We start from the raw sequence: 115343 nt of genomic DNA on the forward strand, positions 1-115343 counted from the left end.
CGCAAATTGAAGAGGGGCTATTAAGGGAAGATCGGTAAATTTTGTCGTTGTCATGAAAGGCCGTTGTAACAGCCTAAAGGCCTTTAGCGCAAGGCGGATTTCTTTTGAGCGGTTTTCAGCAATTTTTGCACTGCCCACAGGATGTCTTTGTTATATGCAAAGATCTGTGAAGCATCTTTTGTTCTCATCCAGGCAACACCTTTGTGATAATCGGCATCGTCCACTTTATGAGGGGGAGTCCATTCCTGATCTAACTCTGCCAAATAGAACACAGTTCGACAGGCGTGCACTTTTCCATTCCAAGGGAAGTCGTACTTTCTTTCAAAGGCCGTTTCTTCAATAATGCGGACCTTATAACCTGTTTCTTCCAGACATTCGCGGGCGGCGGCTTCGGGAAGGCTTTCACCAGGCTCAATCGCGCCCCCAGGTAAAAAGAAATAAGGGGCTTGTGACGTTGGATCTACGGCATGAAATCCCAGAATTTGATTTTTGTGAACCACCACAACGGAGGTTCGTTCACGATAGACCTTTTCGGATTTCTCTGTCTTTTTTTCTTCACGGCGGTCTTGAAAGAAGCCTTGCAGAAGGGCCGCGCACTCTTCAGCTAGAACACCGCCAGCCACTTCCACTTGATGATTTAGTCGAGCGTCGTTCAGTACTTGGTAAAGGCTTTGAACCGCGCCACCTTTAGGATCCGAAGCGCCATAGACCACGCGTTTTATTCGAGCTTGTTGAATCGCTCCGGCGCACATCACACAAGGCTCTAGCGTGACATACAAAGTGCAATCACTCAGTCGCCAGCTTTGTTTTTTTTGTGAAGCTTTATGAAGGGCAAAGAGTTCAGCATGTCCCAAAGGAGTCTGCTGTCGCTCACGAGTATTGATTGCCCAAGAAACCAGGCCTTCAGGTCCAACAAGAAGAGCGGCAATAGGAACTTCTCCTTTGTCCGCTGCTTTACGCGCAAGATTTAAAGCCTTGCGCATCCAATATGAGTCTTGTTGGGAGATAGAGGACACTATTTTTCCTCGGCCACTCTTTCACGAAGCTTAACGTGATCCTTCACACTCGCTTTACGCATGCGAATGTTCAACATCTCAACACCGACGGAGAATGCCATCGCGAAGTAAACATATCCTTTTGGAATGTGAACTTCTAAAGCCTCGACAATCAAAGTGAAACCGATCATCAGAAGGAAGCTCAACGCTAAAATTTTCAATGAAGGATGGGAATCAACGAAATCGCTGATGCTTTTCGCAGAGAAAATCATAACTGCGGTCGAAGCTAGAACCGCCGCGATCATCACGGACAATTCTTTCACCATACCTACGGCAGTGATAACAGAGTCTAACGAGAATACGATGTCCAAAAGAAGAATCTGGATGATCACCGCACCGAAAGAATGCGCGACGTTCTTAGACTGACTTCCATCAACGCCCTCAAGCTTGTGATGAATTTCAGCCGTACTTTTAACGATAAGAAACAAACCACCCAGAAGCAGAATCAAGTCGCGACCTGAAATCTCTTGGCCCAGGGCAGAGAAAATAGGCTCTGTAAGACCGATGATCCAAGACAAAGAGAACAAAAGCAAAATACGAGTCAAAACCGCAAGACCCAAGCCCGTCATGCGCGCTTTTTGCTGTTGGTCTTTAGGAAGTTTGCCAGCAAGAATCGAAATAAAGATAACGTTGTCGATTCCGAGCACAAGTTCCAAAGCGAACAATGTACCAAAGGCAATCCAGATTTGAGGGTTCGAAAGCATTTCCATCATAGTGGTAAAACTCCTTTATGAGCTAAAGGAGTTTATAAACTACTTTGTGGCTTTTGGGTATTTAAGATCTCTTTGGTAGAACGCTTCTAGCCAAGATTTTTTGGGAAATAAAACATCCCATTTCTTTTCTAACGAGTAAGCCATGTACGGCGTTTGCACGCGGTAGTTCCATTCACCTTGGAGGCTAAGCACATGGAAAGTGAAGCTCTCAGCAAAGTCTTCATAAGGTGAAACGGCCGCATAAGTTGAAACGAAGTTTGTCTGATCCAGTTGTCGATAGAAGCTTTCCATGTCGGCGACTGTCAGGCGTTCATTACAACCATAAAAACAAAGCTTATCCCAAAGTGGAAAACGTTGTGCATCCTGTGGATACATCGGGTTTTTCCAGCTTAAAGCACCAAAAGAATTTGCCGCGGGAACCATTTTCCCAAACTCGACCGGATCCCACTTGCTCAAATCACAAGTTTCATTCGCAGGGCAGACAAATTCATTCGCGGAATTTGCAAAATCTAAAATATGACCGATTTCGTGAATGAAAATATATTGAAGCGCGGACAAGCTATGCGGAAGGATAACTTCGACTCGCGGTCCATCTGGTAAGTGTACAAAAGGAGGGGCGATAATGCCGAAAGCTTTTTGCTCTTTCCAACCGAAGACGGAAGTCGCGTCGTATGCTGTTTCTAAAAGTGTACGGCGAACCCCGATAAAAGAACCTTCGACCTCGCCTTTTTCGTTGGCGCGAATGATACCCGCATAGGCTAAAGACTCCACATCACTTTCAACGAAAATAGCATCAAGTCCGCAAAAAGCCTTTTGCAGCTTTTCGGGCAAAATATCGTAGATCTTTTCAATGGGGGCGGCGAAGTTTTCGGACCCGCTAAGACACTGGCGGGGGCCATTCGGTGAAGATGAGTTATCCACCAAACAGATCACTTGTTTGATGCGGTCTCGGCAGCTAACTGAATTCAACGGAGTGAATCTTTGGCTAGGGGTGCGTTCAATTTGGAATTCTGAGGGCTTCAGGATGTAAAAATCCTCCCAGGCAAAGGCCGCCGGAGTTAAGGATAAGACCAGTAATATCAAACAGATAAGATTTCTCATAAACACCCCTCGATGAATTTTTCCCGTGCTTTCCCTGGCTGCGCAATAAAAAAGCACATTGGAAATAATAATTCATCGCGTTAAGACCCCGAGACTTGCGCCTTTTATGCCGCTTTGTTATACACTCATCTCTCATTTTCCACATCGAAGGGCAGGTGATTGTCGTGGCAATGGTTAAGATCAAAGACGGTGAGTCTTTTGAATCTGCTTTCAGAAAATTCAAAAAATCTTGCGAAAAAGCAGGAATTCTTTCTGAAGTTAAAAAACGTGAACACTTTGAAAAGCCCTCAGTAAGACTTAAAAAGAAGTCTCTTGCAGCTCGTAAACGCGCTGTAAAAAAATCGAGAAAAGGCTGGAACGACTAGTCCTTCCTTTGCGAAGATAGTTTTTCAAGAGGCGGCCCAAAAGGTCGCCTCTGTTCTTACAGACAGACTGTTGAATAAGACCCATCCGACTTCATTGAACTTCTTGCGGCTGCGCCTTTTTGAACAGTCTTACTCTCGGAGGTATCGATGGAAATCAAAGATCAAATCACTGCGGATATCAAAGCCGCGATGCTCGCGAAAGACAGTGCTAAGTTGGGAGCTCTTCGTATGCTCCAAGCCGCGATCAAAAACCGTGAAATCGACATGCGCCCGAACCCAATCACAGGTGATGAAGTTCTTGGCGTAGTTAAAAAACTTGTTAAGCAAAGAAAAGAATCTATCGAGCAGTTTCAACAAGCAGGTCGTCAAGACCTTGTAGATCAAGAATCTGCAGAGTTGAAAGTTCTTGAAGTTTATTTGCCAGCACAAATGAGCCGTGAACAAATCGAAGCTCTTGTAACTGAAGTGATTGCAGCTACTGGCGCGAAAACTGTGAAAGACATGGGACCTGTGATGAAAGAAGTCATCGCTCGTTCTGGCGGTGCGGCTGATAACAAAGTAGTAAGCGAAGTAATCAAATCTAAACTTGCGTAAGAAGGTTCATGAGATTTTCTCAAGACTTTATCGAGAGAGTTTCCGAGGCCAATAACCTCGTCGATATCATCTCTCAATATACTCAGTTAAAACCAAGTGGTAGCGGCCTTATGGGCCGCTGTCCATTTCCTGATCACGTCGAAAAGACGGCGTCGTTCTCTGTTTCTGAGACGAAACAAGTCTATCACTGCTTCGGCTGTCACAAGAGTGGAAATATGTTTTCATTCTTACGTGATTACCAGGGTATGAGTTTTCCTGAAGCGGTCGAGTATCTTGCTAATCGCGCTAGCATTCCAATGCCAGCTCCTGAAAAGAACGAAGGAGCTCAAGACCAAGTCGCTGAAAAAAAGAAGTTGTTGTTAAAAGTAAATAAGCTCGCAGCTCATTACTTTTCAGAGCAACTTCACCGTGTTCCTAACGATCATCCGGTGAAAAAATATATCGCCAGCCGTGGCCTTTCTAAAGAAGTCATCGAGACTTTCGGGATTGGCTATGCGGTTGCCGAATGGGATGGGCTAGAAAAGCATTTAGCTTCTCACAACATCTCTATGGCCTTGGCCGAAGAAGCGCGTCTGGTAAAGGCTCGCACGAATAAATCCGGTTACTTTGATATCTTCCGTGATCGTTTGATGTTCCCGATTTTCTCGGCGATGGGTGAGCCTATTGCTTTCGGTGGACGTTATTTAGAGAAGAAAGAAAACGAACCGAAGTACCTGAATTCTCCTGAAACACCGGTCTTTATTAAGGGGAAAGTGCTTTACGGACTTTCTCAGACCGCTCGTTATATCCGCAGTGATGACATGGCCCTTATTGTAGAGGGGTACATGGATTTAGTTTCTTTATATCAGGCGGGTATTCGTAACGTCGTTGCGACAATGGGAACGGCTTTGACGCCGGATCATGGGAAAATGCTTAAACGCATGACCAAAAACGTGGTGGCGATGTTTGACGGCGACTCTGCCGGAATGGAAGCCGCCGAACGCAGTCTACCGATTCTACTAGCTGCCGATTTGTATCCAAAGGGCCTGACGCTTCCGAACAGCATGGACCCTGACGATTACGTGAAAAAGTATGGGGCGGAAGCCTTGAAGGCCGAGCTTGATAAGGCTCCAGACCTTTTTGTGATGATTTTAGCGCGTTGGATGGAAGGTTATCGGGGCGAGGCTTCGGAAAAAGTGAAGCTCGCAGATAAGCTAAAACCTTTATTTGAGGTCATCCCGGACTTGCGCTTAAGAGATCTGTATTTGGCCGAGGCCGCCCAAAAAATGAGCGTAACTCTGCCCTGGTTGCGTCAAGCTGTCGGAATACAGGGAAGTGGTCCTGTTTCTTCGCAAAACCGTTCGGCTATGACTAGGACGGTGCAGCCAAGCCCGCAGACTAACCCTCAAGGCCCGGCTCCCGTGTCCCAATCAGTAGAGGGTGGCAAAATCTCCCTTAAAGGAGCCTCTAAAGCTGAACTTCTGCTATTAGGATTGGTACTCAAAAGTCGTGCCAATTTTGATCAATTTGTGAATGAAAAATTGCTTGAGAGCGTCGCCCACGACGGAGTGAAAAAGATCCTAGAAAAGGCGACGGATGTGTATAGACAAGATCTTAATAAGTTTGATAAGTTGACCAGTCTGCTTGTCTCTTACGTCGATCAGCCTGAATATTTATTTCAAGCCGGTCCACAAGCTGAAACCGAGCCAGGGTTCGATGAAGAGGCCGAGATGAAGCTCTTGCGTGATTGCTTTAAACGCGTGCGTGAAAATTTCTTAAGAGAGCAAGCAAAGCAATTGGCGCGAGATCTTAAAAACGAACCTAGTTCGGAAAAGTTGGAACAGATTATGAATATTCAGAGAAACCGAATCTCTCTGAATAAAGGGTAAAAGGCGGGGTATTGATGAAACCGAACCTACCAAACAAACAAGAGAAAGAGCCCGTAAAGGTTCTTTCCCTGCAAGAACAAGAAACGTTGATTAAAGAAGAAATTCAACGATTTCTGAAGCTTGCGAAGGAAAAAGGCGCGTTGACTATTGAAGAGATCAACGACCTTCTTCCGCCTGAAATTATCGCTCCTTCGGTGCTCGATGCATTCATGCACGCGCTTGAGGGTGGTGGTGTAGTAATTTCAGACTTGTCTGAAACTTCGAAAGAAGAAGAGGGCGAAGGAGCATTCCTTGAAAGCCCGGATTCTGAAGACGAAGAAATAGATGATGAAGAAAAAGCCGAAAGCGAAGACGTAAAGGGTAATGACCCTGTTCGTCTTTATTTGCGTAAAATGGGTAGCGTCTCTCTTTTAACTCGTGAGGGTGAAGTTGAGATTGCCCGTCGTATTGAAAAAGGGGAGCGTGAAATCGTTCGTGCGATCCTTTTGTCACCTCTAGGTACGTACGAGATCATTCAACTTGGTAAACGTCTTGATGAAGGCCGTATCAAAGTTAAATCGATCTTCCGTGGTCTTGAGGACGAAGACACTCAGTACGATGAAAAAGAGTACATCGATAAGATTCATGAACTTATCGGTAAAGTGACTGAGTACCAAAAAGGTGCTGAGAAGCTTTTCATGGTTCTTCGTAAAGAAGAAACCAATACTCCAGCTCGTCAAGCCGCTATGAAAGAACTTGTTGTGATGAACGATAAGTTGATGGCGAACTTCGAGTCTGTGAACTTCAACCGTAAAACTATCAATCGCGTTGTGATCAAGTTCAAAAACTTGGTGAACCGTATCGGAACTCTTCGTCGTCGTATCAAAGACGGTGTTGAGCGTACGTTCTCTAAAGACGTTGCAGCTATGGCTGAGCGTATGAAGTTGATCGATGCGAACGAAAAAGAATTAACAAGAATGACTCGCGACACGGGTTTGAACTATCAAAAGTTCAAGTCTTACGTGTTACAGGCTCAAGAAGCTGAAAAACGTATCAAGCGTTTGGACTCTGAGACTGAGATGAACCACAACTGGGTTAAGGAAACTTACACAGCGATCTGGAAAGGTGAGCGTGAGGCCGATGCAGCGAAATCTGAATTGGTTGAAGCAAACTTGCGTCTGGTGGTTTCTATCGCGAAGAAGTACACGAACCGCGGTCTTCAATTCTTGGATCTAATCCAAGAAGGTAACATCGGTTTGATGAAAGCCGTTGATAAGTTCGAATACCGTCGTGGTTACAAGTTCTCGACTTATGCGACATGGTGGATCCGTCAAGCGATCACTCGCGCGATTGCCGATCAAGCTCGTACAATCCGTATCCCTGTGCACATGATCGAGACCATCAACAAGCTTGTTCGTACATCTCGTTATCTTATCCAGGAACTAGGCCGTGAGCCGACCCCTGAAGAGATCGCAGATAAGATGGACATGCCGGTTGATAAAGTTCGCAAAGTTTTGAAAATCGCTAAAGAACCAATCTCTTTGGAAACTCCAGTGGGTGAAGAAGAAGATTCACACTTAGGTGACTTTATCGAAGACAAAAAGGTTATCAATCCTGCAGAAGCGATTGTGAACCTGAACTTGGCTGAGCAAACTCGCCGTGTTCTTTCGACTTTGACTCCAAGAGAAGAAAAAGTTCTTCGTATGCGTTTCGGTATCGGTGAAGAATCCGACCACACTCTTGAAGAGGTTGGTCAAGACTTCAACGTGACTCGTGAACGTATCCGTCAGATCGAGGCGAAAGCTCTTCGTAAGCTTCGTCATCCTTCACGCTCGAACAAGCTTAAGGCGTTCGTTGATAGCTAGAGCGCGTTCTTAAAACTAATTTAAGCTCTTTAAAGGGGACTTTTTTCGGAAAGTCCCCTTTTTTTTAGAATCTTTTTCATCTTTTATATTCCTGACAAATCGTTCGGAAATTTTCTTGTATGATCCCTCCAGTTTTAAAACTGGAGGTTAAAATGAAATCAGTTCTTTTCGTGGCTGTTTTGCTTTTGTCTCACTCCGCTTTCGCTATTGATTCCGCTGACAAAGTCATTAAGTCCGTTGAATGTTCCGCTGAAAAAACGCCTGATTTGGTTCAGTACACAGGCAACGACACGGTGGCGACCGTGTATCTAAAAGCTGAACGTGCGACCCCTGACGAGCCGTTGCGTATCAATTATACCGAAGAGTTTTGGGCAACGACGGGCAATGGCCCTCAACACCGCGTGCTCACGGTTCGTGACGTCGCTTGTACAACACTTTGGTATCGCTCTCGTGCTTCATCCTTTGTCGGACGTGCCCACTATGAATTGACCTGCTATGAAGGCGGCTCTCTTGTGCGCCTGGATTTAGATTCTAAGGCCAAGAACGGAGTTTACTTAGGTGTTGCCGGTCTGACAGGTCGTTTTGCTTTGGCTTGTTCGTACACGAAGTTTTAATTTATCGCTGATTTAACTCTACACAGCGTCAAAAGGGTCCCCATCGGGACCCTTTTTTATTTTTAAACGGTGGCTGCTATCATGTGCGGTTGATAGTGTTCATTAGGTTTGATACGGTAAAGTCATCTCAGACTTCCGGGGGGCTAGCTTAGTTGGTTAAAGCACGGTGCTCATAACACTGGGATCGGGGGTTCAAGTCCCTCGCCCCCTACCATTTTCTACTTCAGATTTTCAGCTTTCGCAGATTTTTAATAAAAACAAATAACATTACACAGTTAGCCGTAAGAGGCCCCGGTGTTCCGCTTTCCTTTTAAATCACTTCAAAACACTGCAATTGCGGAAGTTTGTAGGAAGGCTTGTAGTACTTTTAAAAAGTACTACAACGTGATTTATTGAATAATGATTTTCTCATTGTTGTTTGAAGGCAGGTGAAAATGGGTCCAATGCTTTTGATAGATAAGTCTTTAGTAAATGGCTTAGGAAGAAGCCATATCCCACTTCTCCATCGCTCTTATCATGTTGTGATTTCCCCAACATTAATACGTGAAATTTTGGGCGATTTGGTCAAAGAGGACGGAGATAAAGATCCCCAGGAAACAGTTTCTTTACTTGCCGGTCGCACGACAGATGGCAGTGCGTTTGTTCTCTCTGATTATAGAAAAATGGCTTTTGCATCACTGACTGGAGAAGAGGTCCCTCTTACTGGGCAAATACCTTCTTTTGAAGCGGTAACTGTGCGTAATAAAAGAGGGGAGCTTGGGTATATTCTCGAGCAGCCAAAAGAAATTGAACTGTTAAGAAAATGGAAATCCAAGCAATTTAGTGCACAAGAATTTGAGACAGCTCAATACATTAGAAATGCGGGAACTTTTGATTCCAGTACTCTAAAAAAGAACTGTAAGGAAATTTTAAAGAGCCGTCCTGGATTTCAATCTTTAGATAAATTGGTTGAGTGGGTTGATTCTGATTTCATTGGTACTATGACTAAGCAGGAGAAGTTTATTAGCGCGGTAAACTTACTTGGGCTATTGCCTCATCAAAAGAAGAGGGTATTTGAGGCTTGGAATAGAGAGTCTTGTCCTCCACTCGAGGTTTATTCCCCTTATGTTAATTTTATTCAGAGAGCCGTCTACATTTACAACTTTGGCATTGCTTCAGAAAAGTTGCCCTCCGGTAAATCTGCAAAATCGCACGTCGATTTAGAATATATTTTATATTTACCCTTCTGTATGGCATTTGCTTCAGGTGATCGCTTTCATCAAAAGATATCACCGTTTTTGATGAGGCCCGACCAGACATTTCTCTACAAGGATGATGTACAAAAAGATTTAAAGATTATCGACTCGTTAAGCGATGGAGATGACCCTAGAGAAAAGCTTGCAGAGTTCGATGCGTCCTTAACTCTAACCTCTTGGTTGGAACACCTAGATGGGATCGGCAGGGCTTCGCAAAAGAACTCTTCCCGTGAAAACAGTGCCGACGAACTGAGTATATCAGAAATCATGGGTATGATCGATAATAGCTATGTAGTTTCGGATGGGAAGAGATACAAAGAATCAAAATTTCATCAGTCTATAAAGGAGCTAGATTTAGAGCAGAGAAACCACATTCTGCTGGATCTTGTAGAGCATGAGCTTGGTATAAAACAAGGGCTCTCGTTCAAGGAACGACGAGAAACCTTTGGGGTTGAGAACGTAAAAAGATTTTACAGTTCTTACGCGGATATCTGGCCTCCGGACACCGACTATCTGTCGATGTTAAGGCAACCCTCAGGAAAAAATAGAGCATGTGTGTATATTGATTTTTCTACCGAACCTGTTTCAAGGGTGATTCCATTTTTGCCAATTTATTTCGATTCTTTTCTGATGGTTGATCCCGCTCTTCATCCATGGAGCATGAAGCCTGAGATGAATCCCATCGCGAGTCCAGAGAAATTTATCCTAGATACCTATGAATATCTAAATAGTGTGATATTCGTAATGCCACAGATTTTAATGAAGAGACTTAGTTTTGTTCCCGATCCTTCTAACTTTAATTCGACAGTTCGAGAAGATTTAGTAGGTCGGGCGAAAAAGAGAGTAAAATCATCGACTCCTAGTGCGCGGGACCTTGAAACACTCCAGAGGAAATCTCGCCGCATGATCGCTGATTGGCTAGCTTGTCTTCCGGAGGATAAGTTTAAAGAGCAGATTAAAATGTATGACCCTTCTCTTTCTGAAATGCAAATTATTGATTGTATGAATTACTTCCGAGAGGAGAGAAGAAAAGATCCGAGGCATCTGCCAAATTTTGACTTATCTAAAAAAGGAAGTATTCAGTTTTGGCGTACAGGTGGCAACTTAGAACAAATGATGTTGGTTAGCGAGCTGACGAGCTCTGTTCCGATTTTTGAAAGCGATATGAGACTGGCAGAAGTATGCGAAATATCAGATCCGCAATCAGAATTTCATGATTCCCTGACGTTCGATGTTCCTCTTTTTGTATCTAATGATCCATTTCTAGCAGAGATTATTCGAGATCTTGATCCGTTTACAGAAATGAGAAAATTAATAAATGATTTGCTTAGGTGGAAAGAAAAACCTGTTATTAAAATACCAGCTGAATTGTCTAAAGATTTAGTAGGATGTGCGCAAGCTTTGGAAAAGCATTTAGATGAAATAGGAAAAGCCATTCATCTGGCATTTTCTGAAGACAATCACAAAATGGAAGAGAATTTCTTCGCGGACTCTCATGCGATTTTACGGTTTCACGTAAGAACCCTTAATCAGCTTGGTATTGACATCAAAAGGAAAAATTCCGAATTGATTGGTAGTGCTGATAACAACGCCAACGTTTTTGTATTTGCAGAAGTGATTCTGCGTGATGGATTTGTGTATCGGGACTTTGTCTAGAGGTTCACAGATAAAGAAGATGTCATTGGAAGCCCTCAGGGAGGATAAGATATCCTATTTTGACCCAATACGCTTCGCGCGCCTTTACCCATATGGACGTAGTGGGGCCTTGTAGAAGAAAAATTTACTACCTACAAAGACACGTACAGAAAGTTTTTTTTAAGTATTTGCGTGGGGCATTTAATTTCGCAGTTAATAACGAAATAATTTTAAAGACACTATTTAAATTTATTAGTCTTCCTGCACTCAAAGCTGCTGCACAAGCACTTGTAGGAAATTTTCTATGCATTGCTCTTTATTGTTGTCGTTCCTTTGTTCAACATATGTAATGGGAAATCAATAGCATATGCGCAATAAAGGCTCTCAATTTTGATTTCCTCAAATCAAATACATCTTTGTTTTTCATGCTAAATCATGGCATTTGAAGAATCTTGTAGTGACTTACTGTCTAGTTTTTTTGATAACTACCGTTTTTGTAGTTCACAAACTATAGTTTGTATAGATCCGCGGGTTGCGTGTTTTGGAGGATAGTTTGAAGAATTATATTAAAATTCCTAAAGAGTCTTGGAAGAGACGGGGGCGTCGCTATTTCAGTGGTAAGGTTTTAAAACTTTTCTCAAAGTATAATTTGGGTTTTCAGATTGAGGCCGTTGAATCAATTAAGAGCTATGCCCGATATGCCCGTAAAGATAAATGGAACAATGCTGTTCCTCCGGAGACAGACCTCCGATTAGATACGATTAGCCTCCCTATTATTATCACCTATGCCGAATGGCTGCGTGTACATTCGCGGCTGCCGAAGCTCTTTAGCGAATTCCCACAGAAAGAGGGATTTCCGCGTAATTCACTTAGGGAGGTATATGAGCGTATTCAGAAAATTACTGAATCATCTGTTCAAGTGCGGTCTTCATCACCTATTGGATACATCCAAATTCCGGAAAGCGACGACTTATTTAGGTTAACCAAAATAGTGAAAATTGACGTTGTTTCTTTTTTTAAGGGACATATTGGAATTGTTTTTACATGTTCGGTCGGTTCTAGCCTTCATGCTGAGATTGAGGAGCTTCTCCGAACTCATTTCTATTCAGATGTGTATTTGTATGCTCCCCCTTTAAAACGAATTTTCAGAACGTGGGGAATGCAAGCTGGAAACGGTACAATACACAAACAAAAAGTATTGAAAGAAAAAATCAACACTGTGAAAAATGAGTTACTTGGTTTTTTTAAAGGATACCTTGGATTAGGCGTGGCGCAATCAAGAGCATTGATTCCCTCATTAGATATATGGCACTTTGACTGTGGAACCTTAATGAAGCCATATCAACAAGAATTTTGGTCTGTTCTGGACCATACGCCTCGGAAGTTCTCCTATTATCGGTCTGAAAAAGGAAAGTACTCTCTTACTTTGCCCGATCTAAGTGAGTTCGACGCATCGGTAAAAATCGTAGCTAATCTTGACCGTATTAAGCCTGGAACTGGAGAGCGAAAGAGCGTCCATGAAGCGAGAAGTAATCTTGAATTTTTTAATACCGACTTTTCGCTTTTATGGTTCTACTATTTTCATAATTACCAGTTAGTGGAGACTATAGGAAGCGAGATGCATCATGCTGCCGAGAAATCTAGTTTTTGGAGTTTGAAAAATTTTAAGCTTCGTGACTATCTTTTGGAAATCGAATTTCGATTAGATACTCTAGCCAAAGACTTCGATTTAGATTTCCAATACAGGGAGATAGGGTCGGACTTTCTAAATTGTGAGTCTTTGCGAAGACGGAAAAAAGTTCGTCTGGACGATGAAATTAAAAACGGAATTTTGTTTCAAAAAGAGAAGCTTGAAAGGTCGGTTCAATCATTGCGTAAGTTTTTGGATAATGCTGTTGAAACAAGAATTGCCAATATAAATATTTTAACCCAGATTCTGGTTTTAATTCTGGGGCTAGTTACTGTTTATGATCAATCAGAAAAAACGCGAGAGGCTATTTTGTCTATTTGGGAAAGCGTTACTTTTTGGTTTATAATTCTTTTTTAAATACCAAATGTCAGTCGATATTAGGGATGAACTATACTAATTCTATGCCTCGACGAGAGTGTCCCTATTGCTCGAAATGGCTAGTAATGATTATCAAATGAAACATCAAAATTTTTCTTACTTCCACTTGGCAAAAAACTCGTACTTAGCAATTACATGGTCTTCAGGTGATTCGCATAATTTCTTTCCGGTGTTTTTCCAGGTGAACAAATCGTTTTATTAATTGGCAGAGGTACTTAATACGCTATTAAGTATAAGATGAAATCCAAAAAGGAAGATAGCTATTCGGTTGACCGACTAGATGAAGAATCGCTTTGCAAACCCCTGTTTTTCAAACAGTCAACTACGCATTTTAGCGTCTGAACCAGGTCTGAGTGCCTTCAGAGCTTCTTCAAAGTACGATCTATTGGAAAAAGGGGTATGATATTCAAACAACGAACGTTTTAGGTGAAATTATACCACGGAATGTCTGATGCGCAGATTTGAACTTTTTGAATAGGTTGAAAGAAAGAGCATGGCGCGGTTTGTAAAGAGATACTTAAGTCATTTAGTCGTCTGTATAGGCAGCCTTCATAAGGCTTTAACTAAAAGGCGCAGTGTGCCTAGTTTTGCCTATCAGTTAGATCCTTTTTTTGGTCGTGTAGAATTGTCCGGTAAAAAGAATTTTCAACCCAATTTTTTAATAGAAAGAGACGGGAGAATTATTCTAAGGATTCGTTTGTCGGTGAAAAATGAAAGATTAAAAGAGGAGATAATTGCTAAGCATTTTCTTAAGTATCTTCATCAAGAGGGTGAAAGAGGGCGAAGCTTTGAGATATTGAAACGGGACAAACCATGGGACTTTGAAATTCAAAGTGATTCCGGATTATTTAATATCGAAATAACGTCAATTGCAGATAACGAACGGCATTTTATTTGGTTAAATGATCAGGATAAAATGGGGGGACTTCTCAGTAATAAGGCCCCTACAGAACGAGATTTTGATATTATAAAAAAGCACGTTAATACTGAGTTTCGGGAGCGGATCAGAAAGAATTTTGCGGAGATTGGTTTCGGTGGAAAATATATTCTAATAGGCTCTCATCCAGGTATTCAAGGAACATACGAAGACATGATTTTTACGGCTATACAAAAGAAAGCCTTAAAACCGCATTCAGGTAAAGAGAGTACAATAATCCTAATTGAGAATCGAACCTCTGGGATGAATCCAGAGGATATACTACGCCTTCGTGCGAACCTGGGCAGCAAATTACGGTCTTTACCTTTCTCTGAAATCTGGATTTATACCGGTTGCTATTCGGATGATGACGGCAACAATTCGTCATTCGTTCTTAATAAATTAAAGTAAGGGACCTTTTAGGTTAGTAATCTTTGGATTTATGTGGACATGTAATTAAATTATTAAATATTTAATTCTCTGAGCCAAAAAGCTCCTCTCTTCTTTAGTGCTCCCTAATGGTGACTTGGGTGACGGGTTTTAATTATTTCGAGACGAGAAATTTGACTCTGTTACGAGTTGGGATCATTGATTTAACTTGTTGGAGAAGTGATCTTTATGAAGACTTTGATTTTTTCGTTTTTGATGATGGGTCTTTTTGGTTCTTTGGCGGTTCAGGCGGATCCGGTTAGGGCTTTGTGTTCGACTACTATTAAGTGTGCTAATGGCACTGCTACTTGTACGGCGGATCCTCAGCAGTCGGGGGGGACTTCTTTGGAGGCGGCTTCTTGTGGGGCGGTGTCTGGGAAGTACCGAAGTTGTAAGTATACGGCGTCGATGGAGTCTAGAAACGACATTGTGAAGCGGGAACGGTTTGTTTGCTGTAACGCTAATGGTGATGCGGTTTCTTTCTCTGAAAGAGCCAGCGTTGATGAAAGCTGTGCTTCTCCGGGTGTTGTTCAGTAATTATCCTAAACAATCAGCTAAAATTTGATGTCTTGTCTTCGTTGGCCTTGAAGTTCCTTCTTAAACTTCTTACAACTGAAGTATGGGATATTACATAGTGTTTTTACGAGCGGTGACTCCTACTGGGAAAAATAAAGTTCCTATGGCGGAGTTTCGCAAGCTTCTTGAGCAGAATAAGTTTTCTGATGTACGGACTTATATTGCTAGTGGGAATGTTCTTCTTAGAACTTCCTTGGAAGCTCGTGAAGTTGAGAAAAAGGTACGGGCTCTTATCAAAAAGAACTTTGGTGGGGATTTGGATACTTTTGCTCTGACGCCGGACGAGCTCGCGCGTGTTCTTAAAGAGAGTCCTTTTAAAAAGCCCGACGGAAAGACGCACTACTACACTTTGCTTTCCGATATGCCCAGTGCTTCTGCTCAGAAGGCGTTTTCCGTAATTGATTTTTCTCCCGATAAGATCGTACTTAAGAAAAAAGTGGTCTATGCAGAGTATCGCACTCTGATTAGTGAATCTAAGTTTAATAACAACTATTTTGAAAAGAAGCTTTCGGTACGAGGGACGACTCGTAATTTTAATACGATGTCGAAGCTTCTTGAAATAGCACGCGAGATGGTTGGATAGATTCGATGCAGATTAAATTCTTTAAAAGTAAAAATGAACTTCATAAGTGGCTTCAGAAGAATCACGATAAGGCTTCTGAGGTCTGGATTGGTTTTTACAAAAAGGATTCCGGCAAGAAAGGCATCACGAACCAAGAGGCGTTGGATGAAGCGCTTTGTTTTGGATGGATTGATGGGATTCGTAAGGCTGTCGATGAGATCAGTTACTGCAATCGATATACTCCCCGTACGGCGCGCAGTAAATGGTCTAAGATTAATACCGAACATGTGCAGCGTTTGATGAAAGATGGCCTGATGCAGCCTGCGGGCTTAGCGGCGGTGAAGGCTGCGAAAGCGGATGGTCGTTGGGATGCGGCTTATGCTTCGCCGAAGAATTCCGAAGTGCCGGAAGAGTTTCTTAAACAACTCAAAAAGAATAAGAAGGCGAGTGCGGCATTCAAAAAGTTAGATAGAAGAAATCTTTTTTCAATCTCGTACCGACTGCAAAACGCAAAAAAACAGGAAACCCGCGATCGGATGATTCAAAAGTTCATAGATAAGTTAGAACAGGGTGAGCCTATCGTATAAAAAAAAGGCTGCGGATCTCGCAGCCTTTTTTATTTCATTCCATTTTTTAGGAAAGAACTATTTGCAGTCGCTGCTGATAGCTTTTTCTGCGTTTTGGTATTTAGCGTAAAGCTCTTCGTATTGGCCCATGTAAAGCTCAAGAGTGTCAGAGTTTCTTGTTTCTCTCATTTTCTCTCTCAACCAGTTCAATTCTTTTGCAAGATTGTTTTTGTAGTCTACTAGTTGGCCGCAAGAAAGGCCGTAAGCGTGAGAAGTGGATACTGCAAAAACCAAAGCTAAAGCGATAAGTGCTTTCATGGAATCTCCTTAATTGTGTTTATAATGCCTGGGGAACTTACTCAGAGCCCTCTGAAAGCGCAAGATTTGGGGCAGAGAGAATAAAATTTACAGTCTGAGAAAGCCCGTATTAGTTTTCAGCGTTAATTACGGGCAAAGAAAAGAAGATCGATGTTCCGTGATTAGGCTTGGAGTCGGCCCATATTTGGCCTCCGTGCAGCTCGACGACTTTGCGACACGTGGCCAGTCCAATTCCTGAGCCAGAGAGCTGTTTGCCCGAGTTCAATGTCGTGTACAGACCAAAAATAGTGTCCTTTTCCTTTGGGTCGAATCCGATTCCCTGATCTTTAATGCAAAATACCCACGAACTTTGTTCAGGTCGGCTTTGCACGGTGACTTTGATGCGTGAAGGCTTTGTACCTCGAAACTTGATCGAGTTAGAAAAAATATTCTGGAATACCTGCACCAGAAGTTCAAAATCACCATACACAGAAGGAAGCTCATCAGATTCTATCTGAGTTTGTGTCTCTTGAATGGCGCTGTGTAAGTTTTGAATTGAAATTTTTAGGACATCGTTGAGATCCACTTTCTCAAAAGGAATGTTTTTTCCCGAAAGGCGAGCATAGCTTAACAAGCGGTCGATAAGCTTGCGCATTCTTTCTGCGGCACCCTCAATAATTGGAATATATTCGTTACCTGGCAAAGCCTGTCCTAACTCTTCTTCCAACAAACTTAAGTACCCTGAAATTGTCGCTAGCGGAGACTTAAGATCATGAGCTGCAACACCAGCAAACTGTTCTAGACTTCTATTACTGGTTTCGGCCTTCGTCAGGGCATCTTCGGTTCTTTGGCCCTTTGTGGTCACAAACTCTGTGACTGCCAGCGAGATCACGGCGTCGATGGCCTCATCGACTTTATTTCTAGCCTCATAGCTAAGCTCATTTTGTTTTTGCAGTTCTTCATTAACGGCTTTGCGTAGCAGACTGAATTCTTTTAAAAGTTGTGGAAGAGGAAAACTAGTCAGTGCGGCTTTCGCTCTTCCGTAGGGTGCCGACATGCCATCGGTTTCTAAATGACGGAATGTGAAACGACTGTCTGAGTTTATGTAGCTAAGTAGATCATCCAGAAAAGGAGGAACAGCATCCAGAAGAGCATCAGAGTTGTTCGTCACAGATGATTCTTTTGAAAGCATCTCCGTCAGTCGGTTCGTTACATTCTTCTTAATTGTTTCAGTCTCTCTCACCTGATCATGTCTCCCTTTCACTCTTTTTTATAACATCATGAAATCTTCAGAAACAGAGAGGTTGTGAAAAGACTTAGTGCCGGACTCGACTTTGTTTTCGCACAAATAACATGAGACTGAATATTTTTCGTCTCAAACACGTCCTCTTCGATCTGAGCTCGATTTGAACGTTTCGATTTTGGTTATATCTAATTGAGGGGGAGTGTGTTCTACTAACGGCAACAAGTCGTTCACATCCTTCATTAGATTCCCTTTTGTCTTTTGCGAATGGCCCCTAGCTTTTTATGGAGGCAATTATGGGAAGAAAATTATACGTCGGAAACCTTTCATTCACAGTGGATTCAGAGCAACTAGGCACTGTCTTTTCAGAGGCAGGAAGCGTGGCTTCCGTCAATGTACTGACCGATCGTGAAACAGGTCGAAGCAAAGGTTTTGCGTTTGTCGAGATGTCGACAGATGAAGAGGCACAGGACGCGATTCATAAATTAAACGGCATTGCCTTGTCAGGTCGTCCCTTGAATGTTTCTGAAGCGCGTCCTCAAGAAAATCGTTTCTCATCTAATAGACGTGGTGGCGCCTTCGGGTCTCGCCGTTCTTATTAGTCACAGAATTTCAAAATTAATTTCCTAGTCGGTGTTGCCCACCGGCTAGTTTTCTATTCGTAAAGCAAGGTACTATGGCAAAAGATGATTTGGTAAATGTCGAAGGTAAAGTCGTCGATCTTTCTGGCGGTGGTGTTTATTCAGTGACTCTGGAAAATGGAGTCTTGGTCAAGGCACGCCTTTGTGGAAAAATGAAAAAATTCAATATCAAGGTTGTCGTCGGCGATCGCGTCAGTGTCGGAGTGTCGCCTTACGATCCTAGTCACGGGCTGATTCTTCACCGTCACAAATTCTAGTGGTGAAATTCTATTGAGTTCCGATAATACCCATAGAGGCCGGCGAACGGGCTTCTTCGGTGCGGGCGCAATTTGAATAGAAAAAGCAAAGAACCAAATAAATCACGGATAGAGCCAGAAAGCCTCTTATCTTATTATTTTTCATTCCATGAACTCCCTGGCTCAGTTCTGCAAAGATCTATTTTTATTTTTGCAAAGAATGAGATTTTCTACTCGTAAAAAAAGTGAATAGCCTCATCTTGAGTCGGGGTTTCACGAAAGATTTTTTCTTAGTTTTGCTAAGGACTTATCCGTCTTTAGGATGTCTCGCAATTAGAATGGCGCAAATCACTTAATTTTGCGCAGCTTGCTCTCATTTTCTATGGCCCAATCAAACAGCACGGAAAGTGTGGGCATAAGGCTTCGGCCAAACGGGGTGAGCGAGTACTCCACTCGGGGAGGAATTTCGGGATAGACCTCTCGTGAAATAAAGCCCCACTCTTCTAAAGACTTTAAAGTTTGAGCGAGCATCTTTGGCGAGATGGTCGGTATTTGCTTTTGAAGTTCATTATAGCGTTTGGTCCGTTCAAGAAGGGCGACAAGAACAATCATTGTCCATTTGTCGCCCAGGAATCGTGCCGCTACGCTAAAGATACATGTTTCATCGAACAGGGGTTTTTTAATGACACGCTCTAAGGTCGTTTCAACCTTATGGTTAAGCACTTCTTTTTCAGTTCTTTTGTTCATTTAAAAAACCCCTGGGCACGCTACATATTTGCTGTAGCCCCGTCGTATTTATTGTTCTCTCCGAGCGCCGTTTGTAAAACCAGTGGATTCCAAAAATCCTTGTAGCTGTCGATCTTTCCGTTTGTTGTTTTCACGACGGAAATATACGTTTGATTGTACGGGCGTCCGTTCGTGACCATCTTACCAAAACCTTTAAATTCAGCAATCACAAGGTTTGGATCTTCAGTCAGATGATATGTGGGTTTTGTAAACTCAATCTTCAAGTAATTCGGGAAGTGGCGGATGTATTCGTGAATTGCTTCATTGCCGCTGACCTGGGCTGGGTATTCCTTAAGGCCGAAGGGAAATTCCAAGACGCCGCCTTCGTTCCATAGAGCCATCCAGGCACTGATATTCCCTGTAGAAAGATACTCAAGATGCTTTTCGAAAGTCTCTTGCGCTTTTGTTCTGATTGATTCGTTTTGTGTTTTCATGTGCGATATCCTTTCTTTTAGTGAGTCGCTTTCTGAAGGATAGTTGAAATCTAAAATATTGGAAGTACGCACCTTTTTGTGCTTTGGTTACGAAAAGGAAAGTAATGAGGCCATTTCGATCTGAAGCTAAAACCCAAGAGCGCCTGCGTTAAATTTACAGGACGAATAGCTGTACAAAAGGTGTCAGCCAAATTTGTCCTTGGCCATTTTGATTCTCATCTTGGTTCGCTAATACCGATGGAGTTGCAGATAACAGGGCGTACCTTTTGCTCTTTCATAAGCTGGATATTCCTTTGAAAGGAAGACTTATGAAAGCAAAAGCGGTTGTCTCAAAATGGATCATAGTTTTTTCAGCACTGACGGCGGTTCAAGCGAACGCGGAAGTTTTTGAAAATTCGGGATACCGTCTTGATACTTCTGTGCTCTGTGACGGTCTTCCCCAAGCCCCGGTGGCGACTCTAGAGGGATTGTGTGTTGGTGTTCTAGCTGGAAAAAAAGAGGGATTTAAAATGCCTCGTTACGCCGTGCAATCTAAAGAAGGCGTGATCTATGTCACTGAAATGGGTGGCTGGGCTTTCGGTCGCGGAACTGTGTATGCTGTTTATCGTGGAAAAGATTCTTCTGGCGTCGAAAAAACAGCGGTGGTTAATCTTTTTCCTACAAAGAAACTCACGATGCCTAATGGGATCATTATTGATCCCGAGGGGCGCCTTTATGTTGGAACGCCGACAGCCGTGGTGCGCTTTCAACCCAGAGACCCAAAGACGGGACAATTTAATATTGATACCGCAACTGAAGTTGTCGTGAATGACTTTGCTCAGTCTATTTTCCGTAAAGGAGAATACGCAAGTGCGGGCAGCTATAATGCTTTGGAAAATCGCTTGAAGAACAAACATCCTCTTATTCAAATGGCCGCCAATCGGGACTTCACGGAAATGTATATAAATGTCGGTGCCCCTTCAGATGACTGCGGTTCTGGTATAAAAACCATCGACGAAAATGGAAAATGCATTCAGTCTGAAAGTGCCCTTGCGAGTGCCGCCGTTTGGAAAGTAACACTCAGTAATGACACTCAAAGAAAAGCGGTGAGGGTTATTCCTTTTTCGCGCGGCTTAAGAAACTCTATGGCGTTAACCGTGCATCCAATTTCAGGCCTGGTCCTTCAAGGTGAAAACGGCTTGGATCTTCCGGATGAAGAACGCCCTTATGAAGAGTTAAATATTCTAGAAGAAGGAAAACACTACGGTTGGCCTTATTGCCATTCGCGCGGGGAAGTCGCTCCAGGATTTAAAAATAAAGTTACCGGTGAAATGTGTGCGAAGAATTTCGCTTTACCAAAAATCTTTATGCCTGCTCACACGGCTCCTCTGGGTCTTCTTTACTACAAAGGGGAACTGCTGCCTCAATTGAAGAACAAACTTTTAGTCGGATGGCACGGATATCAAAAGTACGGTCAGCGAATCGTCGCTTATCCCGTTGATGAATTGGGAACACCGACCGATAGCCAATACCAAGAGGTGGTATTTGGTTGGAAGGCACAAGAGGGAGTTCGTCCTCGCGGCGCCCCCACAGGCTTAACCGCCTTGAATGACGGTTCGGTTCTTGTTTTGGATGATAAAAACGGAGCTCTTTTAAGAATTTCCTCTGGTAAAAAAGCAGATGAGATTTCTGAAGATCCGTCAAAGTCGCATATTTCCGAAAAAACTTTGCAGGCTTTTGAGCCACTTGTCCCCCTTGTGAAAAAGAACTGTGCTATGTGCCACTCGCAATTTCAGAAGGCGACCGCAAAAGAAATGGTGCTTGAGATGAAGGGCACCATGCTCAATCTTTCAAGCCCTGCGGAAAGTTCTTTCTGGCTCAGAATGAAGGCCAAAGAGATGCCACCAGAAATGATTCGTCCCACGCTGAACTTTCACGATAAAGACTTTGATGAAGTTCTTCCCAAGGTAGAGGCCTTCATCAATACGTTGCAAAAGTAATTAGGATTTCGTGACAGACAAGATAAATTTTTTACCCGCTTCGGAAAGTGCAGTGAAACGCACGCCGTAGCGGATATAAATATCGTTGGCGCCCGGCAGTTTTACTTTTCGAACTGAAACCACAATGCCTTTGGCGTCAAACTTACTGTCTTGCAGTTTGTCGTCAAATTTAATCATTAGCTCGTCATTTAAGTCACACTTAGCGGCGCGAACCAAAAAGCCTAAGCCGGTTTTAGAGATATCGGCACAGAAGACCTGAAAACCTGTTCCCTTTTTTGAAAGGGCGACGAAAACCTTTCCACAGTTAAAGCGTTGCGATTTTCGACGAATATGGACGTCGGGAAGATCTTCATTTGAAGCTCTTTTATAATCTTCTAATGATTTCGGCGAGAACTCGTCCCAATTGATAACGGGCTGCCAAGGGCCGTGCGGATTCTTCGAGATCAAGCTCTGTTCAGAAAGCTTTTGAGAATGAATAAGTTCAAGCACATCCAAGTATTTTAAACGCTGGTCTGAGTGGTCTTTTTCGTACCAGTAAACGGGAGTTAAAATTGGAAAATTATCGGGAGTGATAAATTCAGGGAGATCTAATTTCTCGTTCGATTCTTGATCCGATATCAAGCCAACCGCCAGATGATCGCCATACTCAGATGAAGTGTTAGATTCATTTGAAGGATCTAAATCGGAAAAATCAGGATGCTGGGCTAGCATCATCCATTCGCCCGTCTGATTATTCAAAATCATATCAAACAAACTGATTTTTCCAGAGCGAACGCCATCAATGATATTCTTCTCTGATAACGGCCCTAGTTTTTGTTTACCTGTAGTTAGGTAGTAGTTGGCTGCCAAGACGCTTCCCCCAGTCCCAAGACATTCAAATTAAGTGGAGTATCGCTATCTTTAAGTTTGAGGCATCTTCCTGTTAATTCACAAGCGCTTTCTTTTTCTGAGACGGCGGCAGGCCCAAAGTTGGAAGCAAGAAGAGCCGAAGCTCTCCTTGCGAACATGAGATTAGCCAGCTTCTTTTAAAAGCTTTTTTCGGGCGGGGATGACGTGATCGATGACTCCAAAGATCTTGGATTCTTCCGCACTCATATAATGATCTCGCTCCATCGTCTTTGCCAGGAAATCTGCCTTCTTACCGGTGTGAAGGGAGTATATCTCGGTCATCCTTTTCTTCGTACGGACCAACTCTTTTGCGTGGATCTCGATATCGGTCACTTGTCCGCCCAACCCTCCATCACCCAGATGCGGTTGATGCAGTAAAATTCGGCTGTTAGGCATCGCGAAGCGTTTCCCTGGGGTGCCTGCCGTTAAGAGCAAAGAACCCATGCTTGCCGCCAAACCCAAACAATATGTGGCAATGTCGCATTTTACGAATTGCATGATGTCGTAGATGGCCATCCCAGCAGTGACGGATCCACCCGGGGAATTAATATAAAGATGGATATCCTTATCTGGATCGTTCACCTCCAGAAATAAAATCTGGGCGATCAAAGAGGTTGCGACCTCGTCGGTGACAGCCGAGCCCAAGATGATGATACGGTCTTTGAGCAGGCGAGAATAAATATCGTAACTGCGTTCTCCAGCGGATGTTTGTTCGATTACGTACGGATTGATAGGCATAGTGTTTCCCTTCTTTTTTTAAATTTCTTTTGCAGAACTGGGGCCGAACATTCAGTCCGAAGAGCCTGTTTCAGCCTGAAACAAGCACAAACCCAAGTCGCAAATAACGAAGGGTGATGATCTTCCAAAAAAATTCTTATACGTTGGATAAGGCGAAAAAAAGCTTTCGGGTGACATTTTTGAAAACGACAAGTAGTGTGTGACTATGAAAATCCGCGCCAGCCACATTCTTGTGAAGCATCAGTATGAAGCCGAAGATGTTCTTCGCGCCTTGAGTTCCGGAAAAAGTTTTGAGGAATTGGCGAAACGTTGTTCGACGTGCCCTTCTGCGGCCCAGGGTGGAGACCTTGGAACTTTTGGTCCAGGTCGCATGGATGAAGACTTCGAAGACGCGGCCTTTGCTCTAAAGGTCGGGGAAATATCGTCTAAACCTGTGCGCACACGTTTTGGCTTTCATATAATTAAGCGCACTGCCTAAAGAAAACCCCTCCCAAAGTTTTGTTCTTTGTTGGGAAATACGTACTCCGTAGATTTTCGCCGAGGTTCGAGAAAAGATATTCGAAACACTCTCGGGGGATACATGCATAAATTCGGAATTTTGAACGTTTTGGTTTTAATGATGGCGTCTTTTGCGCAAGCAGAGGTCGTGAAGGACAACTCTTTTCTTATGGAAGAGGCTTACAATCAAGAGCCGGGTGTTGTTCAATTTATTCAAACTTATCAGTATCTAAATCCTTCGCATGATTGGACTTATAACTTCACAAGTGAAATCCCTATAACGGATGAAACTCATCAATTCTCTTTTGTTGTTCCGGTGATGAAACAAACGGGCGAGGCGGGTGAAAGCGATCAAACTCAGGTCGGCGACATTCTACTGAACTATCGCTATCAACTTTTGAACACGCCGACTCTCGCTATGGCTCCGCGCTTTACTTTAATTGCGCCAACAGGTGATTACAAAAAGGGATTCGGGACAGGCGTTGCTGGATTACAGTTCAACCAGGCCGTTTCGATCACGATCAATGATCGCTGGACAAATCATTGGAATGCGGGTTTCACCTTCACTCCTGATGCTAAAGACGTCAATGGAGACACGGCAACGACCTTTGGGTTCAACTTTGGATCCAGCGTCGTTTACAATTACACTCCAAAAACAAACCTGCTTTGTGAGTTTGTATTTAACAGCAATGAATCTGTGATCGGTCCTGATATGAAAGCCGCCGCATCAACATATTACGTGGTGCCGGGCATCCGTACAGCTTTTGAGGCTGGAGAAGAAACTGAAATCGTTCCTGGCATCGGTGCTTTGTTGGGAATTGGCCCTTCCGCGGAAGAACACGAAACTGGTGTGATTCTTTATTTATCAATCGAATCAAAACTCTGGTAAGGGTGATATGGGTTTAACCCTTAAAAAACAACTTTGGTTGCTGTGTGGCGGATTTTTGATTGTACTATCTGGCGTCGCTACACTTTCTTTCGTTAACTCCACCAAGCTGATGAATCAGTTTGATAACGTCGCCAATGTGCAACTGCCCGCAGTTCGCAATATGACGTTAGCGGATATGATGCATGATGGATTGAGGTCTGTAGTTTTGGCGTCATTGCTTGCCGCTGAAAACAATCCGGAGCAGTTGAAAGAGATCAAAACAGAAGCGCAGGAAAAGTCCGAGGAATTTCAACAATACCTTGAAGCTCTAGAAAAGCTTCCTTTAAATGATAACACTCGAAATGCGATTCTAGAAACCAAGCCGGAAATGATGAACTACATTGCATCCACAAATAAGATTGTGGATCTAGCCATCGCCGAAGGTTACCGTGCTGCGCTGGTGGAGCTTCCTAAGTTTGAAGCTTCGTTTAAAGTTCTCGAAGGCAAAATGGAAACTTTGGGTGAGTTGATTGAAAAAGATGCGGCTACGGCGCATGAATCCGGTGCGGCCTTCCGCATGATCAACTTATTGATTTCCATCATCGGTGGTTTGTTCTGTTTGGTGATGGGCATCTGGGTGACAGTGAGTTTGGTGCGTCGAATGACTGGCTTTGCTACACGCATTGAAGGCACGGGGAACTCTTTAGAAAACACGAGCACGCATTTGAATAAAGCCAGTCAGGATTTGGCTTCAGGAGCGACTCAGTCGGCCGCTTCACTTGAAGAAACAGTCGCTTCGCTTGAAGAGCTATCCAGCATGGTGAAGTCTAACTCTGAAAATGCCAAAGCGGCTTCGGGATTATCTCAAGAAAGTTTTGATGCTTCCAAAGCGGGAGCTGAGTCTGTACAAAAACTTATAACTTCGATGGATGCTTTAAGAGCTTCAGCAACGAAGATCGAGGAAGTCAGCCAAGTCATTGATGACATTGCTTTCCAAACAAATCTTTTAGCCTTGAATGCCTCTGTGGAAGCAGCCCGTGCCGGAGAAATGGGAAAAGGATTTGCGGTTGTTGCGGATGCGGTTCGCAGCCTTGCGCAAAGAAGTGCAGATTCTGCTAAAAATATTTCAAAGATGATTCAAGAAAGCGTGCGCCAGATTCATGAAGGTGGCGAAATCGCGAATCAAAGTGGTGAGCTTTTAAATAAATTTTTAGCTTCGGCTCAAAAAGTTTTAGAAATTAACAATGAAATTGCTGGCGCCAGTCATGAACAAGCCCGCGGTATCTCATTAATCAGTGAAGCTATGAATAAACTAGATCAGGCTTCGCAGAAAAATGCTCAAGTGGCTCAAGAGGTCGCGCAGACCAGCGATCAAATGTCACACTTGTCCCAAGGTATGCAGGACTTAGTGGTTGAGTTGAAGGATTTAGTCGGTCAGCAAACTTGAGTTTGCACAAATTAACAGTCCTTAATATGACCCCTCCGAAAAGTTTCTTCAGTATGGATCTTTTCGGAGGAGCCCATGTCAGCACAATCCATTCTTGTGACCGCATTTTTTCTTTTCAACTCAAATGCCGTCCATGCAGTTGAAGTTAAGCCACAGATACTGCTTCCCATTCCGGAATCGAGCCAGAGCATTCCGACGAAAAAAATTATTCTTAGCGAAGGAAAAATGATTCGTTATGAGGTGAATGGCATTCTTGAAGCAAAAGCGGAACTCCCTGCCGGCGCGCAAATTGAAATTCCGCTAGAGTACACAAAGAAGTATCTGCCTTTTCGAAATTCTAAAGGAAACCTAGAAAGATCTAGCACGGGTTTCATCCATCCCATTCGCATTCTTTCCGTGCCCGCAGATTATCAAGATGAGTTCACCGCAGAAAAGATCAATGACTTCAATACCACGGCCGGTGGTTTATCTATCTTTGCTTCTATTATTGAAGATATCGAAGGGACCGAAGGCCACTTCGCCGTTCATACCACGTCAGAACCTAATGAAGCATTTCTTGAGTACTTTCATGCCGACGGAAGACCGAAATTTCGCTATTCAAAATCCATTCGTAAAAGATTTGGCTCACGACTCAATCACATGGTGGATGGCAAATCGTTATCTTCCGAAGAAAGAGAAAAGTGGCGCAGCATTTACTCTGAACTAAAAAGAGCGGCGACACGTACAGAGCCTTCAGAAAAGTCCTATATGATGATTGATTCTAAACTGGCTCAGCGTCTTTCAGCGCAGTTTGAAAAAACGGGTGCCATCTCTACGCGGGGAGCTTGGACCATCGCCACTCGAGCCACGGCTGTTCGTCATGGTTTTGAAAGTGTTCCGTGCGCCGAGTTTCAGTCCGAAGTTTTAAGGCAGGCTTATCAACGCGCAGGTTATCGAGTCACTGATGACTTTAATGAAAACAAAAAGAATCCATTGATCTGGCATCACACGGCGGCGGTGGTGAACTTCTCTGCAGCACTTTATCGAGCTGGTTGGATTCCGTGGGATGCTTCTGTTTATCGTCCCATCACTGGTAGCTTTATCATGCACCAAGTTGGAAAATCACCAGGCCACACATACATATCCGCAGGTGAAGACGGAATGATTGTCGTTGATAATGGTTCACCTCAGGGAAAGGATCTTCGCAAATCCAGTGCTCGTGTGCTGTCTATGATGTATCAGTCAGGCGTCTTCTTTTTACCGCCGGGAATCAACCCGCCCGCTTGGTCAGAGTAAGAATATTTCCTAAAAGACAAAGAACGACGCCGGTAATAATATACGGCGTCCACACAAAGTTTTCAAAAAAACTGGAAAGAGTGATCGCGATCACCGGAGAAATAACGCTGGTGTAGGCCGCTTTTTCAGCACCGATTTTTCCTGCCAAAGATAAATAAGCCCCAAAAGCGATGACTGAGCCGAATAGCGCCAAGTAAAGAAGCGCACTTAAGAAACGTGCGTTCAGTGGTATAGCTAAGCTATCGCCATGAATAAGTGCTACGAGTAACGTGAAAATGCTTCCGTAAAGCATTCCCCAGGTGTTTGTGATTAAGACGGGAATACGCAATTGATAACTTTTTTGCGCGACCATGTTTCCAATCGAAGCGGACATGGTCGCAAAAAATCCGATCACAAGACCAAGAATGGTTTTTGAATTCGTATCAAAATGCAGAATCTCGTTAAGAAAAATAAAAACAATTCCTAGGCCACCTAAGAGTGAGCCCACAATCACACTGCGATTGATGGGTTTTTTGAAGAAAACCCTCATGCCGAACATATTATAATAAATCAAAAGCGTGAAGGTCAGCGCGACCATCCCAGAGCTGATCATTGTTTCCGCGATATAGGTCAGCATGTAGTTCACGGAAAACATGAAAATTCCCTGAAGGGCGAAAAGAACATGTTCTCGACGCTGATACTTAAGATTCTGTTTTTTAAAGAAGCAAAAACCAAAGAGCAGAGCCGCGGCTAATAAGAATCGCCAGAAGACCGAAGTTATCGGAGAGGCTGCATCGACTTGAAATGTGATCACAAGGTAAGTGGAACCCCAGATCAACGTGCAGATGGTATACAGAATTAGGTTATCGAATCGCGCGGTCTTCATGAACTATATGTAACAAAAACGGACTTCGGGGTCACTCCGCATTTGTATGTGAACACACGCTTTCAATCGATCTTTAACTGATAGTTCACTCAAGCCATAATGTAAGTGAGTTTCGTTCGTAGAAATATCAAAAGGAGGTCCCAATGCTTAGAGCCGCGATTATCTTCTTCATCATCGCAATCGTCGCTTTTATCTTCGGAGCTTCAGGAATCGCAGGTATGTCGATGGAAATCGGCCGCCTACTGTTGATGGTATTCCTGGCTTTGGCGGTAATCACTTTCCTTATCAATCTTATCGGTGGGAAACGGGGACACAGGTGACGTCGTTGTTATAGCTTAAGAAATTAAAAAGCCCCAGTAATGGGGCTTTTGCTTTTAACGAAGCTTCTTAGTCTTCGTCGTCTTCGTAATCTTCATCATCCTCATCGTCGTCATCATCATCATCTTCGTCTTCATCCTCGTCATCGTAATCTTCATCAGCTTCGATGCGGATCAACCAACCCTCTTCGTAAGGGTCTTCCATGATAATAGATGGATCTTCAACAACTTGAGTGTTCACTTCAATCACAGTTCCAGACACTGGAGAGTAGATATCCAACGGACCATCGTCAGTCTCTAAAGTACCAATGACAACGTCAGCGTCGATTTTTTCTTGCTCAGCCGGAAGCTCAACAGAAGAGATCTCTTCAAAATCTTCCAAACCGTCTTCGTTGATGCCGATAGTGATAACACCATCTTCCTGACGGATCCAAAGATAACCCATAAAATTTCTTACGTCGTCTGATGCCATTGTCTTTTCCTAAGTTGTGTATTTTTAGAGATTATTCCCTAACCAGGGAAAGATGTCCAGCGGGAGCAAGCAAGCTTGCCCCCACTTCTTTTGAATAGCGCAATTAACAGTCGTAGTACAAGTGGAATTCGTACGGAACAGGTCTTTGCTGAACCGGACGCACTTCTTTGTCGATTTTGTACTGGATCCAAGTTTCGATCAGATCTTCACTGAACACGTCGCCCTTTTTTAAGAAGCTGCAGTTATCGCGAAGATTATTCAAACTTTCTTCCAAAGTTCCAGGGACAGAAGGAATTGCCGCTGCCTCTTGCGGAGGAAGGCCGTAAATATCTTTATCAAGTGGATCACCTGGGTGAATCTTATTGATAATACCATCAAGGCCCGCCATCAAGATCGCCGCCTCAGCAAGATAGATATTTGCCGTTGGATCTGGAGTACGGAATTCAATACGACGCGCTTTTGGATTTGGTCCTGAATTCGGGATACGCATTGCTGCAGAACGGTTTTTAAAGCTGTAAGCCAATTTTGTTGGTGCTTCGAAACCTGGAACCAGACGTTTATAAGAGTTTGTCGTTGGATTGATAATGCCGCAAAGAGCAGGAGCATGTTTCAAAACGCCGCCAATATAGTAAAGCGCCATTTCAGAAAGACCCGCATATTTGTTACCCGCGAAAAGATTTTTTCCATCCTTCCACAAAGACATATGAATGTGCATTCCAGAGCCGTTATCACCGAAAACAGGTTTTGGCATGAACGTCGCTGTTTTGCCGTAGCGTTTTGCCACGTTTTTAACGATGTATTTAAACCACATCATTTTATCGCCCATGTTCAAAGCTGTATCGAAGCGGAAGTTGATCTCGCCTTGACCTGCAGAAGCTACTTCGTGGTGATGACGTTCCACTTGCATTCCGCATCTTTCAAGTTCCAAGCAGATCTCGGTGCGTAGATCTTGTTGTGTGTCTGTTGGAAGAGCTGGGAAGTAACCTTCTTTGCTACGTACTTTGTAACCCAAGTTACGGCCGCCTTCATCGCGACCCGTGTTCCAAACAGCCTCTTCGCTGTCGATCATATAGAAAGCGGAGTTGCTGGTTTGTTCATAACGAACATCATCAAAGATAAAGAATTCAGCTTCAGGACCGAAGTAAGCCGTATCGGCAATGCCTGTTGACTGCATGTAAGCGATCGCTTTTTTAACCAGCTGACGAGGGTCGCGGTTGTAAGGCTGCAGAGTCTCTGGCAAACAGACGTCACAGATAAGTGAAAGAGTTGGAACCTGCATGAATGGATCCATCATGGCTGTGCTTGGATCCGGCAAGATGATCATATCAGATTCTTCAATACCTCTCCATCCGCGGATAGAACTTCCGTCAAAGCCGAAGCCGTTTTCGAAAGTTTCATCAGTCAATTGATGAAGGGGAACAGTTAAGTGTTGCCAAGTTCCGATCATGTCACAGAACTTGAGATCTACCATCTTTGCGCCTTTTTCATTGGCGAACTTCAGTACGTCTTTACCAGTCATCTGGGTCATTTGGGCCTCCGAGCCTTGCTTAAAAAACAATCCTAAAGTGCCTGCTCGTCCTTCTCACCAGTGCGAATGCGAAGAACAGATTCCACAGGAATCACGAAGATTTTTCCGTCACCAATTTTTCCTGTGTGTGCAGTTTTACGAATAGCCTCTACTGCGCTATCGATCAGAGCGTCAGGCAGAACTACTTCTATTTTTATTTTTGGTAGAAAATCGACGACGTATTCGGCGCCCTTGTAGACCTCGGTACGTCCTTTTTGTCTTCCGAACCCGCGAACTTCTGAGACAGTGATACCTTCTACGCCGACTTCTGCTAGTGCGTCGACGACATCATCGAGCTTGAAGGGTTTTATGATCGCCTCAATTTTTTTCATTGAACCTTTTGTTCGGGAAAACGTTGTGAAGAGGATAGCAAGTTCACGCAAGAATGCAAAAACTGTTAAAGTCATTTAATTTTTTTAATTGCTAATAACGCAAAACAGAAACTGTCACTTCTTGGAAAAAAAGAGCAACTGCTCAGAAAGCGGCTTGCGGTGCCCTGTGGTTTTTGGTACACACGGGACCTCTTTTAGGAAAAGCCACTATTGTTGTCGTACTCGGGGGGGATAATGACTACAACACGTTTTTTCGTCTACGGATCTTTCTGTGAAGGCATGGTTCACTTTAACAAGATCCAAAATTTCTTGGAATCTTCAGTACTTGCGCGCGTTAAAGCGACGGCTTACCGATTAAAAGTAGGCTTTCCGGCTATCGTTAAAGCCGGCAGTGACCTGGTTCCAGGTCAGCTAGTGGAACTGAAAAGCTCAGAGTTGCTTTTGAGCCTCATGGATGAGTTCCACGGCTACAACCGCCACGATCCAGATCAGAGTCTTTATTCTAGAGAAGAAGTGGATGTGTATCCAGAAGGCTCATCGGCTCCAGTCCGCGCTTGGATTTACTTCCTAAATCCATTAAAACTTCCGGTGAATGCCGCTGTGATTCCTGGCGGAGACTGGAAACGTTCTCTGGAAGAACATCCATCTTTGACGTCAAAGCTTTCAGAAAAGCAAGTCACGTACATTCAAAAGCTAGGAAAATCGACTGGCCGAGAGATTGTTCCTATTGACCTGACTTTGTATCGCGAACTCATGAACTTAGAGCTGATCGTCGATAAAGGTCGTCGTTTAGCTTTATCCAAACTTGGCCAAGAGGTTTATAAGCATCTTGCCTAGTTCTGATTCGCAAAAACTTTTCCGCATTGTTCTGATCGAGCCCGAAATTCCGCAAAACACCGGAAACATCGGGCGCACCTGTGTTGCCACCAACTGCGAACTGCACTTGGTTGGCAAAATGGGTTTTGAAATCAACGACACCAACTTAAAACGCGCCGGCCTTGATTACTGGCCCCATCTTTCTTGGCATCGCCACGCCACGTTTGAAGACTGGTGGAGCAAAGTCGAAGACACATCCCGCATCTGGCTCTTCACAACAAAAACAAAACGCACATATTTCGAACCCAAATTCCAACCAGGCGACTGGTTCGTCTTCGGAAAAGAAACAAAAGGCCTAGATCCTGACCTCTTACTAAAATACCCAAACCAAACAGTAACAATCCCCATGATCGGCGAAGGAGCGCGCAGCCTAAACCTCGCTACTAGCGTTGCTATTGCTGCTTACGAAGGGGTTCGTCAGGTTAACTATTCGAAGTAGAGTTTGTCCTTCGCACGACGGATTTGCGCTTGGAAAGTGGGCTTAGCCTTAACCGCTGAGTCGCTTCGGCGGGCACGCCCTCCAGGCTCAGTCGGTGCCGAGCCTTTGGCTCGGTTCGCGCCATCGTGGCGCCACCGAAGGCCCTTCTTCGGACTCATCGCTTAAGGCTAAGCCCACTTCCAAGCGCAAATCTGGTGTAAAGAAAATCTTTTTCGGAAAAGAACTGATGTACTTGTATGCGAGAATTTAGAAATGCGTAGGAGTTTTCTGTAAGCTTCCGCGAGTGGTTTTTCTGGCCTTCGGCGTTTTTTAAAAAGCGCTATGAGTATTAATTAAAAAATTTTAAAAGACGAAACCAACTTAATTTTAGTCATCAAAATATCCCATGATTATTTGCTGCTGCTTCTGACGCAAAGACGAAGACGGGGAATGAAGAGGAAAAATAAAGTTCCACAAAGTTAGCTTATGCGAGCCTTCTTGGAGGGGAATTTAGGTGGTGTGTCTCCGAAGAGAGGCCTTTGCCGGCGCCACGATGGCGCGAACCGCACAAAGTGCGGCGGCAACTGAGCCCGGATGGCGTGCCGAACGAAGCGAGAAACACCACCTAAATTCCCCTCCAAGAAGGCGTCGTCCGAAGCCAACCTTTCGTCGAGGAAATGTATCTTTTCCGAATGAATGACGCAGACTAGTTATGGCACGTTACCTTGCCGCCTTAATGGATTTGGGTCTATTCTCTAAGACTATGATTACACAAGCGCTTACAAAAATTTTCGGTACGAAGCATGATCGTGAAATGAAGAAGATCCAGCCTACAGTGGATCGTATCAATGCCCTAGAGCCAAAGATGGCGGCTCTCACGGATGAACAACTTAAAGCAAAGACTCCTGAGTTCCAAGAGCGTCTTCGAAAAGGCGAAACTGTTGATGATATTTTGCCAGAGGCGTTTGCGGTTTGTCGTGAAGCTTCGAAGCGTGTTTTGGGAATGCGCCATTACGATGTTCAGATGATCGGTGGTATCGTTCTGAATCGCGGTAACATTGCCGAGATGAGAACGGGTGAAGGTAAGACGCTTGTGGCGACTTTGCCGGTTTATTTGAATGCGCTTACTGGTAAGGGTGTGCATCTTGTGACAGTGAATGACTACCTAGTACGTCGTGACGCAGAATGGATGGGTCGTCTTTACGGTTGGTTGGGTCTTACGACAGGTATCATCGTTCATGGTTTGAACGACCAACAACGTAAGCAAATGTACGCTTGTGATATCACTTACTGCACGAACAATGAATTGGGCTTCGACTATCTTCGTGACAACATGAAGTTTGATTTGAATGACTACGTTCAACGTGGTCACAACTTCGCGATCGTGGATGAGTGTGACTCCATCCTTGTCGACGAAGCTCGTACGCCGCTGATCATTTCAGGTCCTGCGGAATCTTCAACGGATAAATATTATGCCGTGAACGCGATCATCCCTCACTTGAAGCGTGATGTTCACTTCACGATGGAAGAAAAAACGAAAACAGCTTCTTTGACGGACGAAGGTAACGCGAAAGTTGAAGAGTTGATGGGTCTTTCAAATCTTTACGATCCACAAAACATCGAAATTCTTCACCACGTTTACCAAGGTTTGAAAGCTTACTACCTTTATCGTCGTGACGTAGAATACATGATCAAAGATGGCGAAATCGTGATCGTGGATGAGTTCACGGGCCGTTTGATGCCGGGTCGTCGTTGGAGTGATGGTCTTCACCAAGCGATCGAAGCTAAAGAAGGCGTTGAAGTTAAATCTGAAAACCAAACTTTGGCGACAATCACTTTCCAAAACTACTTCCGTATGTACACGAAGCTTTCAGGTATGACGGGTACGGCGGATACAGAAGCGGTTGAGTTCAAAAAAATCTACAATCTTGATGTGAATGTGATTCCAACAAACAGACCTATTCAGCGTAAAGACCAAGAAGACGTTGTGTATAAGTCTGAAAAAGCAAAATACAAAGCGATCACTGCCGACATCAAAGAGCGTATCGCCAAAGGTCAGCCGATCCTTGTTGGTACCGAGTCTATTGAAAAATCTGAATCTTTAAGCGCGTATCTTCGTAAAGAAGGTATTAAGCACGAAGTTCTTAATGCGAAACAACACGAACGCGAAGCAGAGATCGTAGCGCAAGCCGGTCGTAAGGGCGCTGTGACTATTGCTACGAACATGGCCGGTCGTGGTACCGACATCATGCTGGGTGGTAACGCAGAAATGTTGGCAAAAGCTTCTGTAGGCAATGATGATTCACCAGAATTCCAAGAAGCCTTGGCAAAAGTTAAACCTCAAGTTGAAAAAGAGCGTGCGGAAGTGCGTGAACTTGGCGGTCTTTATATCATCGGTACGGAAAGACACGAATCTCGTCGTATCGACAATCAGCTTCGTGGTCGTGCTGGTCGTCAAGGGGACCCAGGTGAGTCTCGCTTCTATCTATCTCTAGAAGATAAATTGATGAGAATCTTCAATGGTGAGCGTATCCAGAAAATCATGGAAATGCTGAACATTCCTGAAGATGAACCTATCACAGCGAAAATGGTGACAAACGCCATTGAAGGTGCGCAACGCAAAGTCGAAGGTCACAACTTTGATATTCGTAAAAACTTGATGGAGTACGACTCTGTCATGAACGCGCAAAGAAACGCGATCTATGGCATGCGCCGTAAGGTCTTAGAAGGCCAAGAGATCGAAAGAACCACTTTGGACTGGTTGGGTGACGTCGTTTCTAATCTTCTTGATACTTACGCTCCAGAGGGCGGCAAGAAAGAAGATTGGAGCATGGATGGTTTGAACAATTCTCTTGTTCAAAGCTTCGGTTTCAAAATTGATTTTGCTAACATGCCAATCAACTCTGATACGGTGACAGACGCTGTGAAAAACGGTGTTAAAGAAGTTTTTGAAAAACAAAAATCTTCAATGGGTCCTTTCTTTGAACAAGTTCAAAAAATGATTCTTCTTCAAAGCATCGACCATCACTGGAAGAACCACCTTTACGTGATCGATAAATTAAAAGAAGGTATCGGTCTTCGTGGTTATGCTCAGAAAGATCCTTTGATCGAGTATAAAAAAGAAGCCTTTAAAGCTTTTGAAAACTTGAATAACACGATCAAGAGCGATGCGATCGAAAAAATCATGCGTGTTCAATTGGTAGCGCAGCAATCAGAAGAACAAGTTCTTGAAAGCTTGCGCCCGGAAGAAGCGGATCTGGATGAGTTGGATTATTCTTCTCCTTCAGAAACTGACATTGGTCACACTCTTCCAGAAGTTGAGACTTCGGCAGATGCACCAACACGTAAGATGACTTTCCAAAGCGGACCTCGTGATGATCGTCCGATGAATCGTGAAGAACGTCGTCGCCTTGAAAAACAAGGTAAAGGAAAAAGATAATTGATCCCTTGTCCGAGTTGCCAGTCACCGGTAGAGATTCTTGATAAGCATTTGGGGACGTTATTCACGTGCCCCCATTGCAACGCAGTTTACTTTATCGATTGGAACGGACAGCCTGAGATGGCGGAGCACGAACCCGAGGCGCCGCCGGAACCCGAAATACAACCGGGTACTGAGTTTGAAGGTGGTGCGGATTTTCAAGCCGGCACCTCTTTCGAAAATCCAACCCCGCAAGACTTCAATGCGTATGGCGTAAATCCGGTTGAGCCCGCACAAGACTTTTCTGCCGGCGCTGAGCCGACGGTTTATCAAGGACAGATTCCGCAAGAAGTTCCTGAAGAAAATACTCCACAGGAAGATCCTTATTTAACTCCAGCGGACGAGATTCCTCCGGGCAGTGAATTTGAAGTTCCAGGTGGTGATAATTATCAAACTTCGGATTCTTCTTACGATACGCCGGTAGAGGCTCCTGTCGAGACGCCTTTAGAAGAACCGTCAGAGCCTATTGAAGAGGTTCCTTACGATTTCTCTCAGACTTTAGATCGCATGCCGGAGTCGACCACGAATGTGGCGACGCCCGATACTCCTGATTTCTCGGACGTGACTGATTTTGCCAATGCCGACACCTTGGCTGGCCCAATGACTTATGCCGTGATCATTGAGGGTATAGAGTCCAGCCACCTGGTAATGCAGCTTAAAGAGGCTATGACGGATTCCCGCTTTGGTTGGGATGTGACTGAACTTCTAAATCAAATTGGTCAGGGAAGACTGGTCCTAAAAGGTTTGTCTCCGGCTAAAGCCAGCGTCCTAATCAACCGAATTAAATATCTGCCTTTTAAAATTTCTTGGAGGCAAGATGTACTCTCTGGTTCTTAAAATTTCGTTGAGCTTTTTGACACTATCTTCGGTGGCGGTGGCTAATGAAGCTCCGGCTGCTGAACATGGCGAAGCCCCTAAAGAAGGTGCAAAAGCCGAAGCTCCTCCGAAAGAAATCAAATCCAGTGAAGATTCTTATGCCGTTGTACAAGCACGCGTGCAGGCTTTAGAAGCCAAAGTGCGTTCTGCCGAAACAGAAATTCAGAAGCTCATCACTGAGAAACAACAAACAAAAGACTCTGCGCGTGTTGCCGAGATCATCAATCAGATGAAAACGTTGCATAAAGATCTGAACACGAACGTGAAAGAATACGATCAACAGCGGGCTCTTTTGAAATACCGTTATCCAGAAAAAGGTCAAACGGAGAAGCGCGAGTACGAGCGCATCGAAGTGAAATCCATTGAAGAAATGGAAACTCAGCTGAGCTTGGGGAACTCCGTGAAAAAGACTTTGCAAAAGGTGCGCATTCAATACGAGAAGCCTAACAAAAATGAAATGGGACACACGGTTGCCGAAGAAAAGAAAAAGTCCCCAGAGTCCGCGCCAAGTATCGTTGATCCGGTCATCCTAAAGAAGTAATAGTTCCTATATTGACTCTTATTTTGGACGTTATTTAATACTCCTCAGGGACACTGAGGGGTTTCAATGAAACAATTTTCTTTCTTAATTGTATCGGCGTTAACGATCACAGCTTGTTCAGGTGGAGGCGGCTCCGGATCCGAAGCGCCGGTTGATCAATTCCGTCCTTTTGAAAAGCCAGCCAATGCGATGACGGCGGCGGATGTTACCTACTATACGGATCTCAACAAAGCCTTAATAAAAATCGTTCCCGCACCCAATGCTATCTTCACCTCTGTTGTCAGCGGGGCATCCGCAAAAACAGTGGAGGTTGAAGAAAGGCAAAAGTCCATCGAAAAACTTTCACCGGAAGGTGTGGCTCTTTTAAAGAGAATCAAAAAAGAATGTGAAGTCTTTCCCGCTTTCGGGGCACAGTGGGGAGATACACAAATTCGTGAAGGTTCAGTTTCGGGTGAACGGGCCCAGATGTCGATTGCAGCAAAAGGATGTCCGCTCAGCTTCGTCGAAGAAGGTGAAGCTATCACTCGCGTAAATAGCGTGCGCGCTGATAAATCTTCGCAAGTTGCAGAAATTTCAAATCAAGTGACTCTTAAACAGAAAGTGTTCAGTGTAATTCAAGATCCAAAACTGCGCGAATCCACGAAGGTGGAACAATATACGTTAGAGCTGATTTCTGTAGGTAACGCCGACGTTAAAATTGAAAAAGAAAAGATGTCGATGATTATGAAAATCAGTGGAGCGGGACGCGTGGCTGTAAAGCTGGCAGATGGCGACACCGTCAGTGGACCACTTAAGCTACAGATGAGCGTAAATAGCGCGACCGGTGAAATGCAGATGCAGTATCTTATGGACTTACAGACCTTGCGCGGAGCTTTGCGCATCGTCGCAGTTGCTTCGCAGGCGCAGACGGAGCTTTACATTAATGGAGAAAAAGCGGACCCAGCAGGGTTTGGCGATGCCATCAATCCGAAAAAAGGTCTGGGCCAAGCTCCACAGGCTTTCCGTAAGTTTTATTCCTTGTTGAAGTAATTATGACATAGATTGGGACGACCGCTTGACGGAAAAGCGTTCTTCCCCGATGATAGTTTTATATCCACGAACCAGGAGGGCCTATGATTGTAAAATTCAATAAATCAAACAACAGCTCTCTGGGTCTATTCGCTTAGTTTTAAATTCCTAAGACAATTCAAATCCACGAGAGCTCCATTTTTCTATTAACTTGAAAAACTATTGGAGTTTTTGCGTGAATTCATACTCACACCTCAATTCTTGGGGATGGGATTTATTTTTTGAACTACAAATTGAAAACAAAGAAGACGATCTGAAGTTGGCGCGCGTGATTGGTCAGGAAAGAGACCTTTACCGTGTGACATTTGGTGAATCGACCAGTCTTTTGGCGCAAGTATCAGGACGCTTTCGCCATGATTTTGCAAATGCGCCCGGCGCGTTTCCCGCCGTGGGCGACTGGGTGCTTTGCCGTATGGAAGAGCATCAAGACAAAGCTCTTATCCAAAAAGTTTTAGACCGTCGCACGTGTTTTTATCGTCGCGATCCGGGGCAAGGTGTGCAAGTCGTCGCGGCGAATGTCGATGTTGTCTTCATTGTGACGTCACTCAATCGCGATCTGAACGTCAATCGTTTGGATCGATACTTGAGTATTGCGTGGGATAGCGGCGCCTCGCCTGTTATCGTGTTGAGCAAAGCCGACTTAGTCGAAAACGCCGAAAGTATTCTGCGTGATCTTGAAAACACTTATATCGGAGTTCCGATTTACGCCGTCAGTGTCTTTGAACCGCAGACGTGTGAGGGCTTAAGAAAATATTTGAAACCAGGAAAAACAGCCGTTCTTATGGGATCTTCCGGCGTTGGAAAATCCACGTTAACGAACTTTTTTCTGGGCGAAGAGATTCTTAAAACTCAAAGTGCTAGAGAAGACGACGATCGCGGTCGCCATACCACGACATCTCGCAGCTTGTTTCGTCTGAAAGAAGGAGCCGTGTTGATGGACACTCCGGGTATGAGGCAGTTGGGATTGCATGATCAGGAAGAAGGCGTGCAGGAATTATTTTCGGACATCCTGTCTCTTTCAGAGCAATGTAAATTCCGAGACTGCGCCCATAATCAAGAACCCGGTTGCGCTATTCATAATGCTTTATCCAACGGAGATTTGGATCCCGACCGGTGGGAAAGCTACTTGAAACTGCAAAAGGAAGCGTCTTATCAGGAGCGTCGATTGGATCCCGCGAAAATGGCGGAGGAAAAGAAAAGATGGAAGAAAATACATCTGGCCGCTAAAGTTCATATGGCAAGAAAGAGCCGGGGAGAAATCTAACCCCGGCTTCGGCCGCTTCTTTTTTGTATTAAAATGAGACAAAAGAAAGTGGCGGCCTTTCAAGCTTCTTAGTAAACTAGTAGCATAGAAGGATGGGGGAACTATGCTCCGTTATTTGGCTATTCCTGTCGTGATAATCGGTCTTTTGACGACAGCCTGTCAGACGTCAATGCTAAAGCAGTTTGGCGAAGTAAAACCCGGCATGGAAAAAGATGACGTACTTGATTTAATGGGAAGCCCCTCTCGCACCCAACGCTTTCATGGGAAAGACCGTTGGACCTATGTTTTTTATGACGACCGCATCCGTTTCGAAAAAGAAGTTCAATTCTTTAATGGCAACGCCATTTATGTAGGAGATATATCTCAACCAGAAGTCACGAAAACGGCGATGGCCGTTGATGCTATCAATGAGCAGAAGAACAAAGAGATCGACGAACAAATCGCCAAAGAAGTCGAGCAACACCGCAAAGAGTATAGCGATTATGAAGCGAAAGCTCGCGGCGAAGATAAAGTCCGCTACGTCCCTGAATTTGAATCTATTCGCTAGCTTTTAAGATAAGCGGTTCGCCAAGAACCGAAATGACTTCGTACCCGTTGATCTGCAAAGTGTCTTCGGGGTTTATTCCGTAAAACTTCACGCCTGTCCAAGTCCATTCCGTCGGCCAAAACTCGACAACGTGTCGGAAAAAAATCTTTCCTTCTTCGCGGGACCCTTCCGCGGCTATAGGAAACTCATACTGAGAGGTAGGACTTTTTAAAATCTTGGAAAATGGAATGGGTAAAGTATCGATGTGGCGTTGATCGGCCGCAACCGTACAAGGAACACGCACGATCATTTGTGGAATTTCTCCGGAAAATGCAATTCCTTCCGCCGCAAAAATTAAATCCACCGTAGGATACTGTTCACAGGCAAAAACCTTGCTTCCCGAATCATTCTTCATCAGGAAAAGGCCCAGACGCATTGCGGGCCCTTGAGATGTCGAAATGACCGAGGCTTCTTTTAAAACTTGGTACTTAAATGCTTTTTTAAATTGTTCAGGAGATGCTTCTGTCAAATCATAATCAAACGTGGTCGCAGTGACAGCGGCACCTTCTTCAGTAGAGGCAACGCCACGAAGTTGATTCACCTTTTTATTAAGAAGTAAGACACCGAAAGGCAATGCAGCCATTAAAAGCACGAGGCTTATCATGCGCGACATTTTTTGCAGATTCGTTTTTTCTTTTTTCATCTTAATACTCGCACTTGATTGTTTCACGATCGGCTGCAGTTAAAGAGTCTCGTTTCACGGCACCATTTAATGTCGACCACATCACACTCGGCACTGTGCGATGTTTTAATCCCAGCACATGTCCCAGCTCGTGGATCATAAGACTTTCTAAATGAACATCATAGGGTGTCGTTGCTTTATCGACGAAGAAATTGAAGTACTTATGATCAACGGCAATATCAGATTCGTAAATCTGATTTCCGCGCCAATAAAGATTCGTGACCGCTTGCAGGGTCTTTTGGGCTTCCGGCCACGTCTTCATCCAATGGACGGTGTTCGTAGCGTTACGTGTAACTTCAGTGCCCAGATTCGCGCCTGTTCTATCAAATCGGAAAAGCGTCATGCCGGCAGCATCATTCCAATGCTGAGCAGCCCGTTTAATCACTTCATCATATTCAGGCGGGTATTCGCTATGAAGTTGCAGCACAACAGGAATATTGAGCTTCCAAGACACACGTTGACCATAACTATTTTGAATGAAGCCGCAGTCGGTTTCAGCGGCGCTGGCCAAATGATCATCATCTCCAGGTCCTAAAGAGGGACCTTGCTGGCAAGACACAAGGGCGATGGCAGCGGAAATGAGGAAAAGCAATTTATACATATCCCTCAGTTTACACGAACTTTATTTTCAAATCTGTGAATAGAAAGTGCTGAAAAGAAAAGCTCGACCTAGGTCCTAGGTCGAGCTGAAGAGCTTAGAAGTAAGAATCGGCCCAATCAATCAAAGTGCCGTTGATCCAAGAAATTTTTTCTTTCTGAGTGATGCGACGGCCGCCTTTCAAAAAGTCTAAAACTTCTTTTCGCATGTCCAAAGCTGTGGGCTCATGCAAAATCAAAGCGCCGCTCTCTGTGTCGTGGATGAAGCTACGACGATTTAAATTCACGCTACTGATAAAACTTAATTTCTTATCAATAACTAGAATCTTTGCGTGCATGATCGAGCGTGAATCTGTCCACTCATAGATCTCAACATTTTTCAAATGGCGGTTGATCCCTTCTTTATTTACGTCTTCCGCAATTTGTGGGGTGCCGTCACCTGCTAGGTGGATACGAGTTAAGATCTTTACTTTGACTCCACGTTGGACGGCGCGATCCAAAGCCGCGCTGATGGCCACAGAAGGACGGAAATAAGGTGTCGTCAGTAGCAACTCGGATTGAGCTGAATCAATCATATTGATATAGAACTTTTCCAGCTGGAAACCGTCAAAGAAAGGCAAGGACATCACATGGCGAACCAACGGATAGAGGTTCGGTAAAGCCGTCAAACGTAAAACCTGACTTTGGGAAGCCGCTTGCGGGATGTTTACATTCGTTGAGCGGAAGCGATTGGATACGGGATCGCGCATCCAGAATGAAAGCATTTGCGCCATTACAGACTGAATGAAGGGATGACCGCGCATCTCAACTTCGAAATCATTGTAGTAAATGTAAGGCTCTTCGCCTTCACCGTAGTTCTTCAAATACTTGTAGGCTTTGTAGAACGGAGTATCACTGAAGATGTAAGAGTCACGGATATTTCTTCCGCCCGTGATCAAGAAGCTATCCTTCCAGTTCGTCGAAGAATACCCCATAACGATTTTCGTGTGATTCACGCGGTGAAATTTATCAAGCCAAGAGCCGTCTTTGGCTTCTGATAAACGATACTTATAATATTGAACCTTCACGTTGGGCATTCCAAATGCCAACCATTCAAGAATACGCTTATCCTTTTTAGTCATGGTCACTTCGGGTACCAGAACGCGAATCTGTGTGCCACGCTCGGCATGATGACGAAGGGCACGCGCCAGCACCATTCCATAAAAGTCAGCAGAAAAGTTCAAAGAGGAAACCCAAATAATATCGAACTTAGGTGCTTTATCGAAATTCAGGGCCGCCATGGGATTTTTGTCATTAAAATCTTTTCTGGATAGAGGAGAGCCCGTTAAAGAAAGCACGCGGCGATTCATTGAAAGATACGGATCGCGTAAGTTGATCAGTTTATCAAAGCTTTGTGGGCACGTCGTAAATAGATAGTCCTGTTGCCAGAAAAAATTTGTCACATTGTTGCCACCAAAATTTCCGACAGGACGGGCACACACATCAATTTGATTAGTGAGCTTAACCCATTCCGGCGTCGTCATTGCAACGTCGACAAGCCTGATCGTATGAGTCCACTTACGGTCTTTATCCGGATCATAGTATCTGAGCTGACAACTTCTAACACCCGGAGAAAGCTTTACCCTCACGCGCTGGCCATTTTCTTTGTTGAAATACCAGTTGAATTCATACACGCGGCCGCGTGTTTCGTTTTGGAAGAATAAAAATCCTGATTGATAAATAATATCGCCGTCGCAATCCAATCGCGCTTTAAGATATTTTTGACGTTGATCTTGTCGGTCTCCGGCAAAGGGCGTTGTTTCGACCGGCAAATTGTTCATAAGGCGCAGAGAATAGTTAGAATAGAAACGGTGCTCAAGCGGGAAAGCGTTTGTTGCGTTGATATCCTCGCTTTTAAACTCGTTCAGGTTCGTGATTTCGACGATCTCTTCTTTTTCAAATAGTGGTGAACGGAAAGACGCTGAAAACCAAGGCCCTAAGCCGTCCCATTCACGCAATGAAAGTTTTGATGAAAGCACGTCGACTTCTTGTTGGCGCTCTTTCCAAAGACGGTCGACTTGATCGCGCACATAAGGATCTTGATACATACGACCATCAAAAGCTTGAGGTGCGCTCAGACCTGTTTGTGTTTGGAAGAACTGCTGATTCGCTCTCCAATCGTTGTTCCAGAACTTAGAAAGCTCTAAATCGATTTCCTGGATACGATTCACACGTTGATCATCATAGATGACCGAACTCGGTGTTCGCTGAGCGCTAGTACATGCCGACACTACCAAAATTATTGCGAATAAAACGGAGAGACGTTTCATTCTTTGTAGTTCGGTTATCTATACGGAAAAGTTTAGGTTTTCAGGCGGGAATTCTAAAATTGAGACGGTGAATTTGGATTAAATTTTCAGAAGGGCCTAAGAACAAAAAAGGAGGCTTTTCAGCCTCCTTCTAAAGTCGAGTCTTATTCAAAGAACTCTGCCATGGCATTGTCGTCGCGGAAGTATGTTTTGAAGTCCTTACTGACGAAAGAGCTTTCAACGATGCGGCCTTCCGTACAGTCTTGGTACTTGTCTTCGCTTTCATCTTCATAGTCGAAGTCACAAGAAGCCGTGTCCCAGGCTTTTTCAGAATATGTGATTTTGTAGCCAATAAGATTTGAAGACTTAAAGATCGCAACCACTTCGTCTAAACGCGTGTCACCTTCGGATTGATAGTCGCCTTCAAGAATAGTGTCCGCCCAGATGTTGGATTGGTGAATCATGATCTTATTCAAAAGATTCAGATCCTGCTTCGTCAACAAGCCAGATGATTTTCCGTTTGAGTAAACAACCGTGTGGTAAAAAGGTTTTTCGCAAACATCGTCGCAAGCCTGGTTGTATTGTTCCATCGTATCGTAGAAATCGCGGCCACCAACGAAGTACTCGTCAGCTTGAGCAGTCAAAGAAAGAGTCGCGATAACCAGGAAGCCTAAAAACTTCTTCATATATCCTCCGAGATGGCCGAATATAAACGCCATCAGGTCGAAAAGTGCAATGCAAAATTGGAATGATATTATCAACGGAAAGCTAGTTGGGAGCCAATTCCATCAATTTGCGCTTCAAAATCTTGCCGCTATCGCCCTTAGGTAAGGACGGTAAAAACACAAAATGCTTAGGGATTTTGAATTTTGCCAGATTTCGAACGCAGTGTTGGTGCAGCTCATCCGCGGTCAGTCTTTCTTGGTCTGCCACTATAAAAGCTTTACCCACCTCGCCCCATTTTTCGTCAGGAACGCCAATGACGGCCGCTTCCAATACCGAAGGATGAGTGCGAAGAATTTGTTCAATCTCCGGAGGATATACGTTTTCTCCACCCGAGATGAACATGTCTTTTTTGCGTCCGACGACGTAGTAATAGCCTTCAGAATCCCGGCGTACAAGATCGCCGGTGTAAAGCCAGCCCTCTTTGATGGCTTCATTGGTGGCTTTTTCATTGTGCCAATATCCCTGCATGCACATTGGTCCACGCAGAATCAGTTCGCCGACCTCATTGTCTTTAAGCTCTTTTCCTTCCATATCGACTACTTTGGCTTCGATATAAAAGTTGGGAAATCCAATAGAGCCGATTTTTCTAAGTGCATCTTCTTCATTTAAAGAAAATACGTTCGGGCCAAACTCCGTCAATCCGTAACCCTGACGAACTGGAATCCCTTTTTTGTCCCAAACGCGAATCAATTCGATCGGCATCGGTTCGCCGCCCACGATGGCATAGCGAATGTTAGAAAGATCCACTTTATTAAAAAGTTCTGAGCGCGCCATCATATCCATGGTCGTTGGTACGCCGAAAAGCAAAGTCGCTTTTTCTTGGGCACTCAAGTGAAGAATCTGGTCCGCATCAAACTTTTTCAGGAAAACCACTTTGGCACCGCGATGGATGAACGGTGTTGTTAGAACGTTCCAGCCTCCCGTGTGGAAGAAGGGGAGGAAGATCACCGTGCAATCATTTTGCGAAATATTCAAACGCAGTGTCGTGTTGATCGAGTTCCAGAAAATCATCTTGTAAGTCAAGATAGCGCCTTTGGGGGAACCCGTTGTGCCCGAGGTGTACATTATCATCACGGGATCATTTTCCTGTGACGTGAAAGAGTATTCTTCGGCGGAACTGCTAGATTCTAAAAAGCTTGCGAAGCTGTTGTCGCCTTGAAGCTTCAAAAGCTCAGGTTTTAAGGAAGAAGGCAGATTTTCAACGATGTCTCGATAAGCCTCTTGAAACAGAACTAACTTTGGAGAGGAATCGGAAATAATGTGATCCACCTCACGTTGAGTAAGACGGAAGTTTACCGGCACCATGATGGCGCCCAGGCGCTGCAAGGCAAAGAAAAGAAAAACGTATTCCAGTTCATTGGTGGCAAGGACCGCCACGCGATCCCCTTTACGAATGCCAAACTGGTTGTGTAGATAATGGGCTCCGCGATTGGCCAAATCAAAAAGCTTGGCGTAAGAAAATTCACGTCCCGTATCGCCATCTTTGATAGCGATATTGTGAGGCGAATAAAGTTTCCAGCGTTTCAGCCAATCCAGTTCCATTATGTGTCGTATCCCCATTCAAGTGCGAGGGCGGCCATGCTCATACCACCGCCAGAGCCCAACATAAAGACCATATCACCTTTTTTCATCTTCTTTTGGCGGGCGGCATCGGCCAAAGCCATTCCAATAGAGGCAGAGCCCGTATAGCCGAAGCGATCCATTACGTAATGGGCGCGTTCACGAGAAAGGTTTAACTTATCCATCGTTTCGTAAATGCTCTGAACGTTAAACTGAGTGATGAAGAAATGCTTGATGTCTTCAGGCTTCATGCGCTGACGGTCTAAAAGCATGTTCGTCAAACGCGGCCAGTGAATGCCGTTTGTTTCTGGTGGAATGCGTTTCGGGAAAGCCAATAGATGGCCTTTGTTTTCGACCACTTCATGAGTTACAGGTTGTGCCGTACCTCCGGCGTAAATTCCCATGTAGTCGTGATATTGTCCGTCGGTGTACATTTGACTATCGATAAAACCGCGCGTGTCTTTCGCAGGTTGAATGACAACGGCGCCGGCACCATCCGCAAACAACGAAGCGATTTTGTAGTCGTCAAAGTTCAAATACTTACTCATGCCGTAAGCACCAACGACCAGAACGTTTTTATATTTTTCGTCAGCGGCAATGTATTTTGAAGCAATATCACAGCCCACAACAAAACCCGCACACGCCGTATTGATGTCGTAAGTTCCTGCATTCACTGCACCCATGCGATAAGCGACAACCGAAGCGGTAGAAGGAGAAAGGTAGTCCGGAGTGTCTGTAGATACGATGATAAGATCTAAATCTTTCGCGGTAATACCCGCATTTTTCATCGCCTCTTCCGCCGCGGGAATAATAAGATCTGATGTGCGCTGATCTTTTTCCATCCAGCGACGTTCGCGAATATTACGGCTTTCGCTTAAGAAAGTGCCGATATCTTTTTTATACAAATCATTAAAGTACTGATTTGTAATCACACGCTCAGGCGCGTACATCCCTGTTCCTACAATTGTCGCTGTTCTTTTGCTCATTGTTTTTCCTTTGCGAATTGGCTTAACTACAAACCATTTTATCGATTTGGCAAGAAAAGAAATTTAGTGCATTTGCTCTATTCACAGAGCGAAAAAGTGCGATTTTCTTTGACGGGATGGGGGCTTATTGGGTTAAGCCCATTGAATGACAAATATTAATTTTGATTTCAAAAATAAAAATGCAATCGTTACTGGCGGCGCTGCAGGTATCGGTTTTCAAATCACACAAAAATTCCTAGAAGCTGGCGGCAACGTTTCTATCTGGGATTATTCTGAACAGGCTTTGCAGACGGCAAAAACTGAATTCGCCAAATACGGAGCGCAAGTTCACGTCGCACAAGTCGATGTGACGAATCGTGAATCAGTTGCAAAAGCGGCGTCTTCATTGCCATGGGCTGTGGATATCCTTGTGAATAACGCTGGTATCACACGCGATAAGTCTTTTGCGAAAATGGGACCTGAAGATTGGGATGCAGTTATCAGCACAAACCTAACAGGTCTTTTCAACGTTACAAAAACGTTATTAGAAAAATTCAACGCAAGCTCTAACCACAAGCGCATCATCAATATCTCCTCCGTAGTTGGACTTTACGGAAACTTTGGTCAAACGAATTACGCTGCCGCAAAAGCAGGTGTGATCGGTATGACGAAAACTTGGGGTAAAGAGTTAGGTCGTAAAGGCTTTACATCGAATGCCATCGCACCAGGCTTCATTATGACGGCTATGACGAAAGCAATGCCGAAAGAAGTGCTTGAAGGTATGGCGGCCAAAGTTCCTGTGACTCGCTTGGGTGAAACTGAAGATATTGCAAACGCGTGTTTGTTCTTGGCAAGTGAACAAGCGAGCTATATTAACGGCACGGTCTTGAGTGTTGATGGTGGAATTGTATTGTAAGTAATTAGGCCCTTTTTTGATCTGGCTTGAAACTGTTCTGGGGGAATTATGAAATCAGTTTTGTTAGCGGTTTTTGTAGTGGTCTCTGCTTTGTTTGTTTCGATGGAGTCTGTGGCTCAGTCGAAAGCTTATAAAGGTTTTGTGGCGCTTTCGGCGACGAAGGAACTTTATGTTGATTATGTTCCTGCGGAAGCAAAACAGCCGACAGTTATTTTGATCAATGGTCTTACTTACAGCACTCGTCAATGGGATAACTTCACTGACAATCTTGTTGCGAAGGGTGTTGGTGTTCTTCGTTACGATCCAATCGGTCAAGGTCAGACTCTTTTAAAGTATGCGCCGATCCTTGCACCAATTCCCTATCAAGATCAGATCGTGGATCTTAAGGCTCTTTTAGAGAAAATGAAAATTAAAGGCCCTTATAATTTAGTTGGGCTGTCTTACGGTGGCGGCATTGCCGCAGGCTTTGCCGCTGCTTATCCATCACTTGTGAAGAACTTGGTGCTCATGGCGCCCTTCACTCGTCCCCTGGATGGAACAGACAACTGGATTAAGGCGCAGATCTGGGCGACTCGTCAGATTTTCCCGTTCAATAAAATGTCGGATGATGATTTGTATGATTACTATCTTCATCAGATCGTCTATGCCACGTATCCGCAGGCAGAACCGATTGTCCTGGAAAATCCATTTAAGCTCGAAGCAACTTATCGCCTCGTACAAGGAATTCGTAAGGCTCGTCCGATTGATTTCACTCACACAATTCCAAATCGTGCTTTGCATTTGATGATTGCTCGTCAAGATCAGTACATCAATACAAGTGTGCTAGATGAGTACTGGGATGCCGTTCCTGAAGAAGCTCGTGCCAGCCGTCTTTATATCAACGGTTCTGAACACAAGATGGTGGAGGCTGTTCCTTACTTCACGGCAGCTTGGGTTTACGAGATCGTCACTGGCAATAAACGTCTTTATAAAGGTGATGACTTTGAAGGTTATCCTTTCCGTGGCGAAGTTCGTGCGGGACAGGAAAATATCAAAGTAGGTCGCGAATGATTCACGTTGAGGTAAAACCCGGATTAGTTCCTGAAAATGTTTTCTTCATCCATGGTAATCTTGCTTCAAATCGCTGGTGGTTGCCTTCCGAAGAAATTTGGAAGAAAGAAGCTCAAGGTAAGAACTATCAAGGTTCATTGATCTATGCCGAGTTTCGCGGTTGTGGCGGTAGCACGCCTCCAAAAAGCTCTGATGAAGTGAACATGCATCTTTTTGCAGAAGACTTCATTGAAGTCGTTCGCTCGCTAAAAAAAGGACCGGTTCACTTGGTGGGTCATTCAACAGGCGGGTTGATTGCTTCCTTGATGATGGCTAAAGCGCCAGAACTTTTCGGAAAAGCGATTTTGCTGGACTCCGTGGGTGCTCAAGGTGTGACGTTCGACACTTCCATGATCACTGCTTTTGAACAAATGAAGCAGGATAAAAATCTAACGGGCGTGGTTCTAGGATCTACGATTCATAATAATAATCCTGAATCGAAATTCTTTAAGGATGTCTTGGTAGAAGATGCTTTTCACGCGGTGAAAACCGTCGGTCATTGGGTTCTTCAAGCCCTAGATGGATTAGATATTCGCGAAGAAATTCAAAAAATTAAGAATGAAGTGCTCGTTCTTCACGGTGAGCACGACAAGCTTTTACCGATGTCGGAATCTGAGGCCCTGGCTTCTTTGTTTTCGCGAGGAAAATTTCAAGTTATCGAAGGTTTGGGCCACTGTCCCAACATCGAATCCCCTGAAAAGTTTGTGAGCATCACCCGCAACTTTTTGTTTCAGCCTCTTTGATGCCTAGTGTCGCATCATTAGAACCTCGACTGGGTCGGCTTAATTAGTTGCCGACCTTAGTCTTTTAAGATACTTAGAACAATACATTACAATATTGTGACAAAACTATTTTGCGTCTCCTAGGGAGTGCCCACCTATGTCTGAAAATAGAGATGAGTATAATCGTGCCGGTTTGCTTGCGTTCGCCTTTTCAATGGCGTTTTGCTTCGCTTTCTTCTTCTACCTAGTTGCTATCAACAAAGGTGTCGATTTGGCTGAGAACGTAATCGATCCTAATGCTCCAGCAGCAGAAGGCGCGGCTCCAGTCTTTGATATCACTAAAGTTAAAGAACCTTGGGTTTCTTCTCCTGAGCTTGTGGCTTACGGCCAAAAAGTATTCATGACGAACTGTGCAATGTGCCACGGTAACGAAGGTAAAGGTGACGGTGCCGCAGGTGCGGGCTTGAATCCTAAACCTCGTAACCTTGTTGAAGGTAAATGGACTCAAGGTGAAGGCGCTATCGCTCACTTCAAAGTACTTACTGTCGGTATCAAAGGAACTTCCATGGCTGCTTACGCTCACTTCAAGCCAGCAGATCGTTGGGCTCTAGTTCACTACATCGATTCTATCACTCAAAATAAATCTAAAGACGATCCTGCTAAAGTTGCTGAGTTCGCAAAAACTGCACAGTAATTAAAGGTTTATAAATGCTAACGAACGCGCGTGTTTTTAAAATGAAAACAATGGGAATGCTGCTCTCTGCAAGCGTTCTCGTTTTGTTTTCAACGGCACGTGCTTACGATGGCAAGCCGGCTCCGAAGGTTGCAAGTGAAGCGCCGAAAGAGTTGGAGGGCGTTGGTATCGACGAGAAACTCGGTGGCAAGATTGACCTGTCTTTAAAGGTTAAAGACGACAACGGTCAGGAAGTCACTTTAGGTTCTTTCTTTGATGGCAAACACCCGGTGATTATTTCTCCGGTTTATTTTTCTTGTCCCGGTCTTTGTAACTTTCATTTAAATGGTCTTACGGATGCATTGAAATTGATGGATAAGAATTGGACGGTGGGGAAGAAGTACAAAATTCTTTCTATGAGTTTTGACTCAAAAGAAACTCCCGACTTGGCCGCGAAGAAAAAAGAGACTTACATCAAGCTTTATGAGCGTCCTGAAGCGGCATCGGGCTGGCACTTTGTGACGGCAGATGAGTCTGCGGTTCAGGCAATCACTCAGTCTTTAGGTTTTAAATTTAAATGGGATGAGACAGCGAAAGAATGGGCACATGCTTCTGCGGCCGTGATTATCACGCCTGACGGAACAATCTCTCGCTATCTGCCGGGGATTATGTTCAATCCTCAAGATATCAAGTTGGCTTTGAATGAAGCGACCGAAGGTAAAATCGGAAGCATCGTCGACAACTTAGTGCTCTATTGTTTTAAGTATGACCCACATCAGAGCAAGTACACTTTGGCGGCTTTCAATCTTATGAAAGTCGGCGGGGCCGTGATGGTTCTGGTGATGGTATTATGGTTATTGCCGTTTTATATTCGTTCTCGCAGATCGAAGAACAATGCGGCGGGGAGATAAAGGTACATGATGTGGTTTAATATTGCGAAGGCCCAATCCTTCATGCCAACGCAGGGGACCGAGATTGCAAAGCAGGTGGACAATCTGTACGGTTTCTTGCTGATTACAAGTTTCATCGCCTGCGTTCTTGTTATCGGTGGGATGATTTATTTCGTTTGGAAATACAGACGTAAAACTCCTAACGATAAAACAGCCTATATCTCTCACAATACTTTCTTGGAGTTCTTGTGGTCATTCATTCCACTTGTGATCTTCTTGGCAGTGTTTGTTTGGGGTTGGTACATCTACCACAACATGCGCGCGATGCCGAAAAATGCGTTAGAAATTAACGTATTAGGTAAGCAATGGGCCTGGGAAGTTGAATACAAAAACGGTTATAAAACCGTGAATGAAGTCGTTGTACCTATCGGTCAAGACGTCAAAATCCTTCTAACTTCTAGCGATGTGATCCACTCTTTCTTCGTACCTTCTTTCCGTATTAAACAAGATGCGGTTCCAGGTCGTTATACAGCTTTGTGGTTCCGCGCTGAAAAATTGGGTGACTTCCACATCTTCTGTACTGAGTACTGCGGTACTTCTCACTCTGCCATGATCGGTAAGCTGAAAGTTGTTTCTCGTGAAGATTTCGATCGTTACTTGGAACAAGGGCAGGAAGAAAGAAATCTTCCACTTGCTAAAAAAGGTGAAAAACTTTTTGCCGTTAAAGCTTGTGCCTCTTGCCACTCTGTAGATTCTGCAGCGGTTAAAGTCGGTCCTTCTTTGTTCCAAAAATTTGGTCACGAAGAAGAGATGGATAACGGTGAAAAGCTTAAGTTCGACGAAAACTATATTCGCGAATCTATCTTAGAGCCGAACAAGCACATCGTTAAAGGTTTCCCTAAAGGTGTTATGCCTACCTTCCAGGGTCAGTTGAATGAAAATGAACTCAGCGCACTTGTTGAGTACATCAAGGAATTGAAATAAGGAGCGCACCTATGGCTACAAAATCAGCTCATCACGGTGACAACTACATTAATTTTGAAAAAGGCCTATGGTCTTGGTTAACGACTGTTGACCATAAACGCATCGGTCTTATGTACATGATCTCTGTTATGTTCTTCTTCTTCGTGGGCGGGGTTATGGCCTTGCTTCTTCGTTTGGAACTTTTTGCTCCAAACGCGACAGCGAACGTAGGACAAGTTTTGAAAAACGGAGACGTTTATAACCAAGTCCTTACTTATCACGGCGCGATCATGGTCTTCATGGTTATCGTTCCTGGTATCCCGGCGATCTTGGGTAACTTCTTCTTGCCTCTTCACTTGGGTGCAAAGGACGTGGCTTTCCCGAAAATCAACTTGGCAAGCTGGTACTGCTTCATGGCGGGTGCGGCTTTGGCTGTTTTGACTTTCTTCTTTAATAAAATCGACACTGGTTGGACGTTCTATACTCCATACTCAATCAGAACTGGCACTGCGACAGTGATGATGGTTTTGGGTGCGTTCATCATGGGTATGTCTTCAGTTCTTACGGGTTTGAACTTCATCGTGACAGTGCACAAACTAAGAGCTCCTGGCATGACAATGCACAGAATGCCATTGTTTGTATGGGCTCTTTACTCAACAGCGATCCTGCAAATGTTGGCAACTCCAGTACTTGCGATCACTTTGTTGTTGTTGGCAGCAGAAAAACTATTCGGTGTGGGTATCTTTGATCCGGCACTAGGTGGTGACCCGGTCTTGTTCCAACACTTCTTCTGGTTCTATTCGCATCCAGCGGTTTACATCATGATCATCCCAGCGATGGGTGTTGTGTCTGAATTGATCACAACGTTCTCTCGCAAAGTGATCTTCGGTTATACGGCGATTGCTTACTCTTCACTAGGTATCGCAGCGGTGTCCTTCTTCGTTTGGGGTCACCACATGTTCGTATCTGGTCAGTCTGAAACTGCGGGTATCATCTTCTCATTCTTAACGATGCTGGTTGGGGTTCCAACGGCGATCAAGATGTTCAACTGGGTTGCGACACTTTACAAAGGTTCCATCTCTTTTGATTCTCCGATGTTGTTCGCATTGGGCTTCTTGTTCTTGTTCGCTATCGGTGGTGTGACAGGTATCATGCTTGCCACTCTTCCAATCGACGTTCACTTCCACGATACTTACTTCGTAGTGGCACATTTCCACTACGTGATGGTGGGTGGTACTTTGATGGCGTTGATGGGTGGTTTCTACTACTGGTTCCCAAAAATGTTCGGAAAGATGTTCAACGAAAACTTGGCTCGCCTTTCTTTCGTATTCATCTTCATCGGTTTCAACGTGACGTTCTTCCCTCAATTCATCTTGGGCGCGATGGGTATGCCACGTCGTTATTTCGATTACATTCCAGCGTATGAAACTTTAAACAAAGTTTCTACAGTAGGGTCTTGGTTGATCCTGACTGGTTTCTTGTTCGGTCTATACGCGATCGTTCAAGGTATCAGAAAAGGTCCAAAAGCTTCTATGAATCCTTGGAACTCAAAAACTTTGGAATGGCAGACGTCGTCTCCTCCTCCACACGATAACTTTGCAGTTGAACCAATTGTAACAGCGGGGCCTTATGAGTACAGATAGCACTACACACGGCGGAGTCCGTTCAGCTCACGTATCTCACCACTTTAAAACAGCGGAACAAGAATACGATAGCGGTAAGCAAGGTATTTGGTTGTTCATGGTAACTGAGATCCTGATGTTCGGAGCGATCTTGGTTGGTTACGCGATTTTCCACAATATCTATCCTGAGATGTTCGCCGAAGGTGCGAAAACTTTGGACTGGAGAATGGGATTCGTTAATACGCTGGTTCTGATCTTCTCTTCTTTCACAATGGCGATCTCGATCTCTTACGTGCAAAGAAATGAACAGAAGAAGGCGGCGATTGCTTTAGCAACGACGATCCTTTGCGGTGCGATCTTCATGTGTATCAAGTACTTCGAATACAGCCATAAGTTCCACTTGGGCCTTTACCCAGGCCGTTTCCTGGATGTAGCGAAAGTCGGTGCAGAACACGCAAACCTTGGTATGTACTTCGGTTTCTACTACTGCATGACAGGTCTTCACGGTCTTCACGTGTTGATCGGTATGGGCTTGATCGCTTGGTTGTTGATTCGTACGATTCGCGGCGATTTCCACTCTCAATACTGGATCCCAGTAGAAGGTGTTGGAATCTTCTGGCACATCGTCGACTTGATCTGGATCTTCTTGTTCCCTCTTCTATATTTGGTGGGGTAATTAAAAATGGCTAGCAACACTCAAAACGATCCAAATGTTTTGCATCCACACATCACGCCGATGTCCACTTACCTTAAAGTGGGCGGCGCTTTGTTTGGTTTGACTTTCTTGACCGTGATCGCGCATCAATTCAACGCTCAGCTTGGTGCTTTCGCAGCTTTCGTTGCGTTTGCTATCGCGGCGGTGAAAGCGGCTCTGGTTTTGTTGTACTTCATGCACTTGAAAGACGACACAAACATGAATCGCGCTATTTTCGCGTCTGGTTTCTTCTTCCTAGTAGTTCTTCTCCTCTTCAGCGTTGTTGATATCGCAACACGTGTGACTGAGGTAAGTCCTCTATAAGATCGTGCTAAGAACATTCGCCGATCTTACCAAATTTGGCATAGTCGTCTTCTCGGTTCTTGCGGGATTAGCCGGCTATGCCACTGGTTTTCAAATCGAACAAACATTTAGCTGGAAAGAGTTCTTAGAAACTCTGTTGAGTATTTACTTCCTGGCTTCCGGATCTTTGGCTTTAAACCAAGTTCAAGAATGGAAACTGGATCAAAAGATGCCTCGCACATCCAAGCGTCCGATTGCGGCTGGAAAAATCAAACCAGCAGCAGCCGGAATTTTGGCTGTCAGTTTCTTAGTTGTTGGTTTGAATTTCTTGTTCACCCTTGAGCCTGTTGCAGGCTGGGTGGGCTTGGTTTGTGTATTCTTATACAATGTCGCATATACCATGTACTGGAAGCGCCGCTGGGTTTATGCCGCAGTTCCAGGAGCCATTCCCGGGGCATTGCCGGTGACGATCGGTTACGCTGTTGCCAATCCCGACATCTTCAACCCTGAATCACTGTATCTGTTCCTAATCATGTTCTTGTGGCAGATGCCGCACTTCTGGGTTCTAGCGATTAAGTTCAAAGACGATTATGCCGCTGGGGGAGTCCCGACTTTACCTGTGGCGCTAGGGATGGAACGCACTCTTTTCCAAATTGGCCTTTATACTTTCGTGTATGTGGGTGTAGCTTTGGCGGCACCGATGTTCGTGCATGCAAGTTGGATGTTCGTTCTTCTGACGTTCCCGTTCTGTTTTAAAGTTCTTCAAGAATTCTATCGCTACTATAAATCAAACGGCACAGAGCGCTGGTTGGCGTTTTTCATGTGGCTGAATGTTTCGATGCTGGTCTTCATCGTAATTCCGGTAATCGATAAATGGAACTTTTTGTTCATCCATTCCAACTAAAAGGGTGCCTTCGCTAGAGGGCCTCATCCGTGACTTCTTCGCCGTTGGATTTTAAGTCCCGACCTTGGTTCTTTTAGTCAGTTGTACCGTTGGAACGCTTCAAATAGAGACACCTATAAAGACTTAAGCTTCACGATAATAGTTAGCAAGAGCAGAACTACTATCAAAAAAGCTTTAGTTACTTTTAAGATCTTCCGAATAGTACGTAAGGTTTTGTTACGCATATCGGACTCCTTTGAAAGGTAACGGACAAAGGAGTCTAAAAAAGAGGATCTAGCGAAGACGAGATCCTCTTTTGCATTTTTGGAACCTATTTATTTTTGAATTCGTCAGGTGTGTCGATTTGTTTGAAAGGGTGAGCCTTTTCAAACGCAGGAAGTTTCTTGCAGTTTTCGTTGATCTTCATCAGTGTTGGGTACTTTGTGATGTCGACCTTAAAGCGTTGGCAAGTAAGTAGCTGTGGCACTAGGAACAAATCCGCCATGGTGATCGTGTCGCCGAAACTGTAAGTACCAGAAAATTCCTGCAAAGTTTTTTCTAAAGTTTCGAGTCCTTGGGGAAGCCAGAATCCGGCCCACTCTTCTTTTCTGGCTTGGTCATAGCCATGAGTTTTTTCTAGATAATTCAAAGTCTTTAAGTTGCACATAGGGTGCATGAAAGAATTGATCACTTCGCAGACTTGGCGAACGCGCGCCTTTAGGTACGCATCTTTTGGGAACAGTGCGGGTTCGGGAAATACTTCGTCTAGATACTCCATGATCGCAAAAGACTCAGGGATGTTTTTTCCACCATGAACCAAAGTCGGTAGACCACCCAGCGGATTGATCTTTAAATACGCTTCGGATCTTTGTTCCGCCTTCAAAAGATTGATCGGCTTGTATTCAAAATTCAGGCCTTTCACATTCAAAGCCAGACGAACACGGTAAGAGGTGGAACTTCGAAAGTAGTTGTAAAGTGTCATTGAGGACATATACTTACTCCTAGTGAGATGGCTTATTTCATTCCCGATTTTTAGATCAGTCAAAGGACTTTTCGGTGCCTAATAGATTTATCTTTTCACTGCGTTTTTCCACAAAAGTTTTCTTAAAATTATTCATGCTGGCCGTGGCCATGATCGTTTTTATGACTTTATTCCGCATGAATTTGTATTTCCTCTCTGTCTTTCATGCGACGGCAGAGGTGCCTTTTACGGAAGTTCTTCAATCTTTCGTTGCGGGTTTAAGATTTGATCTTTTGATCTTTGGTTTTTTATTTATTCCACTTTATTTCCTCTTGTTAATTCAAGCCGTAACAGAGAAATGGCCACGTGGAATGTTCGTCTTTTACAAAAGCTATTTTACGGTCATTTGGTTTTTGATCTGCGTAATGAGCTTCATTGATTTCTTTTACTTTGCTCGCCATGGACGCCGCATGCGTTTTGAAGAATACATGTCTTGGCATCCGCAAGTCTTTATCGAGCAAGCGCAAGGACTTCAACCGAATCAAACTTGGATCTTCATCGTAATTACGATTTTGTTATTTAGCTTAGGCTATATGCTGATTAAAAGTCTTAAGTTTGGTGAGTGGAAGGATGAGTATTCTCCGCAAAGAGGTTCGACTTTAGAGGCATCTCTACGTATCTTGCTTCCACTAATCCTTATCGTTTTGGCCGCTCGAGGGACGGTGGAGCCTCATCATTTAGCTTTGGAGCACAGCGAAGTGTCCTCGAATACGGCTATAAATGAGATGGCGCTGAATGCTGTGTGGTGTTTTGATAAATAAATAAAGTTGTGGGAGGATTTTCCCACTTCGCAAAGAAGATTTTAGGAGGATTTTAGGATGAAAAAGTTAGCTCTTTCATTGATGACAGTTGTGGGATTGATGTCCTCTTCAGCGTTGGCCGACATCGATTACGGATTAGAAGTAGGTATTCGCAGCCAATCTGGCGATGTGGATTCAGGAGCGTCTACAAGCTCACAGATGGGATTCCAATTCGGAGCAACAGCGCACTTTCCGATTTCAGGTCCTTTGCACTTAAGAACGGGTCTGCTTTACACACAAAGACCTTTGACGGTCGACGGTCCTCCAGAAAATAAAGTGACGATGAACTACTTAGATATCCCCGTCGCTCTTATGTACAAATTTGAAGAGTACGCAGGTGTGTTTGCCGGTGTTTCTTTGGGTATGAACTTGGATAAGAATGCTGACATTGGAAATGTGACTGGAGTTAAGTCTCCGCTGATTCCTCTTTTGATTGGCGCAAGCTTCAAGTTTGCTCCTGATTTTGGAATTGCATTGTATTATGAATCAGCAAGTGGCGAAGTGGCTGATGGTTTGAAAGACTATCGTGCTGTTGGTGCAAACTTGCAGATCACTTTTGACTAAGGATAAATCGTGAAACTGGGTTCTTTAAAATCAGCGCTAAGTAAAGATGGTGAATTGTGTGTTGTCAGCCGTGACTTAAAAACGGCGGTCAAAGCGACACACATTGCTCCGAATTTGCGAGAAGCGCTGGAGTCGTGGAAAGACAAAGAAGCTTCTTTGCAGAAGCTTTATACGGATTTGAATGAAGGGAAAGCCGCGAATGCTTTTCCTGTAAAGGAAAGCGATTTCCATTCAGCGCTTCCACGCACATGGCTTTTTGCTGACGGCTCTGCTTTTATCTATCACATCAAACTCGTTCGCATGGCCCGTAAAGCGGCTTTGCCTGAAACACTGGAAACAGTTCCTTTGATGTATCAAGGGGAGTGTGGGCAGTTCCTAGCGCCGACCGAAGATATTCCGCAGCGTGATTTCGCTCACGGAACTGACTTTGAAGGCGAAGTGGGTGTGGTTACAGATTTTGTTCCAATGGGCGTCACTCCCGATGAGGCTTTAAAGTACATCCGTTTGTTTGTTTTGATTAACGACGTTTCTTTACGCGGTTTGATTCCTGAAGAGCTCGCAGGCGGATTTGGTTTCTTCCAAAGTAAGCCTGCTTCAGCGCTTTCTCCGTTTGCAGTGACCGCGGATGAGTTGGGTGAAGCCTATAAAGGCGGTCGCGTTCATTTGCCGTTGAATGTGACTTACAATGGTCAGTTTTTCGGAAAAGCGAATGCAGGTGCCATGCACTTCCATTTCGGTCAGTTGATTGCGCACGCCGCGAAGACACGCAATTTGGCGGCGGGAACTGTGATTGGTAGTGGAACTGTTTCAAACGATGATCACGCCAGTGGTTCAAGCTGTTTGGCTGAAAAGCGCATGATTGAACAAATTGAAAACGGCGCCATTAAGACGCCGTTTATGAAAGCAGGCGACACCATTGAAATGCAGATGTCGGATGCTCAAGGTCAAAGTATCTTTGGAAAGATTTCTCAAAAGGTGAAGGCTGTTTAAGCCTTCACTTATTTTACAGCCTCAATAACTCCACATGCGATGCGTGGACCTGAGTTTCCAGCGGGTTGAGATTTCAAATCATCTTTGTCTTTGTGAATGATGACAGATTTCCCAATGATGCTGTTAGGCCCTGGCTTTAATGTCAGTCCTTCTACCGTCATAGTCACATTGGCTTTACCTTTGTTGTTCGCCATCAAATTTCCTAAATCGCCTGCGTGACGATGCTTAGAATCTGCAGCGCCGTGATGCGCCTGAGTCGGATTAAAGTGGCCGCCAGCTGAAGAGAAATCACCTTTAGAACAATCACCTACTTCGTGAATATGAAATCCATGAGGGCCGGGCTTTAAACCTTCCGCCATCGTTTCGATTTTCAGGTTTCCATCTTCGGTAAAATGAATAATCCCTTTTACTTTTGAGTCGTGAGAAGCCTTGAGGACAGCTTGGGCTCTTGTTGGAGCCAAGACCGCGGCGTCTTGAGACGACGTTTGTTCTGAGGTCTTGGAAGTTGTTGAATCTGAAGTCTTTTTTTGAAACAAGCTACAGCCGGCAAATATCAAAGCAACGGGTGCTACGAGTAATATTTTTTTCATCGAGGTTCTCCTTTGCAAAGTTCTACAGGAGCATTTTTACCTGCGCAGATTAAAATGTCATTTATCTATTGGCGAAGTAAGTCAGAAGTCCGACAAAAGTGAAAGTCGTAAGGTAAATGAAAAGAACCACGCGTCCCACGCGAATTTTATTAGCTAGAAGGGCTCTTGTTGCGAGTGTGGTCATAAAGACCTCCCTTAATACGTTAATTATCTCACAAGCATAAAAGCCGTCTCCAATAGATATTTGCTAATGCAGGCATAGATAAAACCTCTAGGTGTTTCAATACGAGAGTCTAGGTCCGATATAACCGAGGGCATCATCGAGTGACAGTGCTTAGTCCACCCAAGGAAGCTTAGACGATAGGAGTTTTTATGTTCTTCCTGATTCTGACTTCACTCATTTCGTCTTCTTATGCTCAAGAAAAAATTCAGATCAAAACCGTGACCCCCCAAGGTTTTGTAAAGTCTGTTGATCAGGTACGAATAGAATTCAAGCAACCTATGGTGCGCTTTGGAGAAATCAAACTTGATGCTCCCGCCCGCAGCGAATGCTTTAAGGATGGTCAGGGCCGATGGATCGATACCAAAAACTGGGTTTTCGATTTTAAAAAACCTCTTCCAGGTGGAAGCGCGTGTGCAATCGAAGTGGCAGGACAAAGTTTTCAGTTCAATACCGGCGGTCCTCACGTGACAGAAATTTTTCCGCGCGTGTATCGGAATATCGATCCTGAGCAAAATTTCGTCGTGGTGTTAGATGCGCCTGTGAAAAAAGAAAGCGTTTCTTCCGGAGCGTACTTCGTTGTTGAAGGCCTGGGGGATCGCATTCCTGCTGAGATCGTTTCTGAAAGTGAAGCAAAAAAAATTAAAGCTTCTGCAGAAGACGAATACAAATATGAAAAAGACAGCTTTAAAGGTGAATTCATCGTGGTAAAGGCCCCACGCAGTTTTCCAGCTGGAGCAAAAGTCAGCTTTATCTGGGGTAAAGGTATTCAGTCACTGGCGGGATATTCGTCACCTGAAGAAGAGACATTTGAATTTACTGTGTCGGAGGCTTTTAAAGCTCAATTTTCTTGTGAAAGAGAAGCCCCAGGGAAACCATGTATTCCTCTTTTGGGTATGAGCGTGACATTCAACGCTTCGATTGCGGTGGCAGATGCTAAAAGAATTTATATTGAGACTAAAGAAAAGAAGAAAATATTCGCATCGAGTCTTGAAGGTACCGCAGAAAAAGAGCGCGTAGGATATTTAAATTTCAAAGGTCCGTTCCCACAAAACTCTCAATTTCAATTAGTGATTCCTGCGGATATCAAAGATGAAGATGGAAGATCGCTGACCAATAAGTCGCAGTTCCCTTTGACGATAAAAACTGGGGAAGATCCTTCGCTATTAAAATTTGCTTCCGATTTTGGAGTTATTGAAGCAGAACAAGCGATGTTGCCAGTGACGTTACGTCGGGTTGAAAAAAGTCTTCAGACAAAATTTTTAGGGTGGACAGGGCAGCTATCTGCACTCCAGTTCAAAGAGGTGATTGCAAACCTTAATAAAATTCAAAAGGAGCCCACGGGCGAAACCTCATTGGTTCTAGCAGGTAAAGCCGCCGTCGAAAAAGTCCAAGTTCAGAAACCTCTGAAGGCCTCTGACATGGAAGTTGTCGGGATCCCGCTGAAGAAAAAAGGCTTTTATGTCGTTGAAATGCAAAGTGCCCTTTTAGGCCAAAGCCTTTTGGACAAAAAGGCCCCGTTCTTCGTAAGAACGGCAGCCTTGGTAACTAATCTAGCGACACATATTAAACATTCAGGGGATGAGGCCTGGGTGTGGGTCACAGAGCTTAAAAATACTCAAGTTGTGCCTCAGACCACAGTGCGAATATTCGATATTTACGGTAATGTCGTGGCTGAAAGTAAAACAGATTCGAAGGGGCTTGCTTACTTTAAATTTAAAAAATCTTTTCCGACCAATCCGAAATACGATTCTTACTATAACGACGGTTTTTTTGCGGTCGCTGAAAAAGGCGATGACTTTTCTTTCACGCATTCATCTTGGGATCGAGGTATTGAGTCTTGGCGTTTTCAGCTTGGATATAACAGTTCTTCATCACCTTTGATCGCCCATGCCATCTTGGATCGCACCTTGTTTAAACCCGAAGAAACACTGTCCTCGAAAATCGTTATTAGAAAACCAAATCAGTCCGGTTTATCAATGCCGATGGAAAAAGAGTGGCCAACGACTTTGGTTCTTTCACATGATTCAGGTCTGCAATCTTTCAAGGTTCCTTTGAAATGGAATAAAAAGAATGGGACCGCCTTGGTAAAATGGAGCATTCCTGCGGCGGTAAAAATGGGCCGTTGGACAATGATAGCAGAAAAAGAGACACCGTTAATCTCAATGTCTGTAGGTGAATTTTCTGTCGAGAGTTTTCGCGTGCCACTCTTACAGGTTCGTCTATCAAGCTCGCAGCCAAATTATGTTTTAGAATCACAGGTCCCTGTTCAGGTCAGTGGAACTTATTTTTCCGGTGGTCCCGCTGCGGGTCTTCCCATGAAGATGCGTTGGAGTGTTGAGCCCGACACCTTCTTGCCGGAAGATGATGACTTCCAAGATTTTTCTTTCGCCAATGGCTCGGTTAAAGAAGGTCTTTTCCGTAGTGGAGAAGATGAAGGTGCACGGCATATTCCGCAAAGTGGCGTCATTGATTTTAAACTCAATCCGCAAGGAAGCACTGAAGTCCATGTTAAAAATTTGAAATATGGAGGCGGACCTCAACGCCTTCGTACTGAAGTGGAGTTTAAGGACCCCAACGGCGAAATTCAGACGGCCATTCGTTCTTTCGGGATGTGGCCATCGTCAGTGATTCTGGGGATTAAAGCGAAGTCGTGGTGGGCGACCCCGAATCTCGTAGAGTTCGATGTTGTTGCATTGGATTTACAGCAAAGACCATTAAAAAAGCAGAAAGTTCAAGTCGACCTTTACACAAGCCAATACTATTCACATCGAAAGCGCTTGGTGGGTGGATTTTACGCTTATGAAGATTTTAGAGAATTTAAAAAGATTGGCGAACTTTGTCGTGGTGAAACAAATGACAAAGGCATTTATAGCTGTGCAGGTAAAACCAAAGTTACGGGCTCGGTTTTAGCCGTTGTATCGACCAAAGATGCCAATGGCAAAGAAGCGCTGGCAAATGTAAATCAATGGATCGTGGCTCCAGGTGAAACTCAATGGTTTGGCTCAAACGACAACGATCGTGCAGATCTGATTCCGTTTAAAAAGACTTACGAGCCTGGTGAAACGGCTGAGTTTCAGTTGCGAACTCCATTCCCGACGGCGAAGGTTCTGGTGACCGTAGAACGTGACTCAGTTCTTTACTCTGAGATTGTGGAGGTTAAAGGAGAAAACCCAGTGATTCGTCTTCCTATAAAAAAGGATTACGCACCCAATGTGGTGGTTTCTGCTTTTGCCATTCGTGGACGTTTGAATGATCCCAAACCCACGGCGCTAGTTGATTTAGGAAAGCCGGCGTTCAAGTTAGGGATGACTAATATCAAAGTAGGCTGGAAGGATTATTCTTTAAAAGTCGATGTTACTACGGATCGCAAATCCTATAAGGCCCGCGATAAAGCCCAGGTGCGTGTCCAGGTAAAAGACGCCAATGGAAAACCTGCAGCGCAAGGCGAAGTGGCTTTAGTTGCCGTGGATGAAGGTCTGCTTGAACTTCGCGACAATAATTCTTGGGACTTATTGAAAGCGATGATGAAGATGCGTGCTCATACTTTGCAAACAGCCACATCTCAAACTTTTGTGATCGGCAAACGTCATTTCGGTTTGAAGGCATTACCTATCGGCGGTGACGGCGGCGGAGCTTTAAGACGAGAGCTCTTCGATACACTTCTTTATTGGAATCCGTCCCTCACTCTAAATGCTCAAGGTGAAGCGAAGGTGGAGGTTCCTCTTAATGATTCAACGACTAGCTTTAGGATCGTGGCTATCGCATTACAAGGCCAAGATCAATTTGGAACGGGCTTTACGTCAATTCAATCTTCTCAAGATCTTATCATCATGCCGGGCTTGTCGACAGTGGTCCGTGAAGGAGATCAATTCTTAGCGGGGTTCACAGTGAGAAATGCCTCGGCCCAAACTCAAGATTTGCAGTTAAGCTTAAAAGTTCTTCCGCTAACAGAGTCTTTTTCGTCTCAGAAATTGAAACTGGCGGCAGGTGAATCAAAAGAAGTGCAGTGGAAAATAAAAGTTCCTTCGATTGGAACTCTAGAGTACGTGATGACGGCACGGAATACTCAAGGTAAGGTTTTAGACGAAGTTAAAAAGATACAAAAAATTCTTAGTTTGCGTGAGCCAAGAATTTACCAAAGTGAGTGGGGTGCTTGGCCGGAATTTACAAAACTTTCCTTGAAGCAGCCTGCGGATGCGGAACTTGAAAAAAGTTCGATTGTCATCGAGACAAGCGCAACTCTGGGCGGTTCTTTCGAAGGTATTAAGGATTTCTGGAAAAACTATGACTATAATTGCTTAGAGCAGCAGATTTCTCGCGCGGTTTCGACCAACGACAAAAAACTGTGGTCGAAGTTATCTTCTCAACTGCCGACTTATCTATCAGCGGAAGGTCTTCTAAAATACTTCCCAACTTCGCACGCTCGCGGAAGTGTGATTCTGACATCATATGTATTAAACATCGCACACGAATCAGGATTCAGCTTGGGAGAAGAGACTGAAGGCCGCCTTTTAGATGCGTTGTCTGCCTATGCGGAAGGACGTCTGAAAGAGGATGAAGGTTTCAGCCGCAGTGATGAGACTTTGAAAAAGATTTCCGCTTTTGAATCTTTATCCCGTTATCGTCGATTGAATTTGGATCTTTTAACGAGCATTGATTATCAACCCAATCAATGGCCGCTTTATACTCTGGTCGAATGGTATCAGATTCACTTGTGGGAAAAAGACATTCCTCAACGAGATAAGAAAATTTCGGATTTAGAAAATCTTTTGCGCAGTCGTTTCAACTTTTCGGCGAAAAGGCTTCAATTGAAAGAAGAAAATCGTGAATCTATGTCTTGGTTGATGCGGGATTCAGAAAGCTCGATCCTGCGCTTGATTCTTGCCACTTTAACTTCCGAAAAATGGAAAAGTGATACCCCTCGCCTTTATCAAGGTGTTTTGGCCCGCCAAACCCATGGTGCTTGGATGTTAACCACAGACAACGCTTGGGGAAGTTTAGTCATGCGCAAAATTCAAGCGGCTTACTCAAAAGAAAAAGTTCAGGGGGTTTTCGAAGCAGAATTAGAAGGTAAGAAAACTTCTTATGATTGGAATAAAGGAAGTGCCGGCGTCTTGGTTCTTCCCTGGAATAAAAAAGAATCCGAGGTTCAGTGGCAGCAAAAAGGTGAGGGCAAGCCCTGGATTACGGTTTCTGCCAAAGTTTCCACCCCGGTCACGAAACCTCTTTTTGCAGGATTTAATGTGGAAAAAACTGTGACACCTGTGGAACAAAAGAAAAAAGGTGTATGGAGCGTCGGGGACGTAGCAAAGATCCAGCTCAAAGTAAAAGCCTCGGCACCTCAAACTTGGGTGGTTATTGAAGATCCCATCCCAGCAAGCAGCAGTCTTTTACAAAGTTCTTGGGCTACAGCCGTTGAAAGAAAAGAAGAGCTGGTTCGATTCTATCAAGCGTGGTTTAACGGTGAAGAGAACTTAGAATACACAATTCGTTTTAACCAGGCAGGCACGTATAAGCTTCCTGCAAGCCGAGTTGAAGCGATGTACAGTCCTGATATCTTTGCCGAGCTTCCAGAAAGCCAGTGGGTGGTTCAAGAGTGACGAAAAAGTTTTTAACCGCAGGGGCTCTTTCAACAGCTTTGCTCACTTTGGGAAGTGGAATCTATTTTTATAATTCTCTTCCCGTATTGCGTTCGTACGATCAGGTTAAAGCGCAATATCAAAGCTCGGATTTGTACATTCTTAGCCATGAGGGAAAACTTTTACATCAGTGGCGTAAAAACAAAGACAATCGAAGTTTTCAGTGGACTGCACTGGCCGATGTTTCGCCGGTTTTAACTTCCGAAATTTTGAAATCGGAAGACCGATTTTTCCATGAACACTCAGGGGTTTCATTCTCGTCACTGATGGCAAGTGTGTATCAAAGATTATTTAAGGGTTCTTCCCGCGGAGGAAGCACAATCACCATGCAGCTTTTAAAGCTGATCACTCCAGAGCGCGTGAAGTATTCGGGAATGACAGGCAAGCTTCGGCAAATAATAGCGGCCTACCAACTGGAACGATTCTGGTCCAAAAAAGAAATACTCGAAGCTTACCTTAATCTGATTCCTCTTCGCGGTGAATACCGGGGTGTCGCTGCGTCTTCGTGGTCTTTGTTCGACAAATCACCTACTGGATTGACTCTGAAAGAAGCGGTCGCGTTGGCCGTGTTAGTCCGGGCACCCAATGCCAGCGTGAAAGATTGGAAAAATCGCGCCTGCTGGCAAGAGCCCTCATTGTGTTCTGAGTTTCCCGGCTTTATTGCGGAGCTTTCGAAAAAAACTTTAGAGCCATCACAGCAAAATTTGGCTTTGCACTTAGCGCAAAGATTGAGTCCACGCTTTACTAGTGGCGAAGTTAAATCCACCGTCCACCTTGATGTTCAAACCTACACTCAAGAAATGGTCAAGTCGCAGATTCTGAATTTACAAGAACAGAACGTGAATGATGCCGCCGTTCTGGTGATCGAAAATGCCACCGGTAATGTTTGGGCTTACGTAGGTGGAAGTGGCATTTCAGATAAGAGATATGTCGACGGTGTTCGTGCCTATCGTCAGGCAGGATCTACATTGAAACCTTTCCTTTATGCCACGGCCTTTGAAAATAATATTTTAACGCCCCATTCATGGATCGAGGATTCAGCGGTCGACATCGTTTTTGAGAGAGGCATTTATAAACCGCAAAATCATGATAAGCAGTTCTATGGCTGGGTGCAGGTTAAAACAGCGTTGGCCTCTTCTTTAAATGTTCCTGCGGTGAAAGTTTTCAAACTTCTGAATGACGAAAGCTTTTGGACTCGTCTTCAATCTTTGGGGTTTAAAAATCTCAAAGAGCCTGAACACTATGGACCTGCGTTGGCATTAGGTGTCGCCGACGTGACACTTGAAGATCTGACGCAAGCTTACCGCACTTTGGCCAACAACGGCATATACACTGATTTGCGCTTTACCTCTAATGATCCCGAACCGGAAGCACGACAGGTTTTTAAAACAAAAACAGCTCAGGAAGTGTCTTTCATTCTGGCGCAGAATGAAAACCGCGCCTTGGGATTCGGATTAGATTCTGCGCTTTCAACTCAAGGGGCTTCGGTTAAGACGGGAACGAGTAAAGACATGCGAGACAATTGGTGCATCGGATTTAATTCTCGTTTCACGGTCGGTGTTTGGGTCGGAAACTTTTCAGGTGAACCCATGTGGAATGTGATGGGGGTTACCGGGGCCGCACCGATTTGGAAAAAAGTGATAGCGTTTTTAGAGACAAACTATCCGTCACCAAAAATTTCTGAAGGCTCTGCTTTGGCAAGCACTACGGTGATCGCACCTGAAAAATATCCTCAAGCTCGCATTGTATATCCTCAAGATGGGATGATTATGGCCTTGGACCCGGCAATTCCGATAGCTCATCAGAAAATGCCCTTATTGGCAGAGGGGCCACATCCCGAAAGATTGCAGTGGAGAATCAACGGCAAAAAGGTCGCTGGAAGTAAGTCAGTATTGTGGACGCCCGAAGCCGGACGTCACACTTTTGAACTTTATCAAAACCAGAAGCTTGCGCAAAAAGTGCAAGTTCTAGTGAAGTAAATTACATGTCGTAGTGGAATAAAATGGGAGTTTGCAGATCCGGGTGCAAGCTCAGCTTAACGGGGCAATTCAAAGCGATGTCTTCTAATTTCTTGCGATAATCGTGCGGAACACTTTGTGGAAGATGTAAAACAATGTGCAACTTGGCCACGCGACGAGGGTTCAAAGCCATTTCTTTTTCTACGGTGACGCGTGAACCTTTCAGCTCAACACCGTCTTTTTCTGCGGCAATCGCCATTACGGTGAGCATGCAAGATCCAGTCGCTGCGCCTAAAAGATCTGTTGGGGAGAAGAGTTCCCCTTTCCCATTATTATCTTTCGGGGCGTCTGTGCCGATGCGGGCTCCAGAAGGAACATGCGTCAGTTCACAATGTTTTTCGCCTTGATAATGGGCTTCCATTTTTACCATGTGGGGACTCCTAAGATGACATTTCTTCGATGATTTTTCTTAAGCGCATTTCGGATGATTTAGACATATCCGCATAAACTTTGCGCAAGTGATTTGATCGAACAGGATCGTTTTTAGAGGATTTCATTTCACGGCCGAATTTTAAAGCGGCACACACACTTTCAATCACTAATTTTCTTTTTGAATCTTTAGTGATGAAGTCAAAAGCTCCAAGAGAAAGAGCTTCAAGGGCGCGAGAGTGATCGCCGTGCGCAGTTAACACTACAAATGGAGTCATCTGACCTAATGAACGCACGTAAGCTAAAAACTTAAGCCCATTCATCTGGGGCATTTCGATATCAGAAAGAATAGTGTCGAACTCTTGAGTTTTCACGTGCTCAAGGGCGGCTGCGCCATTTTCAGCTTCGACGATTTCGTCTACAAACTCTTTAAGAAAGTGTTTTAATAACTCACGGATATCGGAGTCGTCTTCAACGATCAATAGACGGCTTTTTTCTTCAGTGCCCATGAGAAATCTCCTTACAGAGAATATTTGTTAATCACACCGACCAACGTGTCTTTTTTAAACGGTTTAGCAATGTGATCATCGCAGCCCGCTCTTAAAGACTTCTGTCTGTCTTCAGAAAGTGCATGCGCAGTGAGGGCAATGATAGGGGTGTGAGTTTTTTGATTCTCGTTTTCCCATTTGCGGATTTCATCCGTGGCCGCATAACCATCTAGCTCGGGCATTTGCACGTCCATAAAGACAATATCAAACTGACCTGACTTTATCTTATCTATAGCCTCAAGTCCATTCTCAGCTTCAATAATTTCATAGGGCCCGTTTTTAAGATAGTGCGTAAAAAGAGTGCGGTTGTCTTCTGTGTCGTCGGCAACCAGGATCTTAATTTTTTTATTGGGGTCGCGCTGCTTCGGAGTGGTAAAATCGAGTTCTTTACCTTGAAGCGGCAGAGGCTTTTGGGTCACAGGATTATAAACTTGCTCGCGATACGGGACTGTAAAGAAAAAAGTTGTTCCGCTGCCTTCCCGACTCTTAAACCAAATTTTACCGCCCATAAGTTCGATCAAGCTTTTGGAAATAGCCAATCCCAATCCGGTTCCGCCGTATTTACGCGTCACTGAGCTGTCAGCTTGGGTGAACTTCTGGAATATTAAGTGTTGCTTAGAAGACGGGATACCTACACCGGAATCGCTGATGCTAAAAAGGACTGTGTCCTTTTTAGAAGGATTCTTTGCCACGGAAACTCGAATGTGGCCGTGCTGAGTGAATTTCAACGAGTTTCCAACCAGATTGATCAAAACCTGTCGAAGCTTGTTCGGATCACCCATGACGTACGGAGATATCCCTGGAGAGATCTCGAAAGAGTAGCTCAAGGCTTTCTCTAAGGCTCTTGGTTTCATCATGTCTTCTACGTCGATCATGAGCTTATTCAAATCAAAGGGGATATTTTCGATAGAAACTTCGCCGGCTTCAATTTTAGAAAGGTCCAGGATGTCATTGATAAGCGCCATCAAAACTTCGCCAGCCTTCACGAAAATTTTGACGTAGTACTTTTGATCGTCATCAAGCTTCGTTTCTTGAAGTAGATCGGCCATACCCATTATCGCATTCATTGGAGTGCGAATTTCGTGACTCATATGAGCCAGGAATTCCGATTTAGCCTGAGAAGATTTTAGGGCTTCATTTTTCGCAGCAATCAAAGACTGCTCTACGCGGCGAAGCTCGGTGATGTCTTGGGTAGTTCCATACACATACACTGGGTTTCCGTATTCATCATATTCCGTACGGCCGCGACATCGCACCCAAATCATTTCGTTCGTGCCATTCTTTTTAACTCGCAAATCCACATCAAATGGTTGCATGCTTTCGTGCGAGTTTTTCAGGGCATTGTCGAATAGCGAAAGATCCTCAGGGATAATCATGGAACGGAACAGATTGTAAGTTGGATTGACTTTATCTGCTTCGAATCCAAGGAGGCTATATTCTTCTTCGGACCAGATGCATGAGCCGGTCTTTATTTCCCAACGGAAAGAGCCTGTTTTGGAAAGAGATTGTGATTCTTTTAATAGATCTTCTTTAAGTTTAAGCTCTTTCGCGATTTCCTTTTTCCAACTTATATCCCTTCCTGCCGCGATCAGAAGAATTTTTTCGCTGACGTTGCCCTTGATGCGCGACCAGGAAATTTCAATGGGAGTTTCTTTGCCAGAAGTTTGCTTTAAGGTACCTTCAATAGTAATTTCGGTGTCTTCAGTGCTGTTTTTGATTTTTTCATCAAGCACTGAATAATCCATATCAATCCAATTTCTTAAATCGGTCCCTCTAAGAGAGGCAGAGGGAACACACAAAATTTCGGCGGCAGCGGGGTTGGATGCTTGAATAGTGAGTTGTGAAGGCACCGTTTCAATAGGGGCGGAGTATTCAAGGATAAAGAACGTTTCATGAAGTGAGTAAAAAACATTCTCTAGAAAATCTTTTTGAGATTTGATGTCATTATAATGTTCAGAAACTTCGTTGAAGGATTCAAAGACTCCCTTGAATTCACCTTTTCGCGGAACACTGAGTTTCTCGAACGAATGAGAACGCAGGCGGTGAAGAGCATGAGAAAGTTTTTTGAGTGGATGGAAAAGATTTAGAGAAACCCAGTAGGCGGCGGCAAAAGAAATCACAATGATTAAAAGTAAGCCCAAGAATAGAGCGCCGAGGTGATTTTTTAACGGCGCCACGGCATCTTGCAATCCCATTTTGGCGATTAGAATCCATGTGGTTTCGCCAGGAAGAATGACTTTTCCCACGGATTGCAAAGTACGGTGACCAGCATAATCTTCCGACTCATCGACAAGTTCCGACATCTCCAAATATTCTTTGAGCTGAGTCTGGGACAAACCAACGATCATGGCTGTCGATTGAGAACGAAGTATCAACTCTCCCTCATTTGTCGAAGGATGACGCTTTTGGAGGTCATCAATAAGTCGGTTGGGATTCTCAAAAAAAAACCGAGATGTATTTCGCATAAGACCTTCTGGCCCGAAAGCGACCATTTCGCCGGAGCTTCCTAATCCCAAAGATTTCCAATCACGATTGTTGGAAAGAATTTCGTCAATTCTTTGCACGGGAATTTGAAATACCAAGACGCCAAGATGTTTGTTGGAGCCTGCGGAGTAAATGGGTGCCGCCAGAAAGGCGACATTCTCGGGCCAGAAATGAGCCAAAGGCGAGAAATCAAAAAACTTTGTCGTTGCATTGGCTGCTTCTGTGGACCACTTAAATACTTGCGCCAGGCGTGTATTAGCGAAGCTGCCAGTTAATAAATTCGCTCCAAAGTTCAATCTTTTATTAGCAGTGTATACGATATTGCCAAGGTTATCGATAAGGAGAATGTCACTTAAGTGATTTCTCTCCATCTGATTAAGGATGAAGTTATGAATGACGGCGTGATTCTTAAAATATGAAAGTTTGGGTGCTTGAGAAGGCTCAACGATTTCACGCGAATTTTTATTTTCATGTAGAGCTTCTTGAAGAAACTGCGCTTGAAGAAAGATGCTAGTAGGAGTCATTTGCGAAAGTGAACGCAGTATATCTTCAGTCTGCGGAGACTGATATTGCCGTGCTATTAAGGGGCGCCATCCACTTTCGCTTCCTGATCTTTGTAGATATTGGCGGATTTCTTCCTGATCTGACGGCGAATTTAGTAGAAATTTCTGAATGCGACGAGTTTCTGCCATCGTCAGTAACACGTTATTAAGATGCTGGAAGTCTTGGGTGAGTTCTTTTGTCTTAGCTACGCGAGCTTGAACCAACTTATCAATGCTAGATTGCATTAAGGCGGCGGCGCCCACTCGGTATCCGATGCTGCCCGCGATGAGTAAAGTACCCAGAACGAGAGCAGTCGTGAAAAGAAAAAGGCGCGTTCTGTGAGTCATGAATCCTACATCGTGACGTAGCGAATTTCGATGTTTAGGAAATGAATTCTCATTCTTTTAACAAGGTCTTTAAGCGGAGTGCTATCGTTGGCTTTTGCAGATTTTTCCATCTGCGCAGCTAGCTCGCTCAGTTCGTTGAAACCATAGCCCGCAGCTGCACCCTTAATTTTATGTGCAAGCTGAGCGATCGTCACAAGATCATTCTTTTCCACCAGCTGTTCGAGTGTCTCGATATCTTTTTTACGATTCTCGACAAACTGTGGGATGAGATCCTGTAGATCGGCATCAATTTCGACAGTTACTTTAGACATTTCCATGCACTCCTTATCCCGAAATGAACTCTGCTTTACAATGCATTTTAGTTTAGATTAGTGTTTATTGCATACATTTAATAACGAGAGTAACTTCAGTAGAAATTCCTCACGGAGAACATTTGTGTTGAAGAATATCTTCGTCCTTGCCGTCTCTTTGCTCTTACTTTCTTGCACTGCGCATGAAGAACTGGGCTCCAAAGATCATCCTGTGCAGTTTGCTCTTGTTCCGGGTCAGGACGCCGTTGTTCTCTCAGAAAATGGGAAACTTTTAGAACGCTGGATTCAACAACAGACTGGCATTTACGTTAAGATGCATGTGCCGGTGAATTTTATCGCCGTAGTTGAAGCATTAGGATCCCAACGTGTTGATGTCGCGATCATGAATCCTTTTGGGTACATATTGGCGCACCAAAAATACAAAGCAGAAGCCTTTTTGATGGGGGTCAACCGGGGACGCTCTGAATATTGGGGGCAAATCATCACGAAGAATCCCAGAATCCGTTCGCTTGCCGACTTAAATGGAAAAAAATTCGCGTTCGTCGATCCGGCGTCCACTTCGGGTTATGTTTTACCAGCCAAACTGCTTAAAGACGCAAAGGTTCAATTAGGTGAAATCGTTTTCGCCGGCAAACATGACAGCGTTGTAACCATGGTCTATCAGGGCCGCGTCGACGCGGGTGCTACCTATCACACGCCGGCTGAAGACGGCGTGCCGCAAGATGCACGACGCCTGGTGATATCACAGTTTCCTGATGTTTATGAAAAAGTGCGCATCTTGGAAAAAACGGGCTCTGTTCCTAGTGATCCCGTGGTTTTTCGAAAGGATTTCCCAGTAGAGCTACGAAATAAGATAGTTGATGCGATGAAAAGCTTTTCTTCCACCCCTGAAGGGGAAAAAGCGTTGAAAAATCTTTATCATCTCACAGATTTTAAAGATTGTACGGATAAGGACTACGATCATGTTCGTCAGATTCTTTTAGATATTGGGAAGAACGTTCAGGACCTTGTTAAATAAAATAATTGGCGTATAATGCTCCCATGCGCCTTTCTTTCAAAAATCTCATTCTTAGATTTTGTTGCAGCAGAAAATTTCTGCTGATGGCCTCTTAGTCCCTTTTTTATTCCGCTCTCATTTTTAAAAATCAATTTTCTAATAAACTCTTACCTTTTTTAGGAGGAAGCATGAGCACACAACCTCGCATATTTATCACTGATCAAGATCATCACCGTTTGATGGCTTTGCTATCGCAGGTGGAGGGTCCTTGGGCCGAAGCTTTAGAAGAAGAACTTGGGCGTGCGCATGTTATTGCGCAGACAGAAATTCCTCGCAATGTTGTGACGATGAATTCGCGCGTTAAATTTTTAGACGAAGCCACAGGTCAAGAAAGCGAAATGACACTGGTTTATCCTCAAGATGCAAAGCTTGAAGAGGGGCGTATTTCTATTTTGGCCCCGGTAGGTATGGCGCTATTGGGATTGACCGAAGGCCAATCCATCGACTGGAAAATGCCCAATGGTTTGGTAAAAAAACTTTCGGTACGTCGAGTGGAATTTCAGCCGGAAGCCGAAGGCCGTTGGGATCTTTAATTGCGCAGTTCCACGCAGATTAATTTTTGTTTTTCAGAATTCTTCACGTAGTTGGCGCGAAACTCTTTGTTGCCCTGAGAGTAAAGCAGTTGCGCGTCGACTCTTAAATTTGCTGAATTCCAAAGCTGTACGTAGCTTTGATTATCTAACAGCGGGATTTGATACACTTTGGTGGGTGTGCTCTCGACGACTATAAAATTTTGAATTAGGTCGACCTTTCCCAACTCCATATTTTCGTGTTCATCAAAATACTTTTTCATTCTCACTGAAGAAAATCCGTGCGGATCATTCTCAAAGCGACACGTGTACACAGAGCTTTCTTGAGCTTGTGCAAATGATGTCAGAAGAAGGATGACGAAAAGGACCTTGCGGTTCATATTTTACTTATCGCCAAGACATGGAAGGACTTAACGAGGTATCTCTGGCCATTGGCCTAGAATTGACGTAAGTTTCTGTGCACCCGAATTTCTGGGGAGGTTGAATATGCGCGTAATCGATATGACGGCTCCTGGTGGACCCGAAGTACTTCAGATGGCTGAAAGACCTCAGCCTCAAGTTCATCCTTATGAAGTTTTGATTGAAGTCGCCGCAGCGGGTGTGAATCGACCTGACTGTGCACAACGCCAAGGAAGTTATCCTCCGCCTCCTGGCGCATCAGATATTTTAGGATTGGAAGTCGCGGGCACAGTTGTAGCCTGCGGAGAAAAAGTTTCGCGCTGGAAAATTGGCGACAAAGTCTGCGCATTAATTTCAGGCGGCGGTTATGCCGAATATGTGGCCGCGCCAGAAGGACAGTGTCTTCCTGTTCCTCATTCCTTAGACATGATTCAAGCAGCCGCTTTACCAGAAACTTTCTTTACCGTGTGGACGAATGTCTTTGAAAGTGGACATCTAAAAAAGGGTGAACGTATTTTAATTCACGGGGGATCGGGTGGCATTGGCACTACAGCAATTCAATTGGCGCGAGAATTCGGGGCCGAGGTTTTTACTACGGCAGGAAAGAAAGAGTCCGTAAAGGCTTTGCGTGATATAGGTGCCAAGCACGTCATTCTCTATAAGAACGAAGATTTTGTGAAGGTGATTAAACAAGAGACTCAAGAAAAAGGCGTTGACGTTATTTTAGACATGGTCGGTGGCGACTATTTTATTCGCAACGTAGAGGCTTTGGCCTATCTGGGACGTTTAGTGCAAATCGCAACTTTGCACGGCACGAAAGCAGAAATTGATCTTCGCAAGGTTATGATGAAACGTCTGACTATCACGGGGTCCACGTTACGTGCGCGCTCCGTCGAAGAAAAAACCCGTATTGCACAGGCTTTAGAAAAAAATGTGTGGCCTTTACTGAATGCGGGAAAATTAAAGCCCGTGATTTTTAAAACCTTCTCTTTAAATGAAGCGCGTGAGGCGCATGAACTTATGGAGTCTTCGGCTCACACGGGTAAAATTGTTCTTGTTGTTAAAAACTAGGTGTCTAAGACTCCTTGGGCCACCGTCGCGACAAGCGCCGTAAAGTTGTGCATTTGTTTTTTTGAAAGTGTCAGCTCTTCATTTTCAGAATTTTGCACGGCTTCATCAAGCACCTTGGTTAACCCCTGTTGCAATCGGGCGTAGGACTCTTCCGAAAGCTTCATGCTGACCAGACGATGTAAAGCTCCTTTCTTCTTTTCTAAAGCTCTTTGCAACGTCAGTTCAGACCATTCTTGATTTAAAATTTTGACGAGCTTTGTTTCTTCATTCCATTTGAACTTTCCAACATGTCGGGGAGTGTAGGTCCCGCGCTTTAACGAGAGAAGTTCCAAGTTAACAAGCTTATCCAATATTTTTTTTAGTTCGGTCTTAGAGAGCTTTTGAAGTCCTTCAATTTCACTTAAGTCGCGGCCTTCGACAGTAAGACGCCAATAGACAGCTAGCAAGGACCGTTGTTTCAATAAAGCCTCTTCCTGCTGCTTTGATAAAGTGACTTCCGCTATAAAACTCTTTTCCGACAAAGAGAAAAGCTGTCCAGGTAAAATCCCTAAAGCATCACAAATTTGCAGGATGCGCCGGAAGGAAATGTCTTTCGCGTTGAGCATTTTCTTTACGCCTGATTCGGTCATTTTCAAATGCGCGGCAAGTTCGCTGTAGGTCACTTCACGGGTGCGAAGGACTTTTTTAATCGTTTCCAAATATCGAGAGTGCTCCATAAGTCTCCTGATGTCTTCTTAATAGTACCCAAATCGGGAACTTTTAAGAAGAATATTTAGATAAAAGTATCTTAAGTCGATACTCTTAGATATGGAAAAGTCATTAAAGTATTCTTACCGCCGTCAAAATTTAGGAAATAAGTTTTCTCGAACTCTGTTTGTCATTCCATCCGGGGACCTTCGTATGCGATCGCATTCGGTGGCATACAGGTTCAAAGCCGCGTCTGACTTTTTATATCTTTGCGGAGTCGAAGTCTCTGAAGCGTATCTGGTTGTCGCTGGCCAGAAATCTTATTTTCTTTCTGATCACATCAGTCAAGAGGTGGCCCTGTGGGAAGACGTAAATACATTGATGGAGGAAGACCGTGAAAAACTTCGTGGAATTGAATTTGCTTCAATAAGCCAGTTGCAAAACATTCTGCAAGATCATTTAGGCAATTACGACCGCCTGGCATTTCCTATCGGCAGAAGCGAGTTGTTAGACCGTCTTTTGCTAGAGCAGGTTTCATTTCAGAATCGACGTCGATCTCGTTATACGAATATTCCATTGGCACTATGCGATTCCAGAACTTTAGTGGGAGCGCTTCGCCACACCAAAGATCAAGACGAGATTCGGTTGATGCGAACGGCGGCGCAAAAAAGCTCTGCCGTCTATCAAGAGCTATTTAAAACACGTCTTGCGGGACTTACGGAAAAGGACGTAGCGGCTTTTCTAGAGTCTGAATTTATGAAACAAGGAATGCACTGGACCGCATATGAAACCATCGTTGGAAGTGGCGAGCGGGGAACGACGTTGCATGCTCGCGCGACAGAACGAATCTTACGAGCGGGGGAAGCCGTGCTGATCGATGCTGCCGGGGAATTTCAGGGTTATTGCGCAGACATCACACGCGTATTGCCAATTGAAAAATCTTTTAGCAAAGAACAAAGGACTATCTACCAGATTGTGCTTAACGCGCAAAAAGAGGTCCTCAAAAAAGTTCGCGCTGGAGAAACTTTAAGTTCCCTTCATGAGACAGCTCAGCAGTATTTAGTTGAAGGTCTTAATAAAGAAGGAATTAAAGGTGACATCACCCAACTGATGCCACACAGCACTTCACATTGGATAGGCATGGATGTTCATGATCCTTCTGCTTATGTTGATGAGTCAGGAAATGCTGTAAAGCTGACAGAGGGCATGAGCTTTACAGTCGAGCCAGGTCTGTACTTCCGTGAAAGAAGTTCCGCCTATTGCGGAATTGGCGTGCGAATCGAAGATGATGTGGTTGTTACAGCTGAGGGCTGTGAGGTTCTCTCTTCCGCCTCAAAAGAAGTGGATGAAATTGAATCCTTAAGGCCGAGCTAAAGTTGAACTAAGTTTCTTTCGACTTCCAAAACCGGCGAGGTTAAAGGCGTGATCGTGGCTTTGGCATTTTTAAATTTTTTCAGTGCTAAAGCCATTTCTTCGTCAATCTTTTCACGGCGGGCCTTAAGCAAAAAGTATCTTCCTTGCTTGTTGAAATAAGTGCGGCTGACATCGAGGATTACGTCGATGGGTTTAAAGCCACGAGCTGTCACCATTTCGATGGCGGCTAAGTCTTTGGGGATTTCTCCGTGGATTTCTAGATTTGGAGCGATACTTTTGCACTTGGCCAAAAATTCCTGCTTCTTCGGACTTTTTTCGTAAAGGTGATAGCGCATCTGTGGAAACTGGATCGCGTAGATAACAGCCGGAAGCCCACCGCCAGATCCAAAGTCAGCGGCCGCTTTTAAATTTGCAGGAAAGTACTTCAAAGGAAGAAGGCAATCGATGATGTGATTGTCGATCAGCTCTTCAAAAGTCATTTTACGGCTGATTAAGTTCAGCTCTTCGTTGGAAGACCATAAAAGGTCAATATAAGCCTTTAATAAAGGCAATGCCTCTTCACGAAAACCGAGCTGTAAGATGATGGGGATTCTGGACTCAAAGTACATAGTCCCCAAGTTAGCGCAAAAAAAATAGAAAGGCGAATTCTTTTAATGTGTCACAAAGCCGGGATCATCAGTGACCTCGACCTTGCTGATAATGCGTCGACTGCCTAAGACGAAAATAAGCAGTGAAAGGAAAGCCGTGCCTGCAAATATCAAAGAAATCGGAAAAAGTTCCTGAGCCTTAAAGACTCCAACAAAAACGGATGCCAAAGAGCCTACCGTCATTTGCAAAAATCCCAAGAGGGCCGCAGCACTGCCCGCATTTTTACTAAACGGCGCTAGCGCAAGTGCCGCCGCATTCGGGTTGGCAAGCCCCACTGACGAAAGATAAAGAAACAGCATCGTGATCGTCGAGGCGAGTCCCAACCAACCATTTCCGGCTCCAATCGGGAAAAGAAAACCCATGACTGCCAAAAATGAAAGGGCAGAAAAAAGAATTTTTTCATTCGAATAAACGCGTGAAAGAGGAATATTGAATTGGCTCGCACCGATAAATCCCACCGCTAAAAATCCGAAGACCCATCCGTAAGCTTGTTCGCTGACTTTAAAAACCTCCATGAAGATTGTCGGAGAAGCGGCCAAATAAACGAAAAGCCCGGCGAAGGCGACTGAACCCGCAACGGCATAAGTGAAAAACTGGGGATCCCTAATAATGGAAATATAATTTAGAAGAATTTGTCCAGGATGCAAAGAGTGTGAGGTGTCAGCGGCCCGTCCTTCCGGAAGCAGAAACACCGTCACAAGGAATAGAGCGATACTAAGAACGGCCAAGGCAATAAAGATCGACTGCCAGCCAAACGCGACAGATAGAAATCCACCTGTCGTCGGTGCAAGCAACGGCGAGACTCCAAGGATTAACACCAGCAAAGAAAAAATCTTTGAACTTTCTTTCGGAGAAAAGAAGTCGCGCACCATCGCCATGGCCGCCACATTTGCAGCACAACCTCCGAAGGCTTGGACGAAGCGGAAAAATACGAAGGACTCCATCGACTTCGACATGAAACATCCGATCGTCGCAAAGATGTAAATCAAGAGTCCCATGTACAAAGGTTTTTTTCTGCCGAAGCGATCTAGCAAAGGACCGTAAAGAAGTTGCCCCACGGCTAAACCAATAAAGTAACTTGATAATGATAGCGACATTGCGGATACGTTCGTCGAAAAGAATTCGGCCATCTTAGGAAACGCGGGAAGATACATGTCGATGGAAAAAGGGCTTAATGCCGTAAGGGCACCAAGAATCAGAATCAATGAGAGAGAGCTGCGCTTTTCGTTTTTCAAGAGGGTAATTCCTTAGGTCTAGAGCGGACAAGAGAATGTAACCATGATAGTTACATTCGGTTTATTTGTAATTCAAGGGCTATTTGGTCCTGTCGATAATTTCTTCAACTCGTAAGAAAAGGGGCGAATTTCCCTCTGAGATATAGAGGGGATTCATAATAGACCTGTCACAATTTAGACAGTTTTAAAAACAGTAAAGCTCTGCGTAAGGCCCGCCGATGGGTTACGTATGAAAAACACTATCTACAACAAAATCACTTTATTGGCAGGTCTTATCATCCTTCAATCCTCATTCGCTTTAGCGATGGGGCAGCGCCTTCCATCTTCAGGAGGAGGAAGCACGCGACCAACAACTCCAACCACTCCAACGACACCGACAGAGCCTACGACACCACCGACCTCCGGCAGCGATGTGACGCCATCTTGGGAAGCGAAAAACTCGGCAGGAAAAACTTGGACCGCTCACGTCAACAACGAACTCGATCGACTTGGGGAAGATATGCTGGATGTGATTCCTGCAGACGCCAGCACTTTCTGCCCCAACTATAAAAATCTGACTTATGCTCAACGTAAGCAGTATTGGACTCACTTCATGTCCAACATGGTTCGCTTCGAAAGTAACTACAACACGAACACTTCTTACACCGAAGCCTTCAATGACAGTCAAGGCCGTCGCGTTGTCAGTCGTGGTCTTCTGCAAATCTCGATTGAAAGTGGCAATGCTTATGGTTGTAATTTTAAATCAACAAAAGATCTGCACGATCCATTGCAAAACCTAAGCTGTGGTATTCGCATCTTGAATCGCTGGGTGGGACGTGATGGACGTATCGCCGGCAAGGTGAGTGGCAGCTGGCGTGGTGGTGCTCGCTACTGGGCGGTTCTTCGCGCAGGCGACAAAACGTCTTATCAAACGATCCTAAGCTCCAGTAAGAAGTTATCTATCTGTAAATAATTTGTTAACCGGATTTCAGGGCCATCATCATCCCAGTGGCCCTGGAATTTCTAAAAGAACAAAGTCGCGGTGATAGAACCTTCACGAAGAAGATAATAATTGTAAAGACCACCGATCATCAGATTTCTTGTCAGTGTATATTGAATTCCTCCGAAGTACTCTTCTTTCACTTTTACGTATTCCAACGTTTTCGTCTCGTAATTATAGGCGGGAGTGGGCGAGTCTTCGTCTCTTTTAGCGGCCGTAAAAATAAATTTTCCCAGCGTCAGACTGGCGGTGTAAAGATTTATCTTGGATTCAAAAGACTCATCTTCTGTTTTTAGATGCATGTTGGAATAGTTCAAAATCACCGAATTTAAATACAAACCGACGTTATAAGTCTGAACTTTATACTTAGTCAGCTCTTCTGCTGGCCCACCGATACTTCTGGCGTCCCACTGTGTTTGATCTTCGTATATGGAGTAGCCGAAAGAAATAGGGCCCAGCGCTCCGCTTAAACCACCACCCGGAGTGACGTTGTAACTCTTCTTATTATACTTCGCCATTAATCCCAGCTTTAGGTTGTATTTTTTAAGCCCACTTCCTTTTCGCTCCAGTAAATTAAAAGCGGCAGCTAAGGTGATTTTTTGATTCGGGTATTTTAGCTTTTCATCTTTACGCAGAAAAAGATCGTCCGTAGTTTCAATTCCGGGCGCACCAAAAAAAGTGTCTTCGCTGTTTGAAGGGGACAGGGCTGCTCCCATGCGACCTGTTCCTCGTACCAACGAAAGATCGGCCTCCTGAGAAAAATAGATCGCCTCAATTCCATAGCCCTTTTCCGTCGGAACGGCTGAAGGATTGATTTTGATTTGGGTTCCCGGGGAGGGGCTGCTCGGATCGCGCCGAAAACGACTGCACTCGTTGATGAGATAACAGTTCGTTTCCGCTTGAGCAAAACTAAGACTGAGCTGAATTAAAAATAAGATGGAAAAGAACCTGATCACTCTTTAAAAAGAGTAACTTCGAAAGCCGAAGCTGTCTAAAAATTGCCTTTGCTCCACGGCCTTGGTATAGCTGGTCCATGTACAAACTGCGACCCTATCAGTTGGAAGCCGTTCAGGCGACGCTGAAACATTTTAGGAAAGAAAAGACACCCGCAGTGGTTGTACTTCCCACTGGGGCGGGAAAGAGTCTAGTCATCGCCGAGCTTGCGCGTTTAGCTAAGGGTCGTGTTCTGGTTTTAGCGCACGTGAAGGAGCTGGTAGAGCAGAATCACGCCAAGTATATTTCTTTCGGTCTTGAAGCTGGAATTTATTCTGCGGGACTTCAGCGCAAAGACATGGATCAGAAAGTAATTTTCGGAAGCATTCAGTCCATTGCGCGGGCGCCGGAAGATTTCTTTGATAGTTTTTCTCTGTTAGTCATCGATGAGTGTCACCGTGTTTCTGTGCAAGACGATACTCAGTACTTTCAAGTTATTTCAAAGCTGCAAAAGTCGAATCCTGAAATCTGCATTCTTGGGTTGACGGCCACGCCCTACCGGCTGGGATTAGGCTGGATTTATCAGTACAACGAACATACAAAAACATTGCAAACGGATGAAGAGCGCTTTTTTAAAAAATGTATCTATGAACTGACCATCCGCTACATGATTAAGAATAAGTATCTTACGATGCCTGTGAAGATTGATTCTCCGGTTGCATGTTATGACTTTTCTAGCTTAAAGCTTCATGGCACAAGCTACGTCGCAGCTCAGGTTGAAGCTGTTTTAAAAGATCAATCGCGAATAACTCCATTAATTATAAAAAACATTATCGATATGGCGAAAGAACGTCAGGGTGTGATGATTTTCACAAGTTCAGTCACTCATGCCATAGAGATTATGAAGAATCTTCCGCCTTACATAGCTGCCCTCGTGGTGGGAGATACTCCCGGACCCGATCGGGACGAAATTATCGAGGCCTTTAAATGCCGTAAACTGAAGTATCTGGTAAATGTGTCGGTATTAACAACCGGTTTTGATGCGCCTCATGTAGATGTGATCGCTATTTTACGGCCGACAGAATCCGTCAGTTTGTATCAGCAAATCATCGGCCGGGGTTTACGTTTGTCTGCAGGAAAAACAGATTGTCTGATTCTGGATTATACCGGGCAAGGACATGGCCTTTTTTCTCCGGAGATAGACGAAGACAGGCCTTCCTCCGAATCAGAGATCGTGGACGTGCCTTGCCCGCAATGTGGAGTGATCAATCATTTCTGGGGAGTGCGAGATCATGAAGGTCAGATCAAAGAACACTTTGGGCGGAAGTGTAAAGGCGCTTTTGAAGATCCCGTGACCCACCAGATCGAGGCTTGCGGTTTTCTTTTTCGTTTCAAACGTTGCGAAAAATGCGGAGCGGAAAATGATATTGCAGCCCGAAGTTGCAAGTCTTGTGAAAATGTTCTTGTCGACAACGACAAAAAACTGAAAGAAGCGATGTCACTCAAAGATGCCCATGTTCTGCGTGTAGAAACTATGACTTTCACAAAGGGTCACGACAAAAAAGGCCAGGATCGTCTTGAGGTTCGGTACTACGACCACAGTGCACAGTTTTTAACAGAGTACTTTTATTTGGATAGCCAGGAAAACTGTCACGCTTTTTATTTTAATTTCATTCGCATGCACAACCGATTGCCTGAAAGAAAAATCTTCGTGCGCAATGTTGATGAGGCATTGAAGTATGTTCCTGAATTCCGAAAGCCTCTTTTTGTTGTCGCACGGAAGGTGAAACACTTTTGGGCTATTCGAGAAAAGATTTTTGAATAGAATGAGTCCATCTTAGAATTACATTACTGACATCATGACTGGGCTTTTCTCTAAATGAACTGAAAGTAGCTTGAGCTTATGTGGGTTGGAAACTCATACTAAGCACATCATGCGACATCTAATAATTGTATTTAGTTTATTATTTGTTTCCGTCGGTGCCTTGGCCAAACCTAGAGTTCTTACTTTTATTACTCACGAGGCACCTCCTCATATGAGTGAGTCTATGCCTGATAACGGCGCTGTCTTTTACAGTCTAAAGAAAGTTCTGGAAAAGAAGGGTTACGATATTAAAGTGATTTTTGCGCCCTCGTGGATTCGAGCAAAGATGAATGCCGTAAAGGACCCGAAAATTGATGGCTTGGCGCCTGTGCGAACCATAGAAAATACGGACCAATTTGTTTTCACAAAGTTATTTTATAAAAGTGCTTGGCTGATCGTCGAAAGAAAAGATCATCCTATTGTATGGAGTAAAGTTTCTGACCTTGCAAAATACACGGCAGGTAATATCCAAGGTGTTGAACTGCGCGATGGAATTAAAGAGCTTGTAGAGTCCGGAAAGATGAAAGTCGAAAACGTAGCGTCACCGCTTAACAATTTCTTAAAAGTGGCTACGAAGCGTGTCGATTTTGCTTTTTCCGATGAACTTGTATTTCGATTCACTATGGGTACTGAGCCAGAGCTGAGACCTTATCAAGGTGTCTTACAGTTAAATCCGAAGCCGATCGTCATCGATAGCTACGGCATTGCACTTAAGAAGTCCGAAGATGCAAAGGCGATCGTGAAGCACATAGAGCTTCACGAAGGTGACTTTGCAAAATACACAGAAGAATATCTAACAAGTCTTCTTCCTAAAAAGCCTTAGCCGACGATTTTTTGCAGATTTTCAACTTGTTCGCCAAGCACTTTGGCTTGTCTTAGCATGACCTCGGAGGACGCGGCGGCTTCTTCTGCAGAAGCGGCATTAGACTGAGTGGCCTGATCCAATTGGTTCATGGCTTTTGATATCTGCGCAATACCTGTAGACTGTTCATTCGATGCCGAAGCGATCTCTGTATTAAGATCAGTGACCAATTTAACTGAAGTGACTATTTCTTTCAGCGCAACGCCACTTCGGTCGGCGATCACTGTACCTCTTTCAACTTCAGTGACTGAGTCTTTAATCAAGGATGTGATTTCTTTTGCAGCTTGGGCGGATCTTTGCGCCAGTGATCTTACGGCCTCTGCGACAACGGCGAAACCTTTTCCTTGCTCTCCGGCGCGAGCGGCTTCGACCGAAGCGTTCAAGGCTAAAAGATTGGTTTGAAACGCGATATCGTCAATGACCGTGATAATTTCTTCGATTTTACGAGAGGATTTTTTAATATCCGTCATTGCAGAAATGAGGCTCTGAATCTCGGTGTCTCCTCGTAAAGCTGTTTCTTGGCTACCACGTGAAAGAGTGCTGGCCTGAGACGCGTTGCCCGCGTTGAGTTTAACCATGCTTGTCAGTTCTTCAATCGACGCGACCGTTTCTTCCAAAGAAGCCGCGGCCTCGGTAGAGCTGCTGGCAAGTTGTTGACTTGCATGATTGAGTTGCTCGGAAGCCTGTTCAACTGTGTTTTTGGTTTCGGTGACCGATGTCGCGATACCTTTCAGACTTCGTTGCAGTTCACTAGCGATATATGCAGCCACCCCAAGACCTAGAAGCAGACCTAGGGCGCTGATGACTATAACGGTATTTCTGGAAGTGCTCATAATGCTTTGAGCACGCTGGGCCCAGCTTAAAGCCTGCTCTTCTTGGAATTTAATCAATGAGTCTAAAGCCTTCCCATGAGCATTGTAGGCCGTGCGAAATTCGCCATCTAAATATTTGTGAAAGGAATCAATATCACCTTTTTGTCGCATCGAGATCATCGTCGAAGCCACCTGCAAAGTTTCCTGCCAATGCTTGGCGACAGGTTGGTAAAGCGCTTCTTCACCTTCGGCAAAAGGGGACGCTTTATAGCGCATATCACTTTCTTCGTATTTTTTTGCGTAGTCATTAAATCTACCCGCAAGATATTCAATTTCTTTGTCAGGTAGACCGGTGAATCCTAAACGGATGATTTGGCGAATTGAATTTCCTGTCGCTAAAGACATCTGTTGTAGTAACAAAGCGTTGGGTAAATTGACTTGGGCTACGTGCTCATAAGTCGAAGAGACGGTCTTGAGTGAAACGAAACCTGTTATTCCTACGATACAAAGTGCTAAAGACAATAGACCACAGATCAATGCCAGACGTGCGCGCAATGTTTTCATAAGTTAAGTGCTCTCCCTGCTTTGTCGATTAGACCACGACTTAAACAGAAAGCCCTTTTACATTCTTATAACAGGACCATTTTGAGATGTGTTATTCAAAATTTTTCATTTTTAGGCTACTTCACAAGAAGCGCCAGAGTTTCGCGAGACAATTTTTTTGTGAGTTCGGCCGCAGGAAGAACTCTTCCTAGCGAAGCGGCCTGTCCAGACCACATCTGCACAAAATCGTTACGGCCTAGCTCTTCTGATTTTTTTCTAAGTGGATTTACAGCAGGGCCAGCAAAAGGAAACGGAGGCGCGAGTGTTGAAATAGGTCCTTCTTCTTGGATGAATTTATTACGAATGCCTCGTGCCGGTTTTCCGCTGTAGACATTAGTTAAAACAGTTTGGTCGTCCGTCGCTTGCTGAAGTGTTTGAAGATAAAGCTTAGAAACTTTGGCTTCAGGACAGAAAAGATAGGCTGTTCCCAACTGAACGCCACAGGCGCCCAGAAGAAAGGAGGCCGCAATTCCGCGGGCATCGCTTATTCCACCTGCTGCGATCACTGGCACCTTCACCGCATCCACTATTTGGGGAACTAAAGCCATAGTGCCTACTTGAGCCGCTATATCGTGAGTTAAAAAACTTCCTCGATGTCCACCGGCTTCAAAACCTTGAGCGATGATGGCGTCACAACCTCTTTCTTCCAGCCATCGCGCTTCCGTAACAGTGGTGGCTGAAGAAATAATTTTGCATCCGACACTACGCAAGCGTTTCATTAATTCCAAAGACGGTAGACCAAAGTGAAAACTTACGACCTCAGGTTTTAGTTCTTCGACGACAGCGCAGTAATCTTCATTAAACGGCACACGTAAAGCTGTTGGATAGGAGGCGTTCGGATCAAGACCTAGCTGGAGATAATATTTGCTAAGGTGTTCTTTCCAGCCTGCTTGTTGGGCGTCCGTGTTTTTCGGATTTTCATGGCAAAAGAAATTCAGATTCACCGGCATCGTCGTCAATGAGCGCAGTTTTTTAAACTCCTCTCGCAGTTGATCCACGGAAAGCAGTGCACACGCCAAAGAACCAAGTCCCCCCGCATTCGAGACCGCAGCGGCAAGTTCGACAGAATCCACGCCGGCCATTGGTGCCTGAATAAGCGGAAGTTCGATGTTAAAGAGTTTTTGCAGTCTGTGAGAGGGCCAGTTTTTCATACACAATCTCGTTTATTTTGTTGTCTTGCCATATTGTAACGCCCCCAGCAGGTTTTATTTTGAGCTTACATGCGACACGTAGCAATATCGAGAGACACATGTGAGCCCAATCGGTACGCATGACTACCCCTGGGGACTCAATGAAAACCATTAACTTCGATCAGTCTAACGCAACCCTGTTAATCCAGGTATTTCAAAATTCGCCCTCTTTTATGGCCTTCGTTGAAGGGGCGCATTTCATTTTTAAATTCGGCAACCCGAAGTTTTTGGAATTAATTGGGCACAACGAGATTATTGGTAAGACCGCTAAGGAAGCCCTGCCAGAGTTGGAAGAGCAAGGTCTTCTTGATATTATGCACACGGTTTCTCAGACCAAAACCCCTTATAAAGGTTTTGAAGTCCCCGTCTATTTTAAAAGTCCTCTCGGACGCCTAGATAAGTTTTTGGATTTCACTTATCAGCCTATTCTTTCTGATCACGGCAATGTTGTTGGGATTCTGATTGAGGGGACAGATGTCACCGAAAAAGTTCTTTCGCGCATTGCTGTTGAAAAAGCCAAGAGCATTGTTGAAAATGAAAGAAATAATTTTCGATCTTTGTTCAAAGATACTCCTCATCTTGTATGTATCCTTCGTGGCCCGGAGCACACCTTTGAGTTTGTGAACGAAGCTCACGCAAGGCTTCTGGGATTTGATGCCACCGGAATGACTGTGCGACAAGCACAGCCTGAGTCCATCGAAGTGCACGGACTGTTAGATGATGTCTATCGCACCGGGGTGACCTTGCAACACTTCGAAATTCCTGTCACCGTCGGGGACCGCATTCGCTATTTCAATTTAACCTATAGTGCTCGTCGCGATGACGACGGTCATATCAACGGCGTTATGATTTTGGCTTCAGAGGTTACTACCCACATCGAAATGCGAAAAGAGCTGGAAGCTTCCAAGCAAACTCTGGCACTTGAGCAACACAAATTAGATGCCATATTCCATGTTTCTCCTGCGGCTATGGCTCTCTGGGTGGGCGAAGACATGGTGTTTGAAAAATTGAACAACGAGTATCAGAAAATTTTTTCGGGTAGAGACCTGCAAGGTCGTCCTTTTTTAGAAGCATTGCCAGAGCTTGAGCAATTTGGCGAGCTTGTTCGGAAAGTTCTTCGAACCGGTGAGCCTTTTGTTGGTACTGAATTCCCGGTGCCTGTGCGTCGCACTGAATTTGGTCCGACAGAAGAGCGCTATTTTGATTTCACCTACATCCAAATTAAAGATGCTCATGGAAATCCCTATGGCGTTTATGATCACGCGATTGATGTTACGGATCGGGTAATGGCAAGAAAAGATCTTGAGGCTGCTAAAGAAGAAGCTGTGCGAGCAAATGATTTGAAGTCGGCTTTTTTAGCAAACATGTCTCATGAGATCCGCACTCCACTGGGAGCCATCATGGGATTTGCAGATCTTCTACGTGACCCGAATCTTCCCTATGAAGAACGTGTGAATTACCTGGAAGTTCTTCAAAGAAACGGCCATCAGCTGACAGTTATTATCAACGACATCCTGGATCTTTCTAAGGTGGAAGCCGGACAAATGGCTTTAGAGTTCTTGCCATTAAAGCCTGAGACGATTGCTCACGATGTGATTTCTTTACTGCGCGTGAATGCGGCAGAAAAGGGCTTACAACTGGGATTTGAGCGTGATCCATCGACACCTGCAGAAATTCACTCGGATCCGACACGGGTTCAACAAATACTTATTAATCTAGTTAGTAACTCCATCAAGTTCACGCATACGGGAAGTGTTTCCATTCGTACTTTTGGAAAAACCGAGAAGGGCCGTACCGTTGCGGCTTTCGAAGTGATCGACACAGGGATCGGGATACAGGAAGATCAGCGCGAAAGAATATTCGAAGTTTTTGTACAGGCCGATAGCTCAGTGACGAGAAAGTTCGGAGGAACGGGATTAGGTCTATCGCTTTCGCGTCGTTTAGCGCGTGTCCTGGGTGGCGACGTGATTGTGAAAGAAAGTCTGCTTGGAAAAGGCAGTACTTTTCTAGTAACAATTGAGGATCAGCCTGAAAAGAAGAAGGCCGTGCTTCCGGTTGTCGCTGCATCATCAGCAGCAGAAGCTAAAGAAAATTCTGAAAAGCCTTTGGAGGGAATTAAAGTCTTGGTCGTCGACGATACACCTGACAATCAACGTCTTATCAAGCATTTCCTTCGTCGAGCGGGTGCAAGTTCTGACATCGTTGATAACGGATTGGTGGCGCAAACAAAGGCCTTGGAAGGTGACTACGATATAGTTCTTATGGATATTCAGATGCCTGAAATGGATGGATATACTGCAACTCAACAGTTGCGCCAAAAGGGTTATAAAAAACCCATCATCGCGCTGACGGCGCACGCGATGGCTGAAGTCCGCAGAAAATGTCTGAGTGTTGGTTATACCGATCATCTGACGAAGCCTATCAATTCCGTGGACCTGATCAGCATGGTTCACCGCTACGTGCGTGCCTAGGGCGCAACCCTTTGTCAAAATACTCATTTTGATTCCCACGGAATCATTCGAACATGAAGTTTTCTTATAACAGGGAAAACTTATGCAAAAACTCTTTTTATTGTTGCTGTGCTTTTGTTTGTTGGCGTGTTCAAACAATCCACCAGTGGAAAAGTCCGTAGACACCGTGTTGGTCGGTGGCGGTATCATGAGTGCGACGCTGGGGACTTTGTTGAAGGAGTTAGATCCGAAGATGACCATGGAAGTCTTTGAGCGATTGGATGCAGTGGCCGCTGAAAGTTCCGCAGCCATGAATAACGCTGGGACGGGACATTCGGCGTTTTGTGAACTCAACTACACCCCAGAAAATGCAGATGGCAGTATCAATACGAAGAAGGCCGTCGACATTAATGAGTCATTTGAAATCTCAAAACAGTTTTGGGCTTACCAAGTTCAACAGAAAGTTCTTCCTGATCCTAAGGCTTTCATCACAAACGTTCCGCACATGAGTTTCGTGTGGGGTGAAGACAACGTTCAATATCTTAGGAAGCGTTACGAAGCTTTACAGCAAGAGCCGCTCTTTCGTGGCATGCAGTATTCCGAAAACCACGATGAAATCAGACAATGGATTCCTCTTGTGATGGAAGGACGAGATTCAACGCAAAGAATTGCCGCAACTCGTATGGACATTGGCACAGATGTGAATTTCGGTTCTCTGACAAAAGCTTTCTTTGAGCATATGTCGACATATCCTGATGTGAAGATCAATGTCCGACATGAAGTGCGTGATATTAAAAGAAACGAAGACGCCACTTGGAATGTAATCGTAAAAGACTTAGATACCGATTCTTACAAAGCTTATAATGCGAAGTTTGTCTTCATTGGAGCAGGCGGCGGCGCTTTAAAACTTTTGCAAAAAAGTGGAATTCCCGAAGCCAAAGGATATGGTGGAGTTTCTGTGGGTGGTGAGTGGCTTGTGACGACAAACCAGTCTCTAATCGAACGCCATCAAGCCAAGGTGTATGGCAAAGCATCCGTGGGTTCACCTCCTATGTCAGTTCCTCATTTAGACACTCGTGTGATTGATGGAAAAAAAGCCCTGTTGTTTGGTCCGTTCGCGACTTTTTCGACAAAGTTTTTAATGAATGGATCTTGGTGGGATTTATTCCGCTCGCTAAATACCAGTAATATAATTCCGATGATTCAAGCGGGTTTAGACAATATTCCTTTGACTCGTTATTTGATTGAACAGCTGATGCTCAGTGAGGATGAACGCATTTCGACCCTTCGAGAGTACTTTCCCAATGCTGAAAAAGCGGACTGGAATTTAGAAGTCGCCGGTCAGCGTGTGCAGATCGTAAAGAAAAGCGAAGAAAAAGGGGGAGTTCTCGAATTCGGGACAGAGATTGTTGGCTCGGAGGACGGGTCGATCGCGGCTCTTTTGGGGGCGTCTCCAGGAGCTTCAACGGCGGCGCCTATCATGATCACACTGGTTGAAAGATCTTTTAAAGGACGCATGCAGACACCCGAGTGGCAAGCGAAGATAAAGGAAATCATTCCGTCCTATGGAAGAAAACTGAACAGTGATTTGGCGCTTTTAAATAAAACTCGCGAGTGGAGCAGCAAGCAGCTTCAACTTAAGTTTATAAAAGTAAGAGAGCTGCCTGCTGAGAAGAAAATTGTTAATAACTAGCGTCGTTTTCGCGGCGCTGTTCGAAATGCTTCGAAGCAACGATGCTCGCTTTCGTAATCACCAATTCATGCAAAAACGAAAGAACTTCTTTTTGATTCTTCAAGCGATAGTGGGCTTCGGTTATACCCGGGCCTACTTTGATTGAAAATCCTTTCTCACCTAATGCTCTAAACATGTCTTCGTCCGTGCGGTCATCGCCGATACAGATAATGGAGTCCGCGTCCGTGTTTCCCAACTGAAGAAGCCAGCGCAGAAAGTTTCCTTTGTTACATTCGATCGCCTTTGCTTCTACGATATTTGATCCCATGGCTATAGAAACAGGTTCATTTGCCATACCGACTTGCAGTTCGTCGTGAAGTTTCTTGGCCTGAAAGTTAGCAAAATCCGCTGGCGATTGGCGAAAGTGCCAGACTAGGGAGGCGCTCTTTTTTTCAACCCATGCTAAGGGGACGCGGTCCGAGTAATCATTCATTACTTTTTCAATTTGTGGATACCAAGCTTGAATCTCAGAGGCTATGCGACTTTGCCAAGTTTCGCCTGGAAATTTGAAGTAAGCTCCGTGTTCGGCTGCTAAGCCAATCGGCATGTCGGCAAACTGAGATTCTAGAAACTCTTTGGACCGTCCGCTGATAACGAAGACTTCCATTTTTTCGTGCAAGGATAAAAGAAGATGTTTTGTTTCCTCAAGCAGTGTCGCGAGTTCGGGACGCTTTGCTAAGGCCACGACCGTGCCATCATAGTCTAAGACGACCTTCATTTTTTTAGTCTGCAAAGCGCTATGCAGTGGCTTCGGCCAGGATTCCGGTGGCGCTTGAATATCTACAACTTTTTTGCTGGAGATTTGCGTGATTTGTTCCAGATCTTTAAGAAACGCTAGGGCCCATTTGGTAGAAGAGTAGCGCGACAAGATCTCTTGCAGATGGGACAGTCTTTCATAGCGCTCATCAAAACTCATCTCGAAGGCTTGTTTGATGGCGTCGGCGATGGCATCTACGTCCCACGGGTTCACGATCAGAGCATCACTGAGCATGGAAGAGGCTCCGGCAAATTCACTTAAGATCAAAGATCCTGGAGTTTCAAGGTCTTGAGCCATGACGTATTCCATGGCGACAAGATTCATTCCGTCTCGCTTGCTCGTTACTAAAGCCGCGTTAGAACTTCTATACAGAGCTAAAAGCTCAACTTCAGAAATAGACTTAAAAATATAATGAACAGGAATATAATCCGGAGTGCCGAACTGTCCGTTGATAGAGCCTACCAGTTGCTCGATTTCCTTTTTCAGATCCATGTAGGCTTGAACATTTTCTCGAGTCGGAACGGCGATCTGTAAAAGTGAAATTTTTCCGACGAGTTCAGGATATTTTGTAAACGCCCTATGAAGACCGCGCAGCTTTAAAACCAATCCCTTTGTATAATCCAATCGATCGACGCCCAAAAGAGTGAACGGAACATTGCTTACGCTTGCATAATAGTCACATTTTTGTTGGACCTCAGGAGAAGACGCTTTCGCCTTATAGGCATCACTTTCAATACTGATAGGATAAACACCCAGATGAGCTGCGTGTCCGTTAAGGTCGGCTTTAAAAAACGAGGTATCTAAACCCAGAATAGATTTTAGACTCACCGTGAACTGCCTGAGGTACGAGTGCTCATGAAAGCCGATAAGATCTGAGTGAAGCATCGCTGAAAGAATTTCTTCGCGAACGGGAAGCTGGCGGAAAAGTTCCGCGCTGGGAAACGGAATGTGTAAAAAAAATCCGATTTTAACGTTCGGCAAACGTTCGCGAAGCATCTTAGGTAGAAGCAGAAAATGGAAGTCATGAATCCAGATAGTGTCTTTGTCAGTTGCCACTTTCACGATTTCGTCGGCCATAATCTGGTTTGCTTCTTTGTAAGCTTCCCAGTTTTCGCGGATAAAACCTGTCAATTGACTTTCATAGTGGAAAAGCGGCCAGATAATTTCATTAGAAAATCCATCGTAGTACTTTTCGTACCTTTCCTTCGAAATATAAACAGGATAACTTTGTAAGTGAGGATGCGCTTGGCTGACTTTGTTTTGCAGTCGCTCTGCTTCGTCTTTATCGGTGTCAAAACCAAACCAGGCAAATGGCTCATCAAGACTGACCCCGAGCAACGCAGAGACAAGCCCGCCACTACCTCTTTTAAGCTCGCCGTCAGCAGTGATGTTGAAAGGCAGTCTGTTGCTGATAAAAATTCTTTTTGGTTTTTCTGACATCAAGGTCCTCCGAAATTAACATGGGGGTTTTGGTTTCAAAGAAAGGTCTGAAAAATGGAAAGCACTACGTTCGGTTCACCTCATCGTTACGATCACGGCTTGATAGGCAATTGCGCCTACACAGCGTTAGTAGATACAAAAGCTAATATTAGCTGGTTGTGCTGGCCAAGATTCGATTCCAGCTTTATTTTCGGTCCGCTGTTAGATCCAGAAAAAGGCGGACAATTTTCATTCACACCGTCAGGGAAGAATTTTTCGTCGTCACAATCTTATATTAAGAACACCAATATACTTTCGACTCGTATCGAAACAACAGATGGTGCATTTGAAGTGATCGATTTTGCCCCGCGATTTAATTTGTTCGAACGCTATCATAAACCCTTGATGCTCTTTCGCAAAATTAAAAAATTATCAGGTCGTCCGCGCATCACTGTGAAATGCAATCCTGTCGGAGATTATGGAAAAATTCAGCCACGAGTCATGCTAGGCAGTAATCACATTCGATATGAAGGCTTAGAACAGCCCGTGCGTCTTACCACAAATGCTTCGCTCACCTATATAGTCGAAGAAAAAGAATTCACTGTGACTGAAGATCTTTACTTTGTTTTGTCCTGGGGGATTCCTTTGGAAGGCCCACTGCAAGCGACTTTCGAAGATTTTTATAAAAGAACAAAAAATTATTGGACGAAGTGGGTTGAAAACTGTCATTTGCCGCAAATTTTTCAGAAAGAAGTGATTCGTTCCGCTCTCGCTTTGAAACTTCATCAATATGAAGACACGGGCGGAATCATCGCTTCGTGTACAACAAGTCTTCCTGAAATTCACGACGAAGGCAGAAACTGGGATTATCGTTTCTGTTGGTTGCGCGATACTTACTACACGTTGTCTGCTTTAAATTCACTGGGCCATTTCGATGAAATGGAAAAGTATGCTCACTTCGTCGAAAATTTGAATCCCCATGATCTTGCTTCATTGCAACCTGTGTATTGCATTGATGGTTCACCGGAAATGACAGAAATTGAGTTAGAGCTTCACGGGTATATGGGAAATAAACCGGTGCGTGTAGGCAATCAAGCCTCAATGCAGATTCAGCACGATGCCTACGGACAAATTCTTCTGGCGGTCTTTCGACTTTTTATTGACGAGAGGTTGGTGGGAAGAGTCGATCAAAGCTCGGTGCGATTGATGAAAAGTATCTTACGCTATATCGAGAAAACAATGGAAACGCCGGATAACGGTGTATGGGAATTCCGCGGAAAACAGGCGATTCATTCTTACACGTTGATGTTCCACTGGGCCGGAAGCGCGGCGGTTCGCAAAGTCGCACGTCTGATGAATGACGAAGAGCTGGCCGTGCGGGCGGAGAAGGCCATGAACTATGCTAGCGAACTTCTTGAAAAATGTTATTCGCAGAAAAAGCAGGCCTATGCACAAGCACTGGGATCCGAGGAGCTTGATGCGAGTGCCTTACAGCTTATTACTCTGGGATATTTTCATGATAAACCGAAGGAAGCTGCTATGAAACATGTCGAAGCTATTGAAAAAGAGCTGATGCTTTCGCCAGGGTTTCTTCTTCGCTACAAACATGCAGATGATTTTGGTCACCAAAAGTCTGCATTCTTGGCTTGTAGCTTCTGGTACGTAGAGGCACTCGCGCAGATGGGAAGAGCCAAAGAGGCTGAAGAAATACTTCAAAGCATTATTCAAACCCAGAACCACGTGGGCCTTATGAGTGAGGACTTCGACGTCGAGACGCAGAGCCAGTGGGGGAACTTCCCACAGACCTACAGTCACGTCGGTTTAATCAACTGCGCATTTGCCATTGATAAAGCGATGACATCACCCGCATTTTTTTAAGAAAGAAAACAAATCTTGAAATGAAATTAGAATCCTTTATAGATTGTTGTTATGAAAATTTTAAAGGGTTCTTGTCATTGTAAGAATATCGAAGTTGAAGTGGGAATAGAAACGGATCCAGCAAATCTTCAACCTCGCTCTTGTGATTGTGATTTCTGCGTAAAGCATCACGCCGCTTACGTCTCAGACCCGCGAGGTTTTTTAAAAATCCAATATAAATCCGAATCGCTTCTTGGTCTTTACAAACAAGGAACCGGAACGGCTGATTTTATCTTTTGCCAAAATTGTGGAATTCTTGTCGGAGTTATCTATAAGACTCCGGCTACCATCTATGGAGCGGTTCATAGTCATATATTGGAAGCAAACTTTCAGGAAGAAGTGACTGTGTCGCCCAAAAAACTCGATAAACAGGCAAAAACTCAACGTTGGGAAGAAGTTTGGTTTCCTGACGTGATGCTAGGTCCATAGGGGATCGCGCGGAGCTTGTCCCATAAGAACACGCTCTACGTTTTCTAAGGCCCTTAATCCCATGTCCGTGCGCGTTTCAATCGTGGCACTCGCCATATGAGGTGTGGGAAAAACTCTTTCATGCGTTACGAGTTGATTATTTGGTGACGGCTCATTTTGAAAAACATCAAGGCCTGCGGCAAAAATCTTACCTGAATCGAGTGCTTTTAAAAGAGCTGTTTCATCGACTAAGGAACCGCGAGCCACATTCACCAGAATGCTTTGTGCTTTCATAATTTGGAGTGTTTTTTCATTGATAATATTTTTAGTTTCGTTTGTTGCGGGGGCGTGCAGGGAAACTATATCACAATGAGGAAGCATTTCTTCGAAGGTCTTAAAGTATGTAGCACCGTTTTCTAGTTCGGTGCTGAGTCGTTTTCTATTGTGATATAGGATCTTCAAGCCGAAGGCGCGTGCTCTTTGGGCCACCGCTTGTCCGATGCGACCCATGCCCAATATGCCTAAAGTCCTTCCCGAAAGCTTAACTCCTAAAAGTTCATTCTGAGCCATGGGCTTGGTCCATCCTTTTTCTATCACGTGAACATATTCGCGTGCGCGCCGACTGGCCCCTAAAAGCAAAAGCAGAGTCAGATCCGCCGTGCAGTCAGTAAGGACATCGGGAGTATTGGACGCTTGCAGCCGGCGCTTTTTTGCGGCCTCAACATCGATGTGTTCAAAACCTACGCTGGAGGTTGCGATGATCTGAACTTGCGAAGGAAGTTGTTTAATAAAATCGGCATCGCACTTTTGCTTTGAGCCGACTACAATGGCGTTTGCTGGACGAGATTCTAAATTTAACAAAATTTCTTTGGGCGTTAGATCTAGCTCCGTAGAAATAACGTCAAATTTTTTAGATGCCTGCTGCAAGACCTCAGTGGTTGTTGGAAAAGTAAAAAAGACTGTAGGCAAATCGGATTGGTTCATAAGGACATCGTAAAAGAAAAGGCTCTGGGAAACCAGTGAAGAGTCCTCTGCTATTTCGCAAGAGTGAGTCTTAGCAATGCGATCTTTCCTAAACGACAGAGGAAGATTCTCAAGTCATAATCGGCATTGAGTTTACTAAGATTAAAAAAATGAGGACGCAAATGACATTCCTAAATTTAGTAGCTGTTTTTATGGTTGTTCTTCTGGCTTATTCGAAATCAGAGGCTTGCACTCGAGCTGTGTATTTGGACGGAAAAACCAATGTCATCACCGCACGTTCGATGGATTGGAAAGAAGACATCATGACAAACCTATGGATTTTTCCAAGAGGAATAGAAAGGTTCGGGCAGGCGGGTAAAAACTCTGTTCAGTGGAAATCGAAGTATGGAAGTGTCATTGCCTCTGGTTACGATATTTCGACAACGGATGGAATGAACGAAAAAGGATTGGTGACCAACTTACTTTGGCTTGTGGAATCCGAATATCCAAAACTGAGCAAGAAGCCAGGGCTGGCAATTTCATTGTGGGCTCAGTACGTTTTAGATAATTATGCCACCGTCGCCGAAGCCGTTGACGCTTTAAAGTCAGAACCCTTTACCATCGTTACCGCGAATGTTCCGGGACAAGAGCGTTTGGCGACACTTCATTTATCTCTTTCGGATGCTTCAGGGGACAGTGCCATCATCGAATACATTGAAGGAAAGCCGGTTATTCATCATGGACGTGAATATCAAGTGATGACGAACTCTCCCACTTTTGAAAAGCAGCTAGCATTGGAAAGTTATTGGAAAGACATTGGTGGTACGGTCATGCTTCCGGGAACGAATCGAGCGTCAGATCGTTTCGCAAGGGCCTCGTTTTATATTAACGCCATTCCCAAGAGTAAAGACCCCGTGGTGGTGCTCGCAAGTGTGTTCAGCGTGATTAGAAACGTCTCTGTTCCTTTTGGTATCACGACTCCGAATCAACCCAACATTTCCTCTACACGCTGGCGAACGGTTGCTGATCACCTTCGCATGCTCTATTTTTTTGAATCAGCGCTGACACCAAATACGTTCTGGGTGGATTTCAAGGACGTCGATTTTTCAGAAAAGACGGGGAAGGTTCTGAAGCTGGATTTGGGAAAAGATCAGCGCAACACCTTTGCCGGTAATGTCGCCAAAGCGTTTAAGCCTAGCGAGCCTTTCAAGTTTATGGGGCTTTAGATCGTTTTTACTCAAACGCAGGCTTGCATAGTGCGACGCGCAATGCTATCTTGGCTTTTCTTTACGTTCCTGTCCCGGAGAGGTGGCCGAGTGGTTGAAGGCGCACGCCTGGAACGCGTGTGTAGGTCACAAGCCTACCGAGAGTTCGAATCTCTCTCTCTCCGCCATTTCCACATTCCAAGCTAAGCCAGTAATAAATGAACTAGAGACAACGAACATCGGCGATCAATTCGAACGAAAGAGTTCGAGAAAAGTCGCACGATGCGATCGCGCAAAGCGCGACGGCGAAGCGACCGAGGCCCACGAAGGGCCGAGCCAATCTCTCTCTGTTTCAGCAAGGCGGTCATATAGATGATGCTTCTAAAACTAATTTGCAACTATACTGCTCCACGGAGTGAATGTGGATATAACTATCAGACAAGAAAATTTAGAGGATATTCCGCAAGGTCAAAAACTTATTGAAAAGGCATTTGAGAATGTGGAGCATTCGGACGGCTCAGAACCTTTACTCGTAGGAAAACTACGAAAATCGAAAAATTTTATCCCACGGCTTTCGCTTGTTGCGAGTGGCATTGGAAATGAAATTACTGGCCACATTCTTTTTACTCCCATTGAAATTGTGCGGGATGATGGCTCATCTCAAAAGTCTTTGGCACTTGGCCCTGTGTCGGTATTACCCACTTATCAGAATAAAGGTGTCGGCGGACTGCTCATTAAACGAGGCCACGATATTGCGAAAGAGCTTGGATTTACGTCCATTATCTTACTTGGCCATCCTACGTATTATCCAAAATTTGGATACAAGCCCGCATCCTTATGGAATATCAAGGCGCCGATGGACGTTCCTGACGAGGCATTTATGGCGATTGAACTTTATCCCAACGCTCTTGCCGATGCTTCGGGATATGTTAAGTATCCCCCGGAGTTTGGAATCTAAACAATTCACTTCGCCATTCCTACTTATCTTCCTGCTTTTCCAAATAACTTTTTATCGGGTCCCAGTTGTATTTGCGCCAACCAAGCTCGATAGAGGGAATCATTTCCTTGGGCACGCCCCGATGGATCAAGATAAGTTCGGTGCCGTTTTTGCTGGTGGGTTTTAAGTTGAAAGTCGCCATAGAGAATATTCCTTCAGGGAAGCTATGGCCTCTCCAAGCCTGGACGATTCTTTTATTTCGAACTAGCTCCACGATGATTCCTGTTGCTTGTCCTCCATAAACTGAAAAGGGAGCTCCGGCTGACTTTCCGATCTTAGCTTTTTTTCCTGTCAGGGACGCATACTTTTTAGAGTCTGTGAGTAAACTGTAAATCACATCAGGTGGGGCGTTAAAATGAACCTTTTGTTTTATCGTTTTACACATCTTATGCCTCATTACTTAGGAATTACATTAGATGTAACGATATTTGAAAGTACAAGTAAATGAAAAGCCCTGTGGAGCTTGGCAAGAAAAGTATTAAATTCTTTGCGCTGTCTCAAAATACTCCAACCTAACTTAAGAATTCGAAGAATATTCCGATAAATATGTCATGAATTTCGGAGCGTTTCTTGTGTTCATAGCTCTGTCTTATTTTGGGACAGAAGCGAACGGAGCGCCTACGACACTCACGTACCAAGGGCGTATCCTTCGATCTGATGGAACTCCATTAGAGCATTCCAACGTTAGCTTTATTTTTCAAATAACAAATCCCTCTGGTCAGTGCACTATCTATCAAGAGCAAGTCACTGGAATTAATATGACGAACTCCAAAGGCGTCTTTGATGTTCCTATCGGTGCGGGTCTCATCAATTTTCCATTGAGTGGCGGCTTCACTGTTCTGGATGCCTTCAACAACTCTACCAGTTATACTTGTGGCGCGTGCGTTGGCTATAACTGCGTCAACGGCACGAGCACATACACACCTCTCGGTTCGGACAGTCGTGTTTTGCGCGTGCAATTTCATGACGGCAGTGGCTGGCGAACTATTGCGCCGGATAATCTTATCCGCTCAGTGCCGTTCTCTGGTTATGCTCTTTCCGCACAGAAGCTCGGAACGAATGTCGCTTCTGATTTTTTGTTGAAAGCGGGCTTACCCACTTGTACAAGCAATCAGTATCTATCTTGGAATGGCACCACTCTGATATGCGCGACTTCTTCTGCCGCCAGTAGTTCTTCAACGGGTTTACTAAGTTCTACGGACTGGAATGCTTTCAACAACAAGCTGGACAGTTCTTCTTCTATTTCTACTTCGCAACTTCCAACGGTTCCCGTTTCTAAAGGAGGAACCGGGGTCACGTCACTGATTCCGAATCGTCTGTTGGCCAGCGATGCAAGTGGCTCAGCGGTGACGGCTTTTAATTGCGGCGCCGGTCAGCTAGTCAGCTTTGATGCATTAGGTGTCATGGGTTGCATCAATATTTCGTCTTTAGCAATGTTTGCTAACGGAGGAAACAGTTTTTCAGCGAACGCCGTTTTAGGAACTAGCGACAATTTTTCAGTGAGTTTCGCGACGAATGGAATCCGTCGAATGACGGTGACTGCAGATGGTAAAGTAGGAATTCTTACCACGACGCCGAACTCCGCTTTGACCGTCGGCGGACAGGTGGAATCAACGACAGGAGGTTTCAAATTTCCCGACGGCTCCGTGCAAACGACGGCGGCTTCTGCAAGTGTCCTTCCCAAAGTCATTACGTTTAGCAGTGTTTCCGGTATTACGACATCATCAGCACCTAGTTACGTCACGATGTCGACCCGGAGTTGGACGGCTCCAGCGACGGGGATGGTCTTAATGACATATTACAAAATAGCTCCTTACATATTCTCCTGCACATCCGGGAATCTTGGGTTTCGATTTACCGTGGATGGAGCGGCAGGTTTTATAGGTAATCACGCATTTATAACCGGGGTGCACCGCTATCAAAACGGAGAAGTGGTCTTTCCTCCCATGGTGGATACTTTTAATGTCACGGAAGGCACTACTTACACCATCGCCACTCAGTATTTCACACAATCTTTTAGCTCATGCCTTTTCAATAGCCACGGCAACTCTTCAGGCCAAGACACAATCGTCATCCAATATGTTCAATAGAGTTGGCTTAAATAGTAGAATTACCGTGTTCCGGTTTCTCTTGTGATCGGTGCAGGACCCGGTCTTTGAATTTCTGGCAGACGCGTGCACTTGCCTGTTAAAAGACCTGTGCACACCATGCCTATATGAATAGTTTTTACTAACATAGAAGGACCCGCGACTTTTTTGTACGCCGTCATCTTGCGAATTTTTTCTGCAAGATCATCATTAGAAATACGACGCGGGTCGAATTCCATTTTTAAGAGGCCTTTTTCTTTAAGCTTCGCTAGTTCTCTGCGGATATTTCGGAAAATAGGCTCCATGTCAGAGCGGTACTTTTGGTCGGCCTTAATAAATTCATTGAGTGCTTCAATAAGAGCTTCAAGCTCTTTTTCGTCAATTTCTTGCACCGATGACTCAGATTGTATTTCGTATTTAGTGATTGCAGGATTGCCTGCGGTGGCAAAGGTGCCGGAAGAGAATAATCCAATAAGGCTGAAGAGAAGGACTGAACGCATGCGCTAGTAAACCTCTTTATGATTTTAGCGCAATCGCTTTCTTAAAGAAAAGAGGTTTTAGAAGCGGTGGCACCGATTTGTTTAATGCATCTGATTTTTTTGTCTCAAATTGATCACTTCCCGTAAAGAATCTCGATGTCTGAGATTAACATTGCCAAATTGCCATATAGAGAAACGAACCTAATATAAAAGTGCCGTCTTGAGGTGAAGCTTAACTGCTACTTTTCTAAAATCGATTTTAGTTTCTTAAGGTCTTTAGTGACCAACTCAGCGTCTTTGGCAAACATCTCTTCTGTCATGTTGGGTCTACGGAAAAGAGTGAAGATCACTTCGCTGCCGGATGCATTTTTTATCACTCGAAGTGGATTGTTAACGACTTCCCCTGACGGCAGCTCAACATCGTGATCGATGACGCCATACGGGTTTTTATCGACGAACTTAACTTTAACTTGTCCCATAGGTGAATTAGTAATCCACTCATTGCCTGACTTCCTTAAAGTAGCATCCGCCAATCCCGCCGCCCATTGCGGGAGATTTTCAGGATTAGAAGCGAATTGATAAACTTCGTCACTCGGACGATTGATAGTGATGCTGATATGCTTAGCAGGAAGCGTGGTCGTCATTTTATCCTTTGCGCTTTTGGTGCTTTTGCCGAAAGCTGACACGCAGAATGTCGTAAGTAGAATGGTGATGGCCGTTTTAAACAGTCTCATTTTACAATTTTCTCTACTTCTGTTGGAGCAATAACTGAAATTTTGACGCCGCTTCCGTTCATACCTGAGGAGGTAATTTCGATGCCGCGTTTTTCGCAGTAAAGAAGTTGCCCGCCGGAACCTTGGTATTCTTCACAACCTTTGAAGAAATTTTTGAACGAATTAATGTTGTCGCTAGCGGGTAGAGCTTTTCCGTTCAGACTGAGTTCACCCAAGTTTTTACCTTCAAACCAAATCTGCACGGCTTTATCGTTTTGCAGTCGGACTAATAAGTCTTTCTTTTTCATGTATGTAGTCGTAGAAGGCGATTGTCGAGAGTCATCAGTGATGAAGCCCTTCTTTTTAAGCTTAGAAGCAGAATCTCCAATGGAGACTTCGCTCAACCGTTTACCTGGGATGATCGTCAGAAGGTTTTTCCCATTAGCACTGAATGCTAACGTAATTAAAGCGAGCGCTCGTGAAATCATTTTCATAGAACAAATTTTATTTCTGCCTTCAGTGGTGGTCAATAGAGCTGCCGCTGAATTTTAAGAGAAGGTCTTAATTAAAAACAAAACCCTGAGCGGGATGCGGCTCAGGGTTTCACTCTTGCGGGGATTTTGATTTTATTTACATATTCTACTCCTCATTAAATTCTGGGTACGCGCCACCCAGTGGGTTGTACCCATCGTGAATATCCATTTCTGTAGAATCACCTTTTCTGTACATCGTTGCATCAATGCCATACCACCCAGTCATTCTTCCTGCCTTCGTAATGTCGTCGAAAGTGCGGCCACCGCAATCTAAGTTCTCTTTCACCTCGCCGCGAACCTGGTAAAAGAAAGGTGGGTAGTAGCCTGTGAAGAAAGTGGATTCACCCGGCTGCAAACAGGCGTTATCACTAATGCGGCTGATAGAGTTATAGATAGTTACCCAGACTGCGCGATCCATGTGATTGTTGAAAACTATCTGAGTTGGGATCGGTAAGTAGTTTGCTTCCGCATTTTGAAAGTCGTCAGCTTTTGCAGTGAATGAAGCTAGGACGATAAGTGTTGCAATAAGTGTTTTCATTTTAAATCTCCTTGTCATTTGTTTGCGTTACACAAAGAGGTATTGCACTGGCGATGCCAGCGAATAGATCGTGTGATTTCAATAGCTTAGACTGCAACCGGCCTGCGGGAATTTCGGCAGATGCTGGGATTTCGGGAAGGACCTGCCGGGGCCTCGGCAGAGTCTTTGTTTGAGACTTTGGATTGATCCTTTTGTCAAATACAGGTAGATTCAGTCTTGAGCTTTGGCGAAGCTCCAGTTGCTGTATCAGCATCCAAAAAAACTAAATGCTCCTTTAGAGAAGGCATTCTCTATATTTCCCCATTTTGGGAAAAGGAGTATTTATGTAAGTCCGATAGCAAGAAATAAATCAAAAATAAAAACTCATACTAACGTGCCTAACGGGCGCCTATTTCATTTCTCGGAGAGAAAATGGATTTCAAAAAATTTGATCAAAGAAATTATCCCACTGTTTCTGCTAAAGAAGGTTACGGCGAATGGGCAGAGACTTATGAAAACTCAGTACCTGATCTTTTAGATCTTCAGACATTACATCAAATAGAGTCAGTGTCTTGGCGTGATTCGAAAGCTTGTCTGGATCTTGCTTGCGGAACGGGGCGAATCGGAGCCTGGCTTAAAAGCAAGGATGTAAACACCATCGATGGTTTGGATTTAACACCGGAGATGCTTGAAAAAGCCAAAGCCAAAAACATTTATCAGGAACTGAAATTGGGGAGTGTTGAATTCACCGGACTTTCAGAAAATCACTATGATCTTCTCATCATGAGTTTAGTTGATGAGCATCTTAAAACTTTAAAGCCCGTCTATGCAGAGGCTTATCGACTTGCTCAGCCTGGAGCAAAGTTCGTCGTTGTGGGAATGCATCCTTTCTTTTTTATGACTGGAATGCCAACCCATTTCAAAGACAAAGAGGGAAACTCGAAAGCCATCGAAACAAACCTGCATCTTATCAGCGACCATGTTCGAGCCGCACTGGCTGCGGGCTGGAGACTTGAAGAAATGCACGAAGGTTTAATCAATGATGACTGGGTCCGAGTCAAACCGAAGTGGGAAAAGTTCAGAGACTATCCTGTGAGCTACGGCTACGTTTGGAGTCGATCCTAGAAAAAAGACTCAGGACTGCTATCACTCGTGCTGGTCTAAGACGGTTTAATTCGATACAAAACGTGACGTTTTAAGGGATGGCCATCGGCAACTTTTGGATGATCAAAATCATCTGCCGAATTGTAGGTCATCCCGATTTTTTCCATCACTCGTCGAGACTTCCAGTTTTCAACAGCCGTCATTGCAACGACCTCTGATACCTTTAAACTTTGAAAAGCATAATCGACTACGGCACGGGATGCTTCAGGAGCAAAACCGTGTCCCCAATGCTTCTTAGCTAAACGCCATCCCACTTCCACGCAAGGACTGAAATGAGTGGGATGAGTGAAATAAGATAGTCCAACAAACCCGACAAACTCGCCTGTGTCTTTGCGTTCGCAGGCCATAAAGCTATAGCCGTCTTTCTTTTGGTTTGCTTTGAGTCTTTCAATGAAAGCGATGGTTTCTTCTTTGCTGAGTGTTGAAGGAAAGTACTCCATGACTTCGGGATCCGAGCAAAGAGCGTGGAAAGGGTCTATGTCTTCAGGCTTCCAAAGGCGAAGAATCAATCTAGGTGTTTCAAGGTATTCCATAGCAAGCTACTTTGTTTTCTTTTTTAGTTTGGATTTGTTCAATGCTGCAGCTTCCTTAATTAAAGCCTTGAGCGCGCGTTTATTGATTTTTTCACCCTCGCGGAAATCAATAGCGCGACGAACATTCCCTTCAAGACTTGAGTTGAAAAGTCCTGTGGGGTCTTTCAACTTTGCGCCGTTGGCAAAAGTCATTTTTACGACAGCTTTATACGTTTCACCTGTACAAATCATACCGTCAGAATACCAAACCGGAACGCCACGCCACTTCCATTCTTCAGTAACATGAGGAAGGGCTTCTTGAATGACTTCGCGAATCTGCTGGAGTGTTTGGCCTCGCCAGTCGCTCAGTTCTTTAATTCGGGCGTCGATCATTTGCGATGGTGATTTTGCTTTTAAGACTTTTTTCTTTACAGCCATAGGGTCTCCACACGGGGATTGTCGGGGATATACTAAACATAAGAAGCCCGGGCCGCAAGCCTAGAGCGCGTGAGGTGTCGGATAGAAGACTTTTTCTGAACCTTTCACTTTAGCTCCTTGGGTGAGCTTTGCGGTTTCCACGCGATCACGCCCCATGAGGTGAAATACGGTTTCTCCATGAGCGAGCAGATAATCCGCAATGATCCGTCGATGGCAGCGCCACCACACGGCTTCAGAGCACATAATGGCGCAACGTTTTTTTCTGCCTAGCTGAATTAATTTCGCTAATCCATGAACGAACTCGTCAGAGAGGGCATAGTCCGCATAGTTGTGAAAGCTTTGGTTCTGCCAGAATCCATTTTCAGCTAAGGGAATTGTTTTACGTTTGCTACGCAGACCTCCTAGCTCCGCAATGTGGCGATAATCGATATGAAACGGCTTTAAATTCTTGGGTAAAATGTCTTTGTTATATTGTGGATTGGTGCGCGATCTTGGCACTGTTCGCACGTCGACGACAACCTGGACTTCGGCGACTTTTAAAAGTTCGACAAACTCTTCGATGCTTCTTGTAGAGTGGCCCACCGTAAAAAACGGCAGGCTTAATGCTTTCCCGAACTTTTCACCTTGCGCAAAGCAGAGCCCTTGTGGGACGCGATATGATCGGTTTTGTCGCTTTTGAATTTGTTAGGCATCTCAACCTCCTGATTCAGCATTTATTATAAGACGTTTGCGCAAAGATTCAGATTTTTCAGAGATAAATGAAGGCGTTGATCTGACGATGGACGGGCACTTTATGTTAGATCTCAATGAATAAATACAAAGAAGGTTGCGGGGAGGTCATGAATGCCTCAGCATAGAATTCAGGAGAAGTTATGGCCATGAATCGAAAGCCGCTGAAAATTGTGCTAACGGGAGCGCCCTCTTCAGGAAAAAGCAGCACGATGCGTGAGCTTCAACGCGTCTTTGGGGATCAAGTCGCGTTAGTCCCTGAAAGTGCGGTCGTGCTTCTGTCGGGAGGTTTTCCGGCTCCGCAACACGGTGATGTTGAGCAGATCCGCGCTTTCCAAAAGGCGATTCTTCAAGTGCAAGCAGGTCTAGAGCAAATCATTCCACGACAGCATCCGCTGGCGAAAGTTTACATTTTCGACCGAGGGTCTTTAGATGGCGCGGGCTTTTGGCCTTTAGGCGCCGAAGATTTTTTGAAGCAATTTGGTCTGACCAGAGAAAATGAGTTTGCAAAATTTGATCACGTGCTTTTTATGGAACTGCCTTCACCGGAAGCCTTCGGCGGAGTGAATCAGCTGCGTTTTCATGATTATCAACAAAGCAAACAAAGCGAAGAACAGTTGCGAGAAACCTGGGGGTCTCATCCGGGGTTTAAAGAGATCAAAGCCCAAGCGACACTGGAAGAAAAAACATCCCTTGTCGTGGGCCTTGTAAGGTCACTTTTAAATAAAGCTTAAAGATGCCGAGTTTCTTTCGGCGGATTTAACTGATTATCGTTAATACCATCTTCATAGATGACCGGCGCGAAGATGATTTCTTCCGGTGTGACATCGTCGATGGTCGCAAGGTTCACGGCATAAAACCAACCATTGAAAATATCATGTTCAGGCATTTCTAAATAACCTTTGGAATAAACCTGCACGCCACAGTTTTTACAGAAGTAGTGGTGAATGTGACCTTCAGGCCAGCCTGAAGGCGAGGCGTGATAATTCGTTAAAGAGTCTTCACCGGTTTTTAATGTGAGTTGGTCGGCTTTCGTGAAGACTTTCTGATACTTCGTTTTCACGCAATAAGTGCAATTGCATTTATGAATCCCTCGAGAGACATCTAAGTTCACGTCAAATTGAACTTTCTTGCAGTGACAACTTCCATGGTAGGCTTTAAGCATAGAACCTCCGGTTCCCAAAGCCTCCCATGGTGAAAAAATAAAATCCACCATTAAGATGGAGCCGGTCCTTCATTTTCTTGCTGCACTTTGCGATAAGAAGCCTCAACGCGGGCTTTTCTGATTCTTTCGGCAAGAAATCCCCAATAAACCACTTGATAGACTAGGAACACAAAGACACCACCGGCCACTGCGACAAAGGCGGCTCGACTGTCTTCCCATTCGTACATTGCTACGAATAACGACAATGGATGCATCATAAATAAAACGGCGTGAAGCCACATCTCTTCCGCTGAGCAGAACTTTCTGTGCACCCATTCGTCTTTAGTTACACAGATGCATGAAATCGTCGCCATCACGTAATAAATGATTTCAGTCGTCGGCGTTCTTTCCATAAAAGCCAGGAAAAGTAAACATGCAATGACCGTCATCGTATCAATGGGATGCCCGATGACTTCCCACTTGGGAAGGCCGCGTTTGCGATGAAAGAAAAATTCATCAAATAAAATGGCGGCTCCCTGCACGGCGGAAACGATCAAAAACGCGCTCATACTTTCTCCATAAGTCCTGCACAGATTGTTAATCCTGGGCCGAAGGCATAACTGATTATCGGTGTGCCGGATGGAATGCTGTCGTCATCCAGAATCTTTTCCCAAAGATGCGGTAAAGTCGCCGAAGACATATTGCCCCGCTCTTTTAGAAGGGCCCGACTGGCTTGCACTTGTTGATCTTTAAGATCCATCTGCTTTACGACTTGATCAATGATTTTTGGTCCACCCGGATGAACAGCAAAAAGAGCTTTCTTAGAAATTTCAGCCGGATCTAGTCCTCGGGCATTCAACCAGCGATGTGTGAAATCGCAAATTTTTTGTCCAACCATTGAGGGAACATCTTTTGATAAAGTCATTTTCATTCCCCAGTCGGAAACCATCCACTCCATCGCGCCTGAGGTTTCAGGAACCAGCTCTTCATATAAGGAATGAACTTTGAAACCTTTCGAAGGTTTATCTGGTGTCATAGAGTAGGCAATCACACCATCGGCAAAAAGACTTTGAATCACCATCTGCTCCAGCGTCGGATCTTGAGGGTTTAAATGCAGACTGCAAAGTTCGGTGTGAACGAGGTCTACAGCTTTCTTCTTCCCCAAGACTTCCTGATTCGCTAAGAAGCCCGAAGCCATACGCAAGGCAGGAAAGGCGCCATAACAGCCCATGTGATAGGAGTGAGTGACCGTCACGGGTTTCGGTGCTCGCACCGCCACCATCTGAGCCGCACTTGGTGAAACATATCCGGTGCAACTGACGTGAATGATGTCATCGGGAAATCCACGAGCGTCGTAAAGCTTATTAAAAAGATCGACCACTGTTTTGTGATAAAACTCGTGGCGATGGTGCATGCTGACGCCGCGAGGAGATTGAGTCACCGGATAGATTTGATTCTTATCCCACTCGGTGTGCTGCGAATCGGGAAGAAAAAATCTTCGCGTCGCAATCTGCGTTTCTGAACAAGCCACACGAGAAAGAAGTTTTGAGTATTCTTCTTCCGTATAGGCTTGATCTTTTTGAGCCGCTTTGTAAATGGCGGCCAGCCACTTAAGACCGTCGCCTTGGTTTTTCGGATAGGGTGGTTGTATGGAGTGAAAGTTTTGTAAGTACATACCGAAATGCTTCAGGAACACCTGAAGCTTCGGTAGATCCAGTGTTATGAATCACGGGCTCTTCGGTTGTGATCTCCACTCTTTATCAACAATCAATCGAGCTCCGCGTTTGAATGTAAAGTACGCATAAGCCCACTGCCAGATGACGAAGACTTTATTTTTAAAACCAATTAAATAGTATACGTGAATGAATAACCAAAGAAGCCAGGCAAAAAATCCGCTGAACTTCAGGCGATTGATTTGTGCAATGGCTTTTCTCCGGCCGATTGTGGCCATTTGGCCTTTATCGCGATATTTAAATTCGCTCCGTGGCTTTCCGTTGATCTCTTGTAAAATCTCACGAGCGGCATGTTCACCCTGTTGCATAGCTACAGAAGCTAAACCGGGTAAAGCTTTTCCATCGTCTCCCATATAGCAGGCTTGATCGCCAAGAACGAAAACCTCGCGATGATCCTTCAGGCTTAAATCTTTTTCAATGATCACGCGACCGCTACGATCGAGTGGAACGCCTAAAGATTTATTTAAGCTTGAAGGTTGAACGCCTGCCGCCCAAAGGATAGTCGAAGCTTTAACGATTTCATCCCCTAAGACGACGGACGTTGGCTTTACATCTGTCACGCGTGTGTTCGTCCAGATTTGCACGCCCAGATCTTCCAAGTCCCGGGCAGCCTGACGAGAGAGTGATTCATCGAAGGCTGCAAGGATTCTTTTGCCAGCTTCGATCAAAAGCACGCGTGTGCGTGAAGGATCAATGTGCCTGAAATCTTCGGTCAGTGTATGCCGACTGATTTCAGCAATGGCGCCGGCAAGTTCAACACCTGTGGGGCCTCCGCCGACAATCACAAATGTAAGATGCTGTTTTTGTTTTTCAGGATCTTCTTCTTTTTCTGCGAGTTCAAAGGCGATCAAAAGACGACGGCGAATTTCTGTAGCTTGTTCCAAGGTTTTCAACCCAGGCGCATTTTCTTCCCACTCTGGATGAGCGAAGTAGCTGTGTTTAGCTCCGCAAGCCAAGATCAAATAGTCGTAATCCACAGTGCGGTCACTGACTTCTAATTTTCGATTTTGTAAGTCCACGCTTTTGACATTGTCTAAGAAAACAGAAACGTTTTGATATTTTGAGAGGAGTCCACGGATGGGGCCTGAAATTTCTGCGGGAGATAACCCCGCCGTTGCGACCTGATAAAGAAGAGGTTGAAAAAGATGATAGTTACGACGATCAATCAGTGTCACAGACACTTCATCTTTGTTACCTAATGCGCGAGCTGCTTTTAAGCCCGCAAATCCACCACCGACAATGACGACTTTTTTGGCTGACATAGAAACCTCGATTGCACGAGGTCATTCTAACACTCGCCGCAACGGAAGGAATCATTATCTTCCTGAATGTGCGGCGATGACAGAATACTGAAAAAAAGTTTTGTTGTTATTTAGCGACCCTGTTGCTTCGAACCAACAAAATGCAAAGCAGCAGCGCGGGGATACCTACAAGGGCTGTGCTGACAAAGAAAAGTGCATAGCCCTCCATAAGGGATTTTCCCTCCGAGAAAGTCTGCACCATCACTCCCGAGAAGCCCTTTAATACCTTTCCAAGCAAAGCGTAGAAAGAACTTAAAAGAGCGTATTGAGTTGCAGTGTAACCAAATGTTGTGAGACTTGACATGTATCCCACCAAAGCCGTGCCCGCAAAACCAGAAGCGAAATTGTCTATGATCATTGCTGCTGTGAAGACATCGTTTCTGGCGCCCATCAAAGCTAAAAGAGCGAATCCTAAATTAGAAGCGGGTCCGATGACCGCTCCTACTAAAAGCGTTGATACAAATCCAAATCGCACAGCCGCAAGACCACCAGCCGCGACACCGACAACTGAAGCAATCAAGCCGACAGAACCGCGAACAGCTCCAACAGTTTCTTTGGTGATTCCGATATCAGCATAAAATGGATTTGCCATAGGGCCCATCATGAAATCAGAAAGGCGATACAAGCTGACTGCGGCAAGAATAAGTAAAGCCTTATTTCCATGCTGTTTAAAAAATGCAATGAAGGGACCACAGACCGCATCGAAAATTCCACGTGCCGTCCATATCGTGCCCGTCTGTTGTTGCGTCAGATTTCTTCCCGGTTCTACCGCAAGCAATGTTGCGACAAGGCCGACGGCCATCAAGGCACCCATAATCGAATAAGAAACGGCCCAGCCGACAGAAGCCGCAACGATCAGAATAAGCGCATCTGTGAGTAACAAAGAAGCGCGGTATCCCAGCTGATATGCGGATGAAAGCAGCGCCATGTCTTCGCTGGCGTCAGAAACTTCAATCCTCCAAGCATCCACCACAATGTCCTGAGTGGCCGAGGCAAAAGCAGCTAACGCTGCAAGCCCCGTAAAAAGCATCAATCCGCCTTCAGGCTTTATGACTGACATTCCAAAAAGTGCTGCGCCGATGAGGATCTGCGATAACACCATCCATCCACGGCGACGACCTAAAAGTTTGCCGATGATCGGTGCGTTGGCTTTATCGATCAGCGGCGCCCACAAAAATTTTAAAGAATAGGCGAGCCCCACCCACGACAGAAAACCAATTGTCGCAAGGGTGATTCCTGATTCGCGCAACCAGAAACCCAAAGTATTTCCGACCAGCATAAAAGGAAGGCCTGAAGAAAAACCCAAAGCCAGCATAATAGCTACTTTGGGTCGAGTTACGGCGCGAAGAGTTTGAGTCCACGAAGGCTTCGTCGATTTTTTCGTTGTTGCGGTCACTAGCTGTTCTTTCTTAGTTTTTTTCTCATCTTCCAAAGAAGGTGACTGATGTAAGGACGACGAGTTTCACCTGTCGTCACCATAAGTAATTTAGTAATCTTTAGGTTTACGGCATCCGTGTAAAGAAGAATCAACATCTCAGAGATGAAATTCGTATTCAGTGTCACATAGTTGTCGGTGCCGACACCTAATTGAACGCCTTTTTTCTCCCACCATGAAAAAGGATGGTCCTTATAATCTTCAAATTTCCCTGTCAGTTTATTATTTGAAGAAGGCAGTGACACCAATGTCACACCTTTTTGAATCATACGGTTCAAAACATCGTGCTGATAATGTTCAACCTCGCGAGCTGTGTGAAACTTTGCTTTGACGAAAAGGATGTCTTCTTCGTTGGTAAGAACAGTTCCCTTTAAAAGCTTTTCAAGAACAGCTCGGTTGAAGCCCCAATCCAGTTCAACAAGTTCTCGATACAATGGATCTTTTTCACCAATCGGCTGGCCTTTTTTATTCTTGGCTTTGATGTCTTGATAGATATGGTGGAAATATTTGTTGGGGTTAATTCCCAAGCTGATTCCGTGCTCTAGAGTGTCGATGTGCCAGATATTCATGGCGTTATCGACTGCTTGAATACCTTTTTTAAGTGTGTGCCAAGTTTCACCGTGATGCGAGCGGATTTTAAATCCACGGTACTGAAGTTTTCGGAAGCCCGCCTGCATTTCGTTGAAATGCTCCTTGCGGTAAAGCTCTCTTTCATCTCCGACAGTGTCGACGTCTTTCAAGTAGCGCACCAAGAAAGGATATTTATCTAACATGGCCACCAGATCGTTCACTTGATCCATAAAATGGTCTTGGCGCGTTTTGTATTTATCTGCATCAAACTGATTGGCTTCTTTTCTGAATGAAGGAGATAGAATGAAATCAAAATCAGGATGCTTTTCCTGGAATTTCTTGAACCCATCATGCAAACCCAGCACGACATCTTCCGACGTCACATCATCAATCCCAGGGATTTGTTCTGAAGAGCTTGAACTTGCGCGAGACAAAGAAAACTTCAAACGAATGCGACCGACATTGTGTTTGTTATAAAGTTCTTCAGCCATATGGAAGGCCGCATCTTTGTGCGCTTCACGAGAAGTAAAAATCAATTTTGGAAGATACAAGATTTTTAGATAGCGGGAAAAGCCTTCGTTCTCTTGCAGGCTGATAAGTTTTTCCACATCTTGTACGGATCGGATGGGAAATGCGCTATCACCGTAAACTTCTTTAATCTTTTTTTCGTAAATGTCTTTGTTCGGGCCCTCTAAAAGTTTCATCAAACGCGGATAAATGTATTCGGCAGTGATGGCACCTGTTAAGTGGATATGTTCTTCATTGTACTTTAAGGGAAAGTTTTTGAAGAATTCGGCGAGGGCCGCAGAAACAGGATGCTTTAACAAAGCGCTGATCGACACTTGGTTGATTTGAAATCGATTTAACAGTTCTCTAAATTCAGAGACTTGTTTGAAAGCTTCTGGATGCTGAGTTTGCAAATCGGAAGTGATCAAAAGATCAATGGTGTCAGAAAGCGAGATGCCATTGGTCTCGCTAATGATAGTGGTGAGTGCTGAGGTTAGCTGATTGTGAACGTCCGTATTCACTCGATTCCTCCTCTGAAGAGGTTAACGAGGAATCAAACTCTTGTACATGACTTTATGGGGCCCGATGTCTTTGATATCAAACAGAGGTCCGTAGTAGGCAAAGCCCAGTCTTTCATAAAACGGAAAGGCTTTGATGCGAGCATTGAACCAAAGAAAATCACAACCACGACCTCGCAAAAAATTTTCTCCATAAGTCAGAAGTTTTCCTCCCAACCCCTGGCCTTGATGAGCGTCGTCCGTGGCCATTCCTCGTAAGCGATACGAAAGTTTTGCGGGAAAGTTTGGATGTGCTTCTTGCACGAACGTCGCGATAGAGGCGAGTTTTCCGTCAGTATAAAGACCAAAATGGAATGTGGAATGAAGGTAGTCTCCATCCACTTCGCATTCCTCAACACGCAAAAATGGCTTTAAAACTTTTTGCCTCAACGGCAAAAGTTCTTGGGTGGTTATTTGTCTGATTTCGTAGTTCACTTCTATCCTGTACTCAGCCTTAGGTAGGGCGCCCAATCAGGTGGGACATGATCCTCACTGATTTCTAGCTGCAATGTTGGCAACCAGTTTGGTGCGCGAGGCTCTGTGAGTAAAGGCATATTTGCTGTGCGTGGTGTGCGGTTGGCTTTTCTTTGATTGCACTCCCGACAAGCCGAAACGACATTCGTCCAGTTTTTAGGGCCATTTTGAGAAGCGGGAACAACGTGATCTAAAGTGAGCTGTTTGGCGGGAAGTTTGGTAGCGCAGTACTGACAGGTATAATTATCGCGGATATAAACATTTTCACGGCAGAACCGCACGGCACCGGCGGTTCGAGGTCTTACGTAACTTTTCAGCCGCAAGACACTGGGAAGTTGAAACCTCCGTTGAACAGACCGAGCAAACTCAGAGTGATATTCGAGAATCTCGACTTTACCCTGAAACCACAATACCAAGGCCTTTTGCCAACTTACAACCCTCATAGGTTCGTAACTGGAGTTGAGCAATAAAGACCTCAGTGAGGACATGTGCATCATGCGTTCCCCCCTCAGGCGATCCTATCTTAAATTATATCGAAGTCGGACAGCAGATTTCAAGCCCCTCTCTTAAATAATCAAAAGAACTGGGTGTTATAGGTTGAAAAAGGCCAGTATCAATGAGATACCGCGAACTTAAAGCCACAAGGAGGCATCAAAATGAGAAGAGTTTTGGCATTCAATTACGTTTTAAAAGGACCTGATGGCAACGTATTAGATGCTTCTGAGAAGGGACAACCACTTCCGTTCCTAGAAGGCTCTGGTCAAATCATTCCTAAATTGGAAGAAGAAATCAAAGACCTTAAAGAAGGCGATAAAAAAACTGTGAAGTTGGCAGCCAAAGACGCTTACGGTGAAGTGAAAGATAACATGTTCATGGATGTGCCTAAGCAAGAACTTGCACACCTTCCGCAATTGGAAGTTGGCGCGCACCTTCGTTTGGAATTGGGTCACGGCGCTCACATCGTACGTGTTTCAAAAATCACAGACGACTCTGTTACGCTTGATGGAAATCATCCTCTAGCGGGACAAGATCTAGAATTTGCCATTGAAATGGTTTTGATCCGTGAAGCAACGACTGAAGAAGTTTTGCATGGGCATCCACACGGCCTCCACGGTAATTCAGGACACTAGGACGAGAGTTTATGCCGTCGTTTGATATTGTTTCGGAAGTTGATGTTCAAGAAGTTGATAATGCTATCAACCAGGCTCGTAAAGAGGTGGAAGGGCGTTACGACTTTAAAGGAAGTAAAGCTGAGATCCAGTGGGATAAAAAAGAAATCACTTTGCTGGCTGAAGACGATTATAAAGTTGAGGCCATGGGAAGTATCCTGCAGACGAAACTTCATCGACGCGGCATAGATATTAAGGCAATTAAGTTTGAGAAGATGGAAGAAGCCGGCGGACGCATGTTGCGCCAAAAGGTCACTTTGGTACAAGGGATTGACCGCGAAGTTGCTAAAGACATCATAAAATTGATTAAAGACTCAAAACTGAAAGTCCAACCACAAATCGCGGACGATAAACTGAAGATCACATCTAAAAGCATTGATGAGCTTCAAGAGTGCATCAAACTTGTACGGGGCGGTAACTTCCCCGTTCCCTTACAATATAATAATATGAGAGCGTAAAATTGGGCTTGCACAGAATTTAGGCTATGCTAGCCTAAATTAAGTTTAGGTTCCCGTGTGAGTGTTCTCGATTTTATATGGTTCGAAGGCTTCCTCGGGTTTTTTTTGGAATCCACAGGAGGTCTTTGTGGCTAAGAAATTATACGTAGGCAACTTGCCTTATTCAGTAGATGATGAAGCTCTTCATCAGCACTTCGCACAATTCGGTGCGGTTGATTCAGCAAAAGTAATCATGGACAGAGAAACAGGCCGTTCAAAAGGTTTCGGCTTCGTTGAAATGGCTGATGATAACGCAGCTGACACTGCTATCGAAAAAGCTAACGGCATTGAACTTTCAGGCCGTGCTATCAACGTTTCTGAGGCTCGTCCTCAAGCTCCTCGCGAGGGTGGTCCTCGTCGTGGTGGCTTCGGTGGCGGTCGCGGTGGCGGCGGTGGTGGTCGTGGTTTCGGTGGCCCTCGCGGTCCTCGTAACTAAGACGCCCGAAGTTTGACTTAGTCAGACTTGTCATAGTGTCTAACAAAAGGTCTCATAGTTCTTCTATGAGACCTTTTTTATTTTCACGTCGAAGTATTTTAGTTT

The 115343-nt window shown here is 44.6% G+C and carries 114 protein-coding genes, 2 tRNA genes and 1 pseudogene (2 of these 117 cut by a window edge); 64 read left to right on the forward strand and 53 right to left on the reverse strand.

Annotated features, from left to right (window positions below):
- The 4 genes in view from AZI87_RS08005 to AZI87_RS08020 are tightly spaced (at most 42 nt apart) and all read right to left on the reverse strand, a layout consistent with a single transcriptional unit that may run on beyond the window.
- A protein-coding gene (locus tag AZI87_RS08005; protein WP_063206051.1) for a DEAD/DEAH box helicase crosses the window boundary here: on the reverse strand, positions 1–54 show its beginning. The gene continues 1506 nt to the left of window position 1, outside the view; the window shows 54 of its 1560 coding nt (coding positions 1–54); its start codon is at positions 52–54; its stop codon lies off the left edge, out of view.
- A 29-nt stretch (positions 55–83) separates the two neighbouring features.
- Positions 84–1016, reverse strand: a complete 933-nt coding sequence (gene tadA, locus AZI87_RS18350; protein ID WP_301335610.1) for a tRNA adenosine(34) deaminase TadA — start codon at positions 1014–1016, stop codon at positions 84–86.
- The gene (locus AZI87_RS08015; RefSeq protein ID WP_063206614.1) at positions 1016–1765 is read right to left on the reverse strand and encodes a TerC family protein; all 750 of its coding nucleotides are present in this window, start codon (positions 1763–1765) and stop codon (positions 1016–1018) included. The genes tadA and AZI87_RS08015 overlap by 1 nt, the downstream gene beginning before the upstream one ends.
- 42 nt (positions 1766–1807) lie before the next feature.
- Entirely contained in the window at positions 1808–2869 is a 1062-nt protein-coding gene (locus tag AZI87_RS08020) for a hypothetical protein (protein ID WP_063206052.1), read from the reverse strand.
- Between the two features lie 170 nt (positions 2870–3039).
- Between AZI87_RS08020 and rpsU the strand changes: the two genes are divergently transcribed.
- The 12 genes from rpsU (at position 3040) to AZI87_RS08080 (ending at position 16162) form a co-directional block, all read left to right on the forward strand.
- Positions 3040–3234 (forward strand): 30S ribosomal protein S21, encoded by a 195-nt coding sequence (gene rpsU, locus AZI87_RS08025; RefSeq protein WP_041872727.1) that lies wholly within the window; start codon positions 3040–3042, stop codon positions 3232–3234.
- Between the two features lie 147 nt (positions 3235–3381).
- Complete coding sequence (locus AZI87_RS08030; protein ID WP_063206053.1) at positions 3382–3828, forward strand: GatB/YqeY domain-containing protein; 447 nt, start codon at positions 3382–3384, stop codon at positions 3826–3828.
- A gap of 8 nt (positions 3829–3836) precedes the next feature.
- Positions 3837–5696 carry a DNA primase gene (dnaG, locus tag AZI87_RS08035; RefSeq protein WP_063206054.1) on the forward strand — a complete coding sequence of 620 codons (1860 nt, stop codon included), beginning with the start codon at positions 3837–3839 and terminating at the stop codon, positions 5694–5696.
- A 14-nt stretch (positions 5697–5710) separates the two neighbouring features.
- Positions 5711–7540, forward strand: coding sequence for an RNA polymerase sigma factor RpoD (rpoD, locus tag AZI87_RS08040; RefSeq protein ID WP_063206055.1), 1830 nt, complete (start codon positions 5711–5713; stop codon positions 7538–7540).
- Positions 7541–7692: 152 nt separating this feature from the next.
- The gene (locus AZI87_RS08045; protein ID WP_063206056.1) at positions 7693–8154 is read left to right on the forward strand and encodes a hypothetical protein; all 462 of its coding nucleotides are present in this window, start codon (positions 7693–7695) and stop codon (positions 8152–8154) included.
- 137 nt (positions 8155–8291) lie between these two features.
- A tRNA-Met gene (locus tag AZI87_RS08050) sits at positions 8292–8368 on the forward strand.
- A 229-nt stretch (positions 8369–8597) separates the two neighbouring features.
- Complete coding sequence (locus AZI87_RS08055) at positions 8598–11045, forward strand: hypothetical protein (RefSeq protein WP_155722517.1); 2448 nt, start codon at positions 8598–8600, stop codon at positions 11043–11045.
- A gap of 532 nt (positions 11046–11577) precedes the next feature.
- Positions 11578–13071 (forward strand): hypothetical protein, encoded by a 1494-nt coding sequence (locus AZI87_RS08060; RefSeq protein ID WP_063206058.1) that lies wholly within the window; start codon positions 11578–11580, stop codon positions 13069–13071.
- Positions 13072–13585: 514 nt separating this feature from the next.
- The gene (locus tag AZI87_RS08065) at positions 13586–14419 is read left to right on the forward strand and encodes a hypothetical protein (RefSeq protein ID WP_063206059.1); all 834 of its coding nucleotides are present in this window, start codon (positions 13586–13588) and stop codon (positions 14417–14419) included.
- A gap of 207 nt (positions 14420–14626) precedes the next feature.
- On the forward strand, positions 14627–14974 hold the full coding sequence (locus tag AZI87_RS08070) for a hypothetical protein (RefSeq protein WP_063206060.1): 348 nt from the start codon (positions 14627–14629) through the stop codon (positions 14972–14974).
- An 82-nt stretch (positions 14975–15056) separates the two neighbouring features.
- Positions 15057–15596: a DUF1697 domain-containing protein gene (locus AZI87_RS08075; RefSeq protein ID WP_081112150.1), complete on the forward strand. Its 540-nt coding sequence runs from the start codon at positions 15057–15059 to the stop codon at positions 15594–15596.
- Between the two features lie 5 nt (positions 15597–15601).
- Positions 15602–16162 carry a YdeI/OmpD-associated family protein gene (locus AZI87_RS08080; protein WP_063206062.1) on the forward strand — a complete coding sequence of 187 codons (561 nt, stop codon included), beginning with the start codon at positions 15602–15604 and terminating at the stop codon, positions 16160–16162.
- Between the two features lie 57 nt (positions 16163–16219).
- Here the strand turns inward: AZI87_RS08080 and AZI87_RS08085 are convergent, their stop codons facing one another.
- The gene (locus AZI87_RS08085; RefSeq protein ID WP_063206063.1) at positions 16220–16459 is read right to left on the reverse strand and encodes a hypothetical protein; all 240 of its coding nucleotides are present in this window, start codon (positions 16457–16459) and stop codon (positions 16220–16222) included.
- A 109-nt stretch (positions 16460–16568) separates the two neighbouring features.
- A complete protein-coding gene (locus AZI87_RS08090) occupies positions 16569–17681 on the reverse strand; it encodes a sensor histidine kinase (RefSeq protein ID WP_155722518.1) in 1113 nt (370 codons plus the stop codon).
- 296 nt (positions 17682–17977) lie between these two features.
- Here AZI87_RS08090 and AZI87_RS08095 point away from each other — a divergent pair, with 296 nt between their 5' ends.
- The gene (locus AZI87_RS08095; protein ID WP_063206065.1) at positions 17978–18283 is read left to right on the forward strand and encodes an RNA recognition motif domain-containing protein; all 306 of its coding nucleotides are present in this window, start codon (positions 17978–17980) and stop codon (positions 18281–18283) included.
- A 74-nt stretch (positions 18284–18357) separates the two neighbouring features.
- Positions 18358–18579: a translation initiation factor IF-1 gene (gene infA / locus AZI87_RS08100; RefSeq protein WP_063206066.1), complete on the forward strand. Its 222-nt coding sequence runs from the start codon at positions 18358–18360 to the stop codon at positions 18577–18579.
- Between the two features lie 10 nt (positions 18580–18589).
- Here infA and AZI87_RS18355 read toward each other — a convergent pair whose 3' ends face one another.
- From AZI87_RS18355 to AZI87_RS08110, 3 genes are all read right to left on the reverse strand, one after another.
- The gene (locus tag AZI87_RS18355) at positions 18590–18724 is read right to left on the reverse strand and encodes a hypothetical protein (RefSeq protein ID WP_301335611.1); all 135 of its coding nucleotides are present in this window, start codon (positions 18722–18724) and stop codon (positions 18590–18592) included.
- A gap of 182 nt (positions 18725–18906) precedes the next feature.
- Positions 18907–19305: a winged helix-turn-helix transcriptional regulator gene (locus AZI87_RS08105; protein WP_081111043.1), complete on the reverse strand. Its 399-nt coding sequence runs from the start codon at positions 19303–19305 to the stop codon at positions 18907–18909.
- Positions 19306–19325: 20 nt separating this feature from the next.
- Positions 19326–19778 (reverse strand): nuclear transport factor 2 family protein, encoded by a 453-nt coding sequence (locus tag AZI87_RS08110; protein WP_063206067.1) that lies wholly within the window; start codon positions 19776–19778, stop codon positions 19326–19328.
- A 308-nt stretch (positions 19779–20086) separates the two neighbouring features.
- On the opposite strand from AZI87_RS08110, the gene AZI87_RS08115 reads away from it, so the two are divergent.
- A complete protein-coding gene (locus AZI87_RS08115; protein ID WP_063206068.1) occupies positions 20087–21757 on the forward strand; it encodes a PQQ-dependent sugar dehydrogenase in 1671 nt (556 codons plus the stop codon).
- Here AZI87_RS08115 and AZI87_RS08120 read toward each other — a convergent pair whose 3' ends face one another.
- The gene (locus AZI87_RS08120) at positions 21758–22606 is read right to left on the reverse strand and encodes a PilZ domain-containing protein (RefSeq protein ID WP_063206069.1); all 849 of its coding nucleotides are present in this window, start codon (positions 22604–22606) and stop codon (positions 21758–21760) included.
- A 162-nt stretch (positions 22607–22768) separates the two neighbouring features.
- The gene (locus tag AZI87_RS08125; RefSeq protein ID WP_063206070.1) at positions 22769–23383 is read right to left on the reverse strand and encodes an ATP-dependent Clp protease proteolytic subunit; all 615 of its coding nucleotides are present in this window, start codon (positions 23381–23383) and stop codon (positions 22769–22771) included.
- Positions 23384–23588: 205 nt separating this feature from the next.
- On the opposite strand from AZI87_RS08125, the gene AZI87_RS08130 reads away from it, so the two are divergent.
- The 4 genes from AZI87_RS08130 (at position 23589) to AZI87_RS08145 (ending at position 27471) form a co-directional block, all read left to right on the forward strand.
- Positions 23589–23861: a peptidylprolyl isomerase gene (locus tag AZI87_RS08130; protein ID WP_063206071.1), complete on the forward strand. Its 273-nt coding sequence runs from the start codon at positions 23589–23591 to the stop codon at positions 23859–23861.
- A 102-nt stretch (positions 23862–23963) separates the two neighbouring features.
- Positions 23964–24770, forward strand: coding sequence for a transporter (locus tag AZI87_RS08135; protein WP_063206072.1), 807 nt, complete (start codon positions 23964–23966; stop codon positions 24768–24770).
- Between the two features lie 7 nt (positions 24771–24777).
- Positions 24778–26196, forward strand: a complete 1419-nt coding sequence (locus AZI87_RS08140; RefSeq protein ID WP_063206073.1) for a HAMP domain-containing methyl-accepting chemotaxis protein — start codon at positions 24778–24780, stop codon at positions 26194–26196.
- A gap of 75 nt (positions 26197–26271) precedes the next feature.
- A complete protein-coding gene (locus AZI87_RS08145; RefSeq protein WP_063206074.1) occupies positions 26272–27471 on the forward strand; it encodes a hypothetical protein in 1200 nt (399 codons plus the stop codon).
- Here AZI87_RS08145 and AZI87_RS08150 read toward each other — a convergent pair.
- On the reverse strand, positions 27446–28336 hold the full coding sequence (locus tag AZI87_RS08150; protein WP_063206075.1) for a DMT family transporter: 891 nt from the start codon (positions 28334–28336) through the stop codon (positions 27446–27448). The two genes, AZI87_RS08145 and AZI87_RS08150, sit on opposite strands and share 26 nt — an antisense overlap.
- Before the next feature lie 143 nt (positions 28337–28479).
- Here AZI87_RS08150 and AZI87_RS17985 point away from each other — a divergent pair, with 143 nt between their 5' ends.
- Positions 28480–28656: a DUF1328 family protein gene (locus AZI87_RS17985; protein ID WP_081111042.1), complete on the forward strand. Its 177-nt coding sequence runs from the start codon at positions 28480–28482 to the stop codon at positions 28654–28656.
- Positions 28657–28723: 67 nt separating this feature from the next.
- Here the strand turns inward: AZI87_RS17985 and AZI87_RS08155 are convergent, their stop codons facing one another.
- The 3 genes from AZI87_RS08155 to AZI87_RS08165 form a co-directional block, all read right to left on the reverse strand.
- The gene (locus AZI87_RS08155; protein WP_063206076.1) at positions 28724–29125 is read right to left on the reverse strand and encodes a glycine cleavage system protein H; all 402 of its coding nucleotides are present in this window, start codon (positions 29123–29125) and stop codon (positions 28724–28726) included.
- 103 nt (positions 29126–29228) lie between these two features.
- Positions 29229–30644 carry a type I glutamate--ammonia ligase gene (glnA, locus tag AZI87_RS08160; protein WP_063206616.1) on the reverse strand — a complete coding sequence of 472 codons (1416 nt, stop codon included), beginning with the start codon at positions 30642–30644 and terminating at the stop codon, positions 29229–29231.
- A 41-nt stretch (positions 30645–30685) separates the two neighbouring features.
- Entirely contained in the window at positions 30686–31024 is a 339-nt protein-coding gene (locus tag AZI87_RS08165; RefSeq protein ID WP_063206617.1) for a P-II family nitrogen regulator, read from the reverse strand.
- A gap of 234 nt (positions 31025–31258) precedes the next feature.
- Here AZI87_RS08165 and AZI87_RS08170 point away from each other — a divergent pair, with 234 nt between their 5' ends.
- The 8 genes and pseudogenes from AZI87_RS08170 (at position 31259) to AZI87_RS08205 (ending at position 40092) form a co-directional block, all read left to right on the forward strand.
- On the forward strand, positions 31259–31861 hold the full coding sequence (locus tag AZI87_RS08170; RefSeq protein ID WP_081111041.1) for a gamma-glutamylcyclotransferase family protein: 603 nt from the start codon (positions 31259–31261) through the stop codon (positions 31859–31861).
- Positions 31854–32339 (forward strand): tRNA (cytidine(34)-2'-O)-methyltransferase, encoded by a 486-nt coding sequence (locus AZI87_RS08175; RefSeq protein WP_063206077.1) that lies wholly within the window; start codon positions 31854–31856, stop codon positions 32337–32339. Before AZI87_RS08170 ends, AZI87_RS08175 begins: the two co-directional genes overlap by 8 nt.
- 742 nt (positions 32340–33081) lie before the next feature.
- Positions 33082–35550 (forward strand): annotated as a pseudogene (secA, locus tag AZI87_RS08180) (preprotein translocase subunit SecA); the annotation flags it as partial.
- A gap of 327 nt (positions 35551–35877) precedes the next feature.
- A complete protein-coding gene (locus tag AZI87_RS08185) occupies positions 35878–36633 on the forward strand; it encodes a hypothetical protein (protein ID WP_253696555.1) in 756 nt (251 codons plus the stop codon).
- Positions 36614–37213 carry a hypothetical protein gene (locus tag AZI87_RS08190; protein ID WP_063206079.1) on the forward strand — a complete coding sequence of 200 codons (600 nt, stop codon included), beginning with the start codon at positions 36614–36616 and terminating at the stop codon, positions 37211–37213. The genes AZI87_RS08185 and AZI87_RS08190 overlap by 20 nt, the downstream gene beginning before the upstream one ends.
- 66 nt (positions 37214–37279) lie before the next feature.
- The gene (locus AZI87_RS08195) at positions 37280–38242 is read left to right on the forward strand and encodes a hypothetical protein (RefSeq protein WP_063206080.1); all 963 of its coding nucleotides are present in this window, start codon (positions 37280–37282) and stop codon (positions 38240–38242) included.
- 214 nt (positions 38243–38456) lie between these two features.
- Positions 38457–39545 carry a ribosome small subunit-dependent GTPase A gene (gene rsgA, locus AZI87_RS08200; RefSeq protein WP_081112151.1) on the forward strand — a complete coding sequence of 363 codons (1089 nt, stop codon included), beginning with the start codon at positions 38457–38459 and terminating at the stop codon, positions 39543–39545.
- A 103-nt stretch (positions 39546–39648) separates the two neighbouring features.
- On the forward strand, positions 39649–40092 hold the full coding sequence (locus tag AZI87_RS08205; protein ID WP_063206081.1) for an outer membrane protein assembly factor BamE: 444 nt from the start codon (positions 39649–39651) through the stop codon (positions 40090–40092).
- On the opposite strand, the gene AZI87_RS08210 is transcribed toward AZI87_RS08205, so the two are convergent.
- The 6 genes from AZI87_RS08210 to AZI87_RS08235 form a co-directional block, all read right to left on the reverse strand.
- Positions 40082–40774 (reverse strand): hypothetical protein, encoded by a 693-nt coding sequence (locus AZI87_RS08210; RefSeq protein ID WP_063206082.1) that lies wholly within the window; start codon positions 40772–40774, stop codon positions 40082–40084. The two genes, AZI87_RS08205 and AZI87_RS08210, sit on opposite strands and share 11 nt — an antisense overlap.
- A 1-nt stretch (position 40775) precedes the next feature.
- Complete coding sequence (locus AZI87_RS08215; protein ID WP_063206083.1) at positions 40776–41414, reverse strand: matrixin family metalloprotease; 639 nt, start codon at positions 41412–41414, stop codon at positions 40776–40778.
- Between the two features lie 94 nt (positions 41415–41508).
- Positions 41509–43719 carry a phospholipase D-like domain-containing protein gene (locus tag AZI87_RS08220; protein WP_253696557.1) on the reverse strand — a complete coding sequence of 737 codons (2211 nt, stop codon included), beginning with the start codon at positions 43717–43719 and terminating at the stop codon, positions 41509–41511.
- Positions 43720–43862: 143 nt separating this feature from the next.
- Positions 43863–44384, reverse strand: coding sequence for a hypothetical protein (locus AZI87_RS08225; RefSeq protein WP_063206084.1), 522 nt, complete (start codon positions 44382–44384; stop codon positions 43863–43865).
- 82 nt (positions 44385–44466) lie between these two features.
- The gene (locus AZI87_RS08230) at positions 44467–45966 is read right to left on the reverse strand and encodes a class I adenylate-forming enzyme family protein (RefSeq protein ID WP_063206085.1); all 1500 of its coding nucleotides are present in this window, start codon (positions 45964–45966) and stop codon (positions 44467–44469) included.
- Positions 45966–46970, reverse strand: a complete 1005-nt coding sequence (locus AZI87_RS08235; RefSeq protein ID WP_063206086.1) for a ketoacyl-ACP synthase III — start codon at positions 46968–46970, stop codon at positions 45966–45968. Before AZI87_RS08235 ends, AZI87_RS08230 begins: the two co-directional genes overlap by 1 nt.
- Before the next feature lie 145 nt (positions 46971–47115).
- Here AZI87_RS08235 and fabG point away from each other — a divergent pair, with 145 nt between their 5' ends.
- From fabG to AZI87_RS08285, 10 genes are all read left to right on the forward strand, one after another.
- A complete protein-coding gene (gene fabG, locus AZI87_RS08240) occupies positions 47116–47865 on the forward strand; it encodes a 3-oxoacyl-ACP reductase FabG (RefSeq protein ID WP_063206087.1) in 750 nt (249 codons plus the stop codon).
- A 48-nt stretch (positions 47866–47913) separates the two neighbouring features.
- Entirely contained in the window at positions 47914–48915 is a 1002-nt protein-coding gene (locus AZI87_RS08245; protein WP_063206088.1) for an alpha/beta hydrolase, read from the forward strand.
- Positions 48912–49697 (forward strand): alpha/beta fold hydrolase, encoded by a 786-nt coding sequence (locus AZI87_RS08250; protein WP_063206089.1) that lies wholly within the window; start codon positions 48912–48914, stop codon positions 49695–49697. The genes AZI87_RS08245 and AZI87_RS08250 overlap by 4 nt, the downstream gene beginning before the upstream one ends.
- A gap of 136 nt (positions 49698–49833) precedes the next feature.
- Positions 49834–50370 carry a c-type cytochrome gene (locus tag AZI87_RS08255; RefSeq protein WP_063206090.1) on the forward strand — a complete coding sequence of 179 codons (537 nt, stop codon included), beginning with the start codon at positions 49834–49836 and terminating at the stop codon, positions 50368–50370.
- Between the two features lie 50 nt (positions 50371–50420).
- The gene (locus tag AZI87_RS08260) at positions 50421–51260 is read left to right on the forward strand and encodes an SCO family protein (protein ID WP_253696559.1); all 840 of its coding nucleotides are present in this window, start codon (positions 50421–50423) and stop codon (positions 51258–51260) included.
- 6 nt (positions 51261–51266) lie between these two features.
- Positions 51267–52223 carry a cytochrome c oxidase subunit II gene (gene coxB / locus AZI87_RS08265; protein ID WP_063206092.1) on the forward strand — a complete coding sequence of 319 codons (957 nt, stop codon included), beginning with the start codon at positions 51267–51269 and terminating at the stop codon, positions 52221–52223.
- 11 nt (positions 52224–52234) lie between these two features.
- A complete protein-coding gene (gene ctaD / locus AZI87_RS08270) occupies positions 52235–53845 on the forward strand; it encodes a cytochrome c oxidase subunit I (RefSeq protein ID WP_063206093.1) in 1611 nt (536 codons plus the stop codon).
- Positions 53832–54500, forward strand: a complete 669-nt coding sequence (locus tag AZI87_RS08275; protein WP_063206094.1) for a cytochrome c oxidase subunit 3 family protein — start codon at positions 53832–53834, stop codon at positions 54498–54500. The genes ctaD and AZI87_RS08275 overlap by 14 nt, the downstream gene beginning before the upstream one ends.
- A 6-nt stretch (positions 54501–54506) precedes the next feature.
- Complete coding sequence (locus AZI87_RS08280; RefSeq protein ID WP_063206095.1) at positions 54507–54842, forward strand: cytochrome C oxidase subunit IV family protein; 336 nt, start codon at positions 54507–54509, stop codon at positions 54840–54842.
- A gap of 4 nt (positions 54843–54846) precedes the next feature.
- Positions 54847–55725, forward strand: coding sequence for a protoheme IX farnesyltransferase (locus tag AZI87_RS08285; protein ID WP_063206096.1), 879 nt, complete (start codon positions 54847–54849; stop codon positions 55723–55725).
- 310 nt (positions 55726–56035) lie between these two features.
- Here AZI87_RS08285 and maiA read toward each other — a convergent pair whose 3' ends face one another.
- Positions 56036–56695: a maleylacetoacetate isomerase gene (gene maiA, locus AZI87_RS08290; RefSeq protein ID WP_063206097.1), complete on the reverse strand. Its 660-nt coding sequence runs from the start codon at positions 56693–56695 to the stop codon at positions 56036–56038.
- A 65-nt stretch (positions 56696–56760) separates the two neighbouring features.
- Here maiA and AZI87_RS08295 point away from each other — a divergent pair, with 65 nt between their 5' ends.
- Genes AZI87_RS08295 through AZI87_RS08305 form a run of 3 tightly spaced genes read left to right on the forward strand, consistent with a single transcriptional unit; the run spans position 56761 to position 59079 of the window.
- Positions 56761–57486, forward strand: a complete 726-nt coding sequence (locus AZI87_RS08295; protein WP_063206098.1) for a hypothetical protein — start codon at positions 56761–56763, stop codon at positions 57484–57486.
- Positions 57487–57543: 57 nt separating this feature from the next.
- Positions 57544–58089 (forward strand): outer membrane beta-barrel protein, encoded by a 546-nt coding sequence (locus tag AZI87_RS08300; RefSeq protein WP_063206099.1) that lies wholly within the window; start codon positions 57544–57546, stop codon positions 58087–58089.
- Between the two features lie 9 nt (positions 58090–58098).
- Positions 58099–59079 carry a fumarylacetoacetate hydrolase family protein gene (locus AZI87_RS08305; protein WP_063206100.1) on the forward strand — a complete coding sequence of 327 codons (981 nt, stop codon included), beginning with the start codon at positions 58099–58101 and terminating at the stop codon, positions 59077–59079.
- 8 nt (positions 59080–59087) lie between these two features.
- On the opposite strand, the gene AZI87_RS08310 is transcribed toward AZI87_RS08305, so the two are convergent.
- Both AZI87_RS08310 and AZI87_RS18360 read right to left on the reverse strand, forming a co-directional pair.
- Positions 59088–59669: a superoxide dismutase family protein gene (locus AZI87_RS08310; RefSeq protein ID WP_063206101.1), complete on the reverse strand. Its 582-nt coding sequence runs from the start codon at positions 59667–59669 to the stop codon at positions 59088–59090.
- A 61-nt stretch (positions 59670–59730) separates the two neighbouring features.
- The gene (locus tag AZI87_RS18360; protein WP_301335613.1) at positions 59731–59853 is read right to left on the reverse strand and encodes a hypothetical protein; all 123 of its coding nucleotides are present in this window, start codon (positions 59851–59853) and stop codon (positions 59731–59733) included.
- 188 nt (positions 59854–60041) lie between these two features.
- Between AZI87_RS18360 and AZI87_RS08315 the strand changes: the two genes are divergently transcribed.
- Positions 60042–65492 (forward strand): alpha-2-macroglobulin family protein, encoded by a 5451-nt coding sequence (locus AZI87_RS08315; protein WP_063206102.1) that lies wholly within the window; start codon positions 60042–60044, stop codon positions 65490–65492.
- Positions 65489–67510: a penicillin-binding protein 1C gene (pbpC, locus tag AZI87_RS08320; protein WP_063206622.1), complete on the forward strand. Its 2022-nt coding sequence runs from the start codon at positions 65489–65491 to the stop codon at positions 67508–67510. Before AZI87_RS08315 ends, pbpC begins: the two co-directional genes overlap by 4 nt.
- A 1-nt stretch (position 67511) precedes the next feature.
- Here pbpC and AZI87_RS08325 read toward each other — a convergent pair whose 3' ends face one another.
- Genes AZI87_RS08325 through AZI87_RS08340 form a run of 4 tightly spaced genes read right to left on the reverse strand, consistent with a single transcriptional unit; the run spans position 67512 to position 72151 of the window.
- The gene (locus AZI87_RS08325) at positions 67512–67919 is read right to left on the reverse strand and encodes an OsmC family protein (RefSeq protein WP_063206103.1); all 408 of its coding nucleotides are present in this window, start codon (positions 67917–67919) and stop codon (positions 67512–67514) included.
- Between the two features lie 10 nt (positions 67920–67929).
- The gene (locus tag AZI87_RS08330) at positions 67930–68427 is read right to left on the reverse strand and encodes a response regulator (protein WP_063206104.1); all 498 of its coding nucleotides are present in this window, start codon (positions 68425–68427) and stop codon (positions 67930–67932) included.
- An 11-nt stretch (positions 68428–68438) separates the two neighbouring features.
- Positions 68439–71840, reverse strand: a complete 3402-nt coding sequence (locus AZI87_RS08335) for an ATP-binding protein (protein WP_063206105.1) — start codon at positions 71838–71840, stop codon at positions 68439–68441.
- 5 nt (positions 71841–71845) lie between these two features.
- Entirely contained in the window at positions 71846–72151 is a 306-nt protein-coding gene (locus tag AZI87_RS08340) for an Hpt domain-containing protein (protein WP_253696561.1), read from the reverse strand.
- A gap of 124 nt (positions 72152–72275) precedes the next feature.
- Here AZI87_RS08340 and AZI87_RS08345 point away from each other — a divergent pair, with 124 nt between their 5' ends.
- Both AZI87_RS08345 and rnk read left to right on the forward strand, forming a co-directional pair.
- Positions 72276–73169: a phosphate/phosphite/phosphonate ABC transporter substrate-binding protein gene (locus tag AZI87_RS08345; RefSeq protein WP_172795505.1), complete on the forward strand. Its 894-nt coding sequence runs from the start codon at positions 72276–72278 to the stop codon at positions 73167–73169.
- A gap of 167 nt (positions 73170–73336) precedes the next feature.
- A complete protein-coding gene (rnk, locus tag AZI87_RS08350) occupies positions 73337–73741 on the forward strand; it encodes a nucleoside diphosphate kinase regulator (RefSeq protein WP_063206107.1) in 405 nt (134 codons plus the stop codon).
- Here the strand turns inward: rnk and AZI87_RS08355 are convergent.
- Complete coding sequence (locus tag AZI87_RS08355; RefSeq protein WP_063206108.1) at positions 73738–74118, reverse strand: hypothetical protein; 381 nt, start codon at positions 74116–74118, stop codon at positions 73738–73740. The genes rnk and AZI87_RS08355 overlap by 4 nt on opposite strands.
- 106 nt (positions 74119–74224) lie before the next feature.
- Between AZI87_RS08355 and AZI87_RS08360 the strand changes: the two genes are divergently transcribed.
- Positions 74225–75208: an NAD(P)H-quinone oxidoreductase gene (locus AZI87_RS08360; protein WP_063206109.1), complete on the forward strand. Its 984-nt coding sequence runs from the start codon at positions 74225–74227 to the stop codon at positions 75206–75208.
- Here the strand turns inward: AZI87_RS08360 and AZI87_RS08365 are convergent.
- A complete protein-coding gene (locus AZI87_RS08365; RefSeq protein WP_063206110.1) occupies positions 75205–75924 on the reverse strand; it encodes a helix-turn-helix domain-containing protein in 720 nt (239 codons plus the stop codon). The genes AZI87_RS08360 and AZI87_RS08365 overlap by 4 nt on opposite strands.
- Positions 75925–76015: 91 nt before the next feature.
- Between AZI87_RS08365 and AZI87_RS08370 the strand changes: the two genes are divergently transcribed.
- On the forward strand, positions 76016–77269 hold the full coding sequence (locus AZI87_RS08370; protein WP_063206111.1) for an aminopeptidase P N-terminal domain-containing protein: 1254 nt from the start codon (positions 76016–76018) through the stop codon (positions 77267–77269).
- Here AZI87_RS08370 and AZI87_RS08375 read toward each other — a convergent pair.
- Both AZI87_RS08375 and AZI87_RS08380 read right to left on the reverse strand, forming a co-directional pair.
- Positions 77266–77877 carry a 16S rRNA (guanine(527)-N(7))-methyltransferase RsmG gene (locus AZI87_RS08375; RefSeq protein WP_063206112.1) on the reverse strand — a complete coding sequence of 204 codons (612 nt, stop codon included), beginning with the start codon at positions 77875–77877 and terminating at the stop codon, positions 77266–77268. The genes AZI87_RS08370 and AZI87_RS08375 overlap by 4 nt on opposite strands.
- A gap of 42 nt (positions 77878–77919) precedes the next feature.
- Positions 77920–79152, reverse strand: a complete 1233-nt coding sequence (locus tag AZI87_RS08380) for a multidrug effflux MFS transporter (RefSeq protein WP_063206113.1) — start codon at positions 79150–79152, stop codon at positions 77920–77922.
- A 229-nt stretch (positions 79153–79381) separates the two neighbouring features.
- Between AZI87_RS08380 and AZI87_RS08385 the strand changes: the two genes are divergently transcribed.
- Complete coding sequence (locus AZI87_RS08385) at positions 79382–80104, forward strand: hypothetical protein (RefSeq protein WP_063206114.1); 723 nt, start codon at positions 79382–79384, stop codon at positions 80102–80104.
- 50 nt (positions 80105–80154) lie between these two features.
- On the opposite strand, the gene AZI87_RS08390 is transcribed toward AZI87_RS08385, so the two are convergent.
- Positions 80155–81087, reverse strand: a complete 933-nt coding sequence (locus tag AZI87_RS08390; protein ID WP_063206115.1) for a hypothetical protein — start codon at positions 81085–81087, stop codon at positions 80155–80157.
- 77 nt (positions 81088–81164) lie between these two features.
- Between AZI87_RS08390 and AZI87_RS08395 the strand changes: the two genes are divergently transcribed.
- Positions 81165–82889, forward strand: a complete 1725-nt coding sequence (locus tag AZI87_RS08395; RefSeq protein ID WP_063206116.1) for a DEAD/DEAH box helicase — start codon at positions 81165–81167, stop codon at positions 82887–82889.
- Between the two features lie 211 nt (positions 82890–83100).
- Positions 83101–83751, forward strand: a complete 651-nt coding sequence (locus AZI87_RS08400; RefSeq protein WP_172795506.1) for a substrate-binding periplasmic protein — start codon at positions 83101–83103, stop codon at positions 83749–83751.
- Here AZI87_RS08400 and AZI87_RS08405 read toward each other — a convergent pair.
- Positions 83748–85166 carry a methyl-accepting chemotaxis protein gene (locus AZI87_RS08405; protein WP_063206118.1) on the reverse strand — a complete coding sequence of 473 codons (1419 nt, stop codon included), beginning with the start codon at positions 85164–85166 and terminating at the stop codon, positions 83748–83750. The two genes, AZI87_RS08400 and AZI87_RS08405, sit on opposite strands and share 4 nt — an antisense overlap.
- A gap of 116 nt (positions 85167–85282) precedes the next feature.
- Positions 85283–86356: an NAD(P)H-dependent flavin oxidoreductase gene (locus tag AZI87_RS08410; protein WP_063206119.1), complete on the reverse strand. Its 1074-nt coding sequence runs from the start codon at positions 86354–86356 to the stop codon at positions 85283–85285.
- 140 nt (positions 86357–86496) lie between these two features.
- On the opposite strand from AZI87_RS08410, the gene AZI87_RS08415 reads away from it, so the two are divergent.
- Both AZI87_RS08415 and mqo read left to right on the forward strand, forming a co-directional pair.
- The gene (locus AZI87_RS08415; RefSeq protein ID WP_063206120.1) at positions 86497–88866 is read left to right on the forward strand and encodes a PAS domain-containing hybrid sensor histidine kinase/response regulator; all 2370 of its coding nucleotides are present in this window, start codon (positions 86497–86499) and stop codon (positions 88864–88866) included.
- Positions 88867–88948: 82 nt separating this feature from the next.
- Positions 88949–90538 (forward strand): malate dehydrogenase (quinone), encoded by a 1590-nt coding sequence (gene mqo, locus AZI87_RS08420; protein WP_063206121.1) that lies wholly within the window; start codon positions 88949–88951, stop codon positions 90536–90538.
- Here mqo and AZI87_RS08425 read toward each other — a convergent pair.
- Positions 90528–92774, reverse strand: a complete 2247-nt coding sequence (locus AZI87_RS08425; RefSeq protein ID WP_063206122.1) for a bifunctional alpha,alpha-trehalose-phosphate synthase (UDP-forming)/trehalose-phosphatase — start codon at positions 92772–92774, stop codon at positions 90528–90530. The two genes, mqo and AZI87_RS08425, sit on opposite strands and share 11 nt — an antisense overlap.
- 54 nt (positions 92775–92828) lie before the next feature.
- Here AZI87_RS08425 and AZI87_RS08430 point away from each other — a divergent pair, with 54 nt between their 5' ends.
- Together AZI87_RS08430 and AZI87_RS08435 are read left to right on the forward strand one after the other, a co-directional pair.
- A complete protein-coding gene (locus AZI87_RS08430) occupies positions 92829–94631 on the forward strand; it encodes a glycoside hydrolase family 15 protein (protein ID WP_063206123.1) in 1803 nt (600 codons plus the stop codon).
- Between the two features lie 51 nt (positions 94632–94682).
- Positions 94683–95099 carry a GFA family protein gene (locus AZI87_RS08435; protein ID WP_063206124.1) on the forward strand — a complete coding sequence of 139 codons (417 nt, stop codon included), beginning with the start codon at positions 94683–94685 and terminating at the stop codon, positions 95097–95099.
- On the opposite strand, the gene AZI87_RS08440 is transcribed toward AZI87_RS08435, so the two are convergent.
- On the reverse strand, positions 95088–96062 hold the full coding sequence (locus tag AZI87_RS08440) for a 2-hydroxyacid dehydrogenase (RefSeq protein ID WP_063206125.1): 975 nt from the start codon (positions 96060–96062) through the stop codon (positions 95088–95090). The genes AZI87_RS08435 and AZI87_RS08440 overlap by 12 nt on opposite strands.
- Before the next feature lie 161 nt (positions 96063–96223).
- Here AZI87_RS08440 and AZI87_RS08445 point away from each other — a divergent pair, with 161 nt between their 5' ends.
- The 3 genes from AZI87_RS08445 (at position 96224) to AZI87_RS08455 (ending at position 98204) form a co-directional block, all read left to right on the forward strand.
- Positions 96224–97267, forward strand: coding sequence for a linear amide C-N hydrolase (locus tag AZI87_RS08445; protein ID WP_253696563.1), 1044 nt, complete (start codon positions 96224–96226; stop codon positions 97265–97267).
- A 76-nt stretch (positions 97268–97343) separates the two neighbouring features.
- Positions 97344–97434, forward strand: a tRNA-Ser gene (locus AZI87_RS08450).
- A 233-nt stretch (positions 97435–97667) separates the two neighbouring features.
- A complete protein-coding gene (locus AZI87_RS08455; protein ID WP_063206127.1) occupies positions 97668–98204 on the forward strand; it encodes a GNAT family N-acetyltransferase in 537 nt (178 codons plus the stop codon).
- 19 nt (positions 98205–98223) lie between these two features.
- Here the strand turns inward: AZI87_RS08455 and AZI87_RS08460 are convergent, their stop codons facing one another.
- A complete protein-coding gene (locus AZI87_RS08460) occupies positions 98224–98628 on the reverse strand; it encodes an SRPBCC domain-containing protein (protein ID WP_063206128.1) in 405 nt (134 codons plus the stop codon).
- A gap of 166 nt (positions 98629–98794) precedes the next feature.
- Here AZI87_RS08460 and AZI87_RS08465 point away from each other — a divergent pair, with 166 nt between their 5' ends.
- Positions 98795–100333: a hypothetical protein gene (locus tag AZI87_RS08465; protein ID WP_063206129.1), complete on the forward strand. Its 1539-nt coding sequence runs from the start codon at positions 98795–98797 to the stop codon at positions 100331–100333.
- A 20-nt stretch (positions 100334–100353) separates the two neighbouring features.
- On the opposite strand, the gene AZI87_RS08470 is transcribed toward AZI87_RS08465, so the two are convergent.
- The 4 genes from AZI87_RS08470 to AZI87_RS08485 form a co-directional block, all read right to left on the reverse strand.
- A complete protein-coding gene (locus tag AZI87_RS08470) occupies positions 100354–100830 on the reverse strand; it encodes a hypothetical protein (protein ID WP_063206130.1) in 477 nt (158 codons plus the stop codon).
- A 218-nt stretch (positions 100831–101048) separates the two neighbouring features.
- Positions 101049–101543 carry an SRPBCC family protein gene (locus AZI87_RS08475; RefSeq protein ID WP_216635252.1) on the reverse strand — a complete coding sequence of 165 codons (495 nt, stop codon included), beginning with the start codon at positions 101541–101543 and terminating at the stop codon, positions 101049–101051.
- Positions 101540–102016 (reverse strand): hypothetical protein, encoded by a 477-nt coding sequence (locus AZI87_RS08480; RefSeq protein WP_063206131.1) that lies wholly within the window; start codon positions 102014–102016, stop codon positions 101540–101542. The genes AZI87_RS08475 and AZI87_RS08480 overlap by 4 nt, the downstream gene beginning before the upstream one ends.
- A 145-nt stretch (positions 102017–102161) precedes the next feature.
- Positions 102162–102593, reverse strand: a complete 432-nt coding sequence (locus AZI87_RS08485; protein WP_063206132.1) for a hypothetical protein — start codon at positions 102591–102593, stop codon at positions 102162–102164.
- Between the two features lie 411 nt (positions 102594–103004).
- Here AZI87_RS08485 and AZI87_RS08495 point away from each other — a divergent pair, with 411 nt between their 5' ends.
- Entirely contained in the window at positions 103005–103697 is a 693-nt protein-coding gene (locus AZI87_RS08495) for a class I SAM-dependent DNA methyltransferase (RefSeq protein ID WP_063206134.1), read from the forward strand.
- A 35-nt stretch (positions 103698–103732) separates the two neighbouring features.
- Here the strand turns inward: AZI87_RS08495 and AZI87_RS08500 are convergent, their stop codons facing one another.
- The 3 genes from AZI87_RS08500 to AZI87_RS08510 are packed head-to-tail and all read right to left on the reverse strand — an operon-like array spanning position 103733 to position 105268.
- Entirely contained in the window at positions 103733–104269 is a 537-nt protein-coding gene (locus AZI87_RS08500; RefSeq protein WP_063206135.1) for a GNAT family N-acetyltransferase, read from the reverse strand.
- A gap of 6 nt (positions 104270–104275) precedes the next feature.
- Positions 104276–104686 (reverse strand): DUF1801 domain-containing protein, encoded by a 411-nt coding sequence (locus tag AZI87_RS08505; RefSeq protein ID WP_063206136.1) that lies wholly within the window; start codon positions 104684–104686, stop codon positions 104276–104278.
- Positions 104687–104746: 60 nt separating this feature from the next.
- Entirely contained in the window at positions 104747–105268 is a 522-nt protein-coding gene (locus tag AZI87_RS08510; RefSeq protein ID WP_216635253.1) for a DUF488 domain-containing protein, read from the reverse strand.
- A 290-nt stretch (positions 105269–105558) separates the two neighbouring features.
- On the opposite strand from AZI87_RS08510, the gene AZI87_RS08515 reads away from it, so the two are divergent.
- On the forward strand, positions 105559–106149 hold the full coding sequence (locus AZI87_RS08515; RefSeq protein WP_063206138.1) for an ATP/GTP-binding protein: 591 nt from the start codon (positions 105559–105561) through the stop codon (positions 106147–106149).
- Here the strand turns inward: AZI87_RS08515 and AZI87_RS08520 are convergent.
- The 8 genes from AZI87_RS08520 to AZI87_RS17990 all read right to left on the reverse strand — a co-directional run bounded on the left by AZI87_RS08520 (position 106146) and on the right by AZI87_RS17990 (position 113633).
- The gene (locus AZI87_RS08520) at positions 106146–106580 is read right to left on the reverse strand and encodes a GFA family protein (RefSeq protein ID WP_063206625.1); all 435 of its coding nucleotides are present in this window, start codon (positions 106578–106580) and stop codon (positions 106146–106148) included. The two genes, AZI87_RS08515 and AZI87_RS08520, sit on opposite strands and share 4 nt — an antisense overlap.
- Positions 106581–106630: 50 nt before the next feature.
- Positions 106631–107128: a hypothetical protein gene (locus AZI87_RS08525; RefSeq protein WP_063206139.1), complete on the reverse strand. Its 498-nt coding sequence runs from the start codon at positions 107126–107128 to the stop codon at positions 106631–106633.
- The gene (locus AZI87_RS08530; protein ID WP_063206140.1) at positions 107125–108234 is read right to left on the reverse strand and encodes a 3-oxoacyl-[acyl-carrier-protein] synthase III C-terminal domain-containing protein; all 1110 of its coding nucleotides are present in this window, start codon (positions 108232–108234) and stop codon (positions 107125–107127) included. The genes AZI87_RS08525 and AZI87_RS08530 overlap by 4 nt, the downstream gene beginning before the upstream one ends.
- 51 nt (positions 108235–108285) lie before the next feature.
- Positions 108286–109554 carry an NAD(P)/FAD-dependent oxidoreductase gene (locus tag AZI87_RS08535; protein ID WP_063206141.1) on the reverse strand — a complete coding sequence of 423 codons (1269 nt, stop codon included), beginning with the start codon at positions 109552–109554 and terminating at the stop codon, positions 108286–108288.
- A 106-nt stretch (positions 109555–109660) separates the two neighbouring features.
- Complete coding sequence (locus AZI87_RS08540; protein WP_063206626.1) at positions 109661–110989, reverse strand: AmpG family muropeptide MFS transporter; 1329 nt, start codon at positions 110987–110989, stop codon at positions 109661–109663.
- Positions 110989–112626, reverse strand: coding sequence for a hypothetical protein (locus tag AZI87_RS08545; protein WP_063206142.1), 1638 nt, complete (start codon positions 112624–112626; stop codon positions 110989–110991). Before AZI87_RS08545 ends, AZI87_RS08540 begins: the two co-directional genes overlap by 1 nt.
- Before the next feature lie 21 nt (positions 112627–112647).
- Positions 112648–113097 (reverse strand): GNAT family N-acetyltransferase, encoded by a 450-nt coding sequence (locus AZI87_RS08550; RefSeq protein ID WP_253696569.1) that lies wholly within the window; start codon positions 113095–113097, stop codon positions 112648–112650.
- A gap of 2 nt (positions 113098–113099) precedes the next feature.
- Complete coding sequence (locus AZI87_RS17990) at positions 113100–113633, reverse strand: HNH endonuclease (RefSeq protein ID WP_081112153.1); 534 nt, start codon at positions 113631–113633, stop codon at positions 113100–113102.
- Between the two features lie 159 nt (positions 113634–113792).
- Between AZI87_RS17990 and AZI87_RS08555 the strand changes: the two genes are divergently transcribed.
- The 4 genes from AZI87_RS08555 to AZI87_RS08570 form a co-directional block, all read left to right on the forward strand.
- Positions 113793–114266 (forward strand): FKBP-type peptidyl-prolyl cis-trans isomerase, encoded by a 474-nt coding sequence (locus AZI87_RS08555; protein ID WP_063206143.1) that lies wholly within the window; start codon positions 113793–113795, stop codon positions 114264–114266.
- A gap of 11 nt (positions 114267–114277) precedes the next feature.
- Positions 114278–114763, forward strand: coding sequence for a YajQ family cyclic di-GMP-binding protein (locus AZI87_RS08560; protein ID WP_041871405.1), 486 nt, complete (start codon positions 114278–114280; stop codon positions 114761–114763).
- Positions 114764–114890: 127 nt separating this feature from the next.
- Positions 114891–115238 carry an RNA recognition motif domain-containing protein gene (locus AZI87_RS08565; protein ID WP_063206144.1) on the forward strand — a complete coding sequence of 116 codons (348 nt, stop codon included), beginning with the start codon at positions 114891–114893 and terminating at the stop codon, positions 115236–115238.
- 65 nt (positions 115239–115303) lie between these two features.
- Positions 115304–115343, forward strand: partial view of an arylesterase gene (locus tag AZI87_RS08570; RefSeq protein ID WP_063206145.1) — the start only. It continues 584 nt past the right edge of the window; 40 of the gene's 624 nt are visible here — the first part of the coding sequence; it begins with the start codon at positions 115304–115306; the stop codon falls past the right edge of the window.

The sequence above is a fragment of the Bdellovibrio bacteriovorus genome, assembly GCF_001592745.1.
Taxonomy (GTDB): Bacteria; Bdellovibrionota; Bdellovibrionia; order Bdellovibrionales; family Bdellovibrionaceae; genus Bdellovibrio; species Bdellovibrio bacteriovorus_B.

Bases quoted from the DNA above. Each gene is read 5' to 3' on its own strand.
- AZI87_RS08015 (WP_063206614.1), bottom strand. From the start codon at position 1,765: ATGGAAATGCTTTCGAACCCTCAAATCTGGATTGCCTTTGGTACATTG.
- AZI87_RS08020 (WP_063206052.1), bottom strand. From the start codon at position 2,869: ATGAGAAATCTTATCTGTTTGATATTACTGGTCTTATCCTTAACTCCG.
- rpsU (WP_041872727.1), top strand. From the start codon at position 3,040: ATGGTTAAGATCAAAGACGGTGAGTCTTTTGAATCTGCTTTCAGAAAA.
- AZI87_RS08030 (WP_063206053.1), top strand. From the start codon at position 3,382: ATGGAAATCAAAGATCAAATCACTGCGGATATCAAAGCCGCGATGCTC.
- dnaG (WP_063206054.1), top strand. From the start codon at position 3,837: ATGAGATTTTCTCAAGACTTTATCGAGAGAGTTTCCGAGGCCAATAAC.
- rpoD (WP_063206055.1), top strand. From the start codon at position 5,711: ATGAAACCGAACCTACCAAACAAACAAGAGAAAGAGCCCGTAAAGGTT.
- AZI87_RS08045 (WP_063206056.1), top strand. From the start codon at position 7,693: ATGAAATCAGTTCTTTTCGTGGCTGTTTTGCTTTTGTCTCACTCCGCT.
- AZI87_RS08055 (WP_155722517.1), top strand. From the start codon at position 8,598: ATGCTTTTGATAGATAAGTCTTTAGTAAATGGCTTAGGAAGAAGCCAT.
- AZI87_RS08065 (WP_063206059.1), top strand. From the start codon at position 13,586: ATGGCGCGGTTTGTAAAGAGATACTTAAGTCATTTAGTCGTCTGTATA.
- AZI87_RS08070 (WP_063206060.1), top strand. From the start codon at position 14,627: ATGAAGACTTTGATTTTTTCGTTTTTGATGATGGGTCTTTTTGGTTCT.
- AZI87_RS08075 (WP_081112150.1), top strand. From the start codon at position 15,057: ATGGGATATTACATAGTGTTTTTACGAGCGGTGACTCCTACTGGGAAA.
- AZI87_RS08080 (WP_063206062.1), top strand. From the start codon at position 15,602: ATGCAGATTAAATTCTTTAAAAGTAAAAATGAACTTCATAAGTGGCTT.
- AZI87_RS08085 (WP_063206063.1), bottom strand. From the start codon at position 16,459: ATGAAAGCACTTATCGCTTTAGCTTTGGTTTTTGCAGTATCCACTTCT.
- AZI87_RS08095 (WP_063206065.1), top strand. From the start codon at position 17,978: ATGGGAAGAAAATTATACGTCGGAAACCTTTCATTCACAGTGGATTCA.
- infA (WP_063206066.1), top strand. From the start codon at position 18,358: ATGGCAAAAGATGATTTGGTAAATGTCGAAGGTAAAGTCGTCGATCTT.
- AZI87_RS18355 (WP_301335611.1), bottom strand. From the start codon at position 18,724: ATGAAAAATAATAAGATAAGAGGCTTTCTGGCTCTATCCGTGATTTAT.
- AZI87_RS08105 (WP_081111043.1), bottom strand. From the start codon at position 19,305: ATGAACAAAAGAACTGAAAAAGAAGTGCTTAACCATAAGGTTGAAACG.
- AZI87_RS08110 (WP_063206067.1), bottom strand. From the start codon at position 19,778: ATGAAAACACAAAACGAATCAATCAGAACAAAAGCGCAAGAGACTTTC.
- AZI87_RS08115 (WP_063206068.1), top strand. From the start codon at position 20,087: ATGAAAGCAAAAGCGGTTGTCTCAAAATGGATCATAGTTTTTTCAGCA.
- AZI87_RS08125 (WP_063206070.1), bottom strand. From the start codon at position 23,383: ATGCCTATCAATCCGTACGTAATCGAACAAACATCCGCTGGAGAACGC.
- AZI87_RS08130 (WP_063206071.1), top strand. From the start codon at position 23,589: ATGAAAATCCGCGCCAGCCACATTCTTGTGAAGCATCAGTATGAAGCC.
- AZI87_RS08135 (WP_063206072.1), top strand. From the start codon at position 23,964: ATGCATAAATTCGGAATTTTGAACGTTTTGGTTTTAATGATGGCGTCT.
- AZI87_RS08140 (WP_063206073.1), top strand. From the start codon at position 24,778: ATGGGTTTAACCCTTAAAAAACAACTTTGGTTGCTGTGTGGCGGATTT.
- AZI87_RS08145 (WP_063206074.1), top strand. From the start codon at position 26,272: ATGTCAGCACAATCCATTCTTGTGACCGCATTTTTTCTTTTCAACTCA.
- AZI87_RS08150 (WP_063206075.1), bottom strand. From the start codon at position 28,336: ATGAAGACCGCGCGATTCGATAACCTAATTCTGTATACCATCTGCACG.
- AZI87_RS17985 (WP_081111042.1), top strand. From the start codon at position 28,480: ATGCTTAGAGCCGCGATTATCTTCTTCATCATCGCAATCGTCGCTTTT.
- AZI87_RS08155 (WP_063206076.1), bottom strand. From the start codon at position 29,125: ATGGCATCAGACGACGTAAGAAATTTTATGGGTTATCTTTGGATCCGT.
- glnA (WP_063206616.1), bottom strand. From the start codon at position 30,644: ATGACTGGTAAAGACGTACTGAAGTTCGCCAATGAAAAAGGCGCAAAG.
- AZI87_RS08165 (WP_063206617.1), bottom strand. From the start codon at position 31,024: ATGAAAAAAATTGAGGCGATCATAAAACCCTTCAAGCTCGATGATGTC.
- AZI87_RS08170 (WP_081111041.1), top strand. From the start codon at position 31,259: ATGACTACAACACGTTTTTTCGTCTACGGATCTTTCTGTGAAGGCATG.
- AZI87_RS08185 (WP_253696555.1), top strand. From the start codon at position 35,878: ATGGCGGAGCACGAACCCGAGGCGCCGCCGGAACCCGAAATACAACCG.
- AZI87_RS08190 (WP_063206079.1), top strand. From the start codon at position 36,614: ATGTACTCTCTGGTTCTTAAAATTTCGTTGAGCTTTTTGACACTATCT.
- AZI87_RS08195 (WP_063206080.1), top strand. From the start codon at position 37,280: ATGAAACAATTTTCTTTCTTAATTGTATCGGCGTTAACGATCACAGCT.
- AZI87_RS08205 (WP_063206081.1), top strand. From the start codon at position 39,649: ATGCTCCGTTATTTGGCTATTCCTGTCGTGATAATCGGTCTTTTGACG.
- AZI87_RS08210 (WP_063206082.1), bottom strand. From the start codon at position 40,774: ATGAAAAAAGAAAAAACGAATCTGCAAAAAATGTCGCGCATGATAAGC.
- AZI87_RS08215 (WP_063206083.1), bottom strand. From the start codon at position 41,414: ATGTATAAATTGCTTTTCCTCATTTCCGCTGCCATCGCCCTTGTGTCT.
- AZI87_RS08220 (WP_253696557.1), bottom strand. From the start codon at position 43,719: ATGAAACGTCTCTCCGTTTTATTCGCAATAATTTTGGTAGTGTCGGCA.
- AZI87_RS08225 (WP_063206084.1), bottom strand. From the start codon at position 44,384: ATGAAGAAGTTTTTAGGCTTCCTGGTTATCGCGACTCTTTCTTTGACT.
- AZI87_RS08230 (WP_063206085.1), bottom strand. From the start codon at position 45,966: ATGGAACTGGATTGGCTGAAACGCTGGAAACTTTATTCGCCTCACAAT.
- AZI87_RS08235 (WP_063206086.1), bottom strand. From the start codon at position 46,970: ATGAGCAAAAGAACAGCGACAATTGTAGGAACAGGGATGTACGCGCCT.
- fabG (WP_063206087.1), top strand. From the start codon at position 47,116: ATGACAAATATTAATTTTGATTTCAAAAATAAAAATGCAATCGTTACT.
- AZI87_RS08245 (WP_063206088.1), top strand. From the start codon at position 47,914: ATGAAATCAGTTTTGTTAGCGGTTTTTGTAGTGGTCTCTGCTTTGTTT.
- AZI87_RS08250 (WP_063206089.1), top strand. From the start codon at position 48,912: ATGATTCACGTTGAGGTAAAACCCGGATTAGTTCCTGAAAATGTTTTC.
- AZI87_RS08255 (WP_063206090.1), top strand. From the start codon at position 49,834: ATGTCTGAAAATAGAGATGAGTATAATCGTGCCGGTTTGCTTGCGTTC.
- AZI87_RS08260 (WP_253696559.1), top strand. From the start codon at position 50,421: ATGGGAATGCTGCTCTCTGCAAGCGTTCTCGTTTTGTTTTCAACGGCA.
- coxB (WP_063206092.1), top strand. From the start codon at position 51,267: ATGATGTGGTTTAATATTGCGAAGGCCCAATCCTTCATGCCAACGCAG.
- ctaD (WP_063206093.1), top strand. From the start codon at position 52,235: ATGGCTACAAAATCAGCTCATCACGGTGACAACTACATTAATTTTGAA.
- AZI87_RS08275 (WP_063206094.1), top strand. From the start codon at position 53,832: ATGAGTACAGATAGCACTACACACGGCGGAGTCCGTTCAGCTCACGTA.
- AZI87_RS08280 (WP_063206095.1), top strand. From the start codon at position 54,507: ATGGCTAGCAACACTCAAAACGATCCAAATGTTTTGCATCCACACATC.
- maiA (WP_063206097.1), bottom strand. From the start codon at position 56,695: ATGTCCTCAATGACACTTTACAACTACTTTCGAAGTTCCACCTCTTAC.
- AZI87_RS08300 (WP_063206099.1), top strand. From the start codon at position 57,544: ATGAAAAAGTTAGCTCTTTCATTGATGACAGTTGTGGGATTGATGTCC.
- AZI87_RS08310 (WP_063206101.1), bottom strand. From the start codon at position 59,669: ATGAAAAAAATATTACTCGTAGCACCCGTTGCTTTGATATTTGCCGGC.
- AZI87_RS18360 (WP_301335613.1), bottom strand. From the start codon at position 59,853: ATGACCACACTCGCAACAAGAGCCCTTCTAGCTAATAAAATTCGCGTG.
- AZI87_RS08315 (WP_063206102.1), top strand. From the start codon at position 60,042: ATGTTCTTCCTGATTCTGACTTCACTCATTTCGTCTTCTTATGCTCAA.
- AZI87_RS08325 (WP_063206103.1), bottom strand. From the start codon at position 67,919: ATGGTAAAAATGGAAGCCCATTATCAAGGCGAAAAACATTGTGAACTG.
- AZI87_RS08330 (WP_063206104.1), bottom strand. From the start codon at position 68,427: ATGGGCACTGAAGAAAAAAGCCGTCTATTGATCGTTGAAGACGACTCC.
- AZI87_RS08335 (WP_063206105.1), bottom strand. From the start codon at position 71,840: ATGACTCACAGAACGCGCCTTTTTCTTTTCACGACTGCTCTCGTTCTG.
- AZI87_RS08340 (WP_253696561.1), bottom strand. From the start codon at position 72,151: ATGTCTAAAGTAACTGTCGAAATTGATGCCGATCTACAGGATCTCATC.
- rnk (WP_063206107.1), top strand. From the start codon at position 73,337: ATGAGCACACAACCTCGCATATTTATCACTGATCAAGATCATCACCGT.
- AZI87_RS08355 (WP_063206108.1), bottom strand. From the start codon at position 74,118: ATGAACCGCAAGGTCCTTTTCGTCATCCTTCTTCTGACATCATTTGCA.
- AZI87_RS08360 (WP_063206109.1), top strand. From the start codon at position 74,225: ATGCGCGTAATCGATATGACGGCTCCTGGTGGACCCGAAGTACTTCAG.
- AZI87_RS08365 (WP_063206110.1), bottom strand. From the start codon at position 75,924: ATGGAGCACTCTCGATATTTGGAAACGATTAAAAAAGTCCTTCGCACC.
- AZI87_RS08370 (WP_063206111.1), top strand. From the start codon at position 76,016: ATGGAAAAGTCATTAAAGTATTCTTACCGCCGTCAAAATTTAGGAAAT.
- AZI87_RS08375 (WP_063206112.1), bottom strand. From the start codon at position 77,877: ATGTACTTTGAGTCCAGAATCCCCATCATCTTACAGCTCGGTTTTCGT.
- AZI87_RS08385 (WP_063206114.1), top strand. From the start codon at position 79,382: ATGAAAAACACTATCTACAACAAAATCACTTTATTGGCAGGTCTTATC.
- AZI87_RS08395 (WP_063206116.1), top strand. From the start codon at position 81,165: ATGTACAAACTGCGACCCTATCAGTTGGAAGCCGTTCAGGCGACGCTG.
- AZI87_RS08400 (WP_172795506.1), top strand. From the start codon at position 83,101: ATGAGTGAGTCTATGCCTGATAACGGCGCTGTCTTTTACAGTCTAAAG.
- AZI87_RS08405 (WP_063206118.1), bottom strand. From the start codon at position 85,166: ATGAAAACATTGCGCGCACGTCTGGCATTGATCTGTGGTCTATTGTCT.
- AZI87_RS08410 (WP_063206119.1), bottom strand. From the start codon at position 86,356: ATGAAAAACTGGCCCTCTCACAGACTGCAAAAACTCTTTAACATCGAA.
- AZI87_RS08415 (WP_063206120.1), top strand. From the start codon at position 86,497: ATGAAAACCATTAACTTCGATCAGTCTAACGCAACCCTGTTAATCCAG.
- mqo (WP_063206121.1), top strand. From the start codon at position 88,949: ATGCAAAAACTCTTTTTATTGTTGCTGTGCTTTTGTTTGTTGGCGTGT.
- AZI87_RS08425 (WP_063206122.1), bottom strand. From the start codon at position 92,774: ATGTCAGAAAAACCAAAAAGAATTTTTATCAGCAACAGACTGCCTTTC.
- AZI87_RS08430 (WP_063206123.1), top strand. From the start codon at position 92,829: ATGGAAAGCACTACGTTCGGTTCACCTCATCGTTACGATCACGGCTTG.
- AZI87_RS08435 (WP_063206124.1), top strand. From the start codon at position 94,683: ATGAAAATTTTAAAGGGTTCTTGTCATTGTAAGAATATCGAAGTTGAA.
- AZI87_RS08440 (WP_063206125.1), bottom strand. From the start codon at position 96,062: ATGAACCAATCCGATTTGCCTACAGTCTTTTTTACTTTTCCAACAACC.
- AZI87_RS08445 (WP_253696563.1), top strand. From the start codon at position 96,224: ATGACATTCCTAAATTTAGTAGCTGTTTTTATGGTTGTTCTTCTGGCT.
- AZI87_RS08460 (WP_063206128.1), bottom strand. From the start codon at position 98,628: ATGTGTAAAACGATAAAACAAAAGGTTCATTTTAACGCCCCACCTGAT.
- AZI87_RS08465 (WP_063206129.1), top strand. From the start codon at position 98,795: ATGAATTTCGGAGCGTTTCTTGTGTTCATAGCTCTGTCTTATTTTGGG.
- AZI87_RS08470 (WP_063206130.1), bottom strand. From the start codon at position 100,830: ATGCGTTCAGTCCTTCTCTTCAGCCTTATTGGATTATTCTCTTCCGGC.
- AZI87_RS08475 (WP_216635252.1), bottom strand. From the start codon at position 101,543: ATGAGACTGTTTAAAACGGCCATCACCATTCTACTTACGACATTCTGC.
- AZI87_RS08480 (WP_063206131.1), bottom strand. From the start codon at position 102,016: ATGAAAATGATTTCACGAGCGCTCGCTTTAATTACGTTAGCATTCAGT.
- AZI87_RS08485 (WP_063206132.1), bottom strand. From the start codon at position 102,593: ATGAAAACACTTATTGCAACACTTATCGTCCTAGCTTCATTCACTGCA.
- AZI87_RS08495 (WP_063206134.1), top strand. From the start codon at position 103,005: ATGGATTTCAAAAAATTTGATCAAAGAAATTATCCCACTGTTTCTGCT.
- AZI87_RS08500 (WP_063206135.1), bottom strand. From the start codon at position 104,269: ATGGAATACCTTGAAACACCTAGATTGATTCTTCGCCTTTGGAAGCCT.
- AZI87_RS08505 (WP_063206136.1), bottom strand. From the start codon at position 104,686: ATGGCTGTAAAGAAAAAAGTCTTAAAAGCAAAATCACCATCGCAAATG.
- AZI87_RS08515 (WP_063206138.1), top strand. From the start codon at position 105,559: ATGGCCATGAATCGAAAGCCGCTGAAAATTGTGCTAACGGGAGCGCCC.
- AZI87_RS08520 (WP_063206625.1), bottom strand. From the start codon at position 106,580: ATGCTTAAAGCCTACCATGGAAGTTGTCACTGCAAGAAAGTTCAATTT.
- AZI87_RS08525 (WP_063206139.1), bottom strand. From the start codon at position 107,128: ATGAGCGCGTTTTTGATCGTTTCCGCCGTGCAGGGAGCCGCCATTTTA.
- AZI87_RS08530 (WP_063206140.1), bottom strand. From the start codon at position 108,234: ATGTACTTACAAAACTTTCACTCCATACAACCACCCTATCCGAAAAAC.
- AZI87_RS08535 (WP_063206141.1), bottom strand. From the start codon at position 109,554: ATGTCAGCCAAAAAAGTCGTCATTGTCGGTGGTGGATTTGCGGGCTTA.
- AZI87_RS17990 (WP_081112153.1), bottom strand. From the start codon at position 113,633: ATGATGCACATGTCCTCACTGAGGTCTTTATTGCTCAACTCCAGTTAC.
- AZI87_RS08555 (WP_063206143.1), top strand. From the start codon at position 113,793: ATGAGAAGAGTTTTGGCATTCAATTACGTTTTAAAAGGACCTGATGGC.
- AZI87_RS08560 (WP_041871405.1), top strand. From the start codon at position 114,278: ATGCCGTCGTTTGATATTGTTTCGGAAGTTGATGTTCAAGAAGTTGAT.